The organism is Acidovorax sp. Leaf191 (genome assembly GCF_001424425.1).
Lineage (GTDB): Bacteria > Pseudomonadota > Gammaproteobacteria > Burkholderiales > Burkholderiaceae_C > Acidovorax.
Genome location: NZ_LMPT01000021.1, coordinates 57,672 through 169,177, shown reverse-complemented (window position 1 = coordinate 169,177; position 111,506 = coordinate 57,672). Strand labels below are relative to the sequence as shown.

109 protein-coding genes (2 of these 109 cut by a window edge) are annotated in these 111,506 nt (G+C 66.8%); 50 read left to right on the top strand and 59 right to left on the bottom strand.

Annotation, left to right across the window (positions count from 1 at the left end; translation table 11 throughout):
- From thrC to ASG27_RS22190, 4 genes are all read right to left on the bottom strand, one after another.
- A protein-coding gene (gene thrC, locus ASG27_RS22205) for a threonine synthase (RefSeq protein ID WP_056420955.1) crosses the window boundary here: on the bottom strand, positions 1-378 show its 5' end (the start). It extends 1,059 nt beyond the left edge of the window; 378 of the gene's 1,437 nt are visible here — the first part of the coding sequence; its start codon is at positions 376-378; its stop codon lies beyond the left edge, outside the window.
- Positions 378-1,712 (bottom strand): homoserine dehydrogenase, encoded by a 1,335-nt coding sequence (locus ASG27_RS22200; protein WP_056420953.1) that lies wholly within the window; start codon positions 1,710-1,712, stop codon positions 378-380. Before ASG27_RS22200 ends, thrC begins: the two co-directional genes overlap by 1 nt.
- 71 nt (positions 1,713-1,783) lie before the next feature.
- A complete protein-coding gene (locus tag ASG27_RS22195; RefSeq protein WP_056420951.1) occupies positions 1,784-2,812 on the bottom strand; it encodes a DUF1176 domain-containing protein in 1,029 nt (342 codons plus the stop codon).
- Between the two features lie 33 nt (positions 2,813-2,845).
- Positions 2,846-4,102 (bottom strand): pyridoxal phosphate-dependent aminotransferase, encoded by a 1,257-nt coding sequence (locus tag ASG27_RS22190; RefSeq protein WP_056420948.1) that lies wholly within the window; start codon positions 4,100-4,102, stop codon positions 2,846-2,848.
- Positions 4,103-4,256: 154 nt separating this feature from the next.
- Here ASG27_RS22190 and ASG27_RS22185 point away from each other — a divergent pair, with 154 nt between their 5' ends.
- From ASG27_RS22185 to ASG27_RS22175, 3 genes are all read left to right on the top strand, one after another.
- Positions 4,257-4,628 carry an Mth938-like domain-containing protein gene (locus tag ASG27_RS22185; RefSeq protein ID WP_056420944.1) on the top strand — a complete coding sequence of 124 codons (372 nt, stop codon included), beginning with the start codon at positions 4,257-4,259 and terminating at the stop codon, positions 4,626-4,628.
- Positions 4,629-4,845: 217 nt separating this feature from the next.
- Positions 4,846-5,331, top strand: a complete 486-nt coding sequence (locus ASG27_RS22180) for a peroxiredoxin (protein WP_056162260.1) — start codon at positions 4,846-4,848, stop codon at positions 5,329-5,331.
- Positions 5,332-5,539: 208 nt separating this feature from the next.
- Complete coding sequence (locus tag ASG27_RS22175; protein WP_056420942.1) at positions 5,540-7,354, top strand: PhoH family protein; 1,815 nt, start codon at positions 5,540-5,542, stop codon at positions 7,352-7,354.
- 165 nt (positions 7,355-7,519) lie between these two features.
- Here the strand turns inward: ASG27_RS22175 and dnaB are convergent, their stop codons facing one another.
- The 5 genes from dnaB to rpsF form a co-directional block, all read right to left on the bottom strand.
- Complete coding sequence (dnaB, locus tag ASG27_RS22170) at positions 7,520-8,947, bottom strand: replicative DNA helicase (protein ID WP_056420940.1); 1,428 nt, start codon at positions 8,945-8,947, stop codon at positions 7,520-7,522.
- Between the two features lie 170 nt (positions 8,948-9,117).
- Positions 9,118-9,570 (bottom strand): 50S ribosomal protein L9, encoded by a 453-nt coding sequence (gene rplI, locus ASG27_RS22165; RefSeq protein WP_056420937.1) that lies wholly within the window; start codon positions 9,568-9,570, stop codon positions 9,118-9,120.
- Positions 9,571-9,582: 12 nt separating this feature from the next.
- Entirely contained in the window at positions 9,583-9,864 is a 282-nt protein-coding gene (gene rpsR, locus ASG27_RS22160) for a 30S ribosomal protein S18 (protein WP_044397946.1), read from the bottom strand.
- Between the two features lie 17 nt (positions 9,865-9,881).
- A complete protein-coding gene (priB, locus tag ASG27_RS26245; protein WP_082486070.1) occupies positions 9,882-10,172 on the bottom strand; it encodes a primosomal replication protein N in 291 nt (96 codons plus the stop codon).
- A 14-nt stretch (positions 10,173-10,186) separates the two neighbouring features.
- Positions 10,187-10,603 (bottom strand): 30S ribosomal protein S6, encoded by a 417-nt coding sequence (gene rpsF, locus ASG27_RS22155; RefSeq protein ID WP_056420930.1) that lies wholly within the window; start codon positions 10,601-10,603, stop codon positions 10,187-10,189.
- 306 nt (positions 10,604-10,909) lie between these two features.
- On the opposite strand from rpsF, the gene grpE reads away from it, so the two are divergent.
- From grpE to accD, 15 genes are all read left to right on the top strand, one after another.
- Positions 10,910-11,470, top strand: a complete 561-nt coding sequence (grpE, locus tag ASG27_RS22150) for a nucleotide exchange factor GrpE (RefSeq protein WP_056420926.1) — start codon at positions 10,910-10,912, stop codon at positions 11,468-11,470.
- Between the two features lie 83 nt (positions 11,471-11,553).
- Entirely contained in the window at positions 11,554-13,509 is a 1,956-nt protein-coding gene (gene dnaK / locus ASG27_RS22145; protein WP_056420923.1) for a molecular chaperone DnaK, read from the top strand.
- Between the two features lie 84 nt (positions 13,510-13,593).
- On the top strand, positions 13,594-14,739 hold the full coding sequence (gene dnaJ, locus ASG27_RS22140) for a molecular chaperone DnaJ (protein WP_056420920.1): 1,146 nt from the start codon (positions 13,594-13,596) through the stop codon (positions 14,737-14,739).
- A 213-nt stretch (positions 14,740-14,952) separates the two neighbouring features.
- Positions 14,953-15,909 (top strand): LysR family transcriptional regulator, encoded by a 957-nt coding sequence (locus ASG27_RS22135; RefSeq protein WP_056420917.1) that lies wholly within the window; start codon positions 14,953-14,955, stop codon positions 15,907-15,909.
- Between the two features lie 33 nt (positions 15,910-15,942).
- On the top strand, positions 15,943-17,364 hold the full coding sequence (gene leuC, locus ASG27_RS22130) for a 3-isopropylmalate dehydratase large subunit (RefSeq protein ID WP_056420913.1): 1,422 nt from the start codon (positions 15,943-15,945) through the stop codon (positions 17,362-17,364).
- A gap of 87 nt (positions 17,365-17,451) precedes the next feature.
- Positions 17,452-17,580, top strand: coding sequence for an entericidin A/B family lipoprotein (locus ASG27_RS22125; protein ID WP_056162220.1), 129 nt, complete (start codon positions 17,452-17,454; stop codon positions 17,578-17,580).
- 10 nt (positions 17,581-17,590) lie between these two features.
- Positions 17,591-18,241, top strand: coding sequence for a 3-isopropylmalate dehydratase small subunit (leuD, locus tag ASG27_RS22120; RefSeq protein ID WP_056162217.1), 651 nt, complete (start codon positions 17,591-17,593; stop codon positions 18,239-18,241).
- 76 nt (positions 18,242-18,317) lie between these two features.
- On the top strand, positions 18,318-19,394 hold the full coding sequence (gene leuB, locus ASG27_RS22115; protein WP_056420912.1) for a 3-isopropylmalate dehydrogenase: 1,077 nt from the start codon (positions 18,318-18,320) through the stop codon (positions 19,392-19,394).
- Between the two features lie 393 nt (positions 19,395-19,787).
- A complete protein-coding gene (gene asd, locus ASG27_RS22110) occupies positions 19,788-20,945 on the top strand; it encodes an aspartate-semialdehyde dehydrogenase (protein WP_056420911.1) in 1,158 nt (385 codons plus the stop codon).
- 288 nt (positions 20,946-21,233) lie between these two features.
- Positions 21,234-23,873, top strand: coding sequence for a FimV/HubP family polar landmark protein (locus tag ASG27_RS22105; RefSeq protein WP_056420910.1), 2,640 nt, complete (start codon positions 21,234-21,236; stop codon positions 23,871-23,873).
- 49 nt (positions 23,874-23,922) lie between these two features.
- Positions 23,923-24,744, top strand: a complete 822-nt coding sequence (gene truA / locus ASG27_RS22100) for a tRNA pseudouridine(38-40) synthase TruA (protein WP_056420909.1) — start codon at positions 23,923-23,925, stop codon at positions 24,742-24,744.
- A complete protein-coding gene (locus ASG27_RS22095) occupies positions 24,741-25,529 on the top strand; it encodes a phosphoribosylanthranilate isomerase (RefSeq protein ID WP_082486069.1) in 789 nt (262 codons plus the stop codon). Before truA ends, ASG27_RS22095 begins: the two co-directional genes overlap by 4 nt.
- Positions 25,507-26,784 (top strand): tryptophan synthase subunit beta, encoded by a 1,278-nt coding sequence (gene trpB, locus ASG27_RS22090; RefSeq protein ID WP_056420906.1) that lies wholly within the window; start codon positions 25,507-25,509, stop codon positions 26,782-26,784. The genes ASG27_RS22095 and trpB overlap by 23 nt, the downstream gene beginning before the upstream one ends.
- Complete coding sequence (gene trpA / locus ASG27_RS22085) at positions 26,781-27,602, top strand: tryptophan synthase subunit alpha (RefSeq protein WP_056420905.1); 822 nt, start codon at positions 26,781-26,783, stop codon at positions 27,600-27,602. The genes trpB and trpA overlap by 4 nt, the downstream gene beginning before the upstream one ends.
- 173 nt (positions 27,603-27,775) lie before the next feature.
- A complete protein-coding gene (gene accD / locus ASG27_RS22080; protein WP_056162197.1) occupies positions 27,776-28,648 on the top strand; it encodes an acetyl-CoA carboxylase, carboxyltransferase subunit beta in 873 nt (290 codons plus the stop codon).
- Positions 28,649-28,799: 151 nt separating this feature from the next.
- Here accD and ASG27_RS22075 read toward each other — a convergent pair whose 3' ends face one another.
- A complete protein-coding gene (locus ASG27_RS22075) occupies positions 28,800-29,357 on the bottom strand; it encodes a YggT family protein (RefSeq protein WP_056420902.1) in 558 nt (185 codons plus the stop codon).
- Positions 29,358-29,736: 379 nt separating this feature from the next.
- On the opposite strand from ASG27_RS22075, the gene ASG27_RS22070 reads away from it, so the two are divergent.
- The 13 genes from ASG27_RS22070 to ASG27_RS22010 all read left to right on the top strand — a co-directional run bounded on the left by ASG27_RS22070 (position 29,737) and on the right by ASG27_RS22010 (position 43,717).
- Entirely contained in the window at positions 29,737-30,378 is a 642-nt protein-coding gene (locus ASG27_RS22070; protein WP_056420900.1) for an LON peptidase substrate-binding domain-containing protein, read from the top strand.
- Between the two features lie 49 nt (positions 30,379-30,427).
- Entirely contained in the window at positions 30,428-32,335 is a 1,908-nt protein-coding gene (locus tag ASG27_RS22065) for a polysaccharide biosynthesis protein (protein WP_056420898.1), read from the top strand.
- Positions 32,332-33,564, top strand: coding sequence for a lipopolysaccharide biosynthesis protein (locus ASG27_RS22060; RefSeq protein WP_056420896.1), 1,233 nt, complete (start codon positions 32,332-32,334; stop codon positions 33,562-33,564). Before ASG27_RS22065 ends, ASG27_RS22060 begins: the two co-directional genes overlap by 4 nt.
- Positions 33,548-34,159, top strand: coding sequence for an acyltransferase (locus tag ASG27_RS22055; RefSeq protein WP_056420894.1), 612 nt, complete (start codon positions 33,548-33,550; stop codon positions 34,157-34,159). Before ASG27_RS22060 ends, ASG27_RS22055 begins: the two co-directional genes overlap by 17 nt.
- Entirely contained in the window at positions 34,152-35,234 is a 1,083-nt protein-coding gene (locus ASG27_RS22050; RefSeq protein ID WP_235504115.1) for a glycosyltransferase, read from the top strand. The genes ASG27_RS22055 and ASG27_RS22050 overlap by 8 nt, the downstream gene beginning before the upstream one ends.
- A 14-nt stretch (positions 35,235-35,248) precedes the next feature.
- Positions 35,249-36,283: a glycosyltransferase family 2 protein gene (locus ASG27_RS22045; protein ID WP_056421109.1), complete on the top strand. Its 1,035-nt coding sequence runs from the start codon at positions 35,249-35,251 to the stop codon at positions 36,281-36,283.
- Positions 36,280-36,975, top strand: coding sequence for a class I SAM-dependent methyltransferase (locus ASG27_RS22040; RefSeq protein ID WP_056420890.1), 696 nt, complete (start codon positions 36,280-36,282; stop codon positions 36,973-36,975). Before ASG27_RS22045 ends, ASG27_RS22040 begins: the two co-directional genes overlap by 4 nt.
- A gap of 64 nt (positions 36,976-37,039) precedes the next feature.
- The gene (locus ASG27_RS22035) at positions 37,040-38,368 is read left to right on the top strand and encodes a UDP-glucose dehydrogenase family protein (RefSeq protein WP_056420886.1); all 1,329 of its coding nucleotides are present in this window, start codon (positions 37,040-37,042) and stop codon (positions 38,366-38,368) included.
- A gap of 35 nt (positions 38,369-38,403) precedes the next feature.
- On the top strand, positions 38,404-39,597 hold the full coding sequence (locus ASG27_RS22030) for a DegT/DnrJ/EryC1/StrS family aminotransferase (protein WP_056420884.1): 1,194 nt from the start codon (positions 38,404-38,406) through the stop codon (positions 39,595-39,597).
- 8 nt (positions 39,598-39,605) lie between these two features.
- On the top strand, positions 39,606-40,238 hold the full coding sequence (locus ASG27_RS22025) for a sugar transferase (RefSeq protein ID WP_056420883.1): 633 nt from the start codon (positions 39,606-39,608) through the stop codon (positions 40,236-40,238).
- A gap of 79 nt (positions 40,239-40,317) precedes the next feature.
- Entirely contained in the window at positions 40,318-41,862 is a 1,545-nt protein-coding gene (gene lysS / locus ASG27_RS22020; RefSeq protein WP_056420880.1) for a lysine--tRNA ligase, read from the top strand.
- 71 nt (positions 41,863-41,933) lie between these two features.
- Complete coding sequence (locus tag ASG27_RS22015; RefSeq protein ID WP_056420875.1) at positions 41,934-42,971, top strand: GGDEF domain-containing response regulator; 1,038 nt, start codon at positions 41,934-41,936, stop codon at positions 42,969-42,971.
- Between the two features lie 62 nt (positions 42,972-43,033).
- On the top strand, positions 43,034-43,717 hold the full coding sequence (locus ASG27_RS22010; RefSeq protein ID WP_056421107.1) for a mechanosensitive ion channel domain-containing protein: 684 nt from the start codon (positions 43,034-43,036) through the stop codon (positions 43,715-43,717).
- 78 nt (positions 43,718-43,795) lie between these two features.
- Here ASG27_RS22010 and nagZ read toward each other — a convergent pair whose 3' ends face one another.
- From nagZ to lepA, 9 genes are all read right to left on the bottom strand, one after another.
- Positions 43,796-44,887, bottom strand: a complete 1,092-nt coding sequence (gene nagZ / locus ASG27_RS22005; protein WP_056420872.1) for a beta-N-acetylhexosaminidase — start codon at positions 44,885-44,887, stop codon at positions 43,796-43,798.
- A gap of 50 nt (positions 44,888-44,937) precedes the next feature.
- The gene (gene acpS, locus ASG27_RS22000; protein WP_056420868.1) at positions 44,938-45,354 is read right to left on the bottom strand and encodes a holo-ACP synthase; all 417 of its coding nucleotides are present in this window, start codon (positions 45,352-45,354) and stop codon (positions 44,938-44,940) included.
- A gap of 66 nt (positions 45,355-45,420) precedes the next feature.
- The gene (locus ASG27_RS21995) at positions 45,421-46,215 is read right to left on the bottom strand and encodes a pyridoxine 5'-phosphate synthase (RefSeq protein ID WP_056420865.1); all 795 of its coding nucleotides are present in this window, start codon (positions 46,213-46,215) and stop codon (positions 45,421-45,423) included.
- Positions 46,212-46,979, bottom strand: coding sequence for a DNA repair protein RecO (gene recO / locus ASG27_RS21990; protein WP_056420863.1), 768 nt, complete (start codon positions 46,977-46,979; stop codon positions 46,212-46,214). The genes ASG27_RS21995 and recO overlap by 4 nt, the downstream gene beginning before the upstream one ends.
- A gap of 142 nt (positions 46,980-47,121) precedes the next feature.
- A complete protein-coding gene (era, locus tag ASG27_RS21985) occupies positions 47,122-48,132 on the bottom strand; it encodes a GTPase Era (RefSeq protein ID WP_056420860.1) in 1,011 nt (336 codons plus the stop codon).
- Complete coding sequence (rnc, locus tag ASG27_RS21980; RefSeq protein WP_056420857.1) at positions 48,129-48,812, bottom strand: ribonuclease III; 684 nt, start codon at positions 48,810-48,812, stop codon at positions 48,129-48,131. The genes era and rnc overlap by 4 nt, the downstream gene beginning before the upstream one ends.
- Positions 48,812-49,213, bottom strand: a complete 402-nt coding sequence (locus ASG27_RS21975) for a DUF4845 domain-containing protein (RefSeq protein WP_442854100.1) — start codon at positions 49,211-49,213, stop codon at positions 48,812-48,814. The genes rnc and ASG27_RS21975 overlap by 1 nt, the downstream gene beginning before the upstream one ends.
- On the bottom strand, positions 49,213-50,190 hold the full coding sequence (lepB, locus tag ASG27_RS21970; protein ID WP_056420855.1) for a signal peptidase I: 978 nt from the start codon (positions 50,188-50,190) through the stop codon (positions 49,213-49,215). The genes ASG27_RS21975 and lepB overlap by 1 nt, the downstream gene beginning before the upstream one ends.
- A complete protein-coding gene (lepA, locus tag ASG27_RS21965; protein ID WP_056420852.1) occupies positions 50,190-51,998 on the bottom strand; it encodes a translation elongation factor 4 in 1,809 nt (602 codons plus the stop codon). Before lepA ends, lepB begins: the two co-directional genes overlap by 1 nt.
- On the opposite strand from lepA, the gene ASG27_RS27020 reads away from it, so the two are divergent.
- Positions 51,988-52,161 (top strand): hypothetical protein, encoded by a 174-nt coding sequence (locus ASG27_RS27020; RefSeq protein WP_156370863.1) that lies wholly within the window; start codon positions 51,988-51,990, stop codon positions 52,159-52,161. The two genes, lepA and ASG27_RS27020, sit on opposite strands and share 11 nt — an antisense overlap.
- A 348-nt stretch (positions 52,162-52,509) precedes the next feature.
- On the opposite strand, the gene ASG27_RS21960 is transcribed toward ASG27_RS27020, so the two are convergent.
- The 13 genes from ASG27_RS21960 to ASG27_RS21905 form a co-directional block, all read right to left on the bottom strand.
- A complete protein-coding gene (locus ASG27_RS21960; RefSeq protein WP_056420849.1) occupies positions 52,510-53,982 on the bottom strand; it encodes a Do family serine endopeptidase in 1,473 nt (490 codons plus the stop codon).
- A gap of 149 nt (positions 53,983-54,131) precedes the next feature.
- Positions 54,132-55,178 carry a MucB/RseB C-terminal domain-containing protein gene (locus tag ASG27_RS21955; protein ID WP_235504114.1) on the bottom strand — a complete coding sequence of 349 codons (1,047 nt, stop codon included), beginning with the start codon at positions 55,176-55,178 and terminating at the stop codon, positions 54,132-54,134.
- A 66-nt stretch (positions 55,179-55,244) separates the two neighbouring features.
- Positions 55,245-55,874 carry a sigma-E factor negative regulatory protein gene (locus tag ASG27_RS21950; RefSeq protein ID WP_056420846.1) on the bottom strand — a complete coding sequence of 210 codons (630 nt, stop codon included), beginning with the start codon at positions 55,872-55,874 and terminating at the stop codon, positions 55,245-55,247.
- 51 nt (positions 55,875-55,925) lie between these two features.
- Positions 55,926-56,552, bottom strand: coding sequence for an RNA polymerase sigma factor RpoE (gene rpoE / locus ASG27_RS21945; protein WP_056420843.1), 627 nt, complete (start codon positions 56,550-56,552; stop codon positions 55,926-55,928).
- A gap of 13 nt (positions 56,553-56,565) precedes the next feature.
- The gene (locus ASG27_RS26240; protein ID WP_235504232.1) at positions 56,566-57,042 is read right to left on the bottom strand and encodes a hypothetical protein; all 477 of its coding nucleotides are present in this window, start codon (positions 57,040-57,042) and stop codon (positions 56,566-56,568) included.
- Positions 57,043-57,180: 138 nt separating this feature from the next.
- On the bottom strand, positions 57,181-58,425 hold the full coding sequence (fabF, locus tag ASG27_RS21940; RefSeq protein WP_056420842.1) for a beta-ketoacyl-ACP synthase II: 1,245 nt from the start codon (positions 58,423-58,425) through the stop codon (positions 57,181-57,183).
- Between the two features lie 49 nt (positions 58,426-58,474).
- The gene (gene acpP / locus ASG27_RS21935; RefSeq protein ID WP_003058049.1) at positions 58,475-58,714 is read right to left on the bottom strand and encodes an acyl carrier protein; all 240 of its coding nucleotides are present in this window, start codon (positions 58,712-58,714) and stop codon (positions 58,475-58,477) included.
- A gap of 102 nt (positions 58,715-58,816) precedes the next feature.
- Positions 58,817-59,563: a 3-oxoacyl-ACP reductase FabG gene (gene fabG, locus ASG27_RS21930; RefSeq protein ID WP_056420838.1), complete on the bottom strand. Its 747-nt coding sequence runs from the start codon at positions 59,561-59,563 to the stop codon at positions 58,817-58,819.
- Positions 59,560-60,510, bottom strand: a complete 951-nt coding sequence (gene fabD / locus ASG27_RS21925) for an ACP S-malonyltransferase (protein ID WP_056421101.1) — start codon at positions 60,508-60,510, stop codon at positions 59,560-59,562. The genes fabG and fabD overlap by 4 nt, the downstream gene beginning before the upstream one ends.
- A 61-nt stretch (positions 60,511-60,571) precedes the next feature.
- Positions 60,572-61,549 (bottom strand): beta-ketoacyl-ACP synthase III, encoded by a 978-nt coding sequence (locus tag ASG27_RS21920; protein WP_056420835.1) that lies wholly within the window; start codon positions 61,547-61,549, stop codon positions 60,572-60,574.
- The gene (gene plsX / locus ASG27_RS21915; RefSeq protein ID WP_056420832.1) at positions 61,549-62,604 is read right to left on the bottom strand and encodes a phosphate acyltransferase PlsX; all 1,056 of its coding nucleotides are present in this window, start codon (positions 62,602-62,604) and stop codon (positions 61,549-61,551) included. The genes ASG27_RS21920 and plsX overlap by 1 nt, the downstream gene beginning before the upstream one ends.
- Positions 62,605-62,711: 107 nt before the next feature.
- A complete protein-coding gene (gene rpmF, locus ASG27_RS21910; protein ID WP_005794249.1) occupies positions 62,712-62,894 on the bottom strand; it encodes a 50S ribosomal protein L32 in 183 nt (60 codons plus the stop codon).
- 185 nt (positions 62,895-63,079) lie between these two features.
- Positions 63,080-63,631: a YceD family protein gene (locus ASG27_RS21905; protein ID WP_056420828.1), complete on the bottom strand. Its 552-nt coding sequence runs from the start codon at positions 63,629-63,631 to the stop codon at positions 63,080-63,082.
- A 25-nt stretch (positions 63,632-63,656) separates the two neighbouring features.
- Here ASG27_RS21905 and ASG27_RS21900 point away from each other — a divergent pair, with 25 nt between their 5' ends.
- Genes ASG27_RS21900 through ASG27_RS21890 form a run of 3 tightly spaced genes read left to right on the top strand, consistent with a single transcriptional unit; the run spans position 63,657 to position 66,260 of the window.
- Entirely contained in the window at positions 63,657-64,256 is a 600-nt protein-coding gene (locus ASG27_RS21900; protein ID WP_056420825.1) for a Maf family nucleotide pyrophosphatase, read from the top strand.
- Positions 64,253-65,053 carry an SAM-dependent methyltransferase gene (locus ASG27_RS21895; RefSeq protein ID WP_056420823.1) on the top strand — a complete coding sequence of 267 codons (801 nt, stop codon included), beginning with the start codon at positions 64,253-64,255 and terminating at the stop codon, positions 65,051-65,053. Before ASG27_RS21900 ends, ASG27_RS21895 begins: the two co-directional genes overlap by 4 nt.
- 25 nt (positions 65,054-65,078) lie before the next feature.
- Entirely contained in the window at positions 65,079-66,260 is a 1,182-nt protein-coding gene (locus ASG27_RS21890) for a toxin-antitoxin system YwqK family antitoxin (protein ID WP_235504113.1), read from the top strand.
- A 180-nt stretch (positions 66,261-66,440) separates the two neighbouring features.
- Here the strand turns inward: ASG27_RS21890 and ASG27_RS21885 are convergent, their stop codons facing one another.
- From ASG27_RS21885 to ASG27_RS21870, 4 genes are all read right to left on the bottom strand, one after another.
- A complete protein-coding gene (locus ASG27_RS21885) occupies positions 66,441-67,490 on the bottom strand; it encodes a S49 family peptidase (RefSeq protein ID WP_056420821.1) in 1,050 nt (349 codons plus the stop codon).
- A gap of 66 nt (positions 67,491-67,556) precedes the next feature.
- Entirely contained in the window at positions 67,557-67,928 is a 372-nt protein-coding gene (locus tag ASG27_RS21880) for a Rieske (2Fe-2S) protein (protein ID WP_056420818.1), read from the bottom strand.
- A 5-nt stretch (positions 67,929-67,933) separates the two neighbouring features.
- Positions 67,934-68,608 (bottom strand): HAD family hydrolase, encoded by a 675-nt coding sequence (locus tag ASG27_RS21875; protein ID WP_056420815.1) that lies wholly within the window; start codon positions 68,606-68,608, stop codon positions 67,934-67,936.
- A gap of 8 nt (positions 68,609-68,616) precedes the next feature.
- Positions 68,617-69,630, bottom strand: coding sequence for an RluA family pseudouridine synthase (locus ASG27_RS21870; protein ID WP_056420812.1), 1,014 nt, complete (start codon positions 69,628-69,630; stop codon positions 68,617-68,619).
- A 598-nt stretch (positions 69,631-70,228) separates the two neighbouring features.
- On the opposite strand from ASG27_RS21870, the gene ASG27_RS21865 reads away from it, so the two are divergent.
- From ASG27_RS21865 to queF, 4 genes are all read left to right on the top strand, one after another.
- Positions 70,229-73,456: an Rne/Rng family ribonuclease gene (locus ASG27_RS21865; protein WP_056420810.1), complete on the top strand. Its 3,228-nt coding sequence runs from the start codon at positions 70,229-70,231 to the stop codon at positions 73,454-73,456.
- A 268-nt stretch (positions 73,457-73,724) separates the two neighbouring features.
- Entirely contained in the window at positions 73,725-74,495 is a 771-nt protein-coding gene (gene yaaA, locus ASG27_RS21860) for a peroxide stress protein YaaA (protein ID WP_056420809.1), read from the top strand.
- Positions 74,496-74,657: 162 nt separating this feature from the next.
- Positions 74,658-75,512, top strand: a complete 855-nt coding sequence (locus ASG27_RS21855) for a 2OG-Fe(II) oxygenase (RefSeq protein ID WP_056420806.1) — start codon at positions 74,658-74,660, stop codon at positions 75,510-75,512.
- Between the two features lie 95 nt (positions 75,513-75,607).
- Positions 75,608-76,453: an NADPH-dependent 7-cyano-7-deazaguanine reductase QueF gene (gene queF, locus ASG27_RS21850; protein ID WP_056420803.1), complete on the top strand. Its 846-nt coding sequence runs from the start codon at positions 75,608-75,610 to the stop codon at positions 76,451-76,453.
- Positions 76,454-76,607: 154 nt separating this feature from the next.
- On the opposite strand, the gene ASG27_RS21845 is transcribed toward queF, so the two are convergent.
- The 7 genes from ASG27_RS21845 to amaB all read right to left on the bottom strand — a co-directional run bounded on the left by ASG27_RS21845 (position 76,608) and on the right by amaB (position 86,168).
- The gene (locus ASG27_RS21845) at positions 76,608-77,804 is read right to left on the bottom strand and encodes a Y-family DNA polymerase (protein WP_056421099.1); all 1,197 of its coding nucleotides are present in this window, start codon (positions 77,802-77,804) and stop codon (positions 76,608-76,610) included.
- Positions 77,805-77,978: 174 nt separating this feature from the next.
- Positions 77,979-79,064, bottom strand: coding sequence for a M48 family metallopeptidase (locus ASG27_RS21840; RefSeq protein WP_056420799.1), 1,086 nt, complete (start codon positions 79,062-79,064; stop codon positions 77,979-77,981).
- 130 nt (positions 79,065-79,194) lie between these two features.
- On the bottom strand, positions 79,195-80,892 hold the full coding sequence (locus ASG27_RS21835) for a thiamine pyrophosphate-binding protein (RefSeq protein WP_056420795.1): 1,698 nt from the start codon (positions 80,890-80,892) through the stop codon (positions 79,195-79,197).
- A gap of 44 nt (positions 80,893-80,936) precedes the next feature.
- Positions 80,937-82,178 (bottom strand): pyridoxal phosphate-dependent aminotransferase, encoded by a 1,242-nt coding sequence (locus tag ASG27_RS21830; RefSeq protein WP_056420792.1) that lies wholly within the window; start codon positions 82,176-82,178, stop codon positions 80,937-80,939.
- Entirely contained in the window at positions 82,175-83,089 is a 915-nt protein-coding gene (locus ASG27_RS21825; protein WP_056420788.1) for an amino acid ABC transporter substrate-binding protein, read from the bottom strand. Before ASG27_RS21825 ends, ASG27_RS21830 begins: the two co-directional genes overlap by 4 nt.
- 187 nt (positions 83,090-83,276) lie before the next feature.
- Positions 83,277-84,467, bottom strand: coding sequence for an NAD(P)/FAD-dependent oxidoreductase (locus tag ASG27_RS21820; RefSeq protein WP_056420784.1), 1,191 nt, complete (start codon positions 84,465-84,467; stop codon positions 83,277-83,279).
- 156 nt (positions 84,468-84,623) lie between these two features.
- Positions 84,624-86,168 carry an L-piperidine-6-carboxylate dehydrogenase gene (amaB, locus tag ASG27_RS21815; protein WP_056420782.1) on the bottom strand — a complete coding sequence of 515 codons (1,545 nt, stop codon included), beginning with the start codon at positions 86,166-86,168 and terminating at the stop codon, positions 84,624-84,626.
- Positions 86,169-86,423: 255 nt separating this feature from the next.
- Here amaB and ASG27_RS21810 point away from each other — a divergent pair, with 255 nt between their 5' ends.
- Positions 86,424-87,326: a LysR family transcriptional regulator gene (locus ASG27_RS21810; protein ID WP_056421098.1), complete on the top strand. Its 903-nt coding sequence runs from the start codon at positions 86,424-86,426 to the stop codon at positions 87,324-87,326.
- Positions 87,327-87,334: 8 nt separating this feature from the next.
- Here the strand turns inward: ASG27_RS21810 and ASG27_RS27015 are convergent, their stop codons facing one another.
- The 3 genes from ASG27_RS27015 to ASG27_RS21805 form a co-directional block, all read right to left on the bottom strand.
- A complete protein-coding gene (locus tag ASG27_RS27015; protein ID WP_156370859.1) occupies positions 87,335-87,790 on the bottom strand; it encodes a hypothetical protein in 456 nt (151 codons plus the stop codon).
- A complete protein-coding gene (locus ASG27_RS27010) occupies positions 87,790-88,695 on the bottom strand; it encodes a hypothetical protein (RefSeq protein WP_156370857.1) in 906 nt (301 codons plus the stop codon). Before ASG27_RS27010 ends, ASG27_RS27015 begins: the two co-directional genes overlap by 1 nt.
- 350 nt (positions 88,696-89,045) lie before the next feature.
- On the bottom strand, positions 89,046-89,642 hold the full coding sequence (locus ASG27_RS21805) for an ATP-dependent Clp protease proteolytic subunit (RefSeq protein ID WP_056162054.1): 597 nt from the start codon (positions 89,640-89,642) through the stop codon (positions 89,046-89,048).
- Positions 89,643-89,732: 90 nt separating this feature from the next.
- Here ASG27_RS21805 and ASG27_RS21800 point away from each other — a divergent pair, with 90 nt between their 5' ends.
- The gene (locus ASG27_RS21800) at positions 89,733-90,530 is read left to right on the top strand and encodes a sigma-70 family RNA polymerase sigma factor (protein ID WP_056420780.1); all 798 of its coding nucleotides are present in this window, start codon (positions 89,733-89,735) and stop codon (positions 90,528-90,530) included.
- A 72-nt stretch (positions 90,531-90,602) separates the two neighbouring features.
- Here ASG27_RS21800 and ASG27_RS21795 read toward each other — a convergent pair whose 3' ends face one another.
- The 4 genes from ASG27_RS21795 to ASG27_RS21780 form a co-directional block, all read right to left on the bottom strand.
- On the bottom strand, positions 90,603-91,010 hold the full coding sequence (locus ASG27_RS21795; protein WP_056420778.1) for a hypothetical protein: 408 nt from the start codon (positions 91,008-91,010) through the stop codon (positions 90,603-90,605).
- 192 nt (positions 91,011-91,202) lie between these two features.
- The gene (locus ASG27_RS21790; RefSeq protein WP_056420776.1) at positions 91,203-92,702 is read right to left on the bottom strand and encodes a sensor domain-containing diguanylate cyclase; all 1,500 of its coding nucleotides are present in this window, start codon (positions 92,700-92,702) and stop codon (positions 91,203-91,205) included.
- A gap of 287 nt (positions 92,703-92,989) precedes the next feature.
- The gene (locus ASG27_RS21785; RefSeq protein WP_082486066.1) at positions 92,990-93,625 is read right to left on the bottom strand and encodes a GNAT family N-acetyltransferase; all 636 of its coding nucleotides are present in this window, start codon (positions 93,623-93,625) and stop codon (positions 92,990-92,992) included.
- A 71-nt stretch (positions 93,626-93,696) separates the two neighbouring features.
- Positions 93,697-94,569: an IclR family transcriptional regulator gene (locus ASG27_RS21780; protein ID WP_056162046.1), complete on the bottom strand. Its 873-nt coding sequence runs from the start codon at positions 94,567-94,569 to the stop codon at positions 93,697-93,699.
- Positions 94,570-94,863: 294 nt separating this feature from the next.
- On the opposite strand from ASG27_RS21780, the gene ASG27_RS21775 reads away from it, so the two are divergent.
- The 8 genes from ASG27_RS21775 to ASG27_RS21740 all read left to right on the top strand — a co-directional run bounded on the left by ASG27_RS21775 (position 94,864) and on the right by ASG27_RS21740 (position 102,943).
- Positions 94,864-95,958 (top strand): ABC transporter ATP-binding protein, encoded by a 1,095-nt coding sequence (locus ASG27_RS21775; protein WP_056420774.1) that lies wholly within the window; start codon positions 94,864-94,866, stop codon positions 95,956-95,958.
- Positions 95,955-96,851, top strand: coding sequence for an ABC transporter permease (locus ASG27_RS21770; protein ID WP_056420771.1), 897 nt, complete (start codon positions 95,955-95,957; stop codon positions 96,849-96,851). Before ASG27_RS21775 ends, ASG27_RS21770 begins: the two co-directional genes overlap by 4 nt.
- Before the next feature lie 95 nt (positions 96,852-96,946).
- Positions 96,947-97,741, top strand: coding sequence for an ABC transporter permease (locus tag ASG27_RS21765; RefSeq protein WP_056420767.1), 795 nt, complete (start codon positions 96,947-96,949; stop codon positions 97,739-97,741).
- Positions 97,742-97,756: 15 nt separating this feature from the next.
- Positions 97,757-98,083 (top strand): (2Fe-2S)-binding protein, encoded by a 327-nt coding sequence (locus tag ASG27_RS21760; protein ID WP_156370855.1) that lies wholly within the window; start codon positions 97,757-97,759, stop codon positions 98,081-98,083.
- A complete protein-coding gene (locus ASG27_RS21755; RefSeq protein ID WP_056420765.1) occupies positions 98,080-99,486 on the top strand; it encodes an FAD/NAD(P)-dependent oxidoreductase in 1,407 nt (468 codons plus the stop codon). Before ASG27_RS21760 ends, ASG27_RS21755 begins: the two co-directional genes overlap by 4 nt.
- Entirely contained in the window at positions 99,483-100,658 is a 1,176-nt protein-coding gene (locus tag ASG27_RS21750; protein WP_056420762.1) for an NAD(P)/FAD-dependent oxidoreductase, read from the top strand. The genes ASG27_RS21755 and ASG27_RS21750 overlap by 4 nt, the downstream gene beginning before the upstream one ends.
- Positions 100,659-100,701: 43 nt before the next feature.
- A complete protein-coding gene (locus tag ASG27_RS21745) occupies positions 100,702-101,772 on the top strand; it encodes an ABC transporter substrate-binding protein (RefSeq protein ID WP_056162030.1) in 1,071 nt (356 codons plus the stop codon).
- A 181-nt stretch (positions 101,773-101,953) separates the two neighbouring features.
- Positions 101,954-102,943, top strand: coding sequence for a c-type cytochrome (locus ASG27_RS21740; protein ID WP_056420758.1), 990 nt, complete (start codon positions 101,954-101,956; stop codon positions 102,941-102,943).
- A gap of 306 nt (positions 102,944-103,249) precedes the next feature.
- Here ASG27_RS21740 and ASG27_RS21735 read toward each other — a convergent pair whose 3' ends face one another.
- The 5 genes from ASG27_RS21735 to ASG27_RS21715 form a co-directional block, all read right to left on the bottom strand.
- Entirely contained in the window at positions 103,250-104,008 is a 759-nt protein-coding gene (locus ASG27_RS21735; protein WP_235504112.1) for a cupredoxin domain-containing protein, read from the bottom strand.
- Between the two features lie 6 nt (positions 104,009-104,014).
- Positions 104,015-104,491 carry a group I truncated hemoglobin gene (locus ASG27_RS21730; RefSeq protein ID WP_056421095.1) on the bottom strand — a complete coding sequence of 159 codons (477 nt, stop codon included), beginning with the start codon at positions 104,489-104,491 and terminating at the stop codon, positions 104,015-104,017.
- 31 nt (positions 104,492-104,522) lie between these two features.
- The gene (locus ASG27_RS21725) at positions 104,523-105,455 is read right to left on the bottom strand and encodes a DUF3034 family protein (RefSeq protein ID WP_056420755.1); all 933 of its coding nucleotides are present in this window, start codon (positions 105,453-105,455) and stop codon (positions 104,523-104,525) included.
- 205 nt (positions 105,456-105,660) lie between these two features.
- Positions 105,661-106,452 (bottom strand): anti-sigma factor, encoded by a 792-nt coding sequence (locus ASG27_RS21720; protein ID WP_056162022.1) that lies wholly within the window; start codon positions 106,450-106,452, stop codon positions 105,661-105,663.
- A gap of 16 nt (positions 106,453-106,468) precedes the next feature.
- The gene (locus ASG27_RS21715; protein ID WP_056420752.1) at positions 106,469-107,044 is read right to left on the bottom strand and encodes an RNA polymerase sigma factor; all 576 of its coding nucleotides are present in this window, start codon (positions 107,042-107,044) and stop codon (positions 106,469-106,471) included.
- A 191-nt stretch (positions 107,045-107,235) separates the two neighbouring features.
- Here ASG27_RS21715 and ASG27_RS21710 point away from each other — a divergent pair, with 191 nt between their 5' ends.
- Complete coding sequence (locus ASG27_RS21710) at positions 107,236-107,646, top strand: c-type cytochrome (protein ID WP_082486064.1); 411 nt, start codon at positions 107,236-107,238, stop codon at positions 107,644-107,646.
- A gap of 19 nt (positions 107,647-107,665) precedes the next feature.
- Here ASG27_RS21710 and ASG27_RS21705 read toward each other — a convergent pair whose 3' ends face one another.
- The 4 genes from ASG27_RS21705 to ASG27_RS21690 all read right to left on the bottom strand — a co-directional run.
- Positions 107,666-108,616, bottom strand: coding sequence for a DMT family transporter (locus ASG27_RS21705; RefSeq protein WP_056420749.1), 951 nt, complete (start codon positions 108,614-108,616; stop codon positions 107,666-107,668).
- 122 nt (positions 108,617-108,738) lie between these two features.
- Positions 108,739-109,731 carry a Bug family tripartite tricarboxylate transporter substrate binding protein gene (locus tag ASG27_RS21700; RefSeq protein WP_235504111.1) on the bottom strand — a complete coding sequence of 331 codons (993 nt, stop codon included), beginning with the start codon at positions 109,729-109,731 and terminating at the stop codon, positions 108,739-108,741.
- Positions 109,732-109,807: 76 nt separating this feature from the next.
- Positions 109,808-110,674, bottom strand: coding sequence for an SDR family NAD(P)-dependent oxidoreductase (locus tag ASG27_RS21695; RefSeq protein ID WP_235504110.1), 867 nt, complete (start codon positions 110,672-110,674; stop codon positions 109,808-109,810).
- Positions 110,675-110,719: 45 nt separating this feature from the next.
- Positions 110,720-111,506, bottom strand: partial view of a hypothetical protein gene (locus ASG27_RS21690; protein WP_056420744.1) — the 3' portion only. It continues 38 nt past the right edge of the window; only the last 787 of its 825 coding nucleotides appear in the window; its start codon lies beyond the right edge, outside the window — the gene reads right to left on this strand; it ends in the stop codon at positions 110,720-110,722.

Sequence of the window (111,506 nt, the reverse complement as noted above, 5' to 3'; positions counted from 1 at the left end):
GTTGCCCAGCAGCTGCATGGCCATGTCCTTGAAGGCCAGCGTGGGGCCGTTGGACAGGGCTTCGAGCCACAGGCCGTCTTCCAGGTGGCGCAGGGGCACGATCTCGCCCGTGCCGAACACTTCGGCCGTGTACGTCTTGGCGCAGATGGCCTTCAGGTCGGCGGCAGGGATGTCGTCGATGTACAGCGACAGGATCTGGAACGCCAGTTCGGCGTAGCCCTGCTCGTGGTACGCCTTGCGCAGCTTGGTGAGCGTGGCACCGCTGATCTTGGGGTACTGCTCGGGGAGGTACAGGCCGCCGTCGGGCGCCAGGCCTTCGAGCAGGATGTCGCAGAAATGCTTGCGGTCGGCATGGCCGCGGGTGGAGATGTACAGCATCAGTTCAGTTCCTCCTTGCGGATGCGCGTGATGGGCGCCAGCACCGTGGGCAGCGCCTGCATCTGGGCGATGACGGCGTCCATGGTGCCTTCGCGGGTGTCGTGGGTCAGGATGATCAGGTCGGTCTGGGTGGAGCCTTCGCCCCCCACTTCGTCGGCTTCGCGCTGCAGCACCGCGTCGATGCTCACGCCGGCTTCGGCCAGCAGGCCCGTGACCTTGGCCAGCACGCCGGCCTGGTCGGCCACGCGAAGGCGCAGGTAGTAGCTGGTGACCACTTCGCTCATCGGCAGCACCGGCAGCGTGCCCATGGCGTCGGTCAGCGTGTGGGCCTGGAAGGCCAGGTGCGGCACGCGGTGCTCGGGGTCGGCCGTGTGCAGGCGGGCGATGTCCACCAGGTCGGCGATCACGGCGCTGGCGGTGGGCTCGCTGCCCGCGCCCTTGCCGTAGTACAGCGTCGTGCCCACGGCATCGCCCTGCACCACCACGGCGTTCATCGCGCCTTCGACGTTGGCGATCAGCCGCTTGGAGGGCACCAGGCTCGGGTGCACGCGCAGCTCCACGCCCTTGTCGACGCGCTTGGTGATGCCCAAGAGCTTGATGCGGTAGCCCAGCTGCTCGGCGTACTTGATGTCGGCAGCACCCAGCTTGGTGATGCCTTCGACGTAGGCCTTGTCGAACTGCACCGGGATGCCGAAGGCGATCGCGCTCATCAGCGTGACCTTGTGCGCGGCGTCCACGCCTTCGATGTCGAAGGTGGGGTCGGCCTCGGCGTAGCCCAGGCGCTGCGCCTCTTTCAGCACCACGTCGAAGTCCAGGCTCTTGCTGCGCATCTCCGACAGGATGAAGTTGGTGGTGCCGTTGATGATGCCGGCGATCCACTGGATGCGGTTGGCGGTCAGGCCTTCGCGCAGCGCCTTGATGATGGGGATGCCACCGGCCACGGCGGCCTCGAAGGCCACCATCACGCCCTTGGCCGATGCGGCCGCGAAGATCTCGGTGCCGTGCACGGCCAGCAGCGCCTTGTTGGCGGTGACGACGTGCTTGCCGGCTGCGATGGCCTCGAGCACCAGCGCGCGGGCGATGCCGTAGCCGCCGATGAGCTCGATGACGATGTCGATATCGGGGTTGGCGATGATGGCGCGGGCGTCGTTCACGACCTCGATGCCGTCACCCACCGCAGCCTTGGCGCGGTCCACGTCGAGGTCGGCCACCATGGTGATCTCGATGCCGCGGCCGGCGCGGCGGCGGATTTCTTCCTGGTTGCGCTGGAGCACGTTGAACACGCCGCTGCCGACGGTGCCGATGCCCAGAAGGCCTACTTGGATGGGTTTCATGGTGATGTTGGGAAAGGGTTGGATCGGGTTGAAATGGAAGGCCGGCCGTCGCGGCGCGGCGGGGCTCGGTCTCAGCGTGTGACGTAGCTCGGCAACTGCCAGGCGCCGCCAGGAAAGCCCCGGCACATGCTGTCGCCGGCCTCACGGGTGAGCACGAAGCCCTGCCCGTCGAACTGCCAGTCGCGCGTCGACCAGCAGTCGCCGATGCCACGGCCCTTCATCGCCGAATGGACAGAACCCGTGTCGGCATCGAACTCGCCGTCCACGTCCTGCAAAGGCTCGGGCTTGTGGGGCGGCAGGTCGCTGGCGACCCACAGCAGGTTGCTGAAGTTGTACGCGCCCATGCCGCAGGGCAGGGACACCAGAAGCTTGCGGTCCGTGAGCCGGCGGACCTGGGCGGTGGACGGGTTCAGCGGGTCCTGGCCGTTGCACTGGTCGGCCACGCTGGCACGGTCGATCTCGGCGAGCAGGGGCCTGGCCAGCGCGCCATCGCCCTTGCGGGGCGCCACCGGCAGGACGCCCTTGACCACGGGCGCAGCCACGGGCCGCAGCACCGAGGACTCCGCCTTGGTACCGCGCCGCACCAGCGCGCCCGGCGTGCCGACGCGGCCCTGGGCCTCGTCCATCTTGAGCAGCACGGCGCTGGCGCCCGCCAGCGACAGCGTCCACCGGTCGTTGCCTGCGGACAGCGTTGCCTCGTCGTTCCTGAGCAATTCCTGCAGCAGGCGGGGCACCTGGCCGGCCGGCACGCGCGGCACGGCGCCCTCCAGGCCGCGCAGCGACAGCTTGCCCACCTGCAGGTCGAGCGCCGCGGGATCGGCCTTTTCGGTATAGACCTGCAGGTCCACCTGAACCGGCGCATTCGGGCCTGCCAGACGCGTCAACAGGATGGAGACAGGTTCGGAATCGCCGTCCTCCGACTGGTAGCCCACGGCGCGGCAGGTGCGCGTGTTGTCGCATTGCAGCGCCCAGTCCTTGTGCTGGAACCTGACGGGCTCTGCCTTGGGGTCGGCGGCGTGCGCGGACGGCCACGGTGCAGCCAGGGCGAGCGCGCCGGCCAGCACGGCCACCACGCGGTCGGCGGCGAAGCGGATACGCATGTGAAAAGCCCTCCTCACTCGGCGCCGTGCCACTCAGGCCGCAGCCGAGGCTGCCGCCGCAGCAGCCGCCTGCTTGCGCTTGCGGTACTGCTCCAGGAAGCGCGCCACGCGGCCGATGGCGTCGCGCAGGTCGTCCTCGTGGGGCAGGAACACGATACGGAAATGGTCGGGAGCCGCCCAGTTGAAGCCGGTGCCCTGCACCAGCATGACCTTGGTTTCCTGCAGCAGCTCCAGGAAGAACTGCTGGTCGTCCTCGATGGGGTAGACGGCCGGGTCCAGCCGCGGGAACATGTACAGCGCCGCCTGGGGCTTGACGCAGGTCACGCCGGGGATGGCGGTGATGAGCTCGTACGCCAAGTCGCGCTGCTTGCGCAGGCGGCCGCCCTCGCCCACCAGCTCGTTGATGCTCTGGTAGCCACCCAGCGCCGTCTGCACGGCCCACTGGCCGGGCACGTTGGCGCACAGGCGCATGTTCGAGAGCATGTTCAGACCCTCGATGTAGTCCCGGGCAGGTTTCTTGTCGCCCGACACCACCAGCCAGCCCGCGCGATAGCCGCAGGAGCGGTAGCTCTTGGACAGCGAGTTGAAGGTGAGCGTGAGCACGTCCTGGCTCAGCGACCCGATGGCCGTGTGCTTGGTGCCGTCGTACAGCACCTTGTCGTACACCTCGTCGGCGAAGATCACGAGGCCGTGTTCACGGGCGATGGTGATGATGCCCTTGAGCAGCTCGTCCGAGTACAGCGCGCCGGTGGGATTGTTGGGGTTGATGACCACGATGCCCTTGGTGCGGGGCGTGATCTTGGCGCGGATGTCGTCCAGGTCGGGCATCCAGCCGTTGGCCTCGTCGCACAGGTAATGCACCGGCGTACCGCCCGACAGGCTGGCCGCGGCCGTCCACAGCGGGTAGTCGGGCGAGGGCAGCAGCAGTTCGTCGCCGTTGTCCAACAGCGCGTTGGTGGCCATGACGATCAGCTCGCTGGCGCCATTGCCCAGGTAGATGTCGTCGAGCGCCACGCCCTTGATGCCCTGCTTTTGCGTCTCGTGCATCACCGCCTTGCGCGCCGCGAAGATGCCCTTGCTGTCCGAATACCCTGCCGAGTTGGGCAGGTTGCGGATCATGTCGAGCTGGATCTCTTCCGGCGCATCGAAGCCGAACACCGCCAGGTTGCCGATGTTGAGCTTGATGATCTTGTGCCCGTCTTCCTCCATCTGCTTGGCCGCGTCCATGATGGGCCCCCGGATGTCGTAGCAGACGTTGGCGAGCTTGGCGGATTTCTGGACGGTTTTCATGCGCTGACAGTGGAGGAGTAAGGTCAGGTGGCGGGCCAGAGCGGCGGGCACCTTGGCGAACCTATAATTTGACCACAGATCAGATGCACCACCGGCCCCTTCGCCCGAAGGCCCGCTGCCACACCGCCGCTCGCCAGGGCCCCACCCGACACCCATGAAATTCCAGCCCGACCGCTCGAACGCCCAAACCATCAGCGGATACGGCCCCGGCTGGATCGGCGTGGACGCCGAGAAGATCACCCACAGCGTCATCCTGGGCTCCAACGGCCTGCGGCAAGCCTGGCCCTGCACGCGTTTCGAAGACCTGACGGCGGAGCACTTCGCGCAGCTGGCGGGTCTGGACGCAGAACTCGTCATCTTTGGCAGCGGCACGCGCAACCGCTTTCCGCCCCCCGCGTGGCTCGCGCCGCTGATCGCCCGCCGGCTGGGCCTGGAAACCATGGACACCGCGGCCGCCTGCCGCACCTACAACATCCTGGCAAGCGAAGGCCGCAACGTGGTCGCCGCCCTGCTGCTGGAAAGTTGACACTGGCCCCGCCAGATCGGCGCGCGACACGCCGGCCCTTCAGGGCGCCCGGCGGCCCCACCCCCTGCGGGAAAGGGTTGGACACACAGTCTTACATTTGGTTAGCAATCGATTTCGGAGTAAAATCACGGGTTGCGGTCGGGGGCACTCACAAGAGCAATAACACACCCGCTTCCCCCGGCTTATCAACGACTACATCCTGAGAGATTGAAGTGATATGGCGATCGTTGTCAACAAACCCCTCCCCGAATTTGAAGCCAACGCGACCGGTGGACTCAAGGTTTCCAATACCACCCACCTTGGCCAGATCATGGTGCTCTACTTCTATCCCAAGGACAACACGCCGGGCTGCACCACGGAAGCCATGCAGTTCCGCGACAAGTACAAGGACTTCGTGAAGGCCGGCGCCGCCGTGTTCGGCGTGTCGCGCGACAACATGAAGTCGCACGACGACTTCAAGGAAAAGCTGGAGCTGCCCTTCGAGCTCATCGCAGACACCGAAGAGAAGATGTGCCACATGTTCGGCGTGGTCAAGAACAAGATCATGTACGGCAAGAAGGTCAAGGGCATCGAGCGCAGCACCTTCCTCGTCGGCCCGGATGGCATCCTGGTCCAGGAATGGCGCGGCCTGAAGGTCCCCGGCCACGTGGACGAAGTCCTCAAGGCCGTGAAGTCCATCAAGGCCCTGAAAAAAGCCGCCTGACAGCAGATTGCACGGGAACACAGCGCGTCCAAGCCACAGCTCTGCGGTTTTGCCCAAGCCCGACATCCGGAATAGGCATAATGGTTTGATGCTCCTGGTTCCCGCAACGCCTATCACCCCCTCCCGCAAAGCCGCCTTGGTCTCCAGGCGGCTTTTTGCTTTCTGAGTTTCCGATATTCCCACCGTCACTGACCGAGGCCCTGTCACCATGCCCCTGCCCCCAGCCCCCAGCCGGCGCGCCGCCCTCCTCGCCCCCGAAGCCTACGATGTGACCGCCCGCCCCGGCAAAGCGGCCTCCACCGCCGCAGACGCTGCCGATGCCGTCGGCTCGGTGCCCGAGGTGGCGACACCGGCAGCACGCACCACAACCCGCAAGACAGCTTCCGAACGCACAGCCTCCTTGCAGGTCGTGTCCAGCGCCACACCCGCAACGCCTGCCACCACGGCAGAGCGCTCCGGCACGCGCAGCAACCGCGCCGAGCCCGCAGCCCCGGCAGAGGCCCGCAGCCCCACCCGCAAGACGCCTGCACGCACCACGGCTGCTTCTGCCGCCGCAGCAGCCCCCGCCGTGGCCGCCCCGGCGGCTGCGGCAGCACCATCGGCCAGCCGCACCAAGCGCAGCAAGCCCCAGGGCCCGACCAAGCTGTTCGTGCTGGACACCAATGTGCTGCTGCACGACCCCACCAGCCTGTTCCGCTTCGAAGAGCACGACATCTTCCTGCCGATGATCGTGCTGGAGGAGCTCGACGGCCACAAGAAGGGCATGACCGAAGTCGCCCGCAACGGCCGCCAGACCAGCCGCTCGCTGGACGCACTGGCCGGCGTGCAGGGCGCCGACATCGGGCGCGGGCTGAAGCTCGACTCCACCGGGCAGCGCGCTGCCGGCGGCTGCCTGTACTTCCAGACCGCACCACTGGACTACAGCCTGCCCACCAGCCTGCCGCAAGGCAAGGCCGACAACCAGATCCTGGGTGTGGTCGAGGCCCTGCGCAAGGAGCACGCACCGCGCGAAGTGGTGCTGGTGTCCAAGGACATCAACATGCGCGTTAAGGCGCGCGCGCTGGGCCTGAACGCCGAGGACTACCAGAACGACAAGACGCTGGAAGACGGCGACCTGCTGTACGCCGGCGTGCTGGCGCTGCCGCCCGACTTCTGGGCCAAGAGCGGCAAGAACGTCGAGAGCTGGCAGAGCGGCGCGCACACCTACTACCGCATCGGCGGGCCCATCGTGCCGCAGCTGATGATCAACCAGTTCGTGTACTTCGAAGCCCCCGGCGAGCCCAGCCTGTTCGCCCGCGTGAGCGAGATCCGCGAAAAGACGGCCGTGCTGCAGACCCTCAAGGACTACGGCTCGGCCAAGCACGCGGTGTGGGGCGTGACCACGCGCAACCGCGAGCAGAACTACGCCATGAACCTGCTCATGGACCCCGACATCGACTTCGTGACCCTGACCGGCACGGCCGGTACCGGCAAGACCCTGCTGGCCCTGGCCGCGGGCCTGACGCAGGTGCTGGACGACCGCCGCTACACCGAGATCATCATGACCCGCGCCACGGTGAGCGTGGGCGAGGACATCGGCTTCCTGCCCGGCACCGAAGAAGAGAAGATGGGCCCCTGGATGGGTGCGCTGGACGACAACCTGGAGTTTTTGGCCAAGGGCGACGGCGGCAATGCCGGTGAGTGGGGGCGCGCCGCCACCAACGAGCTCATCCGCAGCCGCATCAAGATCAAGAGCATGAACTTCATGCGCGGGCGCACCTTCCTGAACAAGTACGTGATCATCGACGAGGCGCAGAACCTGACGCCCAAGCAGATGAAGACGCTGATCACCCGCGCTGGCCCCGGCACCAAGATCATCTGCATGGGCAATCTGGCGCAGATCGACACGCCGTACCTGACCGAAGGCTCCTCGGGCCTGACCTATGCGGTGGACCGCTTCAAGGGCTGGCCGCACAGCGGGCACATCACGCTGGCGCGAGGTGAGCGCTCACGCCTCGCAGACTTCGCCAGCGAGGTACTCTGACGAACTGCACTGCTCCACAATGAAAAGGCCCCTGCCATCGGCAGGGGCCTTTTCATTTCCGACCTGTGAAGTGGGCGCGGCCCCGCCAGCGCTCCCGTGCAAGGGCCGCCCCGCCGCACTGGGAGCGTCCCCCTGGGGGGATGGCGCGAAGCGCCTCAGGGGGGTTCAATAATCATCACCGCCGCTGCCCATGGCCAGGTTCTCGAAGCGGGTCTGGTTCTTCTGGAAGAACAGCTTCACGGTGCCGGTGGGGCCGTTACGCTGCTTGCCGATGATGACCTCGGCCACGTTGGGCTCCTTGCTGTCCTTGTTGTAGTAGTCGTCGCGGTAGATGAACATGATGATGTCGGCATCCTGCTCGATGGCGCCGGATTCGCGCAAGTCGGACATCATGGGGCGCTTGTCGGTGCGCTGCTCGACCGAGCGGTTGAGCTGCGACAGCGCGATCACCGGGCACTGCAGCTCCTTGGCCAGCATCTTGAGACCCCGGGAGATTTCGCCCAGCTCGGTGGCGCGGTTGTCGGAGCTGCCGGCACCCGATCCGCTCATGAGTTGCAGGTAGTCGACCACGATGAGCCCGAGCTTGCCGCACTGGCGCGCCAGGCGCCGGGCGTTGGCCCGCAGCTCGCCGGGCGTGAGGCCCGGCGTCTCGTCGATGTGCAGCGACACGGTGCGCAGCTTCTCGATCGCCTCGGTCAGGCGCGGCCATTCGTCGTCGGTGAGCTGGCCGGTGCGCAGATGCCCCTGGTTCACCCGGCCGATGGAACCCACGATACGCACCGCGAGTTGCGCGGCGCCCATTTCCATCGAGAAGATGGCCACGGGCAGGCCTTCGTTGAGCGCCACGTGTTCGGCGATGTTCACCGCGAACGAGGTCTTGCCCATCGAGGGGCGGGCTGCCAGCACGATCATGTCGCCCGCCTGCAGGCCGGACGTCATGCGGTCCAGGTCGGCAAAGCCGGTGGGAATGCCGGTCACATCCACCGGGTTGTCCGCCATCTCCTGCACCTTGTCGAGCAGGTCGATCACCAGGGTGTCGAGCGATTGGAAGCCCTGCTTGGTGCGTGAGCCTTCTTCGCCGATGGCGAAGATCTTGGCCTCGGCCTCGTCCAGGATGCGCTCCACCGTCTTGCCCTGCGGGTTGAAGGCGTTGGTCGATATCTCATCGCTGGCCGTGACCAGCTTGCGCAAAATGGCGCGCTCGCGAACGATCTCTGCGTAGCGGCGGATGTTGCTGGCACTCGGAACGTACTGGGCCAGGTTGTTCAGATAGGCCAGGCCGCCCATGTCCTGCGCCTTGCCCTGGTTCTTCAGGTGCTCGAAGACGGTGATGACGTCGGCCGGCTTGCTGGCATTGATCAGCGCACCGATGGCCGCGTACACCATCTGGTGCTCGTGGCGGTAGAAGTGGCTCTCCACCAGCAGGTCGCCCACGCGGTCCCAGGCGTTGTTGTCCAGCAGCAGGCCGCCCAGCACGCTGGACTCGGCCTCGATGGAATGCGGCGGCACACGCAGCTGCGCCACCTCGCGGTCTGGCTGCGGCACGGGTGGCTCGAAGCCACTCTCCTCGAGCGGGGGGAAGACTGCTGACATGACGGTTCTCCGGGCAAAGGCTGCATGCAGCTCCCGCACTGGCGGGGCATATGCGGGGATAAGCCTGTGGGTAACTCGTGGATTACCCGTGGGCAACCATGTACAAAAAGTGGTGACCCAAAGACAAAAGCCGCCCGGAGGCGGCCTTTGCAACGGTCACTGGGTGACGATCAGGCGGTTTCGCCGTAGACCGACACGGTGACGTCCACCACCACATCGGTGTGCAGAGCCACGCTGACAGTGCTTTCGCTCACGACCTTGATCGGGCCGTTGGGCAGGCGGATTTGCGACTTGGCCACCTTGTAGCCTTGCTTGTTCAGCTCTTCGGCGATGTCGTGGTTGGTCACGGAACCAAACAGACGGCCGTCCACGCCAGCCTTTTGCGTCAGCTTGACGGTGGTGCCGGCCAGCTTCTCGCCTTGGGCCTGGGCTTCTGCCAGCTTGGCAGCTGCGGCCTTTTCGAGTTCGGCGCGCTTGGCTTCGAACTCTGCCTTGGCGGCTTCGGTGGCGCGACGGGCGCGGCCAGCGGGGATCAGGAAGTTGCGGGCGTAGCCGTCCTTGACCTTGACGATTTCGCCCAGGTTGCCGAGGTTCACAACCTTGTCGAGCAGGATGATTTGCATGGGTTGTGCTCCTTAGATCTTGTGCTGGTCGCTGTAAGGCACCAGGGCCAGGAAGCGCGCGCGCTTGATGGCGGTGTTCAGCTGACGCTGGTAGATGGCGCGCGTGCCGGTCAGGCGTGCGGGGATGATCTTGCCGTTTTCGGCGATGAAATCGCGCAGCGTGTCGACATCCTTGTAGTCGATTTCTTCAACACCGGTCACCGTGAAGCGGCAAAAGCGCTTGCGCTTGAACAGCAGGGACTGGGTGTTGCGCTTTGGGCGCTTGTCTTTGTTGAACTTCTTGAACGTGGCCATTGCGGACCCCTTGAAAATTAATTTTGTTGAATATCCTGGATGTGCAGCACTGCGGTCTTGCCATTGCGCGGGGTTGCCAGAAATCCACTGAAAGTCCAGAGACTTCCGATGTTCTGCCTTGCCAGACGCTCGGCCATCGCACCAAAGGCGACGGCTTTCATGGCAGCCTTGACTTCGCGGGGGTGGCCTGCCTCGGTTTGCCGGGACTCGTGTTCGAGCCGCAGCGTGAGGGCAGGCAATCCGGCGGGTGTGTAGCGCAGGGCTTCAGCCTCTGCGATACATGCGGTCAAGACTACGCGGTTCTCCACTCCAACGGGCTGGATCAGCGCTCGGCGCGTTCAGTGCGCTCGGCGCGCTCTGGACGGTCACCACCGGCGGCTGCGTATTCAGCCTGGCTGGCCTTGCGGGCTTCTTCGCGCTCGACGGTCTTCATCATCGAAGATGGGCCCGTGTCGGCCTTCTTCTTCTGAACCGTCAGGTGGCGCAGCACGGCGTCGTTGAACTTGAAGGCGTGCTCCAGTTCAGCCATCACAGCCTGGTCGGCCTCGATGTTCACGCACAGGTAGTGGGCCTTGGCCAGCTTGTTGATCAGGTACGCCAGTTGACGGCGGCCCCAGTCTTCCACGCGGTGCACCTTGCCACCGCCAGCGGTGATCATGCCCTTGTAGCGCTCCAGCATGGCTGGAACTTGTTCGCTTTGATCCGGATGGATCAACAAAATGATTTCGTAATGACGCATGCAGACTCCTTTTGGATGACACCACCCGCTGCGTCTAGAAGCGGTGTGGCAAGGCAAAGCCGGCAATTATAGCCCGACCTTCGCCGCTTGTACACTCACGCCTGTTCGAACGCCTGCAAAATCCCGAAATGTGGCCCCGACCGCCACCCAGGGACTTGCAAATTGGCCGAGCGGGACGACATGCCTTACAACAAAACGCGCCGGGCCTGGGCACGCAGCCACAAGCCCCTGCGCCGGACCTTGAAATGCCCCGGCACGTCCCCACATCCCGCGCGTACCGCTGTTTATCCACCTTCAGATCCCAACATGTCAGACACCAGCCAACCCACTGCACAGACTGCCCCCGCCCCCGAAGAAGTTGAAGCCGCCATGGCTGCCCACGCCTCCGACGAGCTGGCGCGGCTGCAGGGCGAGCTGGCCGAACTCAAGGCCAAGAGCGCCGAGCTGGCCGACCAGTTCCTGCGCGCCAAGGCCGAGGCTGAAAACGCCCGCCGCCGCGCCGAGGACGAAGTCTCCAAGGCCCGCAAGTTCGGCATCGAAAGCTTTGCCGAGAGCCTGCTGCCCGTGGCCGACAGCCTGGACGCCGCGCTGGGCATCAAGGAAGCCACACCCCAGCAGTTGCGCGAAGGCGCAGACGCTACCCTGCGCCAGCTGACCTCGGCCCTGGAGCGCAACAAGGTGCTGGCCATCAACCCGGAAGCGGGCGCCAAGTTCGACCCGCACCAGCACCAGGCCATCAGCGTGGTACCCCTGCCTGCCGACTCCACCCAGGAGCCCAACACGGTGGTCGCCGTGCTGCAAAAGGGCTATGTGATCGCCGAGCGCGTGCTGCGCCCTGCCCTGGTCACCGTCGCCGCACCGAAATAAATGGGGGATAACGGCTTGAAGCCAGCCGAGTTATCCACAAGTTACTAGCCATCCAAACCATTCCAGCATCACGGAGAAAAATCATGGGAAAAATCATCGGTATTGACCTGGGCACCACCAACAGCTGCGTGTCCATCATGGAAGGCAACACCACCCGCGTGATCGAGAACAGCGAAGGTGCCCGCACCACGCCGTCGATCGTGGCCTACCAGGAAGACGGCGAGATCCTCGTCGGTGCCTCGGCCAAGCGCCAGGCCGTGACGAACCCCAAGAACACGCTGTACGCCGTCAAGCGCCTGATCGGCCGCAAGTTCACCGAAAAAGAAGTGCAAAAGGACATCGACCTGATGCCCTACAAGATCGTGGCCGCCGACAACGGTGACGCCTGGATCGAAGTGCGCGGCAACAAGCTGTCGGCCCAGCAGGTGTCTGCCGACATCCTGCGCAAGATGAAGAAGACGGCCGAGGACTACCTGGGCGAGCCTGTGACGGAAGCCGTCATCACCGTGCCCGCCTACTTCAACGACGCACAGCGCCAGGCCACCAAGGACGCCGGCCGCATTGCGGGCCTGGATGTCAAGCGCATCATCAACGAACCCACCGCTGCCGCCCTGGCCTTTGGCCTCGACAAGCAGGAAAAGGGCGACCGCAAGATCGCCGTGTATGACCTGGGTGGCGGCACGTTCGACGTGTCCATCATCGAAATCGCGGACGTGGACGGTGAAAAGCAGTTCGAAGTGCTGTCGACCAACGGCGACACCTTCCTGGGCGGCGAAGACTTCGACCAGCGCATCATCGATTTCATCATCGACGAGTTCAAGAAGGAATCGGGCGTCAACCTCAAGAACGACGTCCTGGCCCTGCAGCGCCTGAAGGAAGCGGCCGAAAAGGCCAAGATCGAGCTGTCGAACTCGGCCTCGACCGACATCAACCTGCCTTACGTGACCGCCGATGCGTCGGGCCCGAAGCACTTGAACATCAAGCTGACCCGCGCCAAGCTGGAAGCGCTGGTGGACGAGCTGATCGAGCGCACCATCGCCCCGTGCCGCATGGCCATCAAGGACGCCGGCGTGTCGGTGTCGGACATCCATGACGTGATCCTGGTCGGCGGCATGACCCGTATGCCCAAGGTGCAGGAGAAGGTCAAGGAATTCTTCGGCAAGGAACCTCGCAAGGACGTGAACCCTGACGAAGCCGTGGCCGTGGGCGCCGCCATCCAAGGCCAGGTGCTGTCGGGCGACCGCAAGGACGTGCTGCTGCTGGACGTGACCCCCCTGTCCCTGGGTATTGAAACCCTGGGCGGCGTCATGACCAAGATGATCCAGAAGAACACCACCATTCCGACCAAGTTTGCGCAGACGTATTCGACCGCGGACGACAACCAGCCTGCAGTGACCATCAAGGTCTACCAGGGCGAGCGTGAAATGGCGGCGGGCAACAAACTGCTGGGCGAGTTCAACCTGGAAGGCATCCCGCCGGCAGCCCGCGGTGTGCCGCAGATCGAAGTGTCGTTCGACATCGACGCCAACGGCATCCTGCACGTCGGCGCTAAGGACAAGGGCACGGGCAAGGAAAACAAGATCACCATCAAGGCCAACTCCGGCCTGTCGGAAGAAGAAATCCAGCAGATGGTGAAGGACGCCGAGCTCAACGCCGCCGATGACAAGAAGAAGCTCGAGCTGGTGCAGGCCCGCAACCAGGGCGAAGCCGCCGTGCACAGCGTGAACAAGAGCCTGACCGAGCATGGCGACAAGCTCGACGCGGGTGAGAAAGACGCGATCACGGCCGCCGTGAAGGCCCTGGAAGACGTCCTCAAGGGCGAGGACAAGGCCGCCATCGACGAGAAGACCACCGCGCTGATGGCCGCCAGCCAGAAGCTGGGCGAGAAGATGTACGCCGAGTCGCAGGCTGCGCAAGCGGCACAGGGCGCAGCAGGCGGTGCAGATGCTGCCAGTGGCGGTGCCTCGGCGTCGTCATCCAAGCCTGCGGACGACGACAACGTGGTCGATGCCGAGGTGAAGGAAGTCAAGAAGGGCTGAGCACGCCCCCGTTGACCCGAGCCGCCGCGCAATGCTCCCAGGGAGCTGCGCGGCGTTCCTGTTCCAACCGGGCTCAGAAAGACCATGTCCAAAAGAGACTTTTACGAAATCCTGGGCGTTCCCAAGAACGCTTCGGATGAAGAGATCAAGAAGGCTTATCGCAAGCTGGCAATGAAGCACCACCCTGACCGCAACCAGGGAGATGCCGCCAAGCCTGCCGAAGAGAAGTTCAAGGAGGCCAAGGAGGCCTACGAGATGCTCTCCGACCCGCAAAAGCGGGCCGCCTACGACCAGTACGGCCATGCGGGTGTGGACCCGAACATGCGCGGCCCCGGCGGCGCGGGTGCCGAGGGCTTCGGCGGCTTTGCCGAGGCGTTTGGCGACATCTTCGGCGACATGTTCGGCCAGCAGGGCGGCCGCGGGCGTGGCGCGGGTGGCCGCCAGGTGTACCGGGGCAACGACCTCAGCTACGCCATGGAAGTCACGCTGGAAGAGGCCGCCCGCGGCAAGGACGCGCAGATCCGCATCCCCTCGTGGGACAGCTGCGACACCTGCCACGGCAGCGGCGCCAAGCCCGGCACCAGCGCCAAGACCTGCGGCACCTGCCAGGGCTCCGGCACGGTGCAGATGCGCCAGGGCTTCTTCAGCGTTCAGCAGACCTGCCCGCACTGCCGCGGCACGGGCAAGATCATTCCCGAGCCCTGCACCACGTGCCATGGCCAGGGCAAGATCAAGAAGCAAAAGACGCTGGAAGTGAAGATCCCCGCGGGCATCGACGACGGCATGCGCATCCGCAGCACCGGCAACGGCGAGCCCGGCACCAACGGTGGGCCTCCGGGCGACCTGTACATCGAGATCCGCCTGAAGAAGCACGACATCTTCGAGCGTGACGGCGACGACCTGCATTGCCAGGTGCCGGTGAGCTTCATCACCGCCGCCCTGGGCGGCGAGATCGAGGTGCCCACGCTGCAAGGCAAGGCGGCCATCGACATCCCCGAAGGCACCCAGGCCGGCAAGCAGTTCCGCCTGCGCGGCAAGGGCATCAAGGGCGTGCGCGCCAGCTACCCGGGCGACCTTTACTGCCACATCGCGGTCGAGACGCCCGTCAAGCTCACCGAGCACCAGCGCAAGCTGCTGCGCGAGCTGGAAGACTCGCTCAAGAAGGGTGGCGCGCGCCACTCGCCCAGCGGCGAGAGCTGGACCGACCGGTTGAAGAACTTCTTCAGCTGATCCCGCAGGCATCGAGCCCCTGACAAACAGCCGCACGGCGCCTTCGCGCCCGTGAGCCGCACGTCGCCCTCGGGCCCGTGCGGCTTTTTTTCTGCCTGCACGGATAAGCGCACAGGCGATGGACGACATCGCGGTACGCGATGGCCAAGACCCTCCATTTATAGGAAAATAGCGCAACGCCTTCTCCAAACGAGAAGCACAAGATACCCACCGATGAAAAGCTCCGAGCGCAGTTTTGCGCGCCGCATTGACCTGACTTCGCTGCAGCTGTTCGTGGCCGTGTGCGAACTCGGCAGCATCGGCCGGGCGGCGGAGCGCGAGTTCATCGCCGCGTCGGCGGTGAGCAAGCGGCTGTCGGACCTGGAAACCGCCGTGGACACCGCGCTGCTGTACCGCCACAGCCGCGGCGTCACGCTGACACCCGCGGGCGAGAGCCTGCTGCACCACGCGCGCACCGTGCTCTTCGGGCTGGAGCGCATGCAGGGCGAGCTCAGCGAATACGCCGACGGCGTGCGCGGCCATGTGCGCATGCACGCCAACATCTCGGCCATCTTCCAGTTCCTGCCCGAAGACCTGGGCGCGTTCGCGCGCGAGCACAGCCAGATCAAGATCGACCTGCAGGAGCACCTCTCCAGCGACGTGCTGCACGCCGTGCAGGAGGGCGCGGCCGACCTGGGCATCTGCAACGTGAACATGGCGGGCAGCAACGGCGCGACGCAGTTGCAAAGCCGCCCCTACCGCGCAGACCGCCTGGTGCTCGTCATGCCCGCAGGGCACGTGCTGTCTGCGCAAGCAGCTATTAATTTTGAAGAGGTCCTGGACTGGGACATCGTGGGCCTGCATGCCAACAGCAGCATCAGCCTGGCCATGCGGGCGGCCGCCGCCGCTGCCAGCCGCCCGCTGCGCCAGCGCATCCAGGTCACGGGGCTCGACGCCATGTGCCGCATGATCGACAACGGCCTGGGCGTGGGCCTGTTGCCCGACCGCGCCTTCGAGCTGATGCGCGGTGTGGGCCGCCTGGTAGCCGTTCCGCTGTCCGACGCCTGGGCCCACCGCGAACTGCGTGTGGTGGCCCGCGATTTCGACGCCCTGCCCGTCACCGCCCGCCTGCTGGCAGAACACCTGGCCCCGCGCGCCTTGCCCACCGAGGCGCCAGAGCCTCGCCACTAAAATCAAACCCCCACCGAAAGAAAAGAGCCACCCATGGGACGCACGCTGTACGACAAGATCTGGGACGAGCACGTCGTCCACACCGAGGAGGACGGCACCTCCATCCTCTACATCGACCGCCACCTGGTCCACGAAGTCACCAGCCCCCAGGCCTTCGAAGGCCTGCGCGAGGCGGGGCGCAAGGTGTGGCGCATGAGCTCCATCGTGGGCACGGCCGACCACAACACGCCCACCACGGGCTGGGAGGCCGGCTACGACGGCATCACCGACCCGATCAGCAAGGAACAGATCACCACGCTGAACGACAACATGGCGCAGATCACGCCGGCGGCGTTCTTCCCCTTCATGCACAAGCGCCAGGGCATCGTGCACGTGATCGGCCCTGAAAACGGCGCCACCCTGCCGGGCATGACGGTGGTGTGCGGCGACAGCCACACCAGCACCCACGGCGCGTTCGGCGCACTGGCCCACGGCATCGGTACCAGCGAGGTCGAGCACGTGATGGCCACGCAGACCCTGCTGGCCAAGAAGGCCAAGAACATGCTGGTGCAGGTCGACGGCACCTTGCCCAAGGGCGTGACCGCCAAGGACATCGTGCTGGCCATCATCGGCAAGATCGGTACGGCGGGCGGCACGGGCTACACCATCGAGTTTGCAGGCTCCGCCATCCGCAGCCTGAGCATGGAAGGCCGCATGACCGTGTGCAACATGGCCATCGAAGGCGGCGCGCGCGCGGGCCTGGTGGCCGTGGACGACAAGACCATCGAGTACGTGAAGGGCCGCCCCCTGTCGCCCACCGGAGTCGAATGGGACCAGGCCGTGGCCTACTGGAAGACGCTGCACTCCGATGCGGATGCGCAGTTCGACACCGTGGTCAAGCTCGATGCTGCCGAGATCCAGCCGCAGGTCACCTGGGGCACATCGCCCGAAATGGCGCTGGGCATCGACGCCCGCGTGCCCGACCCCGACAAGGAAAAGGACGCCAACAAACGCGGCGCCATCGAGCGTGCGCTCACCTACATGGGCCTGCAACCGGGCAAGCCGATCAACGACATCACCATCGACAAGGTGTTCATCGGCTCGTGCACCAACAGCCGCATCGAAGACATGCGCGAAGCCGCCGCCGTGGTGAAGAACCTGGGCCGCAAGGTCGCCAGCAACGTGAAGCTGGCCATGGTGGTGCCCGGCTCCGGCCTGGTCAAGGAGCAGGCCGAGCGCGAAGGCCTCGATGCGATCTTCAAGGCCGCGGGCTTCGAGTGGCGCGAACCCGGCTGCTCGATGTGCCTGGCCATGAACGCCGACCGGCTGGAGCCCGGCGAGCGTTGCGCCTCCACCAGCAACCGCAACTTCGAAGGGCGCCAGGGCGCCGGCGGCCGCACGCACCTGGTGAGCCCCGCGATGGCCGCCGCCGCTGCCGTGCACGGCCACTTCGTGGATGTGCGCCAGTTCTCCTGAGCGCTGGCTGGCCGCCCTATTCGCCTTTCATCCACCTTTTGTTCCACACCGTCCGTTGACCTCTCCATTGCCTGAAGGAGCCTTGCCATGACAAAGATCGCCGCATTCATCGCCCTCTCGCTGGCCTTCCTGCTGGCGGGCTGCAACACCGTCAAGGGCGTGGGCCAGGACGTCCAACGGGCCGGTGGCGCGCTCGAGCGCGCTGCCAACAAATAAGCACTCCACCATGCAGAAATTCACCGTGCACAAGGGCCTCGTCGCCCCCATGGACCGCGAGAACGTCGACACCGACGCGATCATCCCCAAGCAGTTCCTCAAGTCGATCAAGAAGACGGGCTTCGGCCCCAACCTGTTCGACGAGTGGCGCTACCTGGACAAGGGCGAGCCCGGCATCCCCGAGTCCGCCCGCAAGCCCAACCCCGACTTCGTGCTGAACCTGCCGCGCTACAAGGGCGCCAGCGTGCTCATCGCCCGCAAGAACTTCGGCTGCGGCTCCAGCCGCGAACATGCGCCCTGGGCGCTGGACCAATTCGGCTTCCGTGCGGTCATTGCACCGAGCTTTGCCGACATCTTCTTCAACAACTGCTTCAAGAACGGCCTCTTGCCCATCGTGCTGCCCGAGGCCACCGTGGCCCAGTTGTTCGACGAAGTGGCCGCCTTCCCCGGCTACCAGCTCACCATCGACCTGGAACGCCAGGTCGTGGTGCGCCCCCAGGGCGAAGAGATCCCGTTCGACGTCGTCGCCTTTCGCAAATACTGCCTGCTCAACGGCTTTGACGACATCGGCCTCACCCTGCGCAAGTCCGACAAGATCAAGGCCTTCGAGGCCGAGCGGCTGGCGGCCAAGCCCTGGCTGGCGCATTCGATGGTGTCCTGAACACCCGGTTTTTGGCAAAAACAACGTCTACCGCTTGATGGGCAAGCGCTAGCCGCTATCAAAAGAGAAGCAAACAATGAAAATCGCAGTGTTGCCGGGTGACGGCATTGGTACCGAGATCGTCGCCGAGGCCGTCAAGGTCCTGGAAGTGCTGGACCTCCATTTCGAGATGGAATCCGCCCTGGTCGGCGGCGCGGCGTACGAGGCCCACGGCCACCCGCTGCCCGAAGCCACCTTGAAGCTGGCCAAGGAATCCGACGCGATCCTGTTCGGCGCCGTGGGCGACTGGAAGTACGACAAGCTCGACCGCCCCCTGCGCCCCGAGCAGGCCATCCTGGGCCTGCGCAAGAACCTGGGCCTGTTCGCCAACTTCCGCCCGGCCATCTGCTACGAGCAGCTGGTGGGTGCATCGAGCCTCAAGCCGGAATTGATCGCGGGCCTGGACATCCTCATCATCCGCGAGCTGACGGGCGACATCTACTTCGGCCAGCCCCGCGGCCGCCGCACGGCGGTGGACGGCCACTTCCCCGGTGCCGAAGAAGCCTTCGACACCATGCGCTACTCGCGCCCCGAGATCGAACGCATCGCCCGCGTGGCCTTCGAGGCCGCCCGCAAGCGCAACAAGAAGGTCACCAGCGTGGACAAGGCCAACGTGCTGGAAACCTTCCAGTTCTGGAAGGACGTGGTCATCGACGTGCACAAGGACTACCAGGACGTGGAACTGGAGCACATGTACGTCGACAACGCCGCCATGCAACTGGTGAAGAAGCCCAAGGCCTTCGACGTGATCGTGACCGGCAACATGTTCGGCGACATCCTGTCCGACGAAGCCTCGATGCTGACGGGCTCCATCGGCATGCTGCCATCGGCCAGCCTGAACAGCAGCAACCAGGGCCTGTACGAGCCCAGCCACGGCAGCGCCCCCGACATCGCAGGCAAGGGCGTGGCCAACCCACTGGCCACCATTTTGTCGGCCGCGATGATGCTGCGCTTCTCGCTGAACCAGGACGAAGCCGCCAAGCGCATCGAAGCCGCCGTGCAAAACGTGCTGGAGCAAGGCCTGCGCACGCCGGACATCTACAGCGAAGGCACGACCAAGGTGGGCACGTCGCAAATGGGCGACGCGGTGGTGAAGGCACTGTCGGCGCAATAAGCCGACGGGCACGGCCTGCCGCCGCCCCGACCTCCCCCCGAGAAAGCGCCGCACCGCGGCGCTTTTTTGTGGCCGCCGGGGTCTTGCGAGCCCTCGGACCTGTCTCCAGAAAGCATCGCCCGCCACGGAAATGCGGCGTTTTCGGGCCAAAAATGCGGCATTCCAGGGCGATCCGCTACAATCTCGCCCATGTTTGCCGCCCGCCCGTTCGACCTGAACACCGCTACTGCCGCCCTGGCAGGCGTGGCTGTGCGCGCAATCACCACCAAAACCACGACCATTAAGGGCTGACCCAGCTCCGGTATCGTCGTGCGCCCTCCCTGGCCCAGACGAGCCGGGGCAAAGGTCAGTCCCGGTCGGGCACTGTTTCTTACACTGAAAAGGGGCGTTGAAATGAGCAAGTTGGTAGGGTTGGTCGGCTGGCGTGGCATGGTCGGCTCGGTCCTGATGGACCGCATGGAACAAGAGAAGGACTTCGATCTGATCGAGCCCATGTTCTTCTCCACCTCGAACGCAGGCGGCAAGGCCCCTGCCCACGCCAAGAACGAGACGGCCCTGCAGGACGCGTTCAACATCGAGGCCCTGAAGCGCTGCGAGATCATCATCACCGCCCAGGGCGGCGACTACACCAACGAGGTCTACCCCAAGCTGCGCGCGGCCGGCTGGAACGGCCACTGGATCGACGCCGCATCCTCCTTGCGCATGGAGAAGAACGCGGTCATCGTGCTCGACCCGGTCAACATGCCGGTCATCCAGAATGCCCTGGCCCACGGCGGCAAGGACTGGATCGGCGGCAACTGCACCGTGAGCTGCATGCTGATGGGCGTGGGCGCGCTGTACAAGGCCGGCCTCGTCGAGTGGATGAGCACCCAGACCTACCAGGCCGCGTCCGGCGGCGGTGCCCAGCACATGCGCGAGTTGCTCACGCAGTACGGCACGCTGAACGCCGAAGTGCGTTCGCTGCTGGACGACCCCAAGAGCGCCATCCTGGAGATCGACCGCAAGGTCATCGCCAAGCAACGCGCCCTGACCGGCGCTGAAACCGCCAACTTCGGCGTGCCCCTGGGCGGCAGCCTGATCCCCTGGATCGACAAGGACCTGGGCCTGGGCAAGAGCCAGGACGATCCCGCCTGGGGCATGTCCAAGGAAGAATGGAAGGGCATGGCCGAGACCAACAAGATCCTGGGCCAGGGCGAAGGCTTCCAATCCGCTGCGGTGCCGGTCGATGGTTTCTGCGTGCGCGTGGGCGCGATGCGCTGCCACAGCCAGGCACTGACCTTCAAGCTCAAGAAGGACGTGCCCCTGGCCGACATCGAAGCCATGATCGCTGCGGACAACGCGTGGGCCAAGGTGGTGCCCAACACCCGTGAAGCCACCATCAAGGACCTGACACCCGTGGCGGTGACCGGCACCATGACCATCCCCGTGGGCCGCATCCGCAAGCTGGCCATGGGCCCTGAATACGTAGGCGCCTTCACCATCGGCGACCAGTTGCTGTGGGGTGCCGCCGAGCCGCTGCGCCGCATGCTGCGCATCCTGCTCGGCGCCTGATTGACCTCCCGCCAAAGCGCGCACAGCCCCCGGTTGTGCGCGCTTTTTCGTGGCTGACAGGTCGAAACACTCGGTTACGCCACGTTGGCAATTGGCAACATTTAGACGCCCCAATTTGGTGCGCAAACAGCGCTGCCAAAGCTTCGGCGCCACCTCAGCTTGTCAGTGCAAAACATTGATGCTATGGTGCTTTTTACATATTTTCACGCGCCGGGGCGGGACCTGACCATGACAAAAAAAGCACCGCTCGTCCGAGCCGCAAAAAATCCTCATCAGTTGTTGGCAAACATGCATCGTTGGAAATTCTCAGTCCTGGCGGCCGCGGCCGTGGCGTCGGCCGGCTTTTATGCCACTGATGCATCCGCTCTGGCGCTAGGGCGCATCACCGTGCAGTCTGCCCTGGGCGAGCCTCTGCGCGCCGAAATCGACCTGCCCCAGATCACCCCGGCAGAAGCCGAAACGCTGCGCGCCGCCACGGCGTCTCCCGATGTGTTCCGCGCCCAGGGCATGGAATACACGCAGGCCATGAACAACCTGCAGATCCAGCTGCAGCGCCGCCCCGACGGCACCGCCGTCCTGCGCCTGTCCAGCGACCGCCCGGTGAACGAGCCTTTCCTGGACCTGGTGCTGGACGCCAACTGGGGCTCGGGCCGCATCGTGCGCAGCTACACCATGCTGTTCGACCCGCCAGCACTGCGCCGCCCCGCGCCCACCGTGACGGCATCGCCCCAGATTTCGGCCCCGGCAGCCCAGCCTGCACCCGCCGTGCGTGCGCCCGTGACGCCCCGTGCGAGCGAGCCTGCCACGGCAGCGGCTCCGCCCGCCCCGCGCCCAGCGCCCGCACCCCGCGCCACCCCGGCGGACGGTGTCACCGTGCAGTCGGGCGACACCGCCGGCCGCCTTGCCAACGCATACCGCCCCCAAGGTGTGTCGCTCGACCAGATGCTGGTTGCGATGATGCGCGCCAATCCGGATGCCTTCATCCAGGGCAACGTCAATCGGCTCAAGGCCGGCGCCGTTCTGCAGATGCCGAGTGAAAGTGCCGCACAGGCCACGCCCGCCCCCGAGGCGCGCCAGATCCTGGCCGCACAGGCCCGCGACTTCAACGACTTCCGCCGCAAGCTGGCGGGCGCTGCGCCCTCCACCGCCGTTGCCGCCGCCGAACGCTCGGCATCGGGCTCCGTGCAGACGCGGGTCGAAGACAGGAAGCCTGCCACGGCCGCTCCCGACAAGCTCACGCTGTCCAAGGGCTCCGTCAAGGGCCAGAAGGCTGCAGAAGACCAGGTCGCCAAGGACAAGCAGGCCAGCGAAGCCGCCACGCGGATGGCCGAGCTGTCCAAGAACATCACGGACCTGAACAAACTGGGCGCCGCCTCGGCCCCGGCTGGCAGCTCCGCCACGCCCGCAGCGGCGGCACCGGCTGCCACGGCAGCCAGCGCGCCCGCGGCCGTGGCAGTGCAGACCCCGGCCATACCCGCCACGCCGACGGCACCCGCAGCGCCAGAAGCGCCTGCGTCGGCCCCCGTCGATCCCGCCGCCACGGCCAGCGATGCCGCCACGCCTGCAGAGGCCGCGTCCGAACCCGCATCGGCACCGGCGTCGGCCCCCGCCCCGGTTCGTACCCCGCTTCCCGTCCCCGCGCCAGCGCCCGCTGAAGAGGCCAGCTTCCTCTCCGGCATCATGGACGATCCGATCCTGCCTTGGGCCTTCGGGGGCCTGCTGGCAGTGCTGCTGGGCTACGGCGCCTACCGCGTGGTGCAGCGCCGCCGCCAGAACAACGGCGTGGACAGCTCCTTCCTCGAAAGCCGCATCCAGCCCGATTCGTTCTTCGGCGCCAGCGGCGGCCAGCGTGTCGATACGGCCAACAGCGAGATGACCACGGGCTCGTCCATGGCCTACTCGCCCAGCCAGCTCGATGCCGGCGGCGATGTGGACCCTGTGGCCGAAGCCGATGTGTACCTGGCCTATGGCCGCGACCTGCAGGCCGAGGAAATCCTCAAGGAAGCCATCCGCCACAACCCGGCCCGCGTGTCGGTGCACGTGAAGCTGGGCGAGATCTACGCCAAGCGCCAGGACCGCAAGGCCCTGGAAGCCGTGGCCGGCGACGTGTTCAAGCTCACGCAGGGCGAGGGTCCCGACTGGGCCCGCATTGCCGAACTGGGCCGGGACCTGGACCCTGACAACCGCCTGTACCAGCCCGGTGGCCGCCCAGGCCTCGCCGAAGACGAGTCGCCTTCGCTGCCGCCTGGCGGCTTCCCCAGCACGTTCACGGGCGGCACCGCCGCGGCAGCCACTGCCGCGCTGCCTCCGGACCTGGACTTGGACCTTGACCTGGACTTGCCCGACGATGCGTTGACCGATGCACCGTCGGCAGCACCTGCAGCGCCCGGCGGCTTCGCCGCAGCGGCTGCGGCAGCATCTGCTGGCCGTGCGGCCCCTGCCGCCGAAGAGCCTTCGACGCTGCGCTCGGGTCTGGACATGCCAGACCTGCCGTCCGCCACTGCGCCGGCATGGAACTCCCCCGACACGGCACCCAGCCCCATGACGGCAGCGCCTCCCAGCGCCAACCTGGACTTCCCGAGCGTGGACGACCTGTCGATGGCGCCTTCCGGCCCCATCCCGCTGTCGGCCCAGACACAGGACTCGGGCCCCATGGAGTTTGACCTTGGCGATCTGTCGCTGGACCTGAACGCGCCCTCCACACCCATGGCCGCTCCGGCGCCCAAGGCCGTTGTGCCCGCTCCAGCCTCGCTGGACGATTTCGCCAGCGCCCAGGACGACCCGCTGGCCACCAAGCTGGCGTTGGCCGAAGAGTTCAACGCCATCGGCGACACCGACGGCGCCCGCACGCTGATCGAAGAAGTGGTGGCCGAATCCAGCGGCGCCCTCAAGACCCGCGCCCAGCGCATGCTGGCTGAACTGGGCTGATGCGGCCGGGTTCCCTCACGGCGCGCTTCCCCCACACCCAGGCCGCCCCATGACACGGGTGGCGCTGGGCGTCAGCTACAACGGCCAGGCGTACAGCGGCTGGCAAAGCCAGCTGTCTGGCAACACCATCCAGGACAAACTCGAAGCGGCCCTGGGCCGCTTTGCCACGCACCCGGTGAGCACGTTGTGCGCAGGCCGCACCGACGCCGGCGTGCACGGGCTGATGCAGGTCGTGCACTTCGACACCGAGCTCGACCGCACAGCATCGTCGTGGGTGCGCGGCACCAACACCTTTCTTCCGCCCGACATTGCGGTGCAGTGGGCGCAGCCGGTGCCAGACAGCTTTCACGCACGGGGCAGCGCCGTGGCCCGGCGGTATGCCTACGTGCTGCTGCAGTCGCCGGTGCGCCCCAGCGTGGACGCGGGGCGCGTGGGCTGGGTCTATCACCCGCTCAATCACGACGCCATGCGGCAGGCGGCAGACCAGTTGCTGGGCGAGCACGACTTCACTTCGTTCCGCGCCTCGGCCTGCCAGGCCAAGTCGCCCGTCAAGACGCTGCAGCGCATCGACATCTCGCGCCGCGGGTTGGGCGAGCCCCACCCGGAGCTGGGCTGGAGCTCCTGCTACTGGCGCTTCGAGTTCGAAGCCAACGCGTTTTTGCACCACATGATCCGCAACATCATGGGCTGCCTGGTCGCCATTGGCCAAGGCAACCAGCCTGCGGGCTGGATCGGACAGGTGCTGGCAGCGCGCTCGCGCGACGCCGCCGCCCCGACGTTTTCGCCGAATGGGCTGTACTTCCAGGGCCCGCGCTACGACGCCGAGTGGGGCCTGCCCCAGCGCACGGCTGCGTATGATTGGCTGCCATGACGACACCGCCCTCGCCCCTCTCGCCGCAAGCCCACCCAGAACCGGCGCAGCCCGCCGCCCGCACCCGCATCAAGATCTGCGGCCTGACGCGCGAGCAGGATGTGGATGCCGCGGTGGCTGCCGGGGCCGACGCGGTCGGTTTCGTGCTGTATGCCCCCAGTCCGCGCGCGGTCACTCCGGAGCGTGCGGCCCAGTTGGCGCGGCGCCTGCCGCCCTTTGTGACGCCGGTGCTGCTGTTCGTCAACGAGACTGCTACCAATGTGATAGCTGCCAGCGCCCTGATAGCGGGCGCTACCATCCAGTTTCATGGCGACGAGACACCTGAGGACTGCCTGGCGGCCACCGGCCAGGGCGCGCGCCCCTACCTGCGGGCAGCGCGGATTCCCCTGGGTGACGGAGCGGCCCGCTTCGACCTCGTAAAATACGCCCACGATTACTCTCACGCCCAAGCCATCCTGCTCGACGCCCATGTCGACGGGTACGGCGGCAGCGGCAAGGCATTCAATTGGTCACTCCTTCCACCAAGCGTCAGCTCTCACCTCGTTTTGTCTGGTGGACTCACGCCTGCAAACGTGACCGATGGCATTTTGCAAGTACGCCCGCGTTGCCACACGCTGGCGGTTGATGTCAGCTCCGGCGTCGAGGCCACGGACCCTAACAGCCCCGATGGCAAGCCCCTGAGGGGCATCAAGGACGCCGGAAAGATCCAACGGTTCATCGCCGCCGTGCGCGCGGCCGATGCCCAACTTGCAAAGAACCCTCATGAATTCCTATCAGCAACCTGATGCTTCAGGCCATTTCGGCTCCTACGGCGGCAGCTTCGTCAGCGAAACACTGACCCACGCCATCAAGGAACTGCGCGAGGCCTACGCCCGCTACCAGAACGACCCCGAGTTCCTTGCCGAATTCGCGTACGAGCTCAAGCACTTCGTGGGCCGCCCCTCGCCGGTGTACCACGCCGCCCGCACCAGCCGCGAGCTGGGCGGCGCGCAGATCTACCTCAAGCGCGAAGACCTCAACCACACCGGCGCCCACAAGATCAACAACGTGATCGGGCAGGCCATGCTGGCACGCCGCATGGGCAAGCCCCGCGTGATCGCCGAGACTGGCGCGGGCCAGCACGGCGTGGCCACGGCCACCATCTGCGCGCGCTACGGCCTCGAATGCGTGGTCTACATGGGCAGCGAAGACGTCAAGCGCCAAAGCCCCAACGTGTTTCGCATGAAGCTGCTGGGCGCCACCGTGGTGCCGGTCGAGTCCGGCAGCAAGACGCTCAAGGACGCCCTGAACGAAGCCATGCGCGACTGGGTGGCCAACGTGGACAACACGTTCTACATCATCGGCACCGTGGCAGGCCCGCACCCCTACCCGATGATGGTGCGCGACTTCCAGAGCGTGATCGGCAAGGAATCCATCGAGCAGATGCCCGCCATGCTGGCCGAGCAGAAGATCGCCGCCGAGCAGCCCGACGCCGTGATCGCCTGCGTGGGCGGCGGCAGCAACGCCATGGGCATCTTCCACCCCTACATCCCGTTCGACAAGACACGCCTGATCGGCGTGGAGGCGGCGGGCGAGGGCCTGGACAGCGGCAAGCACTCGGCATCGCTGCAGCGCGGCAGCTCGGGCGTGCTGCACGGCAACCGCACCTTTATCCTGCAGGATGCCAACGGCCAGATCACCGAGACCCACAGCATCAGCGCAGGCCTGGACTACCCCGGTGTGGGCCCGGAGCACGCCTGGTTGCAGGAGATCGGGCGCGCCGAGTACGTGGGCATCACCGACCAGGAAGCGCTGTCCGCCTTCCACCACCTGTGCCGCACCGAAGGCATCATCCCGGCGCTGGAATCGAGCCATGCCTTCGCCTACGCCCTCAAGCTCGCGCCCACCATGCGGCCCGACCAGGCCATCCTGGTCAACCTCTCGGGCCGGGGCGACAAGGACATCGGCACCGTGGCCGACCTGTCGGGTGAAGATTTCTACGACCGCCCCTCCATGCGCGGCCTGACCGTCAAGGGCGGCCCCGGAGACTCCAAGCCATGAGCCGCATAGACACCACTTTCGAACAGCTGAAAGCCCAGGGCCGCAAGGCGCTGATCCCGTACGTCACCGCAGGCTTCCCGTTTGCCGACATCACGCCCGCCCTCATGCACGGCATGGTGGAGGCTGGTGCCGATGTGATCGAGTTGGGCGTGCCCTTCTCCGACCCCATGGCCGACGGCCCCGTGATCCAGAAGGCTGGCGAAAAGGCGCTGGGCCTGGGTGTGGGCATGGTGCAGGTGCTCGACCACGTACGCGAGTTTCGCAAGCGCAACACCACCACGCCCGTGGTGCTGATGGGCTACGCCAACCCGGTGGAACGCTACGACCAGGTGCACAGCCAGGCGGGCGGAGAGAGCGCCTTCGTGCGCGATGCCGCCGAAGCCGGCGTGGACGGCGTGCTCATCGTCGACTACCCGCCCGAGGAATGCGAAGCCTTCGCGGCCGACCTGCGTGCCCACGGCATGGACCTGATCTTCCTGCTGGCCCCCACCAGCACGGACGAGCGCATGGCCCAGGTGGCGCGGGTGGCCAGCGGCTATGTGTACTACGTGTCGCTCAAGGGCGTCACGGGCTCCGGTGCGCTTGATACCGCGGCCGTGGAGCAGATGCTGCCCCGCATCCGCGAGCATGTGCACATCCCTGTCGGCGTAGGCTTTGGCATCCGCGACGCAGCGACGGCCCAGGCCATCGGCAAGGTGGCGGACGCGGTGGTCATCGGCAGCCGCATCATCCAGCTGATCGAAGACCAGGAGCACGCCAAGGTGGTGCCCCTGACCATCGACTTCCTGCGCGGCATCCGCAAGGCGCTAGACGCGTAAAATAAAGAGCATCCCCCTGAGCGGCTTTGCCGCTTCCCCCTTCTCTCGCGCTTTGCGCGCGAAGGGGGACGCTCCCAGCGCGGCGGGGCGGCCCTTGCGCGGGAGCCCTGGCCTTTAGGCCGCGCCAGTTTCAAGGCCGTGCCGCCACTGGCCCATTCACACAGAGGAAAACCATGTCCTGGCTCGAAAAACTTCTGCCCTCCAAGATCCAGCAAACCGACCCCACCGAGCGCCGCCAGGTGCCCGAGGGCCTCTGGATCAAGTGCCCGAGCTGCGAGACGGTGCTCTACAAGTCCGACCTGGAACAAAACCAGAACGTCTGCCCCCACTGCAGCCACCACCACCGCATCGGCGCCCGCCCGCGGCTGAACTCGTTCCTGGACGCCGAAGGCCGCTACGAGATCGGCCAGGAAGTGCTGCCCGTGGACGCCCTCAAGTTCAAGGACAGCCGCAAGTACCCCGAGCGCCTGAAAGAAGCCCTGGAGAACACCGGCGAGACCGATGCCCTCATCGTCATCGGTGGCGCGGTCAAGAGCATCAACGTGGTGGTCGCCTGCTTCGAGTTCGACTTCATGGGCGGCTCCATGGGCTCCGTGGTCGGCGAGCGCTTCGTGCGCGGCGTGGAAACTGCCATCGAGCAGAAGGTGCCCTTCATCTGCTTTACCGCCACCGGCGGTGCCCGCATGCAGGAGGGCCTGCTGTCGCTGATGCAGATGGCCAAGACCAATGCAGCCCTCACCCGCCTGGCCAAGAAGGGCCTGCCCTACATCAGCGTGCTGACCGACCCGACCATGGGCGGCGTGAGCGCCGGCTTCGCCTTCGTGGGCGACATCGTGATCGCCGAGCCCAAGGCGCTGATCGGCTTTGCCGGCCCCCGCGTGATCGAATCCACCGTGCGCGTGACCCTGCCCGAGGGCTTCCAGCGCGCCGAGTTCCTGCAGACCAAGGGTGCCGTCGATTTCATCTGCGACCGCCGCGAACTGCGCAACACGGTGGCGAGCAGCCTGGCCATGCTGCAGCGACTGCCGGCCGACGCTGTCATGTGATGCTGATGTGACGATGCCGGCGACGGCGTGATGCACGGCTGCGCCGTCGATTCGCAGCACCAGCAAGATCACTATATTTTTAATAGCAAAAAGGCCTCACCGGACAAGCGGTAGAGGCCTTTTTTATGGGCATTTTTTGTCCAACGAATGGTCACCGCATGACGCTGGCCTGCAGATGGCCCAGTACGATCATCACCACCTGCAGCAGCACCAGCAAGGCCAGCGGCGACAGATCGATGCCGCCCACCAGCGGGATGATGCGGCGAAACGGCCGCAGCACCGGCTCGCACAGCCGGGCGATGACATCCGACAGCGGCGAGCGCGCCTGCACCCACGACATCACCGCGTAGACGATCAGCAGGCCGATCAGCCCCGACACCGCCACACGGGCCAGCCCGAACAGCGCGAGCCACGGCAGCCAGGCCCACGCAGACGCAGCCCCGACGGCGCCCAGCAGCAGTGCGAGCAGGAAATATTGCGTGAGCTGCAGCAGCACCGCGGCCACCAGGCTCGACACATCCAGGCGCCCCACCGGCGGGATCACCTTGCGCAGCGGCAGGATGACCCAGTCCGTGAGGGCAAAGATCAGCCCTCCCACCGGGTTGGCAAACGGAATGCGCTGCCATTGCATGTACAGCCGCAAGAGGCACGCCCCCGTGAGCAGGCCACCGACGACGTCGAGCAGAAAAGAGGCGATCTGGTAGAGCATGGATGAGACAAAAACGGGTGGGCGGCGCCGAAAGAACGCCGTGTCATGGGATGATAGCGACGTAGGGTGTTCCCCCATCAGTTTCAAGGATCGTCCGGCGCTGCGTCCCGGTCAGCCAGGGCTGTCCCCGTACCGGCCCAGGCGGCACGAACGGCCCGGACTTGGCACCAGGGGCCGGGCACCCAGGCGACGCGCAATGCGAAGGTATCCAGGCCTGTTCCCGGGCGCAAGCCCAGTGCCTGCCCTTGCCAGGGTGCCAGCGCTTACGCTGCCAGGCATCCGCGAAGGCCCGCGGGCCCAAGGGCCCGGAACGGTCTGCGCCGACCTCGGGCGTTTTTGAAACCGACATGAACATGCTGCACTTCGTCATCTCCGATTCATGACCCAGCCTCTCACACTGTCCTCCCTGCCCCTTTTTCCGCTCGGCTCCGTGCTCTTTCCAGGCGGCGTGCTGGCCTTGCGCGTGTTCGAGGTGCGCTACCTCGACATGGTCCGCAAATGCCAACAGGCGGGCGCACCCTTCGGCGTGGTGGCGCTCACCCAGGGACGGGAAGTGCGGCAGGCCGGCGCACCCGACGAGCAGTTCAGCGACGTCGGCACGCTGGCCGTCATCGAGCAGATCGACACCCCGCAGCCGGGGCTGATCACGCTGGTGTGCCGCGGCAGCCAGCGGTTTCGTATCACGCAGCGCAGCCTGTTGCCGCACGGCCTGTGGATCGCCGATGTCGACCACCTCGACCAGGACATGGCTGTGTCCATTCCGCCCGATTTGCAGAAAGCCTCGACCGCCCTGGCCCAGGTGCTGCACACCCTGCAGCAGCGCGACCCCGACGCGCCCACGTCCATCGTCCCCACGGCAGCGCAACTCGACGATTGCGGCTGGGTGGCCAACCGCTGGTGTGAACTGCTGCCCGTGCCCCTGGAGCTCAAGCAGCGATTGATGGAGCTGGACAACCCGCTGGTCCGGCTGGAGCTGGTCGGCGATGTGCTGGAGCGCACAGGCATTGCACCCACGCAATGATGAGCGGCGAGGCCCTCGTCGTCCGCACACGCCGACTTTTCTGCAGTCCATGCTGAACCGCATCCTGGGCTGGTCCCGTGCAGCCAAACGCCTGGTGGTGGTCGCCATGGACGTGTGCCTGGGCGTTGCCGCCATGTGGCTCGCGTTCACGCTGCGGCTGGACACCTTCCACTGGCCGCAGGGCATGCAGTGGCTGGCCTACGGGCTCGCCCCCGCGCTCGCGTTTCCCATCTTCGCCAAGCTGGGGCTGTACCGCGCCATCTTCCGCTACACAGGCATCACCGCGCTCATCACCACCGGCAAGGCCGTGGCCATCTATGGCGCGCTGCTCCTGGCCTGCCTGCTCGCGGCGCAATGGGAGGGCGTGCCCCGCAGCGTCGGCATCCTGCAGCCGCTGCTGTTCATGCTGCTCGTGGGCGCCAGCCGCGCCCTGGGGTGGCTGGCGCTGGCGGGCCGCAGCCGCCATGCGCCGTACCGCCTGCTGATCTACGGTGCCGGCAACGCCGGAGCGCAGACCGCCGCGGGCCTGGGCAACATGCGCCAGTACCTGCTCAAGGGTTTTGTGGACGACGACGCCAGCAAGATCGGCCGCAGCATCAACGGCGTTCGCGTGCACTCGCCGCGTGCACTCGCCGATGTGGTGCGCCGGCTCGACATCACCGACGTCCTGCTCGCACTGCCCAGCACCACGCGCCAACGCCGCCGCGAGATCATCGAAGGCATGCGGGACCTGCCCGTGCGCATCCGCACCCTGCCGGGCCTGTCGGACCTGGCCAGCGGGCGCGTCACGGTCACCGACTTCCAGGAGCTGGAGATCGAAGACCTGCTGGGCCGCGAGCCCGTGGCCCCCGACCCGGGACTGCTGGGCCGCAACCTGCAGGGCACGGTGGTGCTGGTCACCGGCGCCGGCGGCAGCATCGGCAGCGAACTGTGCCGGCAGATCGTGCGCGAGCGACCCCGGCAGCTGCTGCTGGTGGACCACAGCGAATTTGCGCTCTACACCATCCACCACGAACTGCAGGCGCTGGCGCAGCAGGGCGAACACAGCTGCGAGCTGGTCCCCCTGCTGGCCAATGTGACGCAGCAGGAGCGCATGGCCGACATCTGCCGCCAGTACCGGCCCGCGTCCGTCTACCATGCCGCCGCGTACAAGCACGTGCCCATGGTGGAGGCCAACGCAGGCGAAGGCATTCTGAACAATGTCTTCGGCACGCTGGCCATGGTGGGGGTGGCGCTGGAGCACGGTGCCAGCCATTTCGTGCTGATTTCCACCGACAAGGCCGTGCGGCCCACCAACATCATGGGCGCCACCAAGCGCGTGGCCGAGATGGTGCTGCAGGCCGTGGCCGCGTCGCCGCGCACACCGTTCGGAGCCGACGCTGCGGACGGACCCTGGAAATGCACCACACGCTTTTCGATGGTGCGCTTTGGCAACGTGCTGGGCTCCAGCGGCAGCGTGATCCCGCTGTTTCGCAACCAGATCGCCATGGGCGGCCCGGTCACGGTGACCCACCCGGAGGTCACGCGCTACTTCATGACCATCGCCGAGGCCGCCCAGTTGGTGCTGCAGGCGGGCGCCATGGCCGAAGGGGGCGATGTGTTCCTGCTCGACATGGGCGAGCCGCTGCAGATCCTGGACCTGGCGCAGCGCATGGTGGCGCTGTCGGGCCTGACGGTGCGCGATGCGCGGCACCCGGCGGGCGACATCGAGATCGTGTTCACCGGTCTGCGCCCCGGTGAAAAGCTGTATGAAGAACTCCTGATCGGCGACAACCCGCTGCCCACGGCCCACCCCCGCATCCTGCGGGCGCGCGAGGAGTACCGGCCGTGGAACGAACTGCAGGCCTCGCTGCAGGCTTTGCGCCAGGCCGCCCAGGCGGGGGACCACGGCGCCATGACCGCACTGCTGCGGCAGCTGGTGCCGGGCTACCAGCCCGAAGCCGCGGAAGCGCCATGAAGCCAGGGCTTGTGCGGGGCACGCTGACCCTGCTCACGGGCAGCGTTGCGGCCCACGCCATTCCGCTGCTGCTGGGCCCGGCGCTCACGCGCGTGTACAGCCCCGAGGCGTACGGGCAGTTTGCGCTGCTCTGGGCGGTGTCGACCAACATCGCGGTGGTGGCCTGCGCGCGGTACGAGTTTGCGCTGCCGCTGGAGACCAGCGACGAGAGCGCTGCCGAACTCATGGCGTTGTGTGCGCGCATCCTCCTGGCCGTCACGGCGGCATCCGCCGCGGCGGGTGCCGTGCTGGCTGTGTGGCAAGGCATGCGATTGGCATGGAGCCTGCCGCTGGCCGTGGCAGCGGGCGGCACCGTGCAGTGGCTCACGATGTGGGCCACGCGGTCGCAGATGTTCGGGCTGCTGGCACTGGCCCGGCTCGTGCAGCAAGGGGGCGGCGCCATCGTGCAACTGCTGCTCGGCTTGATGAAGATGGGCCCGCTGGGGCTGATGCTGGGCGCAGCCACCACCGCGCTCGCCGCTGCCTGCCTGCTGGCCCGCCCGGCGCCTGCAGGCGGCTGGTCTGGGCTGTGGCGCAGGCCGCGGGCTGCCTTGGCGGCGGCTGCCCGCCGGCACCGGGACTTTCCGCTGCTCAACACGCCCCACGCTTTTCTGGGCGCGCTGCAGGACACACTCACGCTGGTGCTGGTGGCCGCCCTTACCGGCGACGCGGCGGCCGGGGTCTGGGCCCTGGCGCTGCGCTACCTCAAGGCGCCGGCCACACTGGTGGGCGGGGCCCTGTCGCAAACCCTGTACCCGCGCCTGCTGCAGGCCAGGGGCAGCGCCGAAGCGCGCACCATCGTGCGGCGTGCGGTGCTGGGGCTGGCGGCCGTCGCGCTCCCCCTCGCAGCCGTCCTGCTGATGGCGGGACCCACCCTCTTTACGCTGGCTTTTGGTGCGCAGTGGGCACAGACCGGTGAGCTCGCCCGCGCCATGGCGCCTTACATCGCCCTGCATTTCATCGCCTCCCCGCTGGCGGTGGTGACCATGGCCTGGAAGGCGCAGGCCTGGGCACTGCGCCTGGCGCTCGTCGGACAATGCCTGTTCTTTGCAGGCCTTGTGCCCGGGCTGTACCTGGGCGGCCTCACCGGCGCAGGATGGGGCATTTCTGCCAGCATGCTGGCCTACTTTGGCTACTATTTCTGGGCCCTGGCGAACTGGAAGGACATCCCCCATGAGAGCGCTGCTTAACCGCTGGCGTCGCAGCCTCTGGCAGGCACTTTTCTACCGCATGGTGTTCGGCGAGCGCGATGCGGCGGGCTGCCTGCTGGCCCACACCCGCATTGCACCCAGCACCTGCATCGAAGGCGCCGAAGGCCTGCAGCTGGCGGACCATGTGTTCATCGGGCATTTCAACTTCATCGACGCCGCCGGCGGCCTGCAGATCGGCGAAGGTGTGCAGATCACCAACTTCGTGAGCATCGTGACCCACAGCTCGCACCGCGCCATCCGCCTGCTGGGCCGGGGCTATGCCACGCACGAAGGCGCCACCAAGCCCGGCTACATCAGCGCCCCGGTGCAGATCGGCGCCTACACCTTCGTCGGCCCGCACAGCCTGATCGAGGCGGGATCGCGCCTGGGCAAGGGGGTGGTGGTGTGCGCCTATGCGCAGGTGCGCGGCGAGGTGCCGGACTTCGCCATCATGGCGGGAACGCCCGCGCGCCAGGTCGGCGATGTCCGCGCGCGGGACGCGCAGTTGCTGGCGCAGTTCCCCGAGCTGGTGCCGCACTATGAATCGTGGGCAGGGCCGCTTTCGCCGGCCAGTCCGCATACCGCCCATGACTGAGATGACGCAGCCCACGCGAACGCCACGGCACCTGTGCCTGCTCGGCGATGCCACCAGCCCGCACGTCCAGCGCTGGGCGCGCGAGATGCTGCAGCGCGGCTGGCGCGTATCGCTGATCACAGCCCGGCCCGCGCAGGTACCCGGCGTGGAGGTCCGCACGCTGCGGCCGGTGCATCGCTCCACCGACTGGCTTTTTCGCGTCCGCGAAACGCAGCGCCACGTGCGCGAGCTGGCGCCCGACATCGCGCACGCCCACTACATCACGTCTTACGGGTATCTCGCGGCCCGCTGCGGCAAACATCCGCTGGTGATGACGGCCTGGGGCACCGACCTGCTGGTCACGCCGCTCAAAAGCCCGTGGATGCGCTGGCTCACGGGCTGGACGCTGCGGCACGCGGACCTGATCACCGGGGACTCGGCCAGCTTGATGGATGCCGTGGCGCGGTTCGGCCCCGCCTGCCCGGCCGAAGAGATTCACTGGGGCGTGGACCTGAACCGCTTTCGCCCCGTGCCCTGGCACAACAAGTCCGCCACGCACCTAGTCAGCCTGCGCGCCTGGGAGCCCAACTACCGCATTGCCACCATCATCGATGCCTTTGCGCGCCTGCGTGCCGGGCTGCAGGACCACGACCTGCACCTGCACCTGCTCGGCGGCGGCAGCCTGGAGCCCGCCCTGCGCCAGCAGGTGCAGGCCGCGGGGCTGCAGCAGTGCGTGCACCTGCACGGCCGGCTGGACGACGCGGGCATGGCGCGCGTGCTGGGCGACTGCAAGGTCTCCATCTCGGTGCCCGACAGCGACGCCACATCGGTCGCCGTGCTCGAGAGCATGGCCTGCGGCCTGGCCGTGGTTGCCAGCGACCTGCAGGCCAACCGGCACTGGCTGGGTGCGCAATGGCTGGTGCCGGCGGGCGATGCCGCGGCGCTGGCGGGCACCTTGCGCACCCTGGTGACCGACGACGACACAGCGCGCCAGGTGGGTGAACACAATGCGGCGCGCATCGCCCAACATGGCGACCGCGCCGCCCAGATGAACCGCATGCATGCGCTCTACCAGCAACTGGCAGGCGCACAGTGAACGTACCCGTGAACATGCCAGAGAACCGTGATTTGAACCCGCTGCTCATCAGCGTCATCGTGCCCTGCCGCAATGAGCGGCAGCACATCGATGCCTTCTGCGACTCTGCCATCAGCCAGGTGCTGCCCGAGGGATGGCGCATGGAAGTGCTCGTGGCCGACGGCGACAGCGACGACGGCACCCGGCAACGGCTGCAGGAGCGCTGCGCCAGCGACCCTCGGCTGGTGCTGGTGGACAACCCCGGGCGCATCGTCTCCACCGGCCTGAACGCCTGCATCGCCCGGGCCCGCGGAGCCATCATTGCGCGCCTGGACGTGCACAGCCAGTTCGCGCCCGACTACCTCGCCCAGTGCATAGCAGCCCTGTCGCGCACGGGCGCCGACAACGTGGGCGGGCCGTGGGTGGCCCGCGGCACAGGCCGCACGGGCGCGGCGGTGGCGGCGGCCTTCCAGTGCCGGTGGGTGGTGGGCGGCGCCCGGTCGCGCGATGTGCAGTTCGAAGGCGCCGTCGACACTGTCTACCTGGGCTGCTGGCCGCGCAGCGTGTTCGAGCGCTATGGGCTTTTCGATGAAGTCCTTGTGCGCAACCAGGACGATGAGCACAACCTGCGGCTGCGGCTGGCTGGCGCGCGCATCTGGCAAAGCCGGCTGATCCGCTCTGCCTACCATCCGCGCAACTCGCTGCGGCACCTGTTCTCGCAGCAGCGGCAGTACGGCTACTGGCGCCCCTTCGTCATGCGCAAGCACGGCCAGCCGGGGGCCCTGCGCCAGCTCGTGCCGGCCATCTTCGTGGCGGCGGTGATCACCACCACGGCCCTGCTGCCCTGGACGGCGCTGCCCTTGGCGGGGCTGGCTCTGGCGTACGGCAGCTATCTGCTGGCTGCGTCCGTGGAAGCAGCCCGGGCTGCGGGCGACTGGGCCCTGCTGCCGCGCCTGCCAGCGGCGATTGCGGCTTTCCATGTGGGCTACGGCCTGGGCACCTGGCGCGGCCTGTGGGACGTCGTGCGGTCGCGCACACCATCGGCCGACTTTGCACGGATCACCCGATGACGATGCACGAACCGCAGGCCGTCAAAGACCGCTATGCGCGGCGCGATGCGGCCGCCGACGAGGCCCGCTACAGCCTGTATGGCAATGCGGCCGCGCTGCAGGCCCAGCAGGAGCGCCTGCGCGCCATCGTGCGCGCCTGGGCAGGCCATGGCTGGACGAACCTGGGCAACCGGCGCATGCTGGAAGTCGGCTGCGGCAGCGGTGGCAACCTGCAGGATCTCATCCGCCTGGGCGCCACCCCGGGCCATCTGACCGGCATCGAACTTCTGCCGGAGCGTGCGGCACTGGCGCGGAATCTTCTGCCCGGTGCGGTCACCCTGCTGGAGGGCGATGCGTGCCGCGCCGATGTGCCACCCGCCAGCCAGGATGCGGTGCTCGCGTTCACGCTGTTCAGTTCACTGCTCGATGCTGCCTTCCGCCGCGAAATGGCACAGACCCTGTGGCGCTGGGTGGCACCGGGCGGGGGTGTGCTGGTGTACGACTTTGTGGTGGACAATCCCCGCAACCCCGATGTCCGGCGTGTTCCGCTGCAGGAGCTGCAAGCCCTGTTCCCGGGGGCGCACCTGCAGTCGCGCCGGCTCACGCTGGCGCCGCCGGTCGCGCGGCGGCTGCCGGCGTGGATGATCGCACCGGCGTCGCAACTGCTGCACCCGCTGCGCACCCACCGCCTGACCTGGGCGGCCAAACCTTGAAGATGAACACTACCGCACACACCCGTCGCCCCGCGCATGCCGCACACAGGGCGCTGCACCGCATATGAAGATCACTGTCATCGGCACCGGGTACGTGGGCCTCGTCACCGGCGCATGCCTTGCGGAGATGGGCAACCACGTCGTGTGCATGGACCACGATGCCGAGCGCATCGGTGCGCTGCGCGAGGGGCACATCCCCATCCATGAGCCGGGCCTGTCCGACATCGTGGTGCGCAATGCGCACGCGGGGCGGCTCAAGTTCACCACCGACATGGCCCAGGCCGTGGCGCACGGGGTGATCCAGATGATCGCCGTGGGCACGCCCTCTGGCGAAGACGGCTCGGCCGACCTGCAGCACGTTCTGGCCGCCGCGCGGGCCGTAGCGCAGCACATGGACCAGTACAAGCTGGTGGTCACCAAGAGCACCGTGCCCGTGGGCACGGCCGACAAGGTGCGCCAGGCCATGGATGCGGTGCTGGCCCAGCGCGCCACGCAGCCCGCCTATTCCATCGCATCGAACCCGGAATTCTTGAAAGAAGGCTCTGCCGTGCAGGACTTCATGCGGCCCGACCGCGTGATCGTCGGCACCAGCGACCCCGAGGCCGCCAGCCGCCTGCACACGCTGTATGCGCCCTTCATGCGCAACCGCGACCGGTTCGTGGTGATGGACGTGCGCAGCGCGGAGTTCACCAAGTACGCGGCCAACGCGATGCTGGCCACCCGCATCAGCTTCATGAACGAACTGGCCCTGCTGTCGGAGACGCTGGGCGTCGACATCGAACATGTGCGCAACGGCATGGGCATGGACCCGCGCATCGGCACGCATTTTCTGTACGCCGGGGCCGGCTATGGCGGCTCGTGCTTCCCCAAGGATGTGAGCGCGCTGCTCAAGACCGCGTCCGACCACGGGCACCATTTGCAGGTGCTCGAAGGTGTGAAGGCCGTCAACGACCGGCAAAAAGGGGTGCTGGTGCGCAAGGTGCTCGCGCGCTTCGGCCCCGACTTGAAAGGCCTGCGATTCGCGCTGTGGGGCCTGGCCTTCAAGCCTGGCACGGACGACATGCGCGAGGCGCCGAGCCTCACCGTGATCCACGACCTGCTACAGCGGGGGGCCGAGGTCTGCGCCTACGACCCGGTGGCCATTGCGCAGGCGCGCAAGACGCTGGGCGATCGCCCAGGCCTGCACTTTGCGGACAGCGCCAATGCAGCGCTGGACGGCGCCACGGCGCTCATCATCGCGACGGAATGGAAAGAGTTTCGCAGCCCCGACTTCGACCTCATCGCGGCCACGCTGCGCGCGCCCGTCATCTTCGACGGCCGCAATCTTTTCGAGCCTGCCGAGATGAAGGCCCTGGGCCTTGAATACCACCCCATCGGCCGCGCCGTGCTCTGACCCGGCCTGCCCCATTGATCGCCCACCGAGCCCCCATGTCCCCCCCATCCACCCCACCATCCACCCCATCTTCGCCGCCCAGTTTCATCCCTTTCGCCAAGCCGGACATCGGGCCGGCCGAGATCGAGGCGACCACCGCAGCCATGCGCTCGGGATGGGTGACGACAGGGCCCAAGACCAAGGAGTTCGAGCAGGCGTTCGTGCAGTACCTGGGCGGCCACGGGCTGCAGGGGATTGCAGTGAACTCTGCCACCGCAGGCCTGCACCTGGCCCTGGAAGCCCTGGGCATCGGCCCTGGCGACGAAGTGATCGCCCCCACGCTGACCTTCACGGCCACGGTCGAGGTCGTGCGCTACCTGGGCGCCGACCCGGTGCTGGTGGACGTGGACCCGGTGACGCTGAACATCGACCCCGCCAAGATCCGCGCCGCCATCACGCCGCGCACCAAGGCCATCATGCCGGTGCACTACGGTGGACTGGCCTGCGAGATGGGCGAGATCCTTGACATTGCCAAGGAGCATGGGCTCAAGGTGGTGGAAGACGCAGCCCACGCCCTGCCCACCACGTGGCAGGGCCAGTTGGTGGGGCAGCTGCAGTCCGATGTGACCGTGTTCAGCTTCTACGCCAACAAGACCATCACCACCGGCGAGGGCGGCATGGCGGTCACGCGCGATCCGGCCATCGCCCAGCGCATGCGCGTGATGCGCCTGCATGGCATGAGCCGCGATGCGTTCGATCGCTTCACGTCCAAGACTCCGGCCTGGTACTACGAGGTGGTGGCCCCGGGCTTCAAGTACAACATGACGGACATCGCGGCCGCCATGGGCGTGGAGCAGCTCGCGCGGCTGCCAGGCTTTGTGCAGCGGCGCCAATACCTGGCCGCGCGGTACCACCAGCAATTGGCCACGTTGCCGCTGGTCTTGCCTGCCGAAGCGCCCGCTGGTGATACGCACGCCTGGCATCTGTATGTCATTCGATTGCGCCCAGGCGCGCGCCTGGGCCGCGACGACGTGATCCAGGCCCTGTCGGACCGGGGCATCGGCACCAGCGTTCACTACGTGCCCCTGCACCGGCACCCGTACTGGCGCGACCGCTACCAGCTCACACCAGCGATGTTCCCCGACGCCGACGCGGCCTACCAGTCGATGATCAGCATCCCCCTGTTCACCGCCATGAGCGACGCCGACCAGGACCGCGTGATCGCGGCGTTGCACGAGGTCCTGGGCTGACCGACCCCATGCCCAAGCGCCTGTTCGACCTGGCTTTCTCCGCGCTGGCCCTGGTGCTGCTGGCGCCGGTGCTGGTGGCCGTGGCGCTGTGGGTCCGGCTCGACTCGCCCGGCGGAACGTTCTTTCGGCAAACCCGCATCGGGCGCGCGGGGCAGCCGTTTCGCATCTACAAGTTCCGCACCATGCGGGCCGGTGCCGACGCGGCGGGCCCTGCCATCACCGTGGGCGCTGACGCCCGCATCACCCGCGCGGGCCACTGGCTGCGGCGCACCAAGCTCGATGAACTGCCGCAGTTCATCAACGTGCTGGTGGGAGACATGAGCATCGTGGGCCCGCGGCCCGAGGTGGCGCGCTATGTGGCGCTGTACCCCGATGCACTGCGGGACATCGTGCTGAGCGTGCGGCCGGGCATCACCGACATGGCCTCCATCGAGTTCCGCGACGAGAGCACGCTGCTGGGCCAAAGCAGCGATCCCGAGCGGACCTACGTGCAAGAAATTCTGCCCATCAAGCTGCAGTACGCGGCCCGGTACGCCCGCGCGCACACCCTCTGGGGCGACCTGAAAATCATCGCGCAGACCGCTCGCGCACTGTGGGGCGGACGCTCGCGCAGGGACATGGCGCCAAAAGACGGCACATAGCCGATAAAATGAGGGGTTTGGCCGAACCCTGCCGTTGCGGGGCCCGGCCCCCATTCCAGCCACCGCACCGACGGCCCCTATGTCAGACCAGAACCTCGCCCCCGCCTCCCAGGACGACAACCAGCTCATCGCCGAGCGCCGCGAAAAGCTTCGCGCTTTGCGCGAGGTCCAAGCCAACGGCGGCGGCGTAGCCTTCCCCAACAACTTCAAGCCGGCCCACAAGGCAGCGCAGTTGCACCTTGCACACAGCGAGGCCACGAACGAGGCGCTGGAGACGTCGCCCGTGAGCGTCTCGGTGGCCGGCCGCATGATGCTCAAGCGCGTGATGGGCAAGGCCAGCTTTGCCACGGTGCAAGACGGATCGCTGGGCGACGTGGGCGGGCGCATCCAGCTGTACGTGACCCGCGATGCCGTGGGCGAGGAGCTGTACGCCGCCTTCAAGCACTGGGACCTGGGGGACATCGTGGGCGCCGAAGGCACGCTCATGAAGACCAAGACCGGCGAGCTGTCGATCAAGGTCACGGGCCTGCGCCTGCTCACCAAGAGCCTGCGCCCGCTGCCCGACAAGTTCCACGGCATGGCCGACCAGGAGCAGAAGTACCGCCAGCGCTATGTCGACCTGATCACCGACGAGCAGGCCCGCAAGCGCTTCATGGCGCGCAGCAAGGCGGTGAGCGGGCTGCGCGAATTCATGGTGAGCCACGGCTTCCTGGAAGTCGAAACGCCCATGCTGCACCCCATCCCGGGTGGTGCCAACGCCAAGCCGTTCGTCACGCACCACAACGCGCTCGAGCAGGAGATGTACCTGCGCATCGCGCCCGAGCTGTACCTGAAGCGCCTGATCGTGGGCGGCTTCGAGCGGGTGTTCGAGATCAACCGCAGCTACCGCAACGAAGGTATCTCGGTGCGCCACAACCCCGAGTTCACCATGATGGAGTTCTACGCGGCGTACTGGAACTACCTGGACCTGATGGACTTCACCGAGACGCTGATCCGCGAAGTGGCGCTCAAGGCCACGGGCAGCCTGCAGCTGACCTACCAGGGCCGCGCGGTCGACCTGTCGCAGCCGTTCGCGCGCCTGACGATCCGCGAAGCGATCTTCCAGTACACCGAGGCCGGCGCCCATGTGGACGACGCCGCCTGGCTCATCAGCGCCCTCAAGAAGCTGGGCCTGAACGAAGAAAAGAACAAGCTGTCCACGCGCTCGCTGGCCAGCCTGCAGGTGCTGTATTTCGAAGAGACGGTGGAAGACAAGCTGTGGCTGCCCACCTTCATCATGGAGCACCCCACTGAAATCTCGCCGCTGGCCCGTGCCAACGACACCCGCCCCGAGGTGACCGAGCGCTTCGAGCTGTACATCACCGGGCGCGAGTTCGGCAATGGTTTCAGCGAGCTCAATGACGCCGAGGACCAGGCTGCGCGCTTCCATGCCCAGGTGGCCGCCAAGGACGGCGGCGACGACGAAGCCATGTTCTACGACCACGACTTCGTGCGGGCGCTGGAATACGGCATGCCGCCCACGGGGGGTTGCGGGATCGGTATCGATCGCCTCATGATGCTGCTGACCGACAGCCCCAGCATCCGCGACGTGATCCTGTTCCCTGCGTTGCGCCGCGAATCCTGAAAGAGCCCTGGCATCCGGGGCTTCCCGGGTGATTGCGCCCTTGCCGCGTTCAACAGGCCTGAGGAGTCACCGTGCCATTCACATCCAGCAGCACGCCCTATCCCCCCACGCAGCCCCCGCCATCGGGCGGCGGCGGGTTCTCGGTCCTGGTGGTGGAAGACCAGGGTTCCGTGCGCGCTGCGTTGGTGGCTGAGTTGCGGCATGCGGGAGTCACCGACATCTTCGAAGCGCCCGAGGGCGACGCCGCGTTGCAACTGTTCAAGGCCCACCGGCCCGACCTGGTGCTGCTGGACATCCGGCTGCCCGGCAAGGATGGCTACTGGGTGGCGCAGCAGATGCGCGAGAGCGAGGCCGGCGACTGGACGCCGATCATCTTCCTGTCCGGACTGGACAACGAGCTGGACGTATGGCGCGGCATCGAAGTGGGCGGCGACGACTACCTCGTCAAGCCGGTCAAGCCCATCGTGCTCATGGCCAAGCTGCGGGCCATGCGGCGCCTGCTGGACATGCGGCGCCGGCTGGTGTCGATGTCGGCCGAACTGCACCTGGCCAACCAGCGGTTGAACGAAATGGTGGAGGTCGACGCCCTCACCGCGCTGGTCAACCGCCGCGGCTTCGACCGCATCCTGCACAACGAGATTTTGGCGGCGCGCCGTGACGGAACGCCGCTCACGCTGATGCTGTGCGATTTGGACCACTTCAAGCTCTTCAACGACGCCAGCGGCCATGTGCAGGGCGATGCGTGCCTGAAGGAGGTGGGCCGGCTGCTGCGTGAAGTGTGCGTGCGGCCGCGGGACGTGGCCTCGCGCTACGGCGGCGAGGAGTTCGCGCTCATCCTGCCCAACACGCCGCGCTCGGGCGCCATGACCTTTGCGCGCGCGCTGGGCCAGTTGCTCAAGGTGCGCGCCCTGCCCCACCCGGGCTCGCCCCTGGGCAGTACGCTCACCCTGTCTGGCGGCATCACCACCTGCGTGCCCGACGACAGCACCAACGCCGAGAGCATGATCATGCGGGCCGACCAGGCCCTGTACGCCGCCAAGGCACAGGGCCGCAACCGGTTCTTCAGTTTTGAAATGCAGATGGACACCCTGGAGCAATTGCGCAATTGAGTCTCTTTTCCGCCTTCTCGTTTGACGCCACCGAACGCAATGCACGCTCTGCGGTCTCGCGCATGCAGGTTCTGAAGACACGGTTGCCCGACTGGATCCAGGACTGGCTGGAAGTCATCATTCCCGGCGTTCAGATTCTGCTGATCCTGTTGGTCGCCTGGCTGCTGCAGCGCATGCTGCGCCGCATCGTGCGCCGCGCCAGCACCCATTACCAGGTGCCCGACGAACTGGTCGTGCCCATGAACGGGCTGATCCGCTGGGTGGTCGTGGCCAGCGCGGCGCTGCTGGTGCTCGAACGCATGGGCGTGTCGGCCACGGTGCTCTGGACGGCCTTCACCGGCTTTGCCACCGTGGGCGCGGTGGCGTTCTTTGCCGCGTGGAGCGTGCTGTCCAACCTGTTTTGCGCGCTCTTGATCTTCACGGTGCGGCCGTTTCGGATCGGCGACTACATCGAGGTGCTGGACACGGCCGAGAAGCCCGGCGCCAAGGGCCGCGTGGTAGACATCAACCTGCTGTACACCACGCTGGAAGACCATGGCGCCACGGCAGAACACGTGGCGTGGCTGCAGATTCCGAATGCGCTGGTGTTCCAGCGCGTGGTGCGGCGGTTTCAGGGGGTGCCTGGCCCGGTGGTGCCGCCCGCCGTACCGGCACCTGCAGGCGTAGCCACAGCCGCGCCGTCGGCAGAGGCGAGCGTGGCGATCAGCCCACCGCCGGCATCGCCCCCCACTGCACCTGCGCCGTAACGCCTGGCCGTGCTGTCCCCGTTGAGCGGCTGGTAGCTGGCGGCTCGCGGTGGTTGGCCCGCGGTTTCCGCCGCTGCGTCAGGGCAGCAGGTCGAGCGCCTGCATGTACGCAGGCTGGTACATCAGCTCATCCCAGGGCTGGGGCAGCGTTTCGGGCAGCAGCGCCAGGCGGCGCGACTCGCTGTCCACGCTGGGCTTCCACAGGCCCTGCGCCTGGGCTTTTTCCAGGCCGTCGATGAGTTCATCCACCGCCCGGCCGTCGCCCACGCTCTGGTTGCACAGCAGCACCAGGTCGCAGCCGGCCTCCAGGGCCGCCACCGCCGCATCGGTGTAGCTGACCACCTGGCCGTCCAGCCGCCGCGCACCTTCCATGCTGAGGTCGTCGCTGAAGATGGCGCCGTCAAAACGCATCTGGCGGCGCAGGATGTCCTGCAGCCAGCGCTGGGAGAAGCCCGCGGGACGGCTGTCCACCTTGGGGTAGACCACGTGCGCCGGCATCACGCTGGTGAGCGTGGTGCTGAGCCAGGGGTACGGCGCGGCGTCGTCGGCCAGGATGGCCTTGAGGCTGCGCTTGTCCACCGGCACTTCGGTGTGCGAGTCGGCTTTGACAAAGCCATGCCCCGGAAAGTGCTTGCCGCAGTTGGCCATGCCGGCCTGCAGCAGGCCGTGCATGAGGCTCTTGGCCAGCAGCGCCACCACGCGCGGGTCGCGGTGAAAGGCCCGGTCGCCGATGACGCCGCTTTCGCCCCAGTCCAGGTCCAGCACCGGCGTGAAGCTGAAATCCACGCCGCAGGCGCGCAGTTCGCTGCCGAGCACATAGCCCGCGGCTGTGGCGGCATTGGTGGCCCGCAGGGCGCCGCTGCCGGCAATGGCCTTGGCGCCCTGTCTATCATCCATCCATAGCTCGCCCAGGGCGCGCATCGGCGGCACATGCGTGAAGCCGTCAGTGCGAAAGCGCTGAACGCGGCCGCCTTCGTGGTCCACGCAGATCAGCAGGTCATCGCGCACGGCCTTGATGGCGCTGGTGAGCTGCAGCAACTGCGTGCGGTCGGTCCAGTTGCGGGCAAACAGGATGACGCCGCCGGTCAGCGGGTGGGCCAGGCGGCGGCGGTCTGCGGCGGTGAGCTCTGTGCCAGCCACGTCGAGGATCAGGGGTGCGTGTTCGGTCATGGGTTCCACAATAATTTGCTATACAAATAATAGCTGCCAGCGCTTGCCAATCAAGCGGTAGGGGCCGATTTATCTTGCATTCTCTCGACGACGCAGAAGCTGGCGGCGTAGTCGGTCTCGTCGGTCACGCTCAGGTGTGCCGTCAGGCCCCGCGCTTCGAACCAGTCCTTGAGAGCGCCGTGCAGCACGATCACGGGCTGGCCGGTCGACAGCTTGGCCACTTCGCAGTGGCGCCAGGTCATGGGCATGCGCATCCCGAGGCCTATGGCCTTGCTGAAGGCCTCCTTGGCCGAAAAGCGGGTGGCCAGGTAGCGCAGGCCCCGGTCGGGCCAGCGGCTGCTCCGCTCGCGCCAGGTCGCCAGTTCGCCATCGGCCAGCACCTTCTGGGCGAAGCGCTCGCCGTGGCGCTCCAGGCTGGCGGCGATGCGCCGCACGTCGCAGATGTCGGTACCAATGCCGTAGATCATGGTTGTGAGTCAAAAAGGTGGCTACCGCTTGCCTGTCAATCGCCACCAGCTATCAAATAAGGAGCATCAACGGTTCGCGGCCGCACCCGTGTGGATGCACGCCAGGTAGGCCTGCACCGTGGCCGCGTATCCCAGCTCCAGCGCGTCGGCGACCAGCGCGTGGCCGATGGAGACTTCCAGCACGCCGGGCACGTCGCGCACGAAGGCGGCCAGGTTGTCGCGGTTCAGGTCGTGGCCCGCGTTGACCCCCAGGCCCGCATCGAGCGCCGCCTGGGCGGCATCGCGGTAGCGTGCCAGCTGCTCGTCCTGCTGGGGCGTGCCCCAGGCGGCGGCATAGGGCTCGGTGTACAGCTCGACGCGGTCGGCGCCTGCCGCCTTGGCTGCGGCCATCTGCTCGGGCACCGGGTCCATGAACAGGCTCACGCGCACGCCCAGGGCCTTGCATTCGGCGATCAGGGGTTGCAGGCGCTCGGCATCCTGCGGAAAGCTCCAGCCGTGGTCGCTGGTGAACTGGTCTTCGCTGTCCGGTACGAAGGTTGCCTGGTGCGGGCGCACCTGGCGGATGAAGTCCATCAGGTTCTGCGACGGATTGCCCTCGATGTTGTATTCGCGGTCCGGCCAGGCCTTCATCAGCGTGGCCAGCTCGAACACGTCATGGCCGCGGATGTGCCGCTCGTCGGGCCGGGGGTGCACCGTGATGCCCTGCGCGCCCGCCTGGAGGCACAGCTCGGCCGCGCGGGTGACGCTGGGAATGCCCAGATGGCGCGTGTTGCGCAACAGGGCGACCTTGTTGACGTTGACCGACAAGGCGGTGGTCGGGTGCGAAGGACGGCTGGGGCTGGTGTGGAATGGCTGGTTCATAGGGCCTGCAGGTCGATCATGAGCTGGCGGGTGCGCAGCGTCGGGCTGCCGCAATGGTATTGCAGCACGGCGCGCAGCTGGGGTTTGAGTTCGGCCGCCACCGGCGCGCAGGCCCGCAGCGTGGCGGTGTAGCTGGCGGTGCCGTCGTCAAGGGCCCGCTGCAGCGCCTGCCACTGGTGGCCCTGCAAGCTGGCCCGGTCGGCCGACGAGGCTGCGCGCAAGCCGCCCTCGGCCACCAGCGTGTAGCGGGTGGCGGGCTCCAGAGGCGCGAGGGTCATGGTCTGGGCGTCCAGGCTGGGCAGCAGGCCGATCTCGCGCAGCAACAGCAGCTCGAAGCTGCGCAGCACGGGCTCCAGGGCATCGCCATGCTCACTGGCCAGCACGCGCACCACGCCTGCATAGGCGTCGAACAGGGCTGTGTGCGGGTCGACCCGGGCCAGCAGGCGCAGCAGCAATTCGTTGAGGTACAGCCCCGAGAGCAGCGCGTCGCCCGTGGGCATCACATGGCCGCCCACCCATTCCGCGCCCTTGAGCGTGTGGATATCGGCACTGCCATCACCCGACAAGGTGTACGTGAGCAGCAGGGGCTGCAATGGCAGCAGCACCGGGCGGAAGTTGGAGGTGGGCTTCTTGGCCCCCTTGGCCACCAGCGCCACGCGGCCCTGCCGGCGGCAGAACACCTCCAGGATCAGGCTGGACTCGCTCCAGTCGTAGCTGTGCAGCACGAAGGCGGGTTCATCGGCGATGCGCTTGGCGGCAGCCACGGTGGTGGGTCTTCGGATGCAGGTCAGGGACCGTCAAAGGGACGCTGCCGCCCCGGGCAGAGAGCAGCGGGCCGGGCGTTGTGGTTCCACAGGCAACAGAACAGAGCAGGCTGCTACCGAATGTGCCGGCTGTGGCGGCGGCTCATTCGTAGCCGAACGAGCGCACACGCGCCTCGTCGTCGGCCCAGCCCGAGCGCACCTTGACCCAGAGTTCGAGGAACACCTTGGCGTCCATGAGCTTTTCGAGCTCTTGCCGCGCCTCGGTGCCAATGCGCTTCAGGCGCTCGCCCTTGTCGCCGATGACCATCATCTTGTGGTTGTCGCGCTCCACCACGATAGTGGCGGCGATCTTGACCAGGCGCTTGTGCTGCTTGCTCTTTTCCTCTTCGAACTTGTCGATGACGACGGTCGAGGTGTAGGGCAACTCGTCGCCGGTGAAGCGGAACAGCTTTTCGCGCACGGTCTCGGAGGCGAGGAACTTCTCGCTGCGGTCGGTCAGCTCGTCCTCGGCGTACCACCAGCCCTGCTCGGGCAGGTACTTGGCGCAGATGCCGAAGAGGCGCTCGATATCGCCCTTGTTCTTGGCCGACATGGGCACGAACTCGGCAAACGGATGGCGCTCCTGCATGCTCTTGAGCCAGGGCGCGATCTCGGCGCGGCGGTGGATCATGTCGAGCTTGTTGGCCAGCAGCAGCGTGGGGATGCCGGGCTTGAACAGCGACAGCACCTTGGCATCGGCCAGCGTGAAGTTGCCCGCTTCGACCACGAAGAGAATCAGGTCCACATCGCCGATCGCGCCCATCACCGTCTTGTTGAGCGACTTGTTGAGCGCGGTGGCGTGGCGCGTCTGGAAACCGGGCGTATCGACGAAGATGAACTGCGTGAGCTCGCGCGTGCGGATGCCGGTGATGCGGTGGCGCGTGGTCTGGGCCTTGCGCGACGTGATGCTGATCTTCTGGCCCACCAGCGCGTTGAGCAGCGTGGACTTGCCGACGTTGGGCTTGCCCACGATGGCGATCACCCCACAGCGCTGGCCTTGCACCGCTGCGGGAGGACGCGATGCTGCGAGCATGGCCTCCAGATCGTTCTGGACACCGGCGCTCGGCACGCTGTCTTCCTCACCGGCCACATCGTGGGTTGCGTCGTCGTTCATAGATTCTTTGCTTTCAATGTAGCCAGCATGGCCGCCGCAGCCGCCTGCTCGCCCGCGCGGCGCGAGCCGCCGATGCCGCGTTCGGTGAGGGACAGTTCGGGGATATCGCACTCGACGTCAAAGGTCTGGCGGTGGGCGGCACCCACCGTCGCCACCACCTTGTACTGCGGCAGCTTCATTTTGCGGCCCTGCAGCCACTCCTGCAACGCGGTTTTGGCGTCCTTGGAGGCCGCCTGCATCTGGGGATTGATCTCCACGCCCTGGAACAGCCGGTGCACCAGTGCCTCGGCCGCGGAATACCCCGCATCGAGGTACACCGCACCAATGAGCGCCTCCAGAGCATCCGCCAGGATGGAGGGCCGCTGCTGGCCGCCCGATTTGGATTCGCCCTCGCCCAGGCGCAGCACCTCGGACACCCTCAGGTGCAGCGCGAGCTGGTGCAGCGTGTCCTGCTTGACCAGATTGGCGCGGACGCGGGAGAGATCACCTTCGGGCAGGTAGGCCAGCCGCTGGTACAGCAGGCTGGCGACGGCCAGGTTCAGGACGGAATCACCGAGAAACTCCAGGCGCTCGTTGTGGTCGGCCGAGAAGCTGCGGTGCGTCGTGGCGCGCTGGAGCAGCGCAGGATTGGAGAAAACATGCTGCAGGCGGGCCTGCAGCGATTGGAGACCTGGATGCACTACTTGGTCTGTCCTTCGAAGCGGTAGACAAGGAACGCGGGGCCTGCCAGGGCGATTTCGCGGGAGTATTTGAAGGAGACTATGGTCTTGTCACCACTTTTCGCTATTTCAAGGTCCTTGCCTTGCACGGAGCTGATGTTGTCGATAGCTCCCGCACGATCAAAGATCGCACGAATCTCAGCGACCGTGTTGCCTTCTTTCGCCGCCTTGGCAGCAGCTTTGCCAATGGCTTGGTACTCCAGAAAAATCGGTATGGACTGCCCGCCGATCGCAAAAGCAGCCACGGCGAGCACCCCGATGAACACTACACCGATGAACGACAGACCCCGCTGGCGAGACCGGCGAATGAGATTACTACGATGCATTTTTTCCCCTCTCCGTTGTATGAGCAGACCGTTCATCAGTTGAACGAACCGATGCGCTTGAGATTACCGAAATTCATCCACACAAAGAAGGCCCGGCCCACGATGTTGCCCTCGGGCACGAATCCCCAGTAGCGTGAATCCAGGGAGTTGTCGCGGTTGTCACCCATCATGAAGTAATGGCCCTCGGGGACCTTGCAGACCACCCCTTCGACACTGTAGCGGCAGTTCTGGCGGTTCGCAAAGTTGGAAGCGCCCTGCACGAACGCAGGCACATCCGGGTTGTTCAACAGGCGGTGCGGCTGCGCGCCAAGCTGCTCCTCGAACTGCTTGAAGTAGCGCATCGAGTCTTCTTCAAAAAAGTCGGGCAGCGCCTTCGTGTCCACGGCCTTTCCATTGATCGTGAGACGCTTGTTCAGGTAGGCCACCTCGTCGCCCGGCACGCCCACCACACGCTTGATGTAGTCGAGCGTCGGCTGGGGCGGGTACCGGAACACAAGCACGTCGCCGCGCTGGGGCTTGCTGCCTTCGATGATCTTGGTGTGGATCACCGGCAGGCGCACGCCGTAGGTGAACTTGTTCACCAGGATCAGGTCGCCCACCAGCAGCGTGGGAATCATCGACCCCGACGGGATCTTGAAGGGCTCGAACAGGAAGGAGCGCAGCAGGAACACCACCACGATGACCGGAAACAGGCCCGCCGTCCAGTCGAGCCACCAGGGCTGCATGAGCAGGCGGCCCTTGGCCTCCTGGACGTCCACGTCGACCTTCTCGATGCCCATGCGGTCCAGCTCGGCCCGGCGCTGGACGGCCGCATCCTCCACCGCCTGCGCGGCGCGGCGCCGCTGGGGCAGGAAGTAAAAGCGCTCCGCGAGCCAATAGGCGCCCGTGACCACGGTCGCCAGGAACAGCAGCAGCGCGAAATTGCCCTCGATGGCGCCGAAGTACCAAGCGCCGATGTAGCCCGCAAAAATGGCCAGCACGGCCGACGTCAGGATCTGCATGAACTGAAGCATCAATCTTCCACCTGCAAAATGGCCAGGAAAGCCTCTTGGGGCACCTCGACCGAGCCAATCTGTTTCATGCGTTTCTTGCCTGCCTTTTGCTTTTCAAGGAGCTTGCGCTTGCGGCTGACGTCACCGCCATAGCATTTTGCCAGCACGTTCTTGCGCAGCGCCTTGATGGTTTCGCGCGCGATGATGTTCGCGCCGATGGCAGCCTGGATCGCCACGTCGTACATCTGGCGGCTGATGATTTCGCGCATCTTGCCCACCACGGCGCGGCCACGGTACTGCGACTGCGAGCGGTGCACGATGATGGACAAGGCATCCACCTTTTCGCCATTGAGCAGGATGTCCACCTTGACCACGTCGGAAGCGCGGTACTCCTTGAACTCGTAGTCCATGGAGGCATAGCCGCGCGACACCGACTTGAGCTTGTCGAAGAAGTCGAGAACGATCTCGCCCAGCGGCATGTCGTAGGTGAGCATCACCTGGCGGCCGTGATACGCCATGTTGATCTGCACGCCGCGCTTTTGGTTGGCCAGTGTCATCACCGGGCCGACGTAGTCCTGGGGCATGTACAGATGCACGGTCACGATGGGCTCGCGCACTTCTTCCAGGCGTCCCTGGTCGGGCATCTTGGACGGGTTTTCGACCATGACGATCTCGCCGTCGGCCTTGACCACCTGGTACACCACGCTGGGCGCCGTGGTGATGAGGTCCTGATCGAACTCCCGCTCCAGGCGCTCCTGCACGATCTCCATGTGCAACAGGCCCAGGAAGCCGCAGCGAAAGCCAAAGCCCAACGCCTGGCTCACTTCGGGTTCGTAGTGCAGCGAGGCGTCGTTGAGCTTGAGTTTTTCCAGCGCATCGCGCAGCGAGTCGTACTCGCTCGCTTCGGTGGGGTAGAGCCCCGCGAACACCTGCGGCTGGATTTCCTTGAAGCCGGGCAGCGCCTCGGCAGCGGGGCCAGCGTTGTTGGGCAGCTTCTTTTCCAGCGTGATGGTGTCGCCCACCTTGGCAGCCTGCAGCTCCTTGATGCCGGCAATGATGTAGCCCACCTGGCCGGCATCCAGCGAATTGCGCGGCTCGTTGGCGGGTGTGAAAACGCCCAGGTTGTCCGCGTTGTACACAGCCTCGCTGGCCATCATCTTGATGCGCTCGCCCTTGAGCAGGCGGCCGTCGACCACGCGCACCAGCATCACCACACCCACGTAGCTGTCGAACCAGCTGTCGATGATCATCGCGCGCAGCGGGCCGTCCGCGTTGCCGCGCGGTGCGGGCACCTTGGCAACAATGGCTTCCAGGATCTCGTCGATGCCCATGCCGGTCTTGGCCGAGCAGGGAATGGCATCGGTCGCATCGATGCCGATCACGTCTTCGATCTCGGCCTTGGCGTTCTCCGGATCTGCGTTGGGCAGATCCATCTTGTTGAGCACCGGCACCACCTCCACGCCGAGGTCGAGCGCGGTGTAGCAGTTGGCCACGGTCTGCGCCTCCACGCCTTGCGATGCGTCGACGACGAGCAACGCGCCTTCACATGCGGACAGCGAGCGGCTCACCTCGTACGAGAAGTCGACGTGGCCCGGCGTGTCGATCAGATTGAGGTTGTAGACCTGTCCGTCCTGGGCCTTGTACTGCAGCGCAGCGGTCTGCGCCTTGATGGTTATCCCACGCTCTTTTTCGATGTCCATCGAGTCGAGCACCTGGGCTTCCATGTCGCGCTCGGCAAGACCTCCACAGCGTTGGATCAAGCGATCGGCCAGTGTCGACTTGCCATGGTCGATGTGCGCGATGATGGAAAAATTTCTGATGTGGTTCATCAACGAAAAACGTCAAGTGATTGAATTAAAACGGCGCACACAAGAAAAAAGGGCGCGTCGAATGGCGACGCGCCCTGAACCAACAATCATTGGCAACTGCGATAGTTGGAACTTCATTGTAGGCAAAAAGCCCGCCGAAAAAAGCCCGCCCGACTGCATCTGAGGGGAGTTGTCACGGTGCAACAGGAATTTTATACACAGCTTATTCACAATTAGCACAACAACAACGCTGGACAACTTGTGGGTGAGCTGTGGATCAGCTGTGCATCGCACACTGGCATCCCGCATCGTGAACCCGACGCCATTCAATATACAGTTAAGGTTTGAACAGGTGCCCGTATTCTATCGAAAACGATTGATAGGCCGGCACGCATGTAAGCGAAAGCTAACTTCAAGTGAGTGCAAAGACTTTTTTCCGCGGCCCAAAAAATAGTGCACCTCCCCGCAAAAGGCTTGGCGGCGAAGGGGTCATGACGCTGTCACAGCCCCTTCGAGCGCGCCAGGCCCCAGGTCAGCGGGCGGGGCGGATCAGCGCGTACTGCGCCCATTCGCCGCGGCGGTACAGCACGTTGATCGCCTTGGTCTTGTCGGCCTTCGACAGCACCGCCTCGAACTCCTTCACGCCCGCCACTTCGGCGTTGGCAATCGACAGGATCACATCACCCTCGCGCAGGCCCGCTCGCGCGGCCCCATCGGTGGCAGCGGCCACCACCACGCCGCCCTTGATCTTGAGCTCTTTCTTCTGCGCGTCGGTCAACTCCGTGACCGCCAGGCCCACCTGCTGGGCGGCTGCAGAAGCCTTGGGTTTTTCTTCGCGCTCCGGCGCCTTGGCCACCGGCTTGTCCGGCTCGATCTCGGCGATGGTGATGCCCAGGTCCCGCGAGGCGCCCCGGCGGAACACCGTCACCGTGCTCTTGCTGCCGGGCTTGGTGTTGCCCACCAGGCGCGGCAGGTCGGCGACCTTTTCAATCGGCTTGCCGTCAAAGCGCGTGATGATGTCGCCCGCCTCCACGCCGGCCTTGTCGGCAGGGGAGCCCGACTCGACGCCGGTGACCAGTGCGCCCTGCGCTTTGCCCAGGCCGATGGACTCTGCGACATCGCGCGTGACCTGACCGATCTGCACACCGATGCGGCCCCGGGTCACACGGCCCGACGCGCGCAACTGCTCGCTCACGCGGATCGCCTCGTCCATCGGAATGGCAAACGAGATGCCCATGAACCCACCCGAGCGCGAATAGATCTGGCTGTTGATGCCGACCACCTCGCCGCGCATGTTGATCAGCGGCCCGCCGGAATTGCCGGGGTTGATCGCCACATCCGTCTGGATGAAGGGCAGGTAGTCGCCCGTATCGCGCTGCTTGGCACTCACGATGCCCGCCGTGACCGTGTTCTCCAGGCCGAAGGGGGAGCCGATGGCCATCACCCATTCGCCCACGCGAAGGCGGCTCAGATCGCCCACCTTGACGGCCGGCAGGCCCGTGGCTTCTATCTTGACCACCGCGACGTCGGTGCGCTTGTCGGCACCGATGATCTTGGCCTTGAATTCACGCTTGTCGGTCAGCGTCACGATGACCTCGTCGGCCCCCTCGACCACGTGGGCATTCGTCATCACGAAGCCGTCGGCCGTCAGGATGAAGCCCGAACCCACGCCGCGCGGCTGCGCCTCTTCGTCCTGCTGCGGCCGCTGAGGGCGCTGCTGCCGCGGCGCATTCGGGATGGGCACGCCGAAACGCTTGAAGAACTCCAGCATTTCCTCGTCCATGCCATTGGCACCAGAACGGCTGGACGCCTTCTCCACGGTACGGATGTTGACCACGGAAGGCCCCACCTGATCCACCAGGTCGGTGAAATCGGGCAGGCCACGCACAGCCGCCGCGGGCTGCGCCAGGGCCGCCAGCGGCAGCAAACCTGCCGTACCAGCCACACCCACCAACACCGAAGCGAGCGCCCACGAGCGCAGCACGGTTCCATCAAACTTCGACATCTTTGACCTTTCGTGAAATGTTACGAATGCCGTCATACAACTGTGTGTAACTGTGAAGAAAGTGCGTGCAAATGGTTCCCCGGCAAAAGAACGATCGCGTGCCGCGCAACGCGGCACCGGACAGCGAAGCCGCGGCGGGCCCGACGCGCTCAGCGCGTGCGTTCAAGCTGGCCCGCAAAGAGGCGCAGGGTGTGCATGGGGACCTCGCCCACCGCCGTGAGCCACACCTCGGGCGTGATCTTCTGCGCGAGCAATTGAGTGGCGCCCATGCTGGAGACCTGCGGCTGGGCGGGGTGGCGTTGTGCGTCGAACGCCTCCATGAACAGCGACACGGATGCCAGTCCATCGGAATACAGGCACTGCAGCACGCCCTGGGCGTCGTCGGTCGCAGACACCGCCCGCTTGTGGCAGCTCACGGGCACGAAGCCGGCCACGGGCTGCCGCAGCGACCAGCCCTCGTCCTTGGCGGTCGTCTTGACCACCGCTGGCGCCACCACTTTGTAGCCAGCGGTCGCGTCCATCAGCCGCGACAGCTGATCGGCACGCACCGATGCATTGAGGTCCAGCTCCGAGAAGGCCGACTGCTCAAGCACGCGCCCGTCGGGCGCCAGGGTCTGGAGCTTGACCACCAGGCCCGTCTCTTTTTCACTCCAGAGCCGGTAGCCAAACCGCAAGCCGTCCAGCGGCTTGAACCAGACCACGTCGGCCACCAGCCCGGCAACCCGCTCCTGGCCCAGAGGCTTGGAGACATAGAACTGGGAAATGGACGCTCCATCGACGGCAGGAACGCGCGGGAAAAGACCCGCCGCCTCCCGCCGGTCCATCCGCACCACCCGCGTCTGCGGCCAGAACGTGCGCACTTCGTCGTTGCGCCTGAAGATGACGCGGGGAGTGCCGCTCAGCACCTCGACCTGCTCCATCTGCTGCTGGGCATCGCATGCCTGCCAGATCCGCGAGCTGGCCATGGCACCGGTGGCAGACAGGACCACGAAAGTCCCGACATAAGGCTTGGCACAGGGCGCGCGGTGCATGCGCTCGATCCACTGCACCACCGTGCGCTCGGCCGCGGCCGGTGCAGCGTCGACGGTCGATGAAGGTGCCGAAGCCCCCGCCTGCGGTGCGCCGACTGCGCAAGACGCGCCCAGCATGCACAGCGCCGCCAAGGCAGGCGCCTTGATCCATCGATACAAAGACATGGTGGGGCTGGCTGTGGCTCCTGACGGGTTCATCGCACGACCTCGATGCCGATGGGAACCCGGCGGTCAGCGGCTGGGAGTCTCGAAGGTGGCATTGCGCAAGAAACCTGCGGGCATCTGCAGGGCCGAGGTGCTTCCAAACTGCTTGTGTGCGGCCAACAGCTCGTCCAGGCGCGGGTCGCGGATCATGACCTGCTGACCATCCGCATCGGCCACAGCCACCACGGGCGCGGCCGCGGCGCCTGCTGCCGGGCGCTCGACCGATTGCTGGGCCAGTTGCGCGCCGGCCGGCGCCTGACCAGGACTTCCTTGCAGCGTGGACAGCGAGGACCAGCCGATGGCCGCGACTGCCGCCATCGACGCAAATCCAGCAGCCATCTTCCAGCGGAACACCGAAGCGTTCGCAGCGGCCGTCGCGTTGGGGGCCACCACGGCCACCTGCACAGGCTCCTGCGCACGCACCGGCAGTGGCTCCTTGGCCAGCTCCGTGCGCAGACGGGCCATGAAACCCGTGTCCATGGGCTGCGCCAACTCGGGTGAACGCAGCACGTCGCCCACCAGGTGGTACAGCTGCCAGGTCGCCATGGCCTCTTCGTCCTGGCCGGCGTAAGCGAGCGCATCCGCCAGCTCAGCGCCCTGCAACTGCCCGTCCGCCAGCGCAGAAAGTTGTTCTCGTTTGTCCGTACTGTCCGCCATGGAGCGATCCGCCAATTCGATGTTTGCTACAGCCTTGTTCATTTCATCACCTCACCACCGTTTGCCCGTCTGGTTTTCGAGCAAGGGACGCACCCGGGCCGAAATGGCCTCCCGCGCCCTGAAAATCCGCGACCGCACGGTGCCGATGGGGCAACCCATCGCCAGGGCGATCTCGTCGTAACTCAACCCTTCGATCTCGCGCAGCGTCACCGCCTGGCGCAGATCCTCGGGCAACGCCTCCATCGCCGCATTGACGGCTTGCGCGATTTCTCGGGCAGCGAGTACGGTTTCGGGGGTTTCTTCGCTGGTTAGTTCATGTCCGAGGCGGGAAGTTTCATCCTCATCGTCATTCCCTCTCAGCGCATTCTCCGAGATGACCGGGTTGCGCTTCATGTCCATGAGCGCTTTTTTGGCCGTGTTCACCGCAATCCGGTAGAGCCAGGTGTAGAACTGGGCCTCGCCGCGAAACTGGTGCAGGGCACGGTAGGCCCGGATGAAGGTTTCCTGCGCGATGTCCGGGATGATGTCCGTATCTCGAACCATCCGGCCGATCAGCCGCTCGATGCGGCGCTGGTACTTGATGACCAGCAACTCGTAGGCACGCTGATCGCCCGCAACCGTGCGCTCCACCAGTTGGAGATCACTGTCCTCGGAAGGGGAAGGCGTATTTACAGTCATTGATGCTCGAAAATCACGCCCCTGGGCTACCAGCCGGGGCGATTGCGTCAGGGTCAACGCCCGGCTTGGCGCGCGAATATACCGCACGGCGCATATCCATCCAACGCTCGGGCTGGCTTGAACGCCCCAGCCACAGCCAGAGATCGCGACGCCCTGCGGGCGAGACATGCACCCACAAGTGCGATTGCATGTCGAGAAAGACTTCCGGCGGGCCGGAAAGTGCCCGGACCTGTGCATCGGCGTGCCCGGCCGCCAAAACGACAGACCAGGACTGACCGTCCCAGCGAAGCATGCCCACTGGCTGATGGCGCCAGAAATGAACCGCACAGATGGCGGCAACAAGCCACACACCCACCGCCATCCACACGGACCACGGCACGCCCACACGGGTGCCCTGCAATGCCCAGGCCGCCAATCCACCAGCGCCCCAGGCCACCACGGCGAGCAGAAAACCCGCAAGGACGCTGCTGCGTCCGAAAGGATAGTTCACTGCGGGGGCGTGTCGCGCCAGCGGGGTCATGGGAACGGATGCCTCATCCCGAAGGCTGGCGACTCAGAGAACCGCATGCCAGGCGTTGGCGTCAAGCCTCACCCCACAGCGTCTACCGCGAAGCAATGGACACCAGGTTCAGGCGCGCTTGAACACCAGCGTGCCGTTGGTGCCCCCGAAGCCGAAGTTGTTCTTCACGGCCACGTCGATCTTCATGTCACGGGCCGTGTTGGCGCAGTAATCGAGATCGCACTCGGGGTCCTGGTTGAACAGGTTGATCGTGGGCGGCACCTTCTGGTGGTACAGCGCCAGCACGGTGAAAATACTTTCAATGCCGCCCGCTCCACCCAGCAGATGGCCGGTCATGGATTTGGTCGAGCTCACGACGGTCTTGTAGGCATGGTCGCCCAAGGCCGCCTTGATGGCATTCGTTTCGTTCAGGTCGCCCAGCGGCGTGGACGTACCGTGCGCGTTCAGGTAGTCCACCTGATCGGCATTCATGCCCGCATTGCGCAAGGCGTTGAGCATCGCGCGGCGGGGGCCATCCATGTTGGGTGCCGTCATGTGGCCGGCGTCGGCACTCATGCCGAAGCCGCTCAGTTCGGCGTAGATCTTGGCGCCGCGGGCCTTGGCATGCTCGTACTCCTCGAGCACCATGACCCCGGCGCCCTCGCCCAGCACAAAACCGTCGCGGTCCTTGTCCCAGGGGCGGGATGCTGTCTTGGGATCATCGTTGCGCGTCGACAGCGCACGCATGGCGGCAAAGCCGCCGATGCCCAGCGGGGAGACGGTGGATTCGGTCCCACCGGCCACCACCACGTCGGCATCCCCGTATTCGATCATGCGGCCTGCCTCGCCGATGCAGTGCAGGCCCGTTGTGCAGGCAGTCACCACGGCGAGGTTCGGCCCCTTGAAGCCAAACCGCATGGACACATGCCCCGCCACCATGTTGATGATGGAGGCCGGCACGAAGAACGGCGTGACGCGCCGCGGCCCCCGGCTGGTGAGTTCGGCATGGGTGTTCTCGATCAGTGGCAGGCCACCGATCCCGGAGCCAATCACGCAGGCGATGCGCGTGGCCAATTCTTCACTGAGCGCCTCACCTGTCGGCAGGCCCGCGTCCTGCACGGCTTGTGCAGCAGCGGCAATGCCGAAGTGGATGAAACTGTCCATCGCGCGCGCATCCTTGGCGCTGATGTACGAATCCAGGTCGAAACCTTTGACCTCCCCTGCAATCTTGCAGGCGAAGTTCGACGCATCGAACTTGGTGATGAGGTCAATGCCGGACTGGCCGGCAAGGAGATTGGCCCAGGACTCGGCCACCGTGTTGCCCACGGGGCTGACGCATCCCAGGCCGGTCACGACAACGCGACGACGGCTCATGCGTGAAAAACCTTCTAGCTGATCGCTTGAGTCAGGCGCAGTGCGCCGCTCAGGCCTTCTGGTGGGTGTTGGCGTAGTCGATGGCGTTTTGCACCGTCGTGATCTTCTCCGCGTCTTCGTCGGGGATCTCGATGCCGAATTCGTCTTCCAGGGCCATCACCAGTTCCACCGTGTCCAGCGAATCAGCGCCGAGGTCAGCGACGAACGCCTTTTCGTTCGTGACTTGGGACTCTTCCACACCGAGTTGCTCGGCAATGATTTTTTTGACGCGTGCTTCGATATCGCTCATGGTTTCCCTCTGGGGGTTGTGAATGAATCCGCGATTCTAGCTGCTTAAGGAGAAGCCCTAAACAGCCCGCCGTCCGGATGAAGCGGCGTTATCTTTCATTAATTACATGTACATGCCGCCATTGACGTGCAACTCCTGCCCCGTCACGTAACCAGCCTCGCGCGAGGCGAGATAGGCGACCGCATGCGCGATGTCCTGGGGCTTGCCCATGTGGCCCAGCGGGATCTGCGCATTGAGCGCTTTTTGCTGCTCTTCGGCCAATACGGAGGTCATGTCCGTCTCGATGAAACCGGGTGCCACGCAATTGACGGTGATGCTGCGGCTGCCCAGCTCACGGGCCAGTGCGCGCGTCATGCCGGCCACGCCCGCCTTCGCCGCGGCGTAGTTGGCCTGCCCCGGATTGCCGGACGCACCCACTACGCTCGTGATGCTGATGATGCGCCCGAAACGCTGCTTCATCATCGGACGGATGGCGGCGCGGCTCATGCGGAACACGGCCTTGAGATTTGTGTCGAGCACCGCATCCCAGTCGTCGTCCTTCATGCGCATGGCCAGCGTGTCGCGGGTGATGCCTGCGTTGTTCACCAGCACGTGCAGGCCGCCTTGCTGCTTGACGATGGTGTCCAGCAGCGCATCGATGGCGGCCATGTCGTTGACGTTCAGATTCGCGCCGCGGCAGCCTGGGTAGGCCGCAAGCGCCTGGCTGATACGCTGTGCGCCTTCGTCCGTAGTGGCAGTGCCCACCACCTGGTAGCCGCGCACGGCAAGCTCCAGTGCAATGGCCGCGCCGATGCCGCGCGATGCGCCGGTGACCAGCGCGACCTGCGCTGCCGATGAGGTTTCCGTCATGCCAGCAACTCCCGGGTTTCGGCCAGCGAGGCCGGATCAAATACAGAGCCACCGACCAGCTCGGGGTCGATGCGCTTGGTGAGGCCGGCCAGCACCTTGCCGGGGCCGCATTCGATGATGTGGGTGATGCCACGCGCCTTCAGGGCGTGCACGCATTCGACCCAGCGCACCGGACCGAAAGCCTGGCGGTACAGCGCATCGCGGATCGCATCGGCATCGCTCTGCACGGCCACGTCCACATTGTTCAGGACGGGAATCTGCGGGGCCGCGAGCACCACCTCGGCCAGCGCCACGCGCAGCTTCTCGGCCGCAGGCTTCATCAGGCTGGAGTGGAACGGCGCAGACACCGGCAAAGGCAGCGCACGCTTGGCGCCTGCAGCCTTGAGCACTTCGCAGGCCTTGTCCACGCCCGTCTTGGTGCCCGCGATCACGGTCTGGATCGGGTCGTTGAAATTGACCGCCTCGACCACTTCGGAGGTGCCGGGCCCGAACGAAGCCAGTGCCTCGACGCAACCCGCGATGACCTTGGCGGAGTCCATGCCCAGGATGGCGGCCATGGCGCCCGTACCCACCGGCACGGCTTCCTGCATGGCCGCTGCGCGCAGGCGCACCAGCGGCGCGGCCTGCGCCAGGGTGAGCACCCCCGCCGCCACCAGTGCCGAGTATTCGCCCAGCGAATGCCCCGCCACGGCAGCCGGCAGCGCGCCACCTTCGGCACGCCACACGCGCCAGGCCGCGACACCCGCCACCAGCATCACCGGCTGCGTGTTGGTGGTCAGTGCCAGCGCTTCCTTGGGGCCGTCCTTGATCAGCTGGCCGACGTCTTCGCCGAGTGCATCCGAGGCCTCCTGCAGGGTCTGCGCGACCACCGCGTTGTCGCCCCAGGCGTCCAGCATGCCCACGGACTGAGAGCCTTGTCCTGGAAAGACAAATGCAAAAGTCTTCATGAAAAAATCCAGAAATATGGTTGAAATCTTGCCCTCACGCTTGCCCGGCAAGCGCTGAAAGCTATAACTTCAGGAGCACGGCACCCCAGGTGAAGCCACCGCCCACGCCTTCGAGCAGCAGGGTTTGCCCCTTCTGGACCTGGCCGGTGCGCACACCGTGGTCCAGTGCCAGCGGAATGGACGCCGCCGACGTATTGCCGTGCTGGTCCACAGTGACCACCACCTTGTCCATGGGCAGCTTGAGCTTCCTGGCCGTGCTTTGCATGATGCGGATGTTGGCCTGGTGAGGAATCAGCCAATCGATATCGGCTTCGGCGAGGCCCGCCTTGGCCAGCACCGCATGGGCCGCCTTCTCCAGCACACCCACCGCCAGCTTGAACACGGCCTGGCCATCCATCTTGAGCACCGGGTCGCCCAGCACCTGACCGCCAGACACATTGCCCGGCACGCACAGGATGCCGACGTGCTTGCCGTCGGCATGCAGGTCGCTCGACAAGATACCCGGCGTGTCCGACGCCTCCAGCACCACGGCACCGGCGCCGTCGCCGAACAGCACGCAAGTGGTGCGGTCGTTGAAATCAAGGATGCGGCTGAACACCTCCGAGCCCACCACGAGCGCGCGGCTGGCTGCACCCGACTGGATCATGGCGTCGGCCACGGTGAGCGCATAGACGAAACCGCTGCACACCGCCTGGACATCGAAGGCAGGGCAGCCATTGGCACCCAGCTTGTTCTGCAATATGCAGGCGGTGGAGGGGAACACCATGTCCGGGGTGGACGTGGCCACGATGATGAGGTCGATATCCGTGGGCTGCAGGTCCGCCGCCTGCAGTGCATGGCGCGCGGCCTCCAGACCGAGGTCGCTGCAGGCCACGTCCGGCGCAGCGAAATGGCGCGCCCGGATGCCGGTGCGCTCGACGATCCATTCATCCGAGGTTTCGATACCGCGCTGGCCCAGTTCAGCCACTAGGTCGGCGTTGGTCAGCCGGCGGGGAGGCAGGTAGCTGCCGGTGCCGGTAATGCGGGAGTAGCGTCTCATCAATGTGTCGTCGTCGCCGCTACGCCAGGTTGGGGCTGGGCATCTGCGGGCGCCAGAAGCGGTGCCGCATGCGCAATCCGGGTCCGGACACGGTCGAGCAGGTTGTTGCGGGCTGCATCATACGCCCGGTTCAAAGCCTGCTCGAAAGCCATTGTGTCAGCCGATCCGTGGCTCTTGAACACCAGTCCGCGCAGCCCCAAAAGCGCCGCGCCGTTGTACCGGCGGTAATCCATGCGCTTCATCAGCGCTTTTAGCACCGGATAGGCGACGATGGCCGCGATTTTCGTCAAGATGTTGTGCGAGAACTCGGCCTTCAGCGCCCCGATGATCATCGAGGCCACGCCCTCGCTCGCCTTGAGCGCCACGTTGCCCACGAAACCGTCACAGACCACGATATCGACCGTGCCCTTGAAGATGTCGTTGCCTTCCACATTGCCAAAGAAGTTCAGATCGCCGGAGTTGGCAGCAGATCGCAGCAATTCACCGGCTTTTTTGATGACTTCGCTGCCCTTGATGACTTCTTCGCCGATGTTCAGCAATCCGACCGTCGGCTCGCCGCCGTCCTGCAAGGCCGACACCAGCGCAGACCCCATGACGGCGAACTGCAGCAGGTGCTCGGCCGAGCAGTCCACATTGGCCCCCAGGTCCAGCACCGTGGTGGCACCACCGACCGCATTGGGCAACTGCGTCGCTATCGCCGGGCGGTCGATGCCGTCGAGGGTCTTCAGGAGATAGCGTGCGATCGCCATCAATGCGCCGGTGTTGCCGGCCGAAACGGCAGCGGCCGCAGCGCCATCCTTGACCTGCTGGATGGCCACACGCATGGACGAATCCTTCTTGCGTCGCAACGCCACCTCCACAGGGTCATCCATCGCCACCACTTCGGTGGCGACGACGACCGTGGCCCGTTCGTGCGAAAACGACTGCAGGCTGTCCGCCAGGCCGACGAGCAGCAAGCGGGCATCCGGATGATTGTCGAGAAACTGACGGCACGCCGCGAGCGTGACGCGGGGGCCATGGTCGCCCCCCATGCAGTCAACAGCCAGTGTGATCATGGGCGACTAGTCTGACTGGCCGCAGGGGCCAGCGATGAAATGCAATAACCAAAACAAAGGCCCGCGCTACGCTTTCAGTAGCAACGGGCCTGTGGATGGTGCGAAGGTCAGGCTTCGGACTTGTTCTTCAGCACTTGGCGGCCACGGTAGAAACCGTTGGGGCTGATGTGGTGACGCAGGTGGGTTTCACCGGTGGTGGGTTCCACTGCGATGCCCGGCACATTCAGGGCATTGTGCGAACGGTGCATACCGCGCTTGGAAGGGGACTTTTTGTTTTGCTGAACGGCCATGATGGCTCCTGGTCTTGAATAGGTTGGTAAATACGCGATCAGCCCATTAAGACACGAGGGGATTCGCGTGAAGCCCTCGATTATAACCCAAATGATTTTGTGGGCTGTCTATACCCTTTCGGGCGACTCATCCTCCACGTGTCGGCACAGGGCGACAGCCTGGTCGGCAAGCCCCTTCGCGCGGCTCACTGCCCCTTGGTGTCCTTGCGCAAACCCGCCAAGGCCGCGAAGGGATTGGGCTTGTCGGCACTGGCTTCCTCGAAGTCGTCGTCGGTCGATGCCATGGGCACCGAGGTCGGGCATTCGTCGTGCTTGGGCACCACGGGCAGCGCCATCAGGAGTTCGTCTTCGATCAACTCGCGCAGGTCGAACTCGCGGGTCATGGCGAGCAGGTCTTCCTCGCTCTCGTCGTCCAGCGCTTCGGCCGTGGCCTCGTCGGCGACGAAGCGGAACTCGCGGTCGACCTCCAGGGGCACGTCCACCGGGGTCAGGCAGCGCTGGCATTCCATGGGGAAGCTGGCGGTGACCTTGATGCGCAGCCACACCTGCCCCATGCCGCCCAGCGCAGTGCGCACCTCGCCCAGGGCCTCCCAGTCCACCATCAGGTCCGGGTGCAGGCCTTTGGCCTCCTGGGCCAGGCGTTCGTACTTCAGCAGCGACTCGTGGCCCGACAGCCGCCCGCCCGCCTGCGCAAAGGCTTTCACGTCGAGGCGCTGGGGGGAGAATTCCTTGGTCATGGCGGCAGTGTAAGAGAATCGGCGCATGCTTCAATCCCCTCCCCTGCAACGCCCTCTGGTATTGGGCTCGACCTCGCGCTACCGGCGTGAATTGCTGGAACGGCTGCGCCTGCCGTTCGACGTGGCGGCCCCCCATGTGGACGAAACCCCCGAGCCCGGCGAAGCCCCCCGCACCCTGGCGCTGCGGCTGGCCCTGGCCAAGGCCCGCGCCGTGGCGCAGCAGTACCCACAGGCCGTGGTCATCGGCTCCGACCAGGTGGCCGACCTGGCCGGCACGCCGCTGGGCAAGCCCGGCGAGCACGAGCGCGCCGTGCAGCAACTGCGCCAGATGCGCGGGCAGACGGTGATTTTCCAGACCACCGTGGCGGTGGTGTGCGCGGCCACGGGGTTCAAGCAGGTCGACCTGGCGCCCGTGGAAGTGACATTCCGCGACCTCTCCGATGCGGAGATCGAGCGCTACCTGCGCGCCGAGCAACCCTATGACTGCGCCGGCAGCGCCAAGAGCGAAGGCCTGGGCATTGCGCTGCTCGACGCCATCCACAGCGACGACCCCACGGCCCTCATCGGCCTGCCGCTGATCCGCACCTGCCGCATGCTGCGCGCCGCGGGCCTGGTGTTGCCATGACCAACTCCGCCACCACACCGGCGCCATCGGCCACGGGCACGCTCTACCTCGTACCCGCCCCGCTCGACTTCGGCTGCGACACCACCGCCCCGCTGCAGGACGCCCTGCCCGACAGCACCCTGCAGACCGCCGCGCGCCTGACGCACTGGGTGTGCGAAAACGCCAAGAGCACCCGCGCCTACCTCAAGCGCATCGACGCACTGCACCCGCTGGCCGCGCCCCTGCAGCAGCAGCAGATCACCGAACTGCCGCGCGAGGTGCACAAGAAGGGCGACCACGGCGACAAAGGCTCGGCGCCGTTCGACGCGCGCCCCCTGCTGGCCGCCGCGCTGGCGGGGCACGACATCGGCCTGGTCAGCGAGGCCGGGATGCCTGCCGTGGCCGACCCCGGCTCGTCCGTGGTGCGCGCGGCGCACGACCTGTCCATCCGCGTGGTGCCGCTGGTCGGGCCGGTGTCGCTGCTGCTGGCACTGGCGGCCAGCGGGCTCAACGGGCAGAACTTTGCCTTCGTGGGCTACCTGCCGCAGGATGCGCAGGAGCGCACCCTGCGCATCAAGGAGCTGGAGGGCCTGGCCCTGAAAACCGGCCAGACCCAGCTGTTCATCGAGACGCCCTACCGCAACGCGGCGCTGTGGCAGGCCCTGGTGCAGACCCTGCAACCCCACACCCGCCTGGCGCTGGCCAGCGGCCTGACCTTGCCAGAGGCCCGCATCCAGAGCCAGCTGGTGCGCCAGTGGCGCCAGCAGCCCGCGGCGCCCGACAACCGCACGCCGGTCGTGTTCGCGCTGGGCCGGTAAAGCCGGGCGACCTGGAGCCACCCCCATGAAGCACACTGCCACTATACTTTTGATAGCTGCAAGCGCTTATACATCCAGCGTCAGCGCGATCATTCGCTGCGAACTGGACGGCCAGCCCCTCAATGTCTCCAACGGCGCGGAACTGGCCGGCAAGTCGGGCCAGGTGCGCTGCCGCGAAGAGGACACCGGCCACCTGCAGCGCGAGCAAGAACTGCGCAATGGCAGGTTCATCGGGCAGGAACGCATGTTCGACCGCGAGGGCCGCCTGCTGCGCGAGCGCACCGTGAACGAGCGCGGCAACAGCCAGGGACGGGTGGTGGAGTTCTGGCCGAACGGTAAGGTGCGCCGCGAAGAGACCGTCGACAACGGCCGCACGCAAGGCGCCGTGCGCCGCTACGACGCCTCCGGGCGCCTGGAACGCGTGTCGTTCCACAGCGACGGCGAGGAAGTCTTTCACCTGGAATACAACAGCAAGAGCCAGCCCATGCGCCTGCTGTGCCCGCGCGCCAGCGTGCTGCCCGACGACCGCAAGCTTTGCGGCTTCGACGGCGCCACCGACACCGAGCTCTTTGCCGAGAGCGGCGCGCGGTCTGCGCAATTGCGCTACGACCAGGGCCGCGTGCTCAGCGCCACCGAATGGTCGAGCGACGGCGTCGTCGCCGCCCAGCAATCGGTGGTGGATGGTCGGCGGGTGCACCGGAGCTTCTACACCGAGGGCGGCAAGAGCGTGCTGCGCGAAGAGCGGGTCTTCACGCCGGACGAGCGCAGCTTGCGGGACACGCGCGGCCAGTTGCTGATGACCCGGCGCTATGGGTCTTCGGGCCAGCCGATCGAGCAGCGCAACTTTGAAGGCGGTCGCGAGGTGCAGGTGGAGCGCTGGTACCTGAACGGGTCCGTTCGCGAGCGCAGCACCTGGAGCGGCACCGGCCCGCAGGCCCGCCTGCTGCGCGAGATGTACCGCGACGACGGCAAGCTGGCACGCCGCGACCAGCTCAACGCGGACCAGTGGCCGGTGGGCACGCAGCAGGCCTTCCACGATAACGGCCGCCTGGCGATGGAGGAGCAGTACGCCACCACCCCCGACGCACGGGGCCGCACGCGCCTCACGGCGCGCAAGCAGTGGGACGACACCGGCAAGCTGGTCGCGGACGACATCATCCTGGAAGACGGCTCCCGCCAGCGCAAACCGGCCGGCACCGACAGCTGACCCCCACTGCACACCCCCCAAAAAACAACCCCGCGCAACGGTGACGTTGCACGGGGCAGGAAGGCTTGGATGATGGTCCGGTGCATGTCCGGTGCATGTCCGGTGCGTGTCCGGTGCGCACCCCATGGCCGAAGCACACACCGGCGAAGTGGCGCCATGGCGCCACGGCGCCCGGCTTGCTCAGCGCAGCTGGGGGCCGGCCCAGGCCAGCGACTTGACCGCACCCACACCGATGGCCGCGCCAAAGCGCTTGACCAGGCGCTCCGCCACGTTGTCGCGGCGGGTGTAGTCGATGATTTCCTCGGCCTTGACCACTTCGCGGGCCACGTAATCCAGGTTACCCAGCTTGTCGGCCAGACCCATTTCCACGGCCTGCTGGCCGGTCCAGAACAGGCCGCTGAAGGTATCGGGCGTGGTCTTGAGGCGGTCGCCACGGCCTGCCTTCACCACGCCGATGAACTGCTGGTGGATCTGGTCGAGCATGGTCTGCGCATAGGCACGCTGCTTTTCGGTCTGCGGGCTGAACGGGTCCAGAAAACCCTTGTTCTCGCCGGCCGTCAGCAGGCGGCGCTCCACGCCCAGCTTTTCCATGGTGCCGGTGAAGCCGAATCCGTCCATCAGCACACCGATGCTGCCCACGATGCTGGCCTTGTCCACGTAGATGTCGTCCGCGGCCGCCGCGATGTAGTACGCGGCCGAGGCGCAGGTTTCTTCCACCACCGCATAGATCGGCTTGCCGTGCTTGGCCTTCAGGCGAACGATCTCGTCGTTGATGATGCCGGCTTGCACGGGGCTGCCGCCGGGCGAGTTGATGAGCAGCACCAGTGCCTGCGAGCCCTCGTCTTCCAGCGCGCTGCGCATGGCGGCCACGACGAACTCGGCACTGGCCTCGGCCCCGGCGGCGATTTCGCCCTTGATGTCCACCACCGCGGTGTGGGGAGAGGTCTTGGTGGCGCTGGGCGATGCCTGGCGCAGTGCCATGAAGGCAATGGCGGCCACCAGCACCAGCCAGGTCAGGCGAAAGAAGATCTTCCAGCGGCGCGCACTGCGCTGCTCGTTGAGGGTGGCGAAGGCCAGCTTTTCCAGCGTGGCGCGCTCCCAGCCGGGTTCACGCGATGAGTCGCTCACAGATGCTCCTGAGTTTGTAGCTGATTGCGCCCACAGATCGGGCGCGGGGTTGCTCTTGGGGTCAAAGCCCGAAGAACCGGGCTGTTGGGAATCGGTCGTCATGTCATGGGGTCCTGGCACGGTGCAGCCGGCGCTGACTGCCGCTGCATCGGACCTGGGGGAGGTTTTTCAGAACGCGATGGGCTGCAGATGGTGGCCAGTATGCCAGTGCACTGCACCATCGCTTTCCGTCAGAGGGATTTTGACCAGCCCGCCCCGGCACGGCCCGCCTGCGCATTCGCCCGTGCTGGGCAGGTAGGCGGCCCCGTGCGTGGCGCACAGCAGCCACTGGCCGGTGTCGTCAAAAAAGCGGCCTGGCTGGTAGTCCATCTCCATGGGCACGTGCGTGCAGCGGTTGAGGTAGGCATGGGGCACACCGCGGTAGCGGATGGCAAACGCCCGGCAGGTCTGGCCCGCGTACACCACGTCGAAAGGCACCGCCAGGCCACCGTCGACCAGGTCGCCGCTGCCGCACAAGGGGATCATGCTGTCGGTGGCCATGGCGGTCAGGCGTTGTGCAGCAGCCAGTCGTGCAGCTCGCGCACCGAGTGCGCCACGTGCAGGGGCTCGAGCGCACCGAACACCTCGGGTTCGTGCGCGCCGTAGCTCACGCCCACGCTCGCGCAGCCGGCGTTCACCGCCATCTGCAGGTCGTGGGTGGTGTCGCCGATCATGAGCAGGCGCGCGGGCGGCACGTCGAACTCGGCCATCAGCTCCTGCAGCATCAGCGGGTGCGGCTTGCCCGCGGTCTGGTCGGCGGTGCGCGACCCGTCGAACATGCCGCGCAGCTGCACGGTGTGCAGCACTTCGTCCAACCCGCGGCGGCTCTTGCCCGTGGCCACGGCCAGCAGGTGGCCGCGCTCGCGCAGGTCGTTCAGCAGGGGCAGCACGCCCTCGAACAGGCTCAGGTCGTCCTGGTGCTGCACGTAGTGAAACCGGTAGCGGTTGGCCAGGTCGGTGTAGCGCTCGGGCGGCACATCGGGCGCAGCGTGGGCCAGGGCCTGCATCAGCCCCATGCCGATCACGTAGGCGGCCTGCTTGTCCGAGGGCACGGTGCCCCCCACATCGCGCACCGCCTCTTGAATGCAGCGCACGATGATGGCGGTGGAGTCGAACAGGGTGCCGTCCCAGTCGAAGGCGATGAGGTCGAAGCGGCGGGGGCGGAAGCTGGAGGCGGGCATGGGTGGTGTCACGCCTGGTCGGGCGCTGGGGTCACGAAGTCGGCCAGTTCGGGCGGCAGGTCGGCGTTCAGCGCCACGCGCTCGCCCGAGGCGGGGTGATTGAACTGTAACCGCCACGCATGCAGGAACATGCGCTTCATGCCCAACTTCAGCAGGCGTTTGTTGAGGTCGAAGTCCCCGTACTTGTCGTCCCCCACGATGGCGTGCCCCTGGCTGGCCAGGTGCACCCGGATCTGGTGGGTGCGGCCAGTCTTGATGGTCACCTCCAGCAGGGACATCACCGGCAGGCCCTGGGCCGGGCGCGCAGGGATCGTGCTGCGCACCCTGACCAGCGTGATGGAGCGCATGCCGTCCGGGTCGTCGGCCGTGGTCACGCGCACGCGCCTCTCGCCGTCGGCCTGCAGGTATTTGTGCAGCGGCAGGTCGATGACCTTCTTGTTGGCCGGCCAGACGCCGGTGACGAGCGCCAGGTAGGTCTTGCCGGTCTCTCGCTCCCGGAACTGGTCCTGCAGGTGGGTGAGCGCCGAGCGCTTCTTGGCCACCAGCAGGATGCCCGAGGTGTCGCGGTCCAGCCGGTGCACCAGCTCCAGGAACTTCGCCTGCGGGCGTGCCTGGCGCAATTGCTCGATCACCCCGAAGCTCACGCCGCTGCCGCCATGTACCGCCACGCCGGCGGGTTTGTCGATGGCGATGACATGCTCGTCTTCGAGCAGGATCGGGAATTCGCGCGCGGGCGCGGGGCGCTCGGCCTTGTCGGCCACCTTGTCGGAGATGCGCACCGGCGGCAGGCGCACCACGTCGCCCGCCTCCACCCGGGTGTCGGCGCTCGCACGGCCCTTGTTGATGCGCACCTCGCCGCTGCGGATGATCCGATAGACGTGCGTCTTGGGCACGCCCTTCAAATGGCGTATCAAAAAGTTATCGAGCCGCTGGCCCGCGGAGTCTTCGTCGACCTCCACCATGCGGACTGCGGGAAGCCCCGCAGCCGCTGCGGGCGGTTTGGCCCCTATAATGTGTTTCACCTGCGCGTTGTCATGTAAGTGGTTGATTTGTCTGGAGTTTAGTCCACACAGCCCTTGCCCCACGTTCAGGCACGTCGATGCCAACGGGTGTCGTGCACGCAGATTGCAGGCCAGATGCCTGTGGTGGCCTGCACAGCGCGCGGCGGGCTGACAGATTGAAACACTGATACGGAATCCCAGAAGCTGGCAGATGCACCCCACCCGGGCGCCACCTGCCAGCGGATCGAAGCGAGCATGTGGTTGTTGATGGCATGGATGGTGACCTTGTGGCGGAGGCTGCGGCCTTTGGCTGCACGCTCAAAATCGCCCTCAGCGCCCAGCCAGCAAGCGCAACCAGCTACTCTTTTGCTAGCAAAACTGCGCTCCTACCACTCGCCCCCATCCACGCGCCCCTGCCTCACGATGCTGCGCTAGAGCGCTGCAGATCATTGGCATCCCCGGCAATTCCCTTCGTTTCGATGCGTCAGTCCAGGCATTCACAGCTCCTGTAGAGCTTGTTGTATTGGTTTGGAAACTGTGGGCGGCAGCCCGCGCAGCCCTCCCTGTCGGAAGGTGAGCTGCACCGCTGCCGTCCGCGAAACACGGAAGGAATCGCATCATGAAGCGGATGCTCATCAACGCCACGCAGCCCGAAGAACGGCGCCTGGCCATCGTCGACGGACAAAAGCTCCTCGACTACGAAATCGAGATCGAAGGGCGCGAACAGCGCAAGGGCAACATCTACAAGGCCGTCGTCACCCGCGTCGAGCCCTCGCTGGAAGCCTGCTTCGTCGACTACGGCGAAGACCGCCACGGCTTCCTGCCGTTCAAGGAAATCTCGCGCAGCTACTTCGCCCCCGGCGTCTCGCCCAGCCAGGCACGCATCAATGAAGTGATCCGTGAGGGCCAGGAGCTGCTGGTCCAGGTCGAAAAGGAAGAGCGCGGCAACAAGGGCGCGGCGCTCACCACCTTCGTCTCGCTGGCCGGCCGCTACGTCGTGCTGATGCCCAACAACCCCCGCGGCGGTGGCGTATCGCGCCGCATCGAGGGCGAGGACCGCGCCGAGCTCAAGGAGGCGATGGACCAGCTCGAATACCCGAACGGCATGTCCATCATCGCGCGCACCGCAGGCATCGGCCGCACCGCGCCCGAGCTGCAGTGGGACCTGAACTACCTGCTCAAGCTGTGGACCGCCATCGACGGCGCTGCCAAGGGCGGCAAGGGCGCCTTCCTGATCTACCAGGAATCGAGCCTCGTCATCCGCGCGATCCGCGACTACTTCAACAACGACATCGGTGACATCCTCATCGATACCGACGACATCTACGAGCAGGCGCACCAGTTCATGGCGCACGTCATGCCCGAGCATGCCGCCCGCGTGAAGCGCTACCGCGACGACGCCGCGCTGTTCAGCCGCTTCCAGATCGAGCACCAGATCGAGTCGGCCTACGCCCGCACCGTGCAACTGCCCTCGGGCGGCGCCATCGTGATCGACCACACCGAAGCGCTGGTGTCCGTGGACGTGAACTCGGCCCGCGCCATCAAGGGCGGCGACATCGAGGAAACCGCCACCCGCACCAACCTGGAAGCCGCCGACGAAGTGGCCCGCCAGATGCGCCTGCGCGACCTGGGCGGCCTGATCGTCATCGACTTCATCGACATGGAAGAGTCGAAGAACCGCCGCGAAGTGGAAAACCGCCTGCGCGACGCGCTGCGCCAGGACCGCGCCCGCGTGCAGTTCGGCACCATCAGCAAGTTCGGCCTCATGGAAATGAGCCGCCAGCGCCTGAAGCCCGCCCTGTCCGAAGGCTCGTCCATCCCCTGCCCGCGCTGCGGCGGCTCGGGCCACATCCGCGACACGGAAAGCTCGGCCCTGCAGATCCTGCGGATCATCCAGGAAGAGTCCATGAAGGACAACACGGCCGCCGTGCACTGCCAGGTGCCGGTGGAAGTGGCCTCGTTCCTGCTGAACGAAAAGCGCACCGAGATCGCCAAGATCGAACTCAAGCAGCGCGTGGCCGTGCTGATGGTGCCCAACAAGACGCTGGAAACCCCCAACTACCGCCTGGAGCGCCTGAAGCACGACGACCCGCGCCTGGACCACATCGAAGCCAGCTACAAGCTCGCCGAAGAAGTGGAAGACCCCACCGCCGTGACGCGCCGCTCGCAAGAGCCCACCAACAAGCAGACCCCCGTCATCAAGGGCGTGCTGCCCGATGCACCCGCACCCGTGGCCGAGCCCCGCCCCGAAGGCGCGGCCCGCCCACCGCGCGCCGGCCAGCCGCCGCGCCATGGCGCAGGCAGCGCCGCACCCGCACCCGCCCCGGCACAAGCCCCTGCGGCAGCACCTGCCCCCGCAGCACCGCAGGAGCAAGGCTTCTTCGCCTGGCTCAAGAGCCTGTTCGGCTTCGGCACCCCGCCCGCCGCAGCCCCGGCACCCGTGGCAGCACCGGCGCCCGCGCCGGCCGCTGACACCACCGCCCGTGGCGAACCCCGCCGCGACGGCCGCAACGGCGAAGGCCGCGGCCGAGGCCGTGGCGGCCGCGATGGCGGCGGCAACCGCGACGCGCAGCGTGAAGGCGGCGGCCGTGACGGCCACCGCGAAGGCAACGGTGAAAACCGCCGCCCCCGTGGCGAGCGCCCGGCCGAAGGCCGTGGCCCCCGCGACGCCGAGGGTCGCCCACAGCGTGACGCAGAACGCCGCCCCGAAGGCGAAGGCCGCGACCCCCGCGAGGGCGGCCGCGAGCCCCGTGAAGGCCGCAATGGCCGCGACGGTGGCCGCAGCCGCCGCGATGCCGAGAGCCGCAACCAGGCCGCCGGCGTGAACGGTGACGCCACCGCAGCGCAAGCCCAGGTGGAAGGCCCGAACGGCCAGGTTGCCGCAGCAGACGCCGCAGCCGGCCAGCCACCCCGTGGCGAGCGCGGCCCGCGCCGTGAACGTGGCGAGCGTGGCAACCGCGGTGAACGCGGCGAACGCGCCCCCCGCAACGCCGAAGGCCAGGAAGCCGGCGCAGCAGCCGCTGCTGCCGCACCCGTGGCTGGCGACTTCGTCGACACCTCGCCCCTGGGCTCGCTGCCCGACCTGGACCTGACCGGCAACGAAACCGCAGGTAACGCCAATGGCAGTGGCAACGGCAACGGAGGCCCCGCCAGCGAAGAGCAGCGCCGCGAACGCCGCTCGCGCGACCGCTACGGCCGTGACCGCCGCGAACGTGGCGACCGTGGCCCGCGCGACAACGCCGACGCCGCTGCCGCCGCCCCGGCCATGCTGGACTTCGACCCCACCGTGGCCGCGCCGCAGGATGCCGCCGCAGCGGCTCCAGCCGCCGAGCAGGACGGCCAACCCCGCCGCAGCTACTTCAGCGCAGCCCCGGCCGCGCCAGCAGACGCCGCACCCGTGGTGGCCGCCGACGCTGTGGCAGTGCCCACCGCGTCTGCAGTGCCGGCCCCGGTGGCAGCCCCCGCTCCGGTGGCACCCGCCGCGGTGCCTGCTGCTGCAGCTGCACCGGCGCCGGCCCCGGCCGCCGCAGCACCCCGTGCAGCCGCGCCCTCGGCAGCCGCTCCCGCTGCCGCCGCGGCAGAGTCCATGCCCCGCGTGGCAGCCTTCACGCTGCCCGTGAGCGAGCTGCAGCAGGTGGCCGCATCGTCGGGCCTGCAGTGGGTGAACTCGGATGCCGACAAGATCGCCGCCGTGCAGGCCGCCATCGCTGCCGAGCCGCGCCCCATCCACGTGCCCCGCGAGCGCCCGCCCGTGGTGGTGCTGGACGAAGGCCCGCTGGTGCTGGTGGAAACCCGCCGCGACCTGTCGGACCTGACCCTGCCGTTCGAGAAGCCGCCCGCGGCCTGAGCGCGGCTTCGGCCCCCTGCTGACGCTTTCACGGCGTGACTCCGAAAAAGGCGGCTCTCTGGGCCGCCTTTTTCATGGGCGGGCCGCTCCCAGGCCAATCACCGTGGGCGGCCCCAAGGCCCGCTGCAGCAGTTACCATTTTGTCCGTCGCCCGCTGCTGCAACCCCGCCGCAGGGCGACCGCCTCCCCGGCCCCGGGGTTGCCGCATCACCGCGATGCAGGCAGCCTGCCCCCCCTCTTTCCACCGACCACCGCTCCGGCCCTGCCCATGCTGTTCCTGCTCTCGCCCGCCAAGTCGCTCGACTACGACACGCCCCTGCCCGAGGGCCTGCCGCACACCACGCCGCAGTTCGTGCCGCAGTCGAGCGCCCTCATCGACGTGCTGCGCACCCATTCACCGCAGAGCATTGCCTCGCTCATGGACCTGAGCGACAAGCTGGCCGAGCTCAACGTGGCCCGCTACCAGGCGTGGCGCCCGCGCTTCACCGCCACCAACTCGCGCCAGGCGGCGCTGGCCTTCAACGGCGACGTGTACGACGGCCTGCAGGCCCGGTCGCTGTCTGCCGACGACCTGGCCTGGGCCCAGGGCCATGTGGCCATCCTGAGCGGCCTGTACGGCGTGCTGCGCCCGCTGGACCGCATGCAGCCCTACCGGCTGGAGATGGGCACGCGCCTGGCCACCGAGGCTGGCAGCAACCTGTATGACTACTGGGGCAGCCAGATCGCCGAGCACCTGAACACCCGCCTGCGCGCCGACAAGACGCCCGTGGTCATCAACCTCGCCTCGCAGGAATACTTCAAGGCCGTGGACCGCAAGGCGCTCAAGGCGCGCGTCATCGACTGCGTGTTCGAAGACTTCAAGGACACCGGCTACAAGATCATCAGCTTCCATGCCAAGCGCGCACGCGGGCTGATGGCGCGCTACGCCGTCACCCACCGCGTGGCGACACCGCACAAACTGGAAGGTTTTGACCTGGACGGCTATGCTTTCGCCCCCGGGGCCTCCTCGCCGGAGCGCCTCGTCTTTCGCAGAGGATGAGGGCATGGCCCTGAGCGGCTCCGCCGCGTTTGCGTCGCCCCTTGCGCCGACCGTTGCGCCGCACGGCGCGCGTGCAGGGGGACGACGGCGTCCCTGGCCCGGCACAGCGCGCCCACGCGCGGCTGCCGGCCTCTGGTTGTGCCTGTTGTATGGAGAGCTAATATGACGACCGCCCAAACGATCACCCCTGAACTGCGCCGCTGGATCATCGAGCAGGCCCAGGCCGGCTATGCCGCGCCGGTGGTGCTGCAGTCGATGCGCGATGCCGGCTGGGACGAGGACGTGGCCGCCGATGCCATGGAAGTGACGCTGCAGGACCACCTCAACGAGTTGGCCGTGCAGCAAGGCCAGCCCAGTGCCGTGCCGGTGCCCGAGCCGCAGCTGGGCGACTCGCCCGCGCAGGTGGACTGCGGCGACCGCGTGGTGCACGTGCTGCTGGCCATGGCCCAGCCGCGCATCGTGGTGTTCGGCAACCTGCTCTCGCCCGAAGAATGCGACGCCCTGATCGCCGCGGCCGAGCCGCGCATGGCACGCTCGCTCACCGTGGCCACCAAGACCGGCGGCGAAGAGATCAACGACGACCGCACCAGCGACGGCATGTTCTTTCAGCGCGGCGAAGGCGAACTGCTGCAGCGCATCGAAACGCGCATCGCCCGCCTGCTGAACTGGCCCATCGAAAACGGCGAAGGCCTGCAGGTGCTGCACTACCGCCCTGGCGCCGAGTACAAGCCGCACTACGACTACTTCGACCCCGCCGAGCCCGGCACGCCCACCATCGTCAAGCGCGGCGGGCAGCGCGTGGGCACGCTGGTGATGTACCTGAACACGCCCGAAAAAGGCGGCGGCACCACCTTCCCGGATGTGCATGTCGAGGTCGGGCCGCAGCGCGGCAACGCCGTGTTCTTCAGCTACGAGCGGCCCCACCCCTCCACCCGCACCCTGCACGGCGGCGCCCCGGTGATCGCCGGCGAGAAGTGGATCGCCACCAAGTGGCTGCGCGAGCGCGAATTCAAGTAAGAATTTGAATAAAAACAGCCCCTACCGCTTGTCCCATGAGCGCTAGCAGCTATTAAAAACATAGCAAACCACCCGTCACCGTCCACGGGCACCGCATGAACACCCCAGAACAATCCCAACTCGGCAAATCCTCTGCCTACATCGACCAGTACGACGCATCGCTGCTGTTCCCCATCCCTCGTGCAGGCAAACGGGCCGAGATCGGCGTCACCGGCGCAGCCCCCTTCTTCGGAGCCGACCTGTGGACGGCGTTCGAGCTGTCGTGGCTCAACCAGCGCGGCAAGCCGCAGGTGGCGCTGGCGCACATCACCGTGCCGTGCGAGACGCCCAACATCGTGGAGAGCAAGTCCTTCAAGCTGTACCTGAACAGCTTCAACAACACGCGCTTTGCCGATGCGGCCGAGGTGCAGGCGCGCATCCGCGCCGACATCAGCGAAGCCGCCTGGCGCGGCAGCGAGCACCCGGCCACCGTGGGTGTGCGGCTCATCGGCCCCGAGCTTTTCGACCAGGAGCCCGTGCACGAGCTCGACGGCCTGAGCCTGGACCGCCTGGACGTGGAATGCACGCAGTACCAGCCCGCCCCCGAGCTGCTGACCGCCGAAGTGGGCCAGCCGCCCGTGACCGAGGTGCTGACCAGCAACCTGCTCAAGAGCAACTGCCTAGTGACCGGCCAGCCCGACTGGGGCAGCGTGCAGATCAGCTACAGCGGCCCGCAGATCGACCAGGAAGGCCTGCTGCAGTACCTGGTGAGCTTTCGCAACCACAACGAGTTCCACGAGCAGTGCGTGGAGCGCATCTTCATGGACGTGTGGACCCGCTGCAAACCCATCAAGCTCACGGTGTATGCGCGCTACACGCGCCGCGGCGGGCTGGACATCAACCCGCTGCGCACCAGCCACCCGCAAGGCCTGCCGCGCAACGTGCGCACGGCGCGGCAGTAGCCCTGCTGGGGACCCCCGATGGGTCGGCATAAAAGCACCTGAAACCGTTCACGCTGAGCTTGTCGAAGCGCCGCGCAAGGCTTCGACAAGCCTCTCCTGAGCCTGTCGAAGGGCTCAGCCCGAAGCATTGTTCGAGTGCAACGGGACCGGCCCCCTAAAAAAGCGATCGGGTGTGGGGGTCCGCTTCGCGCACCCGGCTCGCGCGCGGCTCCGGGGTGCCGTCCGGCACATCGCCCTCCCGCTCCAGCGTGCCCACACGCACGCCCAGCAAGCGCAGCTTCCGGTCGAGCGGCACGCGCTTGAGGCACAGGCCCGCCGTGCGGCGGATGGTGGCGGCGTCCTGGGTGTAGCGGTCCAGCGTCTGGTCGCGGGTAGCGATCTTGAAGTCGTCGTAGCGCAGCTTGATGCCGATGGTCTTGCCCACATAGCCCTTGCGCTGCAGGTCGCCCGCCACGCGCTCGCACAGGTCGGTGAAGATGGCCGACAGCTCCGCCCGGTCGCGCACGGCGTGCAGGTCGCGGTCGAACGTCGTCTCGCGGCTCATGCTCACCGGCTCGCTCTCGGTCACCACCGGGCTGTCGTCGCGGCCCCAGGCCACGCGGTGCATCCAGGCACCGCTGGACTTGCCAAAGCGCGCAATCAGCCACTGCGGGTCCTGCGCGGCCAGCTCGCCGATGGTGTGGATGCCCAGGCCCGCCAGCTTCTCGCCCGCCTTGGGGCCGATGCCGTTGATCTTGCGCACGTTCAAGGGCCAGATCTTCGTCTGCAGGTCGTCCTCGTAGACGATGGAGATGCCGTTGGGCTTGTTGAACTCGCTCGCCATCTTGGCCAGCAGCCGGTTGGGCGCCACGCCGATCGAGCAGGTGAGCCCCGTCACGTCGAAGATGCTTTTCTGGATGAGCCGCGCCAGTACGCGGCCCCCTTCGCGCTGGCCGCCGGGCACGTCGGTGAAGTCGATGTACACCTCGTCCACGCCCCGGTCCTGCATCACCGGCGCGATGTCGGTGATGGTGCTCTTGAACAGGCGCGAGAAACGCCGCACCTCGTCAAAGTCCACCGGCAGCACGATGGCCTGCGGGCACAGCCGGGCCGCCTTCATCATGCCCATGGCCGAGCCCACGCCGAACTGGCGCGCAGGGTAGGTGGCCGTGGTGATCACGCCGCGGCCCACGTAGTCCTTGAGCAGCGGGAAATCCTCCACCGGGATGAAGCGCCGCTCGCGCTCCTCGGAGCCGTCCGGGCCGCGCAGCAGCAACTCGTCCACCTTGCGCCGCCCGCCGCCGATGACCACGGGCAGCCCCTTGAGCTGCGGGTAGCGCAGCAGCTCGACCGACGCGAAGAACGCGTCCATGTCCAGGTGTGCGATGCGGCGCAGGCGGCCGCTCGATGCCGTGGCGGCAGATGGCGCGTCAGCAGATGAAGGCGCAGAGGCGTCGGGCGAAGGATCGGTCACACCCGCTATTTTGCGCGGTGTCTGCGCCGCAGGCGGGGTGCAGGCCTATCCTGCGACCCCCGCCATTCCAGCCTACCGCTTGAACAGGCCGGCGGCCGAGTTCTTCCACTTGTCCACCGCCTGCGCACCTGCGGCCAGCAAGGGCGCAGCGGCGTCCGCAGCACCAGCACCAGCACCGGCACCAGCGCTGGCGGTGGTGCCGGGCTGCGGCAGCGCAGCCGTATCGCCGCCCGCAGCCTCGTCGCCGGGCGCGGCCAGTGCTGCAGGTGCAGCGGCCAGCTGCGGCACGTCACGGCGGTAGTTGCCCGCCAGAATCTCGCGGTACTGCTCGCCGCCCGCGTACTCCTTCAGGGCCTTCAGGCGCACCGGGATGAAGGGGTGCGTGGTGCTGGAGTTTTCCATGATGGACACCAGCTGCACCAGCTTGTTGACCTCCTTGTGGGCCTCGGTCTGCGCGATGGTCTCTTCGATGTTGCGCTCGTCTTCGTAGCCCGTGACCTTGCCCGACAGCTTGGCCAGCGCGCTCAGGCCGGGTCCCAGGTTCTGCAGGCACAGCAGGCCCGCGCGGTCGCAGGTGAATTCGGCCCGGCGGTACCACTCCCAGTACGCCAGCAGCAGCGGAATGCGCAGCATGCCCACGCCGGGGATCGGCACGACCGACGCGAAGATGTCCCAGTAGCGGATCAGCATGTCGCCCAGCTGCCGGTACAGCCCGTGGGCGGCCTTGATGTGGCCCACCTCGTGGCCGATGACGAAGCACAGCTCGTCGGGCGTGAGCGCCTCCACCAGGCCGCTGTGCAGCACGATGCAGGTGCGCCGCTGGCCCGACGTATAGGCGTTGAGCTCGGGGTTGGTGGTGATGTATACATCCGGCACCTTGCACGACAGGATGGCGCAGCAGCGCTCCACCAGCGCATACAGCGAGCCATAGTTGTTGGCGTTGATGCGCACCATCTGCTCGTTGTTGTTCAGGTGCGTGATCTGCTCGGAAAAATTGGCGTCCAGCCACGACAGCAGCTGCCCCGCGCCCGGAATGCCCTTGAGCGTCGCCAGCGCCTCCTGGTCGCCCGGGTAGGTGAACGATGTGTACGAGATGTCGGTCAGGATCACCTGGCTGCTGGCATACACCAGGGCGTCGGCATGTTTGTGGGCGGGCATGGGAACGTGTGAAATGGATGGGGATGTGGATCATTCCACGCCCCAAGGCCCCACCCGGGCCCCGCGCCCCACCATCGTGTAACAAATGGCACGGCCTGGCCGCGCGCGCCCACCCGCTCGGGGCCGCCGCCTACTGCTTGGCCAGCGCCGCCTTGCGGATGCCCTGCAGCGTGCCGGTGGGCGTGATCGCCTCGGGGTCGATCAGGCAGTGCAGCACGCTGGGCAGGCCGCTCGCGCGTGCGCGGGCCAGTGCGGGGGCGAAGTCTTCGGTGCGCTCCACACGCTCGCCATGGCCGCCGAAGGCCTGGGCGTAGGCCTTGAAGTCGGGGTTCTTGAGCGCCGTGGCGCTCACGCGGCCCGGGTACTCGCGCTCCTGGTGCATGCGGATGGTGCCGTACATGGCGTTGTCCAGCAGCACCACGATGATCGGCAGGCCGTACTGCACGGCGGTCGCGAACTCCTGGCCATGCATCAGGAAGTCGCCGTCCCCCGCAAAGATCACCACCTCGCGCTGCGGCCACAGCCGCTTGCCGCCGACACCGGCGGGCAGCCCGTAGCCCATCGACCCGCTGGTGGGCGCCAGCTGGCTCGCAAACGTGGTGAAGGGCCAGAAGCGGTGGATCCAGGTCGCGAAGTTGCCGGCGCCGTTGCAGAAAATGGTGTCGGCGGGCAGCACGTCCTTGAGGTGCTGCATCACCTGCCCCATCTGCAGGTCGCCAGGGATGCGGATGGGCGTCGGGTCGCTCCAGGCCAGGTAGTCGGCATGGGCGGCTTCGGTGTGGGCCTTCCACGGCACCGGCGCCGTAGGGCGCACCGCGTTCAAGGCCGCGGCAAAGGCCTGCGGCGTGGCGTGGATGGCCTGCGTGGGGCGGTAGAGCTTGCCCAGCTCATCGGCGTCGGCATGCACATGCACGAAGGGCTGCGCGGGCGTGGGAATGTCGAACAGCTCATAGCCCTGCGACGGCACTTCGGACAGGCGCCCGCCCACCACCAGCACCAGGTCGGATGCGCGGATGCGCGCCAGCAGCTTGGGGTTCACGCCCAGGCCCAGGTCGCCGCCATAGCAGGCGTGCGTGGCGGCAAACAGCATCTGCCGGCGGAACGAGCAGTACACGGGCAGCGACCAATCTGCAGCAAAGGCCGTGAACTCACGCACCGCCTGCTCGGACCAGCGGCTGCCGCCCAGGATGGCCACGGGCTGCTTCGCCTTGCCCAGGCGCTCGGCCAGCTCGGCCATCTGCGCGGCGCCGGGGTAGGTTTCGGTGACCTGGTAGGGCAGCGCGTCGGCCACGGTGGCCGCCTCTGTCAGCATGTCTTCGGGCAGGGCCACCACCACCGGGCCGGGGCGGCCCGAGGTGGCCACGTGGAAGGCGCGCGAGATGAGTTCGGGCACGCGCGCCGGGTCGTCGATCTGCACCACCCACTTGGCCATGGTGCCGAAGACCGCGCTGTAGTCGAGCTCCTGAAACGCCTCGCGCCCCATGGCACCGCGCGCCACCTGGCCCACGAACAGGATCATGGGCGTCGAGTCCTGGTGCGCGATGTGCACGCCGGCCGACGCATTGGTCGCGCCCGGCCCGCGTGTCACGAAGCAGATGCCCGGCTGCCCCGTGAGCTTGCCCTGCGCCTCGGCCATCATGGCCGCGCCGCCTTCCTGGCGGCACACCGTCACGCCGATGTCCGCATCGTGCAGCGCATCGAGCACGGCCAGGTAGCTCTCGCCCGGCACGCAGAACAGCTGCTGCACACCGTGGGTGATGAGCTGCTGGACCAGGATCTGGCCGCCGGTGCGGCTCTGGGCGGGGCTGGAGGTGGAAGGCGTGGTCATATCAAAAGGTCCGGAACGAGAAATCAAACAAGAAAAACAGCGGGTCAACGCAGCGCCTCGCACGCACGGCGGATGCGTGCGCAGGCCTCTTGCAGATCAGCCATGCTGGCAGCGTACGAGATACGGAAATACGGCGCCAGCCCCAGCACGCTGCCCGGCACCACGGCCACGTGGAACTCGCGCAGCAGGTAGTCGCAAAAATCGGCGTCCGTGCGCAGCAGCGCGCCGCCCGGTGTGGTGCGGCCCAGCACGCCTTCGCAGCTGGCAAAGGTGTAGAACGCCCCCTCGGGCACGCGGCAGCGCAAGCCCGGCGATGCGTTGAGCGATGCCACCACCAGGTCGCGCCGCGCCTGGAACTCGCGGCAGCGCTCGGCCACGATGTCCTGCGGGCCGGTGAGCGCCGCCACCGCCGCGGCCTGGCTGATGGACGACGCGCACGACGTCGCCTGGCTCTGCACCACCGCCATGGCCGCGATCAGCGCGCGCGGACCCGCGCCGTAGCCGATGCGCCAGCCCGTCATGGCGTACGACTTGGACACGCCGTTCACCGTGAGCGTGCGGTCCCGCAGCGCAGGCAGCACCGCCACCGGCGTGGCAAACGCATGGCCGTCGTACAGGATGTGCTCGTAGATGTCGTCCGCCAGCACCCACACCTGCGGGTGGCGCAGCACCACTTCCAGGAGGGGCCGCAGTTGCTCGGCGCTGTAGGCCGTGCCGCTGGGGTTGGACGGCGAGTTGATGAACACCCAGCGCGTGCGCGGCGTGATGGCCGCATCGAGCTCTTGCGCCGTGATGCGAAAGCCGTTGTCTTCGCTGCACGGCACCACCACGGGCACGCCACCGGCGATCAGCACCATGTCGGCGTACGAGGTCCAGTACGGCGCGGGCAGGATCACCTCGTCGCCGGGGTTCAGGCTGGCCATCAGCGCGTTGTAGATGACCTGCTTGGCACCGGCGCCCACGGTGATCTCGTTCGTGGCGAAATCCAGGCCGTTGTCGCGGCGGAACTTGAGCTGGATGGCAGCCTTGAGCTCCGGCGTGCCGTCGAGCACGGTGTAGTGCGTGTCGCCCCGCGCCATGGCGCGCTGCGCAGCCTCCTGGATGTGCACGGGCGTGTCGAAGTCCGGCTCGCCCAGGCCCAGCACGATCACGGGCTGGCCCTGGCGCTTCAATTCATTGGCGGCCTGCGTGATGCGCACGATGTCCGACACACCGATGGCGCTGATGCGGTCGGCCGCGCGGAAGGCGGTGGCAGGGAGGGCTGCGGCAGGGAGGGCGGCGTTCATTGCTGGTAGGACTCCAGGGGCTTGTCGTTGGGCGTGGCGAACAGCTGGCGCAGCGTGGTGCCCAGCGGCAGGTTCAGGCTCATGTTCTTGGGCGGAATGGGGTTCACGAACCACTTGGTGTAGATTTTTTCCATCTCGCCGCTTTGCATCAGGCGCGTGAGCACGCCGTCCACCGCAGCCTTGAAGGTGGGGTCGTCCTTGCGGAACAGCAGCGCGATCGGCTCGGCGCCCAGCGGCTCACCCACGATGCGGTAGGCCGACGGGTCCTTGGAGTTGGAGATCAGGCCCGCCAGCAGGTTGTCGTCCAGCACGAAGGCATCGGCGCGGCCGGATTCGAGCAGCATGAAGCTCTCGTGGTGGTCCTTGCCCAACACCGTCTTGACGGGTGCGCCCAGTGTGCGCTCCTGCTTGCGCAGCAGCTGCACGGCTGTGGTGCCGGTGGACGCCGCGATCGTGCGGTTGCCCAACTGGCTGATGGACTTCAGGTCCGAATCCTTGCGCACCGCCATGCGCACCTCGCTCACATAGGTCGTCACCGCAAAGGCCACCTGCTGCTGGCGCGCGGTGTTGTTGGTGGTGGGGCCGCAGCCGATGTCGAGCGTGCCGTTCTGCACCAGGGGCAGCGTGTTCTGCGCGGTGACGGCCATGTATTCGAGCTTGGCGTCGGGCACGATTTCTTTCAGCACGCGTTCGCACAGCTCCACGTGGTAGCCCACGTACCTTTCATTCGCGCCCAGCGCGTAAGCCATGGGTGGCGAGGTCTCGCGCACGCCCAGCACGGCCTTGCCCGATGCCTTGATCTTCTCCAGCGTGGGGGTGGCGGGTGTCTGCGCGTGTGCGGGCGCCAAGGTGGCGAAGGCCAGGGTCAGGCCTGCGGCGAGCGCGGTGAAAGGGGTGCGGGAAGTTGCCATGGTCGTTGTCTCCGGTGGTGTTGTGGTTGGCAAAGGGAAAAAGGGAAAAGGAAAAAAGGTATTGCGGTCCCGCTTGGGGAGGCGCCCGGCTTCAGGTCTCACCCCGACCGTTCGGGCTGAGCTTGTCGAAGCCGGGCGCCGGCGCGGGGCATATCCAGGACCAAGGGTTGCGGGTTGCGGCGTGCATTCAGATCACGTTCTTTTCCAGCAGCGGCTCGTTGCGCGCAATGCGCTCGATGGACAGCGGCGACAGGTCCAGACTCTGGTAGCGCCCCGTCAGCATCAGCTCGGCCAGGCCGCGCCCCACGGCAGGGCATTGCTGCAGGCCGTGGCCCGAGAACCCGTTGGCCAGCACGAAGTTGTCGCACGCTGGATGCAGGCCCACGATGGCGTTGTGATCGAAGGTGTTCATCTCGTAGTAGCCCGCCCAGGCGCCCTGCATGCGCAGTGCCTCGAAGCCCGGAATGCGCTCGGCCAAGGTCGGCCACACGTGGTCTTCAAAAGCGTGGTGCTCAGGCTCCAGCGGCGCAAAGTCGGCATCGTCGCCAGCCTGCGGCGCAAAGCCGCAGATGAAGCCCTTGCCCTCCGGGCGCAGCCAGATGCCGCTGGTGTCGATGATCAGCGGACAGCCCGGCAGCGCCGCAGGGCTGGCCAGGTGGAACACCGTGCGGCGCTTGCCCACCACGGGCAGGTCGATGCCTGCCCAGCCTGCAATGGCCGCCGCCCAGGGGCCGCCGGCATTCACCGCATAGCTGCACGGGAGGGCATCGCCGCTTTTCAGTTGCACGCTGGTGACGTGCTGCACGCCGCCGCTGCGGGCCATCTGCAGTCCCACGGCTTCACCGGCCACGTAGCGCACGCCCTGGCTCTGCGCCTTCCTGCGCAGCGCGGTCAGCAGCAGGTAGCCGTCGAACCAGCCCTCGCCCGACAGCCCGAGCGACCCCAGCACCACGTCCTGCAGTGCCAGCCACGGAAAGCGCCCGGACAGCTGCTGCGGGCTGAGCAGCGCCACATCAGCGCCGTGCCGCTTTTGCAGCGCATGGTTCTCGCGCAGCGTGGCCTCGCCGGCCGCGGTAGCCAGGTACAGATAGCCGCCCTCGTGCAGGCCCACATCCGGCGCATCGCCGTTGCAGGCGAGCAGCGTGTTCACATGGCGCAGAAAGCCGATGCCGTAGGCCGAGATCTGAACATTGATGTCGGTAGAAAATTGCTGGCGGATGGAGCTGGCCGACAGCGCGGACGATGCGCGCGCATAGGTCGGGTCCCGCTCGACGACCACCACCGCGCAGCCCGGCTGCTGCAGCGTGAGGAAGTACGCGATGGCACTGCCGATGACGCCGCCGCCGATGATGACGAAGTGAGAGGAATCAGAGGCCATGGGTACCGTTCACACGCTACAACAGTGAGTTTGCCGATGGGGCTTCACGACTGGCGCGGCGTGGGCCAGCGGCCGCCGCGCAAGGGCCGCCCCGCCGCGCTGGCGGCGTCCCCCTTCGGGGGAAGGCGCCGCAGGCGACTCAGGGGGAACGCAAGGTCACACATCGAACGTCACACCTTGCGCCAGCGGCAGCGCCGTGGAGTAGTTGATGGTGTTGGTCGCGCGGCGCATGTAGGCCTTCCAGCTGTCCGACCCGGCCTCGCGCCCGCCACCGGTTTCCTTCTCGCCGCCGAACGCGCCACCGATCTCGGCACCGCTGGGCCCGATGTTCACATTGGCGATGCCGCAGTCCGAGCCGGCGGCCGACATGAACTGCTCGGCCTCGCGCACATTGAGCGTGAAGATCGACGACGACAGGCCGGCGCCCACCGCGTTGTTCATCGCGATGGCTTCATCGAGCGTGCTGTAGCGCACCACGTACAGGATGGGCGCAAAGGTCTCGTGCAGGGCCGGGCCTTCGTGCGCCTTCAGCTCCACCAGCGCGGGGCGCACGTAGTGCGCGTCGGCACCGCCAATGCCTTCCACGCGGCCACCGCCGTGCACCGTGGCGCCCAGTGCGCGGCTTTGCTCCAGGGCCTTTTGCATGCCGTCGAAAGCCTGGCGGTCGATCAGCGGGCCCACCAGGGTGCCGGCCGCGCGGGGGTCGCCCACCTGCACGTTGGCGTACACCTTGGCCAGCTGGGGCACCAGCTGGTCGTAGATGCTCTCGTGCACGAACAGGCGGCGCAGCGTGGTGCAGCGCTGGCCCGCCGTGCCCATGGCAGCGAACGCAATGCCGCGCAGCGCCAGGTCCAGGTCGGCCGAGGGGGCCACGATGGCGGCGTTGTTGCCGCCCAGCTCCAGAATGCCGCGTGCAAAGCGCGCCGCCAGGCGCGGCCCGACCGCGCGGCCCATGGCGGTGGAGCCCGTGGCCGACAGCACCGGCACGCGGGCATCGTCCACCAGCTCTTCGCCGATGTCGCGCTGGCCGATGAGCAGCTCCAGCAGGCCTTCGGGTGCGCCGCCACCGGCTGCGTTGAAGCGGGCCACCGCGCGCTGCGCAATGGCGTGCGTGGCCAGGGCCGTGAGGGGGGTCTTTTCAGACGGCTTCCACACCACCGAATCACCGCACACCAGCGCCAGCGCCGCATTCCAGGACCACACGGCCACCGGGAAATTGAAGGCCGAGATCACGCCGCACACCCCCAGCGGGTGCCAGGTTTCCATCATGCGATGGCCGGGGCGCTCCGTGGCAATCGTCAGGCCGTACAGCTGACGCGACAGACCCACCGCAAAGTCGCAGATGTCGATCATCTCCTGCACTTCGCCCAGGCCTTCGGACGGGATCTTGCCCGCCTCGATGGTCACGAGCAGGCCCAGGTCCGCCTTGGCGGCGCGCAGCTCTTCGCCCAGCAGGCGCACCAGCTCGCCGCGGCGGGGCGCAGGCACATCGCGCCACAGCTGGAACGCGGCGTGCGCGCGACCAATGGCGGCCGTAGCGTGGGCCGGCGAGGCCTCCGGCACCGCACCGATCGCCTCGCCCGTGATGGGCGAGCGCACCGGCAGACTGCCGCCGCTGTAGGCCGCACGCGAAACGCCCAGGCGTTGCAGCAGTTGATCGACTTCGGACACAAGGGAGGTGGCAGCAGGTGTGGCGGACATGGCGGCTCGCAAAGATCGGAACGACAAGGACAAAAAAGATGAACAGGCGCAGCCCGCAAGATGCCGCAGGTGCGCCGATGCCCGCCAATATCCGCCAATACCGCAGTGCTGGATAGCAAAAAAACGGAACTACTTGATCACATTCGAGAATGAAGTCCCTGAAAATACCAGCGCCACCGCCGCGCCACCAGCCAGCGCCAGCGGCGCGGCCAGCCCACGCCCTGCCGGCGCTCATCATTCCCCCTACGCATGACCATGCTGCGCCGCTCCTTCCTGCCCTCCACCGCCGATCTGCTGGCCTTCGAAGCCGCGGCCCGCCACCAGAGCGTGTCGCGCGCTGCCGAGGAACTGCACCTCACACAAAGCGCCGTGTCGCGCCAGATCCGGCAGCTGGAGGAGCAACTGGGCACCGCCCTCTTTCACCGCGTGCGCCAGCGCGTGGTGCTGACCGACGCCGGCCGCGTCTACGCCGCCGACGTGCAGGCCGTGCTGCAGCAACTGTCGGCCAGCACCCAGAAGGCCATGGCTTTTGCCAGCACCGACGGCCTGCTCAACCTGGCGGTGCTGCCCACCCTGGCCACCCGCTGGCTCATCCCGCGGCTGGCGGGCTTCATGGCGCTGCACCCCGAGGCCATGGTCAACTTCTCGGCCCGCACCGAGCCCTTCGACTTTGCGGGCACGCCATTCGACGCGGCCATCCACTTCGGTGCCCCGCACTGGGCCGGCGCCGTGTGCGAATACCTGATGCACGAAGAAACCGTGCCCGTTTGCAGCCCCGCCTACCGCGACCGCCATGCCATCCGCACCCCGCAGGATCTGACCCGCGTGGTGCTGCTGCAGCAAAGCACCCGCCCCACGCAGTGGGCCGAATGGTTCGACCTGGTGGGCGCCCCGGCCGCGCTGGCGCTGCGCGGGCCGCAGTCCGAGCATTTCTCCATGATCGCCCAGGCCGCCGTCTCCCACCTGGGCGCCGCGCTGCTGCCGCGGTTTCTGATCGCGCAGGAGCTGGCAGCCGGCAGCCTGGTGGAACTGTCGGACCAGGTGCTGACCAGCACCGATGCGTACTACCTGGTCTACCCGGAGGCGCGGGCGCAGACACCGCTGGTGAAGGCATTCAGGGACTGGGTGGTGGGGGAATGCGCGGGGCGGGCGCAATAGACGGGTGTTTACCCCGGCTGCTGTGATATTCGATGGATTGGCTTGCCATCTATCTCAACGATGACACCAGACATCCCAGGAAATTGACTGGCTCGCGCCGGTCCTCCATAAATGACGTCGAGCCGAAAGTCAGAGGGGGCCACTCGCCTGATGACCAGTTTTTTTATGGCCTGGCCTTCCTCGATATCTGTCAAATTGATTCGACGACCAGTGCTTGAGTAATCGCACATTATTTCAGGAATAACGTCATTTGAAATTGCCACGCCCCTCGACTTGTCCTGAAATCCTGAGACCATCGAATATAGATAGTGCTTGCGGCCATCGATATTTAACTGAGCAATTTCGACATAAGAATCCGCAAACACGAAGCATTCATGCCCAGACCTTGATTTCCAAGCAACGAAACTTACCAACAAGATCACCAACAAAGGTAAAAAAAATAATAATTTCAACATTAAACGCATTACCCCACCCTCCAATGCTCATGCCACTCAACACGGTACCAAAATTTCTTTGCAATCCCTATCTTTTCCATATGGTTAGACAACCCATCTGGCAATCGCAATTTCCGACCATTCAGAGGTATTTCGGTGATATTTTTATCATCCTGCTCATCGGCATAATCAACAAAGTCATACAGACTGCTGACACTCCAACGAGTGAAGAATAAATTCCTTTGATACGAAGTCGCCGCCATCAAGTAAAAACGGTTGTCAGTATATTTCAAGCGAACATTGATTTCTTCAGCCTTCAAAGTACCATCATTTGTGACAATGTTTCCTTGAGTGGGTTTATGCCGATTTTGCGAGCGGAGAGGATCCGCAAATTTGGAACGTTGAAATTCCACGTCAGACGTTTTAGCAATCGCAAAAAATTTATTGGTATTTTGTCTATTTGAAATATATTTCTTCAAAGCAACAATTGCATCTTGAACAATAACAGAATACCGATAGACAAATGGATTCAGTATAACCTCATGCCCGCCGCCATGAACATAATGATTGGCGAGCAGCGCCGCCTCAGAAAAACCTAGATACTTCCCACCCCACCAAAAAGCCTCATAAATATTGACTAAAAATTCTTTTTCATCATCTGTAAAACTGGAGTTTATTTTGGCTTTACAGGCAAGATAGTCAATTGTACTTTGCACCAAATCAAAACCCTCTGTGACACCGAAGACTTGAGCCTTCCCCAGATGCCAAAGCGGAGCGGTCGGTACATTCTCTCTATTTTTTAGACAGATACTTGCTTTCTGCGCGACCTGCTCAACAGTCTTTTTCTGAATTACCAACTTGAATTCCTCACGAATTTTAATACCACCATTGGCTCGTGCTGAGCCTGGGGGCGTGGATCTGCCCGCCAAATCCACGCACTGTGCATTAAATTATCATGGGAGCTCGTGCTCGCACAGCCTTTAAATCGGATATGCCTTTATCAAACAGAAAATGAAATTTTGTTATTTATCGAATCGCCAATCATCGCGGTAATGTCGAGCCAACCGTCGCGGGCGCGAGGCACGGTGTTGTGCGTTGCCGCTGGACGCTTACCAATACTGAAAGCGGAATTGACCAAAAGGAATATGAATGATGCTCCGCTGCTAACTCAGCATTGAAGGCGAAGGGTCTCAACAATAGCCCCCCCAACACCGCGATGCAATAGTGGTGCTGACGACCTTAGAGCCCGTGTAGCGCGCCACCTTTTTGACCAACACGCGCAACTTTAAGTGGCCCTGAGTTCAATCTTGCGCTCGATGACCCTCGAAACCAGGCCGTACTCGACCGCCTCCTCGGCCGACAACCAGCGGTCGCGCTCGATGTCCTCCAGCACCACGGCCAGCGGCTTGCCGGTTTCGCGCGCGATGGTGCGTGCGATGCGCTCCCGGGCCTTGACGATCTCGCGGGCCTGGATGGCGATGTCGCTGGCCGGCCCGCCCGCACCGCCACTGGGCTGGTGGATCAGAAAGCGCGTGTTGGGCAGGCAGTAGCGCCGCTCGCGGGGCACGGACAGGTACAGGTGCGTGGCGGCACTGCCCACCCAGCCGGTGCCGATCATGTTCACCGGGGCACCGATGAAGCGCACGATGTCGTGGATGGCATCGCCCGACTCCAGGTGCCCGCCTGGCGAGCTGACCAGCACGTCGATGGGGTCGGCGCTCTCGGCGTCCAGCGCGATCAGGCGGCGCGTCACATCGGCCGCGATCACATCGGTCACGGTGCCGAAGATCAGCAGGGTGCGGGCCTTGAAGGCTTTCTCCTCCAGGTAGGAGGTGCGCGGCTCGGTGGCGCTGGACGGTGCGGGGGTGTCTGGGCTGTTCACGGTGAATCCTTGTAGTGGAACTGCCTTGACGAACGGCGCGCCGGTTTCGTGACATCCGCGCGCCCAGCAGGCCTGTGGCAAGATTTGCCGATGCACGACGAATACCGGATGGCCCTGATCGACACCGACCGCAGCCGCCTGGTGCGGGCCGCCACGCGGCTGCTGGGCCCGGCAGAGGCGGAGGATGCGGTGCAGGACGCCTACATCCGCGCGCTGGAGGCCGATACGCGCGCGCTCAATACCGCCCAGGCCTGGCTGCTGACCGTGGTGCGCCACCTGGCCATCGACCGGCTGCGCAGACGCGATTGGATGCAGCAGTGGCTGGCCGAGGCAGCCACGCCACAGGCGCCCGCCGCGGCGCCGTCGGCCGAGAGCGATGCGGCGCTGGCCGAAGAAGTGGCCCACGCCTTGCGCCTGCTGGCGGCCTGCCTGAGCCCCACCGAGGGCGCTGCCGTGCTGCTGTACGAGGTGTTTGAGGCCAGCCATGCGGAGATCGCATCGGCGAGCGGCCGCACCGAAGCCGCCAGCCGGCAGCACATCCGCCGGGCACTGCACAAGCTGCGGCAGGCAGCAGGCCGTGGCGAGCACACCCCGGCGCGGGGCGACAGCGAGGGCGATGGCCACGACCCTGCGGTCCTGCGCGTCTACCTGCAGTCCCTGCAATGGCGCGACCCGCAAACCCTGTGGGCCATGGTGCGCCAGCCCCCCATCAGCGCGTCTTCGGCCATCACCCGTCCAGCCACCACCCGCATGCCAACCACGTCCTGCGGGGTGGTGCAGGTGGGCGGCCAGCTGGGCCTGGTGCTCACGCTCGACGGCGTGGCCCTGTGCGTGCTGCCGCTGGGCGTGCGCAATATCGAGTGCGATCTCCACGCCGCGCTGCAGTAGTACCAGACACAAAAAGGCCGCTGCGCCGTCCTGCAATGCAGGCCAGGCGCAGCGGCCATCTTCAAGCATCCGTCAGCGGACGGGCACAGCGGTAGCGCGCGGCCCGGCGCCGCGGCGCTTCCACAGCGCGATCAACACGTGGGCACCGATGGCCAGCGCCAGCAGTACGGCGGCCCCCAGGCCCCACAGGGCCCACGCCAGAACCGACACCGTGCCGGACAGCGCTGGAACGGCTTCCAGGGCGCCCTGGACCACCGGGCCTGCCGAGGCGATCACGGACTCCAGCTCCCGTGCCAGCTGCGGCGGCATCCACGCCCGGACCCACTCAGGCAGCAACACGGCGTTCATCGCCGACGTTCCCGCCGACAACGCCCCTGCGCTGGACACAGCCCACAGCGTCACCGCATGCACGCCCCAGCAGACCACGGACCACAGGGCCAGCAGCATGAACGACAGAAACCAGCTGATTGCGTAAAACATCGAATGCGTCCTTTCAAAACGGCAAGTGCCGAGTATGGGGACGGCAGACGGCAAGACACACCAGCTTGAACCGAACTTTGTATTCGGTTTTACCGAATCAGCGACTGCCTTTAGTTTTAGAACTGCACCATCCTTGTGACCTGCGGGTGTCGCCCAAGGACACCTGCACCGCCCGTGGCCGCTACGGGCAGGTCAAACCGCAGCCCGGTTGCGCCCCGCCGTCTTGGCACGGTACAGGCCGCCGTCTGCCGTTTCGATGAGCTGCCGCTCGCAGCCCTCCGCATAGGGCCCCGCCATCGTCGCGGCCCCGACACTCACCGTGACGCAGCCGAACGCGCTGCCGGTATGTGGCACCGCCAGCGCCTCGACCTGCCTGCGCACCACCTCGGCCACCACCAGCGCCCCGTCCAGGTCGGTGTTGGGCAGGATGATCGCCAGCTCCTCGCCCCCATAACGCGCCACCAGGTCCCCCGGGCGCTGCGCATGCTGCAACAGGCACCGGGCCACGGCCTGCAGGCAGGCATCACCCTCCACATGGCCGTAGGTGTCGTTGAATCCCTTGAAGTGGTCCACGTCGATGAGCAGCAGCGACAGCGGCGTGCCTTCGCGGCTGGCGCGCCGGCATTCGGTGTGCAGGATGTCGTCGAAACACCGGCGGTTGGCCAGGCCCGTCAACTGGTCTTGCGCAGCCAGGGCTTCGAGCTTCTGGTTCACCTGCAGCAGGTCTTCCCGGGCGGCGACCAGCGATGCCTCGGCGCGGGTGCGGCGGCGGATGTCGATCAGCAGGTGCCACCCGATGACCGTGATGCCCACCAGCAACGCACCCACCACGCCCGCCGTCAGCAGCGCCTGGCGCCACCAGCCCTCCAGGGCTTCGTCCTTGCCCACGGCCACCGTGGTGGTCAGGGGATAGCGGTCGCTCTTGCGATAAGCGTACAGCCGGTGTATGCCGTCGATGCCGGATTTGAACGACGCAGTGCCGGCGGTTGCACCCGAATAGAAGCGCTGGAAGTTGGCAGACTTGGAGAAGTCACGGCCCATGTCCTGCTCACGGTAGGGGTAGCGCACCAGCATCTGGCCGCCGGTGGTGGTGAGGCCGATGGCGCCCTCCGTGCCGACATCGACCTTGCCGAACTGCTCCAGAAAACTCTTGATGCCCAGGCTGATCACCACCACGCCCGCAAAGCGCCCGTTTGGGCCGTCGAACCGGCGGCTCACGGTGATGACCCAGTCCCCGGTGGAGCGGCTCTGGATGGGCGGGCCGATGAAGGGCTCGGGCGACGGGTTGCCACGGTGGTGCGCAAAGAATGCCCTGTCCAGGCCGCTGACCTGCGCGGGCACCTTGCCGGTGGACGTCATCAGCCAGCGGCCAGAGTCGTCATAGATGACCAGGCTGTTGAGCTGGTTGAGCAGGGGCTCCTGCCGGTCGATCAGCCGCTGCAGGCGCTGCAGGTGGCCCGGCCCGGTGCCCTCGGCCTCCAGCCGCTCGCTGAAGTCCAGCAGCAGCATGGCGCTCTGGGTGATGACGCCTTCGGTGTAGGTGTTGAGCGTCTGGGCCAGGTTCAGGTTCTGGGTGTCGGTTTCTGCCAGCGAGTGATCCCGCGCGGACCAGATCTGCCACGCCGTGGTGGAGGCGACCGACAGGTACACGGCGATCAACAACAGCGCCGCCAGGCGCACATCACGCTTCATCTTTTTGCTTCCCTCTCACATGCCGGACTTCGTCCGCGCGCTCCCCTGCCAGACCGGCAGGACCTCGCACGAGGCTACTCCTGCTGCATGACTTGTTCTCTTGTAGGCCCACCATACTATGGACAAACCGCGGCATCAATCACGGAATGAACGGGCGGATCACCCCATTGCCAGGGTCGATTCGGGCCGGTACAGGCGGGTACAGGCTATTGCAGGGGGCAGGTGCGCAGAGGGTGGGAAGACGTGGCACCACGCTGCGGCGTCTCACGGCGCCCACCCCCGTGCCATCAGGCGCGCGGCGGCCTGGCCTCGCGCACCATGAGCCAGTAGGCACGGCCCGAGACAGGCTCCACACAGGGCACCTCGCGCACGAAGCCCAGGCGTCGATAGAACGCCAGGCTGAGCGGGTTGAAGGTCTCCAGATAACAGGTGGCGCCTGCCACATCTGCGCGGGCCAAGGTCTGCGCAACCAAGCGCTGCGCCACGCCGCGGCCCCGCGCTGCGGGGCGCACCCCCAGGATCGACAGGTACCACGCAGCGTGCAGCGGGTCAGGCACCTGCGCCTCCATCGCGGCACCGATGCGCTGGTAGTTGTCAAAACCCATGGGGCCGAGGCAGCGGGCCAGGCCCTCGGTGCGCCGCGCACTGTGCACCGCCTTCTCGCTGGCGGTGGCCCGGCTGGTGGCCCACAGCGCTGCGCCGTCATCACCCGACACCATCACCTCGCCCACCGCATTGGCCTCGTCCATGGCCAGCGCAAAGTATTGCGCCAGCACGCGGTGGCGCAGTGCGGGGTCGTGTGCGCTGTCGACGGTGACGGCCTGGTAGAACGGGTCGTCCATCAGCGCGGTGGCCAGGGCGTCGCACACCGGCGATGGCTCGGGCAGCGGTGGCAGCGATGAGGACGTAGGGTGTGTGTGCATCTGCGTTGTGGTGTGTGGCAGGCCAGGGCGCGCATCGCACAGCGGCAGGCCAGGATGCGCGCGGTTGCTCGTCAGTCGGGACGCCCCGGCAGCAAGGCCGGGTCTGCGCCAGGCATAAACCGCTGCTCGGGCGGCGAGCCCGCCAGGCTCTGCGCAGGCCTTCTCAGCGTCGCATCGAACGGGTTGATCTTCGGCCCGATCGCGGCCGCCTCGCGCTTGAGCAGTTCCACCACGGTGGGCATGCGGTCGGCGTTCAGGCGGTCGGCGATGGTGCCCACGCTCAACGCCGCCACGGCGCGGCCTTCGCGATCACAGATGGGCACGGCCACACCGGCCATGCCTTCGAGCAGGCCGGTGTTGCGGCCTGCGTAGCCCTGCTGGCGCACGCGCTCGATCTCGGTACGCAAATACACCTCGTCGTACACGCCGTACTCGCGCACGCGGGACAGGTTGAATCGGATGACCTCTTCGCGCTCGGCCTCGGGCAGGAACGCGAGGATGGCCAGCGCGCCCTGCCCCACCCCCAGCGCCACGCGGCCACCGATGTCGCCGGTGAACGAGCGGATCGGGAAAGGCCCCTCGCTGCGGTCCAGGCAGATGGCGTCGAAGCCGCTGCGCGCCAGCAAAAAGATGCTGTCGCCCAGGCTGCCGCACAGCCGCAGCAATGCCGGGCGGCACAGGCTGCGCAGGTCGCCCGGGTTGCCAGCGCGCGCAGCCAGGGCGAAGAAGTCCATGCTCAGCCGGTAGAGCTTGCTGCGCTCGTCCTGCTCGACCATGCCTTCGGCCACCAGCGACTGCAGCAAACGGTGCGTGGTGCCCTGGGTGAGGCCGATGGCACGCGCCAATTGGGTGACCCGGCCGCCCTCGGCCTGCACGGCCACCAGGGCGCGGATGAGGGCAAAGACCCGGGGGACACCGCCCGTGCCTGCGGTTGCTGCTTCCATGCGTCGTTCCTGCGGAATAGATAGGTTCCATTTTACCCATCACATTCCAATGATCGGAATAATTTAAAGAAAAATTCTGATTAGTGGAATACCCGGTGCGATCTGGTTCGGTTGTTGCAATAGAGTGAACTGAAAACGCCGGGCACCCCCATCCTGAACGATCCCATGCACCGCCGCGGTGCAGCGGTGCCAAGGCACCTTGTTTGGCAAAGGCCGCCCGGCACAAAGACATCCATGCGCCGCGCCGTCAGAGCACGCGCCTGGCAAGAAACCGGAACCCGAAGAAAGGCCCCCATGTCCTTCCTCCAACTCACTGATGTGACCAAGTTCTACGGCAGCACCTGCGCGGTGCAGTCCATGAACCTCACGGTGGAAAAAGGCGAATTCGTCTCCCTGCTCGGCCCCTCGGGCTGCGGCAAGACCACCACCTTGCAGATGGTGGCGGGCTTCGAGGCGGTGAGCAGCGGCCGCATCGAGCTGGACGGGCGCGACATCACCCACGCCAAGGCCAACACGCGCGGGCTGGGCATCGTGTTCCAGAGCTATGCGCTTTTTCCGCACATGACGGTGGCCGACAACGTGAGCTTTGGCCTGGAGATGCGCAAGGTGCCCAAGGCCGAGCGCAAGGACCGGGTGGCACAGGCCCTGGGCCTCGTGCACCTGGAGCCGCACGCCACGCGCTACCCGCGCGAACTGTCGGGCGGCCAGCGCCAGCGCGTGGCCCTGGCGCGCGCACTGGTCATCGAGCCGCCCGTGCTGCTGCTGGACGAGCCGCTGTCCAACCTGGACGCCAAGCTGCGCGAGGAGATGCAGTTCGAGCTGCGCCAGATCCAGCGCAAGGTGGGCACCACCACGGTGATGGTCACGCACGACCAGAGCGAAGCCATGTCCATCAGCGACCGCGTGGTGGTGATGGAGGCCGGCCGCGCCACGCAGATCGACCACCCGCACCGCGTGTACGAGCACCCGCGCACCCGCTTCATCTCCACCTTCGTGGGCAAGGCCAACCTGGTGCCTGGCAAGGTCACATCGGCCAACAGCACCCACACCCACGTGGGCGCCGGGCCCATCGAGGTGCGGGTGGACGGCGCACAGTTTCGCCCCGGCGCGGCCGTGCTGCTGAGCGTGCGGCCTGAAAAGCTGCAGTTGGTGCCCGCAGTGCAGGGCCGCATCGACGGCGAAGTGCGCGAACGCTTCTTTCTGGGCAGCCAGTGGCTGTACCGCGTGGGCACCCCCCTGGGCGACCTGATGGTGCTGGTGCCCAACGACGGCCGCAACGCGCTGGACGAAGGCGACCGCACGGGCCTGGACTGGCCCGACCACTGCATGCGCCTGCTGCCCACCGATGAATCCGCGGTGGCTGGCGCCGAGGCCGAGGCCACGCCATGACAGCCGCCCCATCGACCCTGTCCGCAGCGCCCCACCCGCTGCTGGGCAAGAAGGCCATGCCCTGGTGGCTGTCCGGCCCGGCGCTGCTGCTGTTCACCGTGCTGTTGCTGGTGCCGCTGGCGCTCACGGCGGTGCTGTCGTTCAACGCGTTCGACCCGGCCACAGGGGTGAAGGCGGGCGAGTTCACGCTGGAGCACTACCGCCATGTGTTTGCCGATTCGTACTACCACGCGATCTTCTGGCGCACGTTCTGGATCGCCGGGCTGGTCACGCTGATCTGCGTAGCGATTGGCGCACCCGAGGCGTACGTGCTCAGCCGCATGCGCAACCCGTGGCGCTCCATCCTGCTGCTGGTGGTGCTGGCGCCCTTGCTGGTGTCGGTGGTGGTGCGGGCCTTTGGCTGGAGCATGCTGCTCGGCCCCGAAGGCCTGGTGAACGCGGCCTTCGGCCTGGTCGGCATCGGCCCGGTGAAGATGCTCTACACCGAGATCGCCGTGGTGGTGGCGCTGGTGCACGTGATGCTGCCGTTCATGGTGATCCCCGTGTGGACATCGCTGCAGAAGCTGGACCCGGGCGTGGAGAACGCCGCGCTGTCGCTGCAGGCCTCGCCCTTCACCACCTTGCGGCGCATCGTGCTGCCGCAGGTGCTGCCGGGCATCTTGTCGGGCAGCCTGATCGTGTTCGGCCTGGCAGCCAGCTCGTTCGCCATTCCCGGACTGCTGGGCGGGCGGCGGCTGAAGATGGTGGCCACGGTGGTGTACGACGAGTACCTGCACGAGCTGAACTGGCCGCTGGGCGCCGCCATTGCGCTGACCTTGCTGGTGGCGAATCTGGTGGTGATGCTGAGCTACAACCGACTGGTTGAAGGCCGTTACAAGAAGTCTTTGGGATGAACATGACGACCCCCACGCTCCACCACTTCGTGTATTCGCTGCTCCCCCAGGGGGCGCAGGCCTCCCTTGGGGCGGCCCGGCGGGAGTCCTGATCCATGCACAAGAACGGCCCCATCGCCCTCGCGTTCAACGCGCTCGTCATCGCCTTCATGCTGGCCCCGCTGCTGGTGGTGTGCATCGTCGCCTTCACGCCGCACAACACGCTGACGCTGCCCACCACCGAGTTCTCGCTGCGCTGGTTCAAGGCGGTGTTCGACCACCCGGACTTCATGCAGTCGTTCTGGAACAGCCTGTGGCTGGCGCTGGCGTCTGCCACGCTGGCGACAGTGCTGGCAGTGCCCGCGGGCATTGCCATCACGCGCTACGACTTCCCCGGGCGCGGCTTTCTCAATGGGCTGTTTTTGTCGCCGCTGATCATCCCGCACCTGGTGCTGGGCGTGGCCCTGCTGCGCCTGTTCGCGCTGATCGGCGGCACGGGCAGCTTTGGCTGGCTGGTGGTGGCGCACGCGCTCATCGTCACGCCGTACACGCTGCGCCTGGTGGTGGCGGCGCTGGTGGGGTTTGACCGCAGCGCGGAGCACGCAGCCCTGTCGCTGGGCGCCAGCCAGGCCACGGTGTTCACGCGCTTCACGCTGCCCATGATTCTGCCGGGCGTGACGGGCGGGTGGATGCTGGCCTTCATCAACAGCTTCGACGAAGTGACCATGTCGATCTTCGTCACCTCGCCCAGCACGGTGACGCTGCCGGTGCGCATGTACATGTATGCCACCGAATCCATCGACCCGCTGATGGCGGCCGTGTCGGCGCTGATGGTGGCGGTGACCGCCTTTGCCATGGTGCTGCTGGACCGCGTGTATGGCCTCGACCGCGTGCTGGTAGGACGGAAGTAGATGAGCGCGACTGCAATGACTGTGAATACCGCCTTGCTGCACCGCGTGGCAGAGACCACGCGCCGCGCCGTGCCCTTCACGCTGGACGGGCGCCCCACCACGGCGCTGGAAGGCGACACCGTGCTGACGGCCATCCTCACCCAGCGCGCACAGTTGCGCCGCAATGAGTTCAGCCACGAGCCGCGCGCAGGCTTTTGCCTGATGGGCGCCTGCCAGGACTGCTGGGTGACGACCGACAGCGGCGAGCGCCTGCGCGCCTGCAGCACCTTCATCACCCCCGGCATGGCGCTGCGCACAGAAGCTGCCGACGCGGCCACCTTTGCCAGCGGGGGCCAGCCATGACGACGGCGCCTGCCTTGCAACCCGTGATCGTGGGCGCAGGCCCGGCCGGCATCCGCGCCGCGCAGACGCTGGCGGCCCACAGCGTGCGGCCGGTGCTGATCGACGAAGCCGCGCGCGGCGGCGGGCAGATCTACCGCCGCCCGCCTGCGCACTTCCAGCGCACCCCCGCCACGCTGTACGGCACCGAGGCCGCGCGTGCCACCGCACTGCACGGCACGCTGGACGGCCTGCACGCAAAGATCGACTACCAGCCCGACAGCCTGGTGTGGAACGCGCAGGGCGGCCTGCTGGACGTGTTGCACGGCCCCACGCAGACCACGCGCACCGTGCCCTACGGCCAGCTCATCGTGGCCAGCGGCGCCACCGACCGCGTGCTGCCCCTGCCGGGCTGGACGCTGCCGGGGGTCTACACGCTGGGCGGCGCGCAGGTGGCGCTCAAGTTCCAGGGCTGTGCCATCGGCAGCCGGGTGGTGCTGATGGGCACGGGCCCGCTGCTGTACCTGGTGGCCTACCAGTACGCCAAGGCTGGCGCCATGGTGGCTGCGGTGCTCGACACCGCGCGCTTGGCCGACCAGCTGGCCGCCGTGCCCGCCATGCTCACGCAGCCGGCGGTGTTTGCCAAAGGCGTGTACTACGTGGGATGGCTGCGCGCGCACGGCGTGCCCATCCACAGCGGCATCCGCCCGGTGCGCGTGCTGGGCGACGGCCGCGTGGCGGGCGTGGTGTGGGCCGATGGCGCCGGGCGCGAACACACGCTGGACTGCGACGCCGTGGGCTTTGGCTACGCACTGCGCTCCGAAACACAGCTGGCCGACCTGCTGGGCTGCCGCTTTGCCTGGGCACCGATGCACCGCGCCCACCTGCCCGAGCGCGATGCCGCAGGCCGCAGCAGCGTGCAGGGCGTGTACCTGGCGGGCGACGGCGCGGGCATCCTGGGTGCCGACGCGGCCGAGTGGGCCGGCGAGCTGGCCGCGCTGGCACTGCTGCAGGACCACGGGACGGCCGTGGATGCGGCGCGCATGCAGGCGCTGCAGGGACAGCTCCACCGCCTGGTGCGGTTTCGCCACGGGCTGGAGCGCGCGTTTCCCTTCCCCACCGACTGGGCCGCGCACGCGCCCGACGCGCTGGTGGTGTGCCGCTGCGAGAACATCACGGCCGGCGAGCTGCGCGACTGCGTGCGCGAGACCGGTGCCGATGAAATGAACCGCCTGAAGGCGCTCACCCGCGTGGGCATGGGCCGCTGCCAGGGCCGCAGTTGTGGCGTGGCGGCGGCCGAGATCCTGGCGCAGGCCACCGGCCAGCCCGTGGAACGGGTGGGCCGGCTGCGCGGGCAGGCGCCGATCAAACCGGTACCGATCCACCTGCAGGCACGGCAGGCCACCGACGCGGGAGCCAGCGCATGAGCAGCACGCCTCGAACCATCAAGACCGATGTCGCCATCGTGGGCGGCGGCATCGTGGGTGCATCGGCCGCGCTGGCCCTGCGCCGCCAGGGCGTGGACGTGGTGCTGCTGGAGCGCGACCTGTGCGGCTCGCGCTCGAGCGGCGTGAACTACGGCGGCGTGCGCCGCCAGGGGCGCCCGTTGAGCCAGTTGCCGCTGGCGCAGCGCGCGCACGAGATCTGGGCACGCTTGCCCGCGCTCATCGGAACCGATGGCGAGTACGCCCGCACCGGGCACTTCAAGATCGCGCGCAGCGACGCGGACATGGCCGCACTGGAGCACTACGCCGACCTGAGCCGTGACTTCGATCTGGGCATCGAGCTGATCAGCGGCGAGCGCCTGCGGGCACAGTGCCCGTGGCTGGGCGGCAAGGCGGTGGGCGGGTCGCTGTGCGTGGACGACGGGCAGGCCAACCCGCGCCTGGTGTCGCCCGCGTTCGCGCTGGCCGCACAGCGCGCGGGTGCGCAGATCTTCGAGCGATCGCCGCTCACACACATCGAACACGATGGCCGGCAGTTGTTCACGCTGCATTCGGGCCCATCGTTGCAGGTGCAGGCGCCGGTGGTGCTCAACTGCGCGGGCGCCTGGGCCGGTGCCATGGCCGAGCAGTTCGGCGAGCCGGTGCCGCTGCGCTCCGGCCACCCCGCGATGATGGTCACCGAGCCCCTGCCCTACTTCATGCAATGGAGCCTGGGCGTGGAAGGCGGTGGCATCTACTGCCGCCAGGTGGCGCGCGGCAACCTGGTGCTGGGCGGCGGGTCGGGCTTCTGGCTCGACGGCGACCGCGCGCGCTCGGAGCGCAGTGCCATTGCGTCGCTCACCGTGCAGGCGGTCGAGCTGCTGCCTGCGCTGAAGCACGCGCACTTCATCCGCACCTGGAGCGGCACCGAAGGCTACCTGCCCGACCGCCAGCCCGTGCTGTGCAAGAGCCGCACCACGCCCGGCCTGATCCACGGCTTTGGCTTTGCGGGCGCGGGTTTTCAGATCGGCCCTGCCGTGGGCGAAGTGCTGGCCGAACTGGCGCGCGACGGGCACACCAGCACACCGATCGACGCGTTTTCTCTGGCGCGATTCGACGAACCACCGACGCCTGTCGATAACGCCACCCCGATAACCACAGTGCCGGCCCATTGAGCCGCCGATCCTTCACCCCCTGACCCACCGAAAGGCAATCACCATGAACTTCGCTTTCCGCACGAACGTCTCCCCGCGCCGTGGCCTGCTGGCTGCGGCGGCTGCCATCGCCCTGGCGGCCGCCGGTACCGCCACCGCACAAACCAAGACGCTGTACATCGGCATGAACGGCGGCACCATGGAGAAGGCGTACACGCAGTACGTGTTCCCGGCGTTCGAGAAGCTCCATGGGGTGAAGGTCGTGGTGGTGCCAGGCACGTCGTCGGACATCCTGGCCAAGGCGCAGGCCAACAAGGACCGGCCACAGATGCACGTGATGTTCCTCGATGACGGCATCATGGTGCGCGCCATGGGCATGGGCCTGTGCGAGAAGCAGCGCCCCAACCCGCACCTGAACGACATCTACCCGGCCGCCCGCTTCAAGGACGACCTGGCCAGCGGCGTGAGCCTGGGCATGACCGGCATCGCCTACAACACCAAGATGTTCACCGAGAAGGGCTGGGCTGCGCCGACCTCGTGGATGGACTTTGCGGACCCCAAGTACAAGGGCAAGGTGGTGTTCCAGTCCATGCCGTCGTCGTCGTTCGGGCTGCACGGCTTTTTGATGTTCAACCGCATCCAGGGCGGCAACGACAAGAACGTGGAGCCAGGCTTCAACAACTGGGCCAAGACCATCGGCCCCAACGTGCTCGAGTACATCCCGAGCTCCGCCAAGATCTCCGAGATGGTGCAGACAGGTGAAGCCGCGATGTTCCCGCTCACGCCCACGGCCGTGGCCGCGCTCAAGGCCAAGGGCATCCCGGTGGAGTACGCGCAGCCCAAGGAGGGCTCGGTGGTGCTCATGACCGGCCAGTGCGTGATCGCCAAGAACAGCGAGCCCGAGCTGGCGCAAAAGCTGGCCGAGTTTCTGCTGAGCCCCCTGGCGCAGGCCAACGTGCTGCAGTTCGGCGCGCAGATCCCCACCAACCCCAAGGCACCGGCCGTGGGCGAGGGCGCGGCGCAGGTGGCACAGATCAGCCAGTGGATGAAGAACGCCGTGACGCTGGACTGGGACAGCGTGAACGCGAACCGCCCCGCCTGGAACACGCGCTGGAACAAGACCATCGAGCGTTGAGCGATGCACGCTGGACCGGCTGGGGCGCCGCTCCACGCGGCCGGGCTGTTTGTGACAAATGTCACCGGCCCTGCCACACCCTGCGAAAGCAGGGTGCCCCAAACCGCTTCTTCGACATCAGAATCCGCCGCCTGAACACGGAATTCATTCGAAGTCGAAGTCAAAGGAGAGGGGCCCCACCATGAAACGCTGGATCCAATGGACCGCAGGCAGCGCACTGCTGCTGGGCGTGATTGTTGCCGCCACCGCAGCCACCGGCCTGTACCTGGCAGAGCAGCGGCGCAACCGCTACATCGACATCAAGCCCCGCCCCGTGGCCTACACCACCGATGCGCAGACCATCGAACGCGGCCGCTACCTGTACGCATCGCGCGGCTGCACCGACTGCCATGGCGCGCAAGGAGCGGGCCGCGAGTTCGTGAACGACGGCAAGGGCACGCGCATCGTCGGCCCCAACATCACGGCGGCGGGCGTGGTGGGCCGCTACCAGCCCGAGGACTGGAACAGCGTGATCCGCCACGGCGTCAAGCCCAACGGCCGGCCCGTGATGGTGATGCCCAGCGAAGACTACAACCGCTTCACCAACGACGACCTGAACGCGCTGGTTTCCTACGTGCGCCAGTTGCCGCCCCAGGAAGGCACGGCTGAGGCCGTGGTAGACCTGCCCCGCCCCGCCTGGGTGCTGTACGGCCTGGGCGTGATCCCCGACGCGGCTGCGCGCATCGACCACCAGTTGGCGCCGTCACGCCCCGGGCCGGCCGGCGTGACGCTGGCCAACGGCCAGTACGTGGCCAACATGTGCATCGGCTGCCACGGTGCCACGCTGGAAGGCGGCAAGATCCCGGGCGGCCCGCCCGACTGGCCTGCGGCCGCGGACATCCGCCCCAACGCCCAGCACGCCGACAGCGCCATGGCGCGCTACCCCAATGCCGCCAGCTTCGTGGCGATGCTGCGCACCGGCAAGCGGCCCGACGGCACGCCCATCCGGGTGATGCCGTTCGAATCGCTGGGCCAGTTGAGCGACACGGATGCGCAAGCGCTGTACCTGTATCTCAATGCACCGGCCGGCAGCGTGAAACAGGGCCGCGTGAGTGCCCCGGCGCTGGGCGGTGACACGAGCAGCGCCATCACCGTGCCATCGACACCGATGGGGCTCAGGCTGCCGGGGTGAGGCGCGCAAGGAGTGAGCGGCGCAGGCTGAACTGCCCGCCCCGCCCGGCGCTCCGAAAACGATGTGTTCACCCGACCGGCCTCTCGGGCAACGACCCTTTCCGATAAACACCCGCTCGGGTAATCAACCTTTCGGGCAACCATTCGCTCGGACCACAAGCCGTTCGGGCTGAGCTGTCGAAGCCCTGCGATGCGCTTCGACAAGCTCAGCGTGAACGGTGTGGGTGGTGCAATGAAGTGCAGGCCGGGCCCAAGGGCGAGGCCGAGGGCGAAGGCGCGCTTGAACGCCCTGCCCTGCGACGACCGGTCAGCTCCCGGAATGCGCATGCCCACCATGCGCAGGCGCCAGGCTGTACGACCCCGCCGGGCCACCCGGCGTATTGGAAGGCGTGGCTGGCGTGGCGGCCGGTGCGCGGCGCACGCGGGGCACCACGCTCAGTTGCACGGTGTCCAGCACCGGGCCGGGCACCACGTTCAGCGCCTTGCGCGGCAGGTCCACCAGTTGTTCGGCATGCCACACGCGCACCTGGGCGCCGCCGTCCGGCACGGCCGGGAAGCGTGCGATGCCGTCGTTGTCGGTCTTGAGCGTCCAGGCCGAATCGGTCACGAACACATGGCCGCGCATGGAGCCGTGCAGGTGGCAGCCCAGCAGCACTACGCCGGGCGCGTCCAGCTTCACGTCGGCAAAGTTGGCGGGCTTGCCGTCGGCCTTGCCGGCCAGGCGCAGTTCGAAGTTGCTGCTGGCGGATGCAGCAGCACCCGCCGCTGCCGCGCCCGTGGGGTTGCCCCGCACGTGGTGGTCCCACCGGTCCTGGTTGGTAAAGCGCACCGTGGCACCCGCGGGCACCACCGTCACGGCGGGCACGAAGCGCATCTTTTCCTGCTCGATGGTGGGGCTGGCCTGCAGCAGGCTGGGCTGCGCGCCTGTAGCGGCCCCGGGGTAGACCACCACCACAGCGTCGGGCACGGGCTTGCCGTCGCGGTCCAGCACCTGGATCTGGACATTTCCGGCGCTGACGCTCGTCCACACAGCGCAAGCAGCTATCAAAACAATAGTGTTTTTCATGGCGATTCAGCGGATGGTGATGACGTCGCGGTGCATGGGCGCGAGCAGGGCCAGCAGGCGGTTTTGCTGGACGAAGGGTATGCCCTGGGCATCCATGGCGCTTTGCAGCACCTCCACCAGGGCGTTGAAGTGGCCCTTGTTGATGTCCATGTCGGCATGGGCCGATTTCATGTCGGCGCCTTCATACTTGCAAGGCCCGCCGCTGAGCTGGCAGATCTGGTCGGTCAGGCTGTCCTTGAGCGCCTGGGGCTTCACATCCTTGAAGTGCCCGCCGATGCGCGGATCCTTCACGACCCGGTTCACGAAGTCGTCCATCAGGCGGGTGATGCCGGGCTTTTCGCCAAGCGCCTGGTACAGGCCTGCGGGTGCTGCCGTTGCGGCCATGGTGGCGTTGGGCGCAGGTGCGGCCTGCGCCAGCGCGGCAGGGGCGCCCATGCAGGCCATCGCGGCCAGGCCCAAGGCGAGGAGGGGGTGTTTGTTCATCATGGGGGACTCCGGTGCGTCACTCAGTACGTCAGAACGCGACTTGGGCCGACAGGTAATAGCCTGTCTGGCGGCGGTTGTTGGTGATGCCCGGCACGATGCGCCCCAGGTCCACGTAGGCAAGCGTGAGCGACACGTTCTTGGTCGGCGCCCAGGCGATGAAGATGTCCTTCCAGTCGTCCTCGCGCAGCGCGGCGCCCAGGCCGGCGGCGGCGCCCAGCGCCTGCAGGTTGTTGGGTTTGAAGCGGTACTCGGCGCCCACGGCCAGGTTTTTACTCAACAAATAGGCGATGGAGAACTCGGGCTGCAGACTGCGGCTGTTCTTGCCCGGTGCGGCCGAGCCGAAGCCCAGCAGGCCGTTCTGGTTCGCGTTGGTGTAGCGCAGCGTGCCGTTGACGAGCAGGCTTTGCGCGAGCAGCAGTTTGGTGGCGCTCACATACACATCGGTGCCACTGGTCCTGGTGCCCAGAAAGTCCAGCACCGACCCGATGGAGCCCGGGTGCGTGCGCTTGTGCTCCAGGCCCACCGCGATCTGCGGCATGAGGCTGTCGGCATCCAGAATGGCGTCGCCCGCCACCTTCACCTTGATGCCGACCACGTCCATCTTGATGTGCTGGCCGGGCGTGACGCCGAAGGGCGCGATGCCGTTGAGCGCCAGCGCGGGCGAGGCATCGAAATCCTGCCGGGCCAGCGACAGCTCCACGCGGTCATGCAGGCCGACGGCCACGCCGTAGCCGTTGAGGCTGTAGTCCTGCGTGGCCGCCCGCGTGACGTAGCCGCTGTAGCCGACCTCGCCCGCCGTGGCGTTGGTGCCGATCACGGCCCAGGGCGTGAGCCCGCCGCCGGCCGAGCCGCCTATGGTGCTGACGCCCCCCGTCAGCAAGAGCTTGCCGGTGTCGGCCTGCGCAAGGCCGGCGCCCAGGGCCAGCGCGGCCAGCAGGATGCAGTGGAGCCTGTGTTTCATCGTGATCTCCCAACGGTTGGAATGCTTGTAAGTGGATGTTGCACCCAACTTACGGACCGCGGAACACGCTGGATTCAAAAACGACAGAAATTTTTGCGGGCCACTGAGGAAGATCGAAACGCTGAGTGGCCTGGTCCGCAGGCGCCATGGCGCCCGCGCATCCCACCCTCGTGGAACGCGAAGGGCGCGATTAACGCGACGAACGCTACAGCGTGCGCTGGATCAGCTCGCCCTTGAACAGCACCGGCCCGGTGGGCCCTGTGGCGCTGGGCACGCCACCCTTGGGCTCCAGGCTGATGGCCAGCGCCGGCACCTGCCGGACGTCGGATTCGCCCGCCACCAGCTTGAGCAGCTTTTCCTGCCCCAGCACTCCGAGCGACCGCGGCCCGCCCGAGGGCGGCAGTGCCCACAGCTGCAGCGACTTGTCGGCGCCTTCCTGGAAGCCGCCCACGCGCTGCAGCACCAACTGGTTGTTCTTGGGGTCGAAGGTGACCAGCATCGATGCAGCCGCCTTGTCGTCCGCCAGCACGGCCACGTACTGGATCTGCGGGGTGGCCTGCAGTTGCTGCTGCAGCGTGGCGATCTGCTGGCCCGACGTGGCCTTGAGCGCGCCGTGCACCTGCACGCCGACGGCCACCGCCGCCACCGTGGCCAGCGCACCTGCGGCGGCCGCGCCGCGCCACACCAGCAGGCTGTGCCACCAGCTGCTGGCGGGCGCTGGCGCCGGGGCTGCATGGGCGGCCTGCATGGCCTGCGCGGCCTTGTCCGCCTCGACCAGGTTGTGGATGCGGGTCCAGACGTGCGAAGACGGCTGGGCCAGCTCCTGCAGCTCGGTCAGGCCGGACCACCGGCTTTGCCACACCAGCGCAGCGGCCCGCACGGGGGCCTGGTCACGGGCCAGGGTTTCGAACCGGCGGCGCGCGCCGCCGCGCAGCGTGCCCAGTGCGTAGCTGGCCGCCAGCCGGTCGAGCAGTTCAGGGTGTCGGGAGATATTCATGGCGAGTCCTCCTGGCTCAGGCATACCGCGCCATGCAGGCGCGCAACTGCTCCAGCCCGCGCCGGATCCAGGTCTTGACGGTGCCCAAAGGCAGTTTGAGCTGATCGGCGAGGTCGCCGTGGCTCAGGTCGCGCAGGTAGGCCAGGCTGACCACCTCACGCTGCTTGTTGTCGAGCTTGCCCAGGCACTGGTGCAGCGCAAAGGCCTGCTCGCTGGCGTCGGTCGCGTCCATGGGGTTGGTGCTGTCGCCCTCCAGCGTGTCGGCCAGGGCGTCGTCCAGCTCGTTCATCAGGTCGGCCCGGTCGCTGCTGCGCTTGCGCAGGGCGTCGAGCGCCCGGCTGCGCACGATGAGCCCCATCCACGCCATCGGCGGGCTGAGCGACGCGCGGTAGTTGCCGGCAGACCGCCAGATGGTCAGGAAGGACTCCTGCAGTACATCCTCGGCCGCATCGCGGTTGCGCACCACGCGCATCGCCAGGCCAAAAAGCCGGGACGAGGTGCTCTCGTACAGGCTTTTGAGCGCGGTTTCGTCCTGCGCGGCGATGCGGTCTAGGAGGTTCATCAGGTCACTGTCGGTGTACAGGGTGCTCATGCGCCCATTCTCTGGGATTGGTCGATCTTCTCGATGCAAAGGCATCCTCTGTAGGTGAATACGCCACAGCCAGCGCTTTGGATTCAGCAATCCGACACCCTGCGTGAGATAAAACCCGCCAGTCCTGCGGGGGCGGTGAATCCAGACCGCCACGCCGTCCGTACAGAAGGGGAAGCCATACCCCACATCTGATGACCTCTACATTTCCAGGCCGCACGCCTGTCAGTGCGCACACACTCTGGGCCCCCTGGCTGCTGGCCGTCCTGTTTGCCGCCGGTGGCAGCCCGGCGCTGGCCCAGTCGGTAGAACGCGGTCGCGCCGTGTATGCCGCGCACTGCGCCAGCTGCCACAGCATCGACACCCACCAGGACGGCCCCGCACACCGCGGCGTGGTGGGGCGGCGCGCCGGTGCGCTCAAGGACTTCGACTATTCGCCCGCACTGCGCAACAGCCGGATCCTGTGGACGCGCCCCACGCTGAAAGCCTGGCTCACGGACCCGGAGGCGCTGATCCCCGGCCAGGGCATGGACTACAGCCTGGACAGCGAGCGCGACCGGGAAGACGTGGTGGCGTACCTGGCCACCCTGAAGCGCCTGCCTTGACGCTGACGGTGAAGCCCGCCTACCACTGCGCGCAGATGCCCACCAGCCCGGCCAGCACCAGCGCCAGCCCGGCGCCTTCGGTGCGGGTGAGGCTTTCCCGGAACACGCGGCGCGACACCAGGTAGCTGAACAGCACCTCCACCAGCCCCAGCGTGCGCACGTCCGACGCGGGCCGCATGGCATAGGCCGTGAACCAGGCAATGGAAGCCACCGCACCCATCGACCCCGCCACCACCGACATGCGCCAGGCCCGCGCGATGGCGCCGGCCACCCCGGGCTGCCGCGCCAGCAGCCAGCCGCCCAGCACCACCGACTGCAGCAGCTGCGCCCAGAACACGCCCCAGGCCCCGGCCACCCACGGCGCCACGCCCGCGTTCACCTCGGCCAGCGCCAGCGATGCCCCGCGGAAACCGACACTCGCCAGCGCAAAGCACGCGCCCGAAGCCAGCCCGTACACCACCAGCCGGCCGCTGCCCTGCCCTGCCGTGGCCGAAGACCCGGCGCGCAGCGCCCGCCAACCGCCCGGCGGCAGCGACAGCAGCACCACGCCGACAGTGGCCGCAGCCATGGCGCCCAGCGCGAGCGGCCCGGGCAGCTCGTGCAGCAGCACGGCCGAGAACAGCGCCACCTGCAGTACCTCGGTCTTGGAATACGCCACGGCGAGCACGAAGTTGCGCTCCTTCATGGCCAAGAGCAGGAACGCCGTGGCCCCCACCTGGGTGAGCGCGCCCATGGCGAGCCACGCGGCATACACCCCGTTGAACTGTGGAATGCCGCCCGCGCCCCAGAAGGTCAGCCCCGCCACCCAGGCCGTGGCCAGCGGCAGGCCGTACAGAAAGCGCACCAGCGTGGCAGCCAGCGTGCCCAGCTCGGCGGTGAGCGAGCGCTGGGCGGCGTTGCGTGCGGTCTGTGCCAATGCGGCCCACAGCGTCAGCGGTATCCACGCCCAGGCAATCCAGGAAAGAGTCATGCAAGGGTTATAGCGGGCCACTGGCGCGCCGCCCGACGCCAATCGGCAGTGCGGCCATGCAGGGGCGCGAGGGCTCGGCGCGCCACGCCGCCAGCGAGCCGGTCCGTCAAAGCGTGAGCAGCTCAGTCGGCCGTGATGTGGCTGGTCTCGGCCACCTTCTTCCACTTCACGATGTCGTCGGCAATGATCTTGGTGAAGGCTGCGGGCGTGTCCTCGACCGCAATGGCACCGGCCGCCGCGAACTTGTCTTGTACGGCCTGCGTGCGCAGTGCCCGCACGATGCCGCCGTGCAGTTTGTCCAGCACATCGGCCGGCAAGCCGGCGGGGGCCAGCACGCCGTTCCAGAAGCCTTCGTTGGCGCTCTTGAGGCCCAGCTCGGCGAACGTGGGCACGTCGGGCAGCTCTTTCAGGCGCTGGGGAGTGGCCAGGGCCATGGGCACCAGGTTGCCCGACTTGATGTGCGGCATCGAAGACGCCAGGGTGTCGTAGATCATCTCGACCTGCCCGCCGATCACGTCGTTCAGCGCCGGGCCCGTGCCGCGGTATGGCACATGCACCACGCGCAGGCCGCTGAGCGACTTGTAGTACTCCATGGCCATGTGGGTGGCGCCGCCATTGCCCGACGATGCGTACGAAAACTTGCCCGGCGACTGCCCCACCAGCTTGGCGAACTCCGCATAGTTCTTGGCCGGAAAGCTCTTGTTGATGGCCAGCACCCCCGGCACCGACAGGATGCGCGTAATGGGCGTGAAGCTCTTGAGCGCATCGAAGCTCAGGTTCTTGTACACCGCCGAATTCGTGCCGTTGGTGCTGGTGGTGCCCAGCAGCAGCGTGTACCCGTCGGCCTTGGCCTCGGCCACGAAGCGCGCACCCACCGAGCCGCCCGCACCGGCCTTGTTCTCCACGATCACCGGCTGGCCCAGCTCCTTGGACAACGCATCGGCCAGCACCCGGCCGCTGATGTCCGACGTGCCGCCCGGTGGGAAGGGCACCACCAGCTTGATCGGCTTGTCTGGGAAGGCGCCCTGCGCGGCGGCGGGCAGCACGGCTGCGACCCCCAGCAGTGCCAGTGCGACGCCGGCGGCGGTGCGGCGGTTCATTCGTTGCGTGTTCATGGGTGTTGTCTCCTGCGATTGTTGGAATGAAAGGATCAATGAATCCTGGAACCTGAAACTGAAACCTGGGCGGCCTCTACTTGCCCGTGCAGGCCTTGCCACCATCCACCGGAATGCACACGCCCGTCACGTAGCGTGCCTCGTCGCTCGCCAGAAACAGCGCCGTGTAGGCCACGTCCCAGGCCTGGCCCATGCGACCCATGGGGCTGGCGGCATTGCGGGTGCGCAGCATGTCTTCGGTGCTGGCGAACCGGCCGGCGATCTGCTGGTGGATGAGCGGCGTGTCGATGACGCCCGGCAGCACCGCATTGGCGCGGATGCCCTGCGCCGCGTACTGCACGGCCAGCGCACGCGTCAGGTGGTTGAGCCCCGCCTTGGCCGCGTAGTACGGTGTGTACGGGTAGCTGTTGATCTGCTGCGAGGCCAGCGACGAGATGTTGACGATGGCGCCACGCCCCCGCGCCAGCATCACCGGCACCACGTGCTTGCAGGTCAGGAACACGCCCGTGAGGTTGGTGTCGATCACCTGCTGCCACGTAGCTTCGTCCATGTCGACCACGCTGCCCATGCGCGTGATGCCCACGTTGTTGTGCAGGATGTCGATGGCGCCGTAGCGTGCATGCACGCGCCGCACCACGTCGGCCACGGCGGCGGAGTCCGTCACGTCGGCCGCATAGGCCTCGGTGTCGAAGCCTTCGGCGTACAGCTGCGCACGGGTTTCCTCGGCCGCCTCGCGGCGGATGTCCACCACCGCCACGCGCGCGCCCTCGCGGGCATAGACCATGGCCGCGGCCTTGCCGTTGCCCCAGCCGGGGCCGGACGAGCCGCCACCGAACACCAGCGCCACCTTGCCCGCCACACGGCCCCGGCCCGGCAGCGCATCGAGCGGCGGAAAGTACGCGGCCGACGTTGCCGGGCTGCTTGCATGTGCTGTGGTCGCCATGGATGAATGTCTCTTTCTTTGTGGGTGGGTGCCGGGTCATCAGGCTCAGTGCACGGCCGCCATGAGTTCGGCCCAGTCGCGTGCGCCCTGCCCTTCGCGCGCCCCCAGGGCGTAGGCCGCCTGGTTCACGCGGCTGATCACGCCGGTCTCCCATGCGGACCGCGCGTCGCCAATGCGGGCACTGCTGGCAGCCACCGTGGCAGCGGGTATGGACCGAGCATCGAGCGCCGGCAGGCGCGAGACGCCGGCTCCATCGCAGCCGATGCCCGCGTCGTTGTAGAGCGCAGCGAACACCGGCAGCTTGATCGCGGCCTCGAACCGCCCGCCCAGCAGGCCGCCGTGCGACGCGGTGATCACCACCGACTCCGCGTCTTCTTCGGCCACGAGCGAGGCCGAGTCGATGAGCACCACGGTGCGGTGCCCGTGCGTGCCCGGCAGCACCTTGCGCGACTCGCCGGGCGATGGACCGGGGTCGACGGCGCCGAGCTGTGCCGCCGCCATGCAGCGCGCGGCTTCCATCGCGGGCATGCCCACCCGCACACCCTGCGCCACAGCCCGTGTATTGGCGAACGAGATCAGCCCGCGCGCTGCGCAGTCGGCCCCGTCGCCGATGCGTGCGGACCGGTGGTGGATGGCCGCGCAGGGCACGCCCAGGCTGTCCGCGTAGTGCAGCCCCGCGATGCCTGCGCGCTCCAGGCCCACACCCGCGTCGCACACCACCAGGCCTGCCACCCCCTCGGTCAGGGCCAGGTGCACCGCAAACACGCCGCCGTGCGATGCGGCCACCGCCACGTGGCCGCGCACGCCGGGCCCCATGCGGGTGACCGAGTCG

What these genes read in the sequence shown, in the direction of transcription:
- rpmF (WP_005794249.1), bottom strand. Translation starts at nt 62,894, where the DNA reads ATGGCCGTTCAGCAAAACAAAAAGTCCCCTTCCAAGCGCGGTATGCAC.
- ASG27_RS22010 (WP_056421107.1), top strand. Translation starts at nt 43,034, where the DNA reads ATGCAGGTTCTGAAGACACGGTTGCCCGACTGGATCCAGGACTGGCTG.
- rpsF (WP_056420930.1), bottom strand. Translation starts at nt 10,603, where the DNA reads ATGCGTCATTACGAAATCATTTTGTTGATCCATCCGGATCAAAGCGAA.
- ASG27_RS22105 (WP_056420910.1), top strand. Translation starts at nt 21,234, where the DNA reads ATGCATCGTTGGAAATTCTCAGTCCTGGCGGCCGCGGCCGTGGCGTCG.
- ASG27_RS21960 (WP_056420849.1), bottom strand. Translation starts at nt 53,982, where the DNA reads ATGTCGAAGTTTGATGGAACCGTGCTGCGCTCGTGGGCGCTCGCTTCG.
- dnaK (WP_056420923.1), top strand. Translation starts at nt 11,554, where the DNA reads ATGGGAAAAATCATCGGTATTGACCTGGGCACCACCAACAGCTGCGTG.
- ASG27_RS21825 (WP_056420788.1), bottom strand. Translation starts at nt 83,089, where the DNA reads ATGGCAACTTCCCGCACCCCTTTCACCGCGCTCGCCGCAGGCCTGACC.
- amaB (WP_056420782.1), bottom strand. Translation starts at nt 86,168, where the DNA reads ATGTCCGCCACACCTGCTGCCACCTCCCTTGTGTCCGAAGTCGATCAA.
- lysS (WP_056420880.1), top strand. Translation starts at nt 40,318, where the DNA reads ATGTCAGACCAGAACCTCGCCCCCGCCTCCCAGGACGACAACCAGCTC.
- ASG27_RS21875 (WP_056420815.1), bottom strand. Translation starts at nt 68,608, where the DNA reads ATGCCCGCCTCCAGCTTCCGCCCCCGCCGCTTCGACCTCATCGCCTTC.
- ASG27_RS21775 (WP_056420774.1), top strand. Translation starts at nt 94,864, where the DNA reads ATGTCCTTCCTCCAACTCACTGATGTGACCAAGTTCTACGGCAGCACC.
- ASG27_RS22060 (WP_056420896.1), top strand. Translation starts at nt 32,332, where the DNA reads ATGAAGCCAGGGCTTGTGCGGGGCACGCTGACCCTGCTCACGGGCAGC.
- ASG27_RS21800 (WP_056420780.1), top strand. Translation starts at nt 89,733, where the DNA reads ATGCACGACGAATACCGGATGGCCCTGATCGACACCGACCGCAGCCGC.
- ASG27_RS22065 (WP_056420898.1), top strand. Translation starts at nt 30,428, where the DNA reads ATGCTGAACCGCATCCTGGGCTGGTCCCGTGCAGCCAAACGCCTGGTG.
- ASG27_RS22185 (WP_056420944.1), top strand. Translation starts at nt 4,257, where the DNA reads ATGAAATTCCAGCCCGACCGCTCGAACGCCCAAACCATCAGCGGATAC.
- nagZ (WP_056420872.1), bottom strand. Translation starts at nt 44,887, where the DNA reads ATGACCGAACACGCACCCCTGATCCTCGACGTGGCTGGCACAGAGCTC.
- ASG27_RS22125 (WP_056162220.1), top strand. Translation starts at nt 17,452, where the DNA reads ATGACAAAGATCGCCGCATTCATCGCCCTCTCGCTGGCCTTCCTGCTG.
- ASG27_RS21725 (WP_056420755.1), bottom strand. Translation starts at nt 105,455, where the DNA reads ATGAAACACAGGCTCCACTGCATCCTGCTGGCCGCGCTGGCCCTGGGC.
- ASG27_RS22035 (WP_056420886.1), top strand. Translation starts at nt 37,040, where the DNA reads ATGAAGATCACTGTCATCGGCACCGGGTACGTGGGCCTCGTCACCGGC.
- acpS (WP_056420868.1), bottom strand. Translation starts at nt 45,354, where the DNA reads ATGATCTACGGCATTGGTACCGACATCTGCGACGTGCGGCGCATCGCC.
- ASG27_RS21715 (WP_056420752.1), bottom strand. Translation starts at nt 107,044, where the DNA reads ATGAGCACCCTGTACACCGACAGTGACCTGATGAACCTCCTAGACCGC.
- ASG27_RS22030 (WP_056420884.1), top strand. Translation starts at nt 38,404, where the DNA reads ATGTCCCCCCCATCCACCCCACCATCCACCCCATCTTCGCCGCCCAGT.
- ASG27_RS21855 (WP_056420806.1), top strand. Translation starts at nt 74,658, where the DNA reads ATGACGACCGCCCAAACGATCACCCCTGAACTGCGCCGCTGGATCATC.
- ASG27_RS21745 (WP_056162030.1), top strand. Translation starts at nt 100,702, where the DNA reads ATGAACTTCGCTTTCCGCACGAACGTCTCCCCGCGCCGTGGCCTGCTG.
- rpoE (WP_056420843.1), bottom strand. Translation starts at nt 56,552, where the DNA reads ATGACTGTAAATACGCCTTCCCCTTCCGAGGACAGTGATCTCCAACTG.
- ASG27_RS21770 (WP_056420771.1), top strand. Translation starts at nt 95,955, where the DNA reads ATGACAGCCGCCCCATCGACCCTGTCCGCAGCGCCCCACCCGCTGCTG.
- ASG27_RS22180 (WP_056162260.1), top strand. Translation starts at nt 4,846, where the DNA reads ATGGCGATCGTTGTCAACAAACCCCTCCCCGAATTTGAAGCCAACGCG.
- ASG27_RS21695 (WP_235504110.1), bottom strand. Translation starts at nt 110,674, where the DNA reads ATGGCGACCACAGCACATGCAAGCAGCCCGGCAACGTCGGCCGCGTAC.
- ASG27_RS22045 (WP_056421109.1), top strand. Translation starts at nt 35,249, where the DNA reads ATGCCAGAGAACCGTGATTTGAACCCGCTGCTCATCAGCGTCATCGTG.
- fabF (WP_056420842.1), bottom strand. Translation starts at nt 58,425, where the DNA reads ATGAGCCGTCGTCGCGTTGTCGTGACCGGCCTGGGATGCGTCAGCCCC.
- acpP (WP_003058049.1), bottom strand. Translation starts at nt 58,714, where the DNA reads ATGAGCGATATCGAAGCACGCGTCAAAAAAATCATTGCCGAGCAACTC.
- ASG27_RS22175 (WP_056420942.1), top strand. Translation starts at nt 5,540, where the DNA reads ATGCCCCTGCCCCCAGCCCCCAGCCGGCGCGCCGCCCTCCTCGCCCCC.
- fabD (WP_056421101.1), bottom strand. Translation starts at nt 60,510, where the DNA reads ATGAAGACTTTTGCATTTGTCTTTCCAGGACAAGGCTCTCAGTCCGTG.
- ASG27_RS27020 (WP_156370863.1), top strand. Translation starts at nt 51,988, where the DNA reads ATGTGGTTCATCAACGAAAAACGTCAAGTGATTGAATTAAAACGGCGC.
- ASG27_RS21755 (WP_056420765.1), top strand. Translation starts at nt 98,080, where the DNA reads ATGACGACGGCGCCTGCCTTGCAACCCGTGATCGTGGGCGCAGGCCCG.
- ASG27_RS21820 (WP_056420784.1), bottom strand. Translation starts at nt 84,467, where the DNA reads ATGGCCTCTGATTCCTCTCACTTCGTCATCATCGGCGGCGGCGTCATC.
- ASG27_RS21975 (WP_442854100.1), bottom strand. Translation starts at nt 49,213, where the DNA reads ATGAACGGTCTGCTCATACAACGGAGAGGGGAAAAAATGCATCGTAGT.
- ASG27_RS21810 (WP_056421098.1), top strand. Translation starts at nt 86,424, where the DNA reads ATGCTGCGCCGCTCCTTCCTGCCCTCCACCGCCGATCTGCTGGCCTTC.
- ASG27_RS21950 (WP_056420846.1), bottom strand. Translation starts at nt 55,874, where the DNA reads ATGGCGGACAGTACGGACAAACGAGAACAACTTTCTGCGCTGGCGGAC.
- ASG27_RS22200 (WP_056420953.1), bottom strand. Translation starts at nt 1,712, where the DNA reads ATGAAACCCATCCAAGTAGGCCTTCTGGGCATCGGCACCGTCGGCAGC.
- ASG27_RS21760 (WP_156370855.1), top strand. Translation starts at nt 97,757, where the DNA reads ATGACTGTGAATACCGCCTTGCTGCACCGCGTGGCAGAGACCACGCGC.
- lepB (WP_056420855.1), bottom strand. Translation starts at nt 50,190, where the DNA reads ATGCTTCAGTTCATGCAGATCCTGACGTCGGCCGTGCTGGCCATTTTT.
- leuB (WP_056420912.1), top strand. Translation starts at nt 18,318, where the DNA reads ATGAAAATCGCAGTGTTGCCGGGTGACGGCATTGGTACCGAGATCGTC.
- ASG27_RS21720 (WP_056162022.1), bottom strand. Translation starts at nt 106,452, where the DNA reads ATGAATATCTCCCGACACCCTGAACTGCTCGACCGGCTGGCGGCCAGC.
- ASG27_RS21785 (WP_082486066.1), bottom strand. Translation starts at nt 93,625, where the DNA reads ATGCACACACACCCTACGTCCTCATCGCTGCCACCGCTGCCCGAGCCA.
- queF (WP_056420803.1), top strand. Translation starts at nt 75,608, where the DNA reads ATGAACACCCCAGAACAATCCCAACTCGGCAAATCCTCTGCCTACATC.
- leuC (WP_056420913.1), top strand. Translation starts at nt 15,943, where the DNA reads ATGGGACGCACGCTGTACGACAAGATCTGGGACGAGCACGTCGTCCAC.
- ASG27_RS21830 (WP_056420792.1), bottom strand. Translation starts at nt 82,178, where the DNA reads ATGAACGCCGCCCTCCCTGCCGCAGCCCTCCCTGCCACCGCCTTCCGC.
- ASG27_RS21995 (WP_056420865.1), bottom strand. Translation starts at nt 46,215, where the DNA reads ATGAACCAGCCATTCCACACCAGCCCCAGCCGTCCTTCGCACCCGACC.
- asd (WP_056420911.1), top strand. Translation starts at nt 19,788, where the DNA reads ATGAGCAAGTTGGTAGGGTTGGTCGGCTGGCGTGGCATGGTCGGCTCG.
- grpE (WP_056420926.1), top strand. Translation starts at nt 10,910, where the DNA reads ATGTCAGACACCAGCCAACCCACTGCACAGACTGCCCCCGCCCCCGAA.
- ASG27_RS21790 (WP_056420776.1), bottom strand. Translation starts at nt 92,702, where the DNA reads ATGAAGCGTGATGTGCGCCTGGCGGCGCTGTTGTTGATCGCCGTGTAC.
- ASG27_RS22095 (WP_082486069.1), top strand. Translation starts at nt 24,741, where the DNA reads ATGACGACACCGCCCTCGCCCCTCTCGCCGCAAGCCCACCCAGAACCG.
- era (WP_056420860.1), bottom strand. Translation starts at nt 48,132, where the DNA reads ATGAACGACGACGCAACCCACGATGTGGCCGGTGAGGAAGACAGCGTG.
- ASG27_RS21780 (WP_056162046.1), bottom strand. Translation starts at nt 94,569, where the DNA reads ATGGAAGCAGCAACCGCAGGCACGGGCGGTGTCCCCCGGGTCTTTGCC.
- ASG27_RS21905 (WP_056420828.1), bottom strand. Translation starts at nt 63,631, where the DNA reads ATGACCAAGGAATTCTCCCCCCAGCGCCTCGACGTGAAAGCCTTTGCG.
- ASG27_RS22195 (WP_056420951.1), bottom strand. Translation starts at nt 2,812, where the DNA reads ATGCGTATCCGCTTCGCCGCCGACCGCGTGGTGGCCGTGCTGGCCGGC.
- ASG27_RS21835 (WP_056420795.1), bottom strand. Translation starts at nt 80,892, where the DNA reads ATGACCACGCCTTCCACCTCCAGCCCCGCCCAGAGCCGCACCGGCGGC.
- ASG27_RS21900 (WP_056420825.1), top strand. Translation starts at nt 63,657, where the DNA reads ATGCTTCAATCCCCTCCCCTGCAACGCCCTCTGGTATTGGGCTCGACC.
- ASG27_RS21735 (WP_235504112.1), bottom strand. Translation starts at nt 104,008, where the DNA reads ATGAAAAACACTATTGTTTTGATAGCTGCTTGCGCTGTGTGGACGAGC.
- ASG27_RS22075 (WP_056420902.1), bottom strand. Translation starts at nt 29,357, where the DNA reads ATGCTCTACCAGATCGCCTCTTTTCTGCTCGACGTCGTCGGTGGCCTG.
- dnaJ (WP_056420920.1), top strand. Translation starts at nt 13,594, where the DNA reads ATGTCCAAAAGAGACTTTTACGAAATCCTGGGCGTTCCCAAGAACGCT.
- ASG27_RS21845 (WP_056421099.1), bottom strand. Translation starts at nt 77,804, where the DNA reads ATGGACGCGTTCTTCGCGTCGGTCGAGCTGCTGCGCTACCCGCAGCTC.
- trpB (WP_056420906.1), top strand. Translation starts at nt 25,507, where the DNA reads ATGAATTCCTATCAGCAACCTGATGCTTCAGGCCATTTCGGCTCCTAC.
- ASG27_RS22055 (WP_056420894.1), top strand. Translation starts at nt 33,548, where the DNA reads ATGAGAGCGCTGCTTAACCGCTGGCGTCGCAGCCTCTGGCAGGCACTT.
- rpsR (WP_044397946.1), bottom strand. Translation starts at nt 9,864, where the DNA reads ATGGCCACGTTCAAGAAGTTCAACAAAGACAAGCGCCCAAAGCGCAAC.
- ASG27_RS21700 (WP_235504111.1), bottom strand. Translation starts at nt 109,731, where the DNA reads ATGAACACGCAACGAATGAACCGCCGCACCGCCGCCGGCGTCGCACTG.
- truA (WP_056420909.1), top strand. Translation starts at nt 23,923, where the DNA reads ATGACACGGGTGGCGCTGGGCGTCAGCTACAACGGCCAGGCGTACAGC.
- ASG27_RS21955 (WP_235504114.1), bottom strand. Translation starts at nt 55,178, where the DNA reads ATGTCTTTGTATCGATGGATCAAGGCGCCTGCCTTGGCGGCGCTGTGC.
- leuD (WP_056162217.1), top strand. Translation starts at nt 17,591, where the DNA reads ATGCAGAAATTCACCGTGCACAAGGGCCTCGTCGCCCCCATGGACCGC.
- ASG27_RS21740 (WP_056420758.1), top strand. Translation starts at nt 101,954, where the DNA reads ATGAAACGCTGGATCCAATGGACCGCAGGCAGCGCACTGCTGCTGGGC.
- plsX (WP_056420832.1), bottom strand. Translation starts at nt 62,604, where the DNA reads ATGATCACACTGGCTGTTGACTGCATGGGGGGCGACCATGGCCCCCGC.
- ASG27_RS21840 (WP_056420799.1), bottom strand. Translation starts at nt 79,064, where the DNA reads ATGCCCGCCCACAAACATGCCGACGCCCTGGTGTATGCCAGCAGCCAG.
- ASG27_RS21710 (WP_082486064.1), top strand. Translation starts at nt 107,236, where the DNA reads ATGACCTCTACATTTCCAGGCCGCACGCCTGTCAGTGCGCACACACTC.
- dnaB (WP_056420940.1), bottom strand. Translation starts at nt 8,947, where the DNA reads ATGTCAGCAGTCTTCCCCCCGCTCGAGGAGAGTGGCTTCGAGCCACCC.
- fabG (WP_056420838.1), bottom strand. Translation starts at nt 59,563, where the DNA reads ATGACGGAAACCTCATCGGCAGCGCAGGTCGCGCTGGTCACCGGCGCA.
- ASG27_RS21920 (WP_056420835.1), bottom strand. Translation starts at nt 61,549, where the DNA reads ATGAGACGCTACTCCCGCATTACCGGCACCGGCAGCTACCTGCCTCCC.
- trpA (WP_056420905.1), top strand. Translation starts at nt 26,781, where the DNA reads ATGAGCCGCATAGACACCACTTTCGAACAGCTGAAAGCCCAGGGCCGC.
- ASG27_RS27015 (WP_156370859.1), bottom strand. Translation starts at nt 87,790, where the DNA reads ATGCGTTTAATGTTGAAATTATTATTTTTTTTACCTTTGTTGGTGATC.
- ASG27_RS21705 (WP_056420749.1), bottom strand. Translation starts at nt 108,616, where the DNA reads ATGACTCTTTCCTGGATTGCCTGGGCGTGGATACCGCTGACGCTGTGG.
- ASG27_RS21895 (WP_056420823.1), top strand. Translation starts at nt 64,253, where the DNA reads ATGACCAACTCCGCCACCACACCGGCGCCATCGGCCACGGGCACGCTC.
- ASG27_RS21890 (WP_235504113.1), top strand. Translation starts at nt 65,079, where the DNA reads ATGAAGCACACTGCCACTATACTTTTGATAGCTGCAAGCGCTTATACA.
- lepA (WP_056420852.1), bottom strand. Translation starts at nt 51,998, where the DNA reads ATGAACCACATCAGAAATTTTTCCATCATCGCGCACATCGACCATGGC.
- accD (WP_056162197.1), top strand. Translation starts at nt 27,776, where the DNA reads ATGTCCTGGCTCGAAAAACTTCTGCCCTCCAAGATCCAGCAAACCGAC.
- ASG27_RS22050 (WP_235504115.1), top strand. Translation starts at nt 34,152, where the DNA reads ATGACTGAGATGACGCAGCCCACGCGAACGCCACGGCACCTGTGCCTG.
- ASG27_RS21795 (WP_056420778.1), bottom strand. Translation starts at nt 91,010, where the DNA reads ATGTTTTACGCAATCAGCTGGTTTCTGTCGTTCATGCTGCTGGCCCTG.
- ASG27_RS22135 (WP_056420917.1), top strand. Translation starts at nt 14,953, where the DNA reads ATGAAAAGCTCCGAGCGCAGTTTTGCGCGCCGCATTGACCTGACTTCG.
- ASG27_RS22190 (WP_056420948.1), bottom strand. Translation starts at nt 4,102, where the DNA reads ATGAAAACCGTCCAGAAATCCGCCAAGCTCGCCAACGTCTGCTACGAC.
- ASG27_RS21750 (WP_056420762.1), top strand. Translation starts at nt 99,483, where the DNA reads ATGAGCAGCACGCCTCGAACCATCAAGACCGATGTCGCCATCGTGGGC.
- ASG27_RS21765 (WP_056420767.1), top strand. Translation starts at nt 96,947, where the DNA reads ATGCACAAGAACGGCCCCATCGCCCTCGCGTTCAACGCGCTCGTCATC.
- ASG27_RS21880 (WP_056420818.1), bottom strand. Translation starts at nt 67,928, where the DNA reads ATGGCCACCGACAGCATGATCCCCTTGTGCGGCAGCGGCGACCTGGTC.
- rplI (WP_056420937.1), bottom strand. Translation starts at nt 9,570, where the DNA reads ATGCAAATCATCCTGCTCGACAAGGTTGTGAACCTCGGCAACCTGGGC.
- yaaA (WP_056420809.1), top strand. Translation starts at nt 73,725, where the DNA reads ATGCTGTTCCTGCTCTCGCCCGCCAAGTCGCTCGACTACGACACGCCC.
- ASG27_RS21885 (WP_056420821.1), bottom strand. Translation starts at nt 67,490, where the DNA reads ATGACGACCGATTCCCAACAGCCCGGTTCTTCGGGCTTTGACCCCAAG.
- ASG27_RS22040 (WP_056420890.1), top strand. Translation starts at nt 36,280, where the DNA reads ATGACGATGCACGAACCGCAGGCCGTCAAAGACCGCTATGCGCGGCGC.
- ASG27_RS22025 (WP_056420883.1), top strand. Translation starts at nt 39,606, where the DNA reads ATGCCCAAGCGCCTGTTCGACCTGGCTTTCTCCGCGCTGGCCCTGGTG.
- ASG27_RS22070 (WP_056420900.1), top strand. Translation starts at nt 29,737, where the DNA reads ATGACCCAGCCTCTCACACTGTCCTCCCTGCCCCTTTTTCCGCTCGGC.
- ASG27_RS21730 (WP_056421095.1), bottom strand. Translation starts at nt 104,491, where the DNA reads ATGAACAAACACCCCCTCCTCGCCTTGGGCCTGGCCGCGATGGCCTGC.
- ASG27_RS21865 (WP_056420810.1), top strand. Translation starts at nt 70,229, where the DNA reads ATGAAGCGGATGCTCATCAACGCCACGCAGCCCGAAGAACGGCGCCTG.